Origin of the sequence: Krasilnikovia sp. M28-CT-15, from assembly GCF_047159595.1 — a bacterium.
Taxonomy (GTDB): Bacteria; Actinomycetota; Actinomycetes; order Mycobacteriales; family Micromonosporaceae; genus Actinoplanes.
In genome coordinates, this window is record NZ_BAAGAK010000001.1 from 2,897,806 (window position 1) to 3,013,148 (window position 115,343).

Here is a 115,343-nt window from a genome sequence, read left to right on the forward strand (position 1 = left end):
GCGCCGAGCAGTCGCCACTGGTCGGGATGTGCGGCGAACGTCGTCAGGGTCAGGCCGAGTTGGTTGCGCGTGGTGTCGTGTCCGGCGAACACGAGGGTCACGGCGAGGTTGCGTAGATCCTCCGTGCTCAGGCGCTCCCCGCTCTCCTCGGCGGCGATAAGCGCCGACAGCAGATCCTCCCGCGGATCGACACGGCGTTGCTCGATCAGCGAGTCCACATACGCGTGCAGCCCGACGACGGCCTGCTCCACCCGGGCACGCACCTGTGGCAGGTTGAAGCTGAACACCAGCCCGACATCGGTCGACCAGCGCCGGAACGAGTCGTAATCTGCTGCGGGGACTCCGAGCAGCGCGGACATCACTCGCACCGGCATCGGGTCGGCGAAATCCGCCATGAACTCGCACTCGTCGCGGTCCGCGAGCGTTGCGGTCAGCTCGGTGGCGACGTCACGCATGAAGGGTCGCAGGCCTTCGATCATGCGCGGTGCGAATGCCTTGCTGACCAGCCGCCGCAGCCGCAGGTGGTCCGCTCCGCGTCGGTGCAGGATCATCGGCACGAACCAGTCGAACAGCGGTCCGTCCGAGATGCCCATCAGCTCGAGGTAGCGTTCGCCGTTCTGCGCCAGCCGGGGGTCGCGCAGCAGTTGATGCATCTCGGCGTGCCGCAGCACGATGAGGCCCATGGGTGTCAGCGCGCACCAGTTCGCTTCGCGTGCGGCGGCGACCACCGGAGAGTCGAACCGGAAATCCGGGGCGGTGATGTCGAGGAACGGCAGATCCACGGTCGGGGTCGTCGTCATCCGCACTCCTCATGAACTGATCGACAGATATGGATTGCCGCTCTCGTCACCGTATCCGCAGAGGTGTCTCGGCGATACTCGCAGTGACCTATTTCGCCCTCACCGCGTCACCGGCGAACCCGGCTCGGGTGACCGACCCCGCGCGTCCGGCCGGCCACCGGGACGGACCTCGACGCCGTGGTCAAAGCACTGACGCGGACGAAATTCCGCACCCGCAAGGCTCGCGTTCAATTGCGCCCAGGCCACAGTGGACTGGTCTGACCACTTGACCTCTGTTTCATGCCTCGGCCGGCCGCCGTTGGCTCACCGTGCCCGTGGGCGCTCAGCCGGTCCGGCACTGGGTGCTGTCACCTCGGCACTGTTCGCGAGTAGTTCGGTTTCGGCCGGCACGTTCGCCGGGATCTGGGTGTACTCGGGCAGCCGGATGTCGCCCCGGCGCAGCCGGACCACCACGGCCGGCAGCAACGCCAGCGCCAACCCGGCCTGCACGATCAGGTACACCCATCCGACGGCGATGATGCCCCGGCCCGCGGCCAGCCATTCCACGCCGCTCAGCAGCGCGGTGGCCCCGATGGCGTTGACCACCACCAGCCGCCAGATGCGCCGCTCCAGTGAGGCGATGAGCTGGTACATGATCACCACGGCGGTGCACGGGAAGCTCAACGCCAGCAGGCGCAGCAGGCCGGTGCCCTCCGCGGCGAAGTCCGTGCCCTGCAGGCCGAGGAGCAGGGGTGCCCCGGCCAGCAGCGCCACGGTCCAGCCCAGCGCGACCAGTCCACCAAGTCGCAGCGTGGAGCGGATGTGCACCCTCAGGCGCTCGGGGCTGCGGGTCACCTCGGCCACGAACGACATGCCGATGTTCCACAGCAGTGTCTGGGTGCTCACCACGATGAGCCATGGGACGTTGACGTAGGCCGCCGCTTCGGGTCCCAGTAGGTGCAGCACGAGCAGCGGCGGCACGTAGGTGATCACGTTCGACATCGAGTTGCTCAGGTACTGCCCGGCGATGTAGGAGAGTAGCTCGCGGCGGGGCGGCAGCGAGGAGGCGTGCGGCGTGCGCCGTACGTGCGCGGGGGCCAGCCGACGGAACACCGCGGTGTTGACCACGGCGACGGCGAGCAGCGTCGGGATGGCCCAGGCGGCGATGATCCCGGGACGGGACTGGTTCTCCCCTGAGGTCAGGACGGGGATGAGCAGCCCGAGTAGTGCCAGGCGCATCACCGCGACCGAGAGGTTCTCCACCGGCACCCACGGGGCCTTGGCGAATGCGGTGAGCACGCCGTCCTGGACGACGAACACCGCGAATACCGGGATGGCCAGGAGGAAGACGGCGTACTCCCAGGCCGGGGCGCCCGCGAGGAACCCGCTGCTGAAGCCAAGGGCCAGGTACCCGCCGCCGAACAGCAGCGCCACGACCACGATCGCGCCGTAGCCGGTGGCCAGGAACCGCACCGCGCGGTTGCCGGAGCCGGCGAGGAACCGGAGGAAGGTGGCCAGCAGGTTGAGCTGGGCGAACGCCGCCAACATCGTGAAGGCGTTGATCTCGGCCGAGCTGAGGCCGACCGAGGCCGTGGAGTAGCTCCGGGCGGCGACCACCCAGAAGAGCAGGCTGGAGGCGGCGGTCGCGGCGGTGGAGAACATCAGCGCGATGCCGTCGAGCTGCACCCGCGACCCGCGGCCGGCGCTCTTCGCGCGGCGGGGCACCGGTCCCTCGGCCCCGGACGGCCGCGTCGGGACGTCGCCGTCCGGCACGCTCACTGTGTCATGAGCAGGCGACAACGGTGGCGGGGTCACGATGCGCGTACCTCCAAGCTCGGGGGACCCCGGACTGCGCGGACGCAGTACCTGGCGTCCGACCATCTGCCGCGGCAACTCTGTGCGGCCGGTCGACCGCAAGGCGCGAGGGGGTACCCAGGATACGGTGGCGGATCTCGCTGGTGGGGGCGGTGCATCACCCGTGCGCGTGAGGTCTGCAGGCAGGCTGCGGCGGTGCAGCGTTTTGTCCTCTCCCGTCACCCGTCGCCTGAACTCTCAACCCCGCGGCCAGCGGCGAGGTGGGCTGGGTAGCCCTGGTCCGTCGCGGCGGCTTCATCGACGTTTACCTCCAGCGCATCGGTGACCAGGAAGCCGACGAGGCGGTCGCCAAGGGATGGCTCGCCCAGACCGGAAGCTCCGGATCGTCGCCGTGCCCGCCGCGGACCGTCCGGCAGCGCTCCCGGCTGAGCGGTGCCGACGACCGTGGGCGGGGGGCGGCGAATCTCTCGGAGTTCCGCTATCGTCCTGGCCCTCTGCAGTCCTCTGCAGCCCTCTGACCAGCGGACTCGGCGCCGTGGCGACCGGTTCCGGGGAGTCTCGTCCCGCAGCTCCACCGAGCGCGAAGGTGAGTGATGAGCGAACTGCTCCGGCACGGCGATCCGGTTGTGCGCAGGGTGCCGCAGCTGGCGCGGTTCCGCGCGCGCTGCGCGGCCCTCACCGAACAGGACCTGACCATGCCGCAGGTCCTGCATCGCTGGACCGTGGAGCACTTCCGCGACTTCTGGGGCGAGTTCCTGCGCTGGGCGGACCTGGCCTGGGAGGGCTCGGCGGAGACCGTCTGCGCCGGCGACGACGTGGAGACCGCGCGATTCTTCCCCGACGTGCGGCTGAACTACGCCGAGAACCTGCTCCGCCCGCTGCTCGATGTCGACGACAATGCGGTCGCCCTGACCGCGGTGCACCACGACGGCGGCGCCGAGCACCTCACCCGCGCGGGGCTGCGCCGCCGAGTCACCGCCGCCGCCACCGCGCTGGCCGCGGCCGGGGTCTCCACCGGTGACCGGGTCGTGGTCATCGCGCCCAACACCGCCGCCACCGTCGTCGCCGTGTTGGCCACTACGGCGCTGGGCGCCGCGGTCTCGACCGCTATGCCCGACATGGGCCCCGCCGCGCTGCGGGGCCGGTTGGAGCAGGTCGAGCCGGCTGTGCTGATCGTCGACCGCGCCGGCTCCGGCGACTGGGCCGGCGCCCCCGGCGACACCCTGGCCACCTTGCTGGACGGCCTGCCCACCGTGCGCACCGTGCTGCTGCTCGACGACCAGCCGCTGCCGGCCGCCAGTGGGCTGCCGGTACACCGGTGGGACACCACCGCCGAGGAGACCGACGGAACGCCGGCCGAGTGGCCGCGCCTGCCGTTCGACTCGCCGCTGTTCGTGATGTTTACCTCCGGCGCCACCGGGCCGCCCAAGGCGATGGTGCACGGCATCGGTGGCACGCTCCTGGAACACCTCAAGGAGCACCGGCTGCACCTGGACCTGGCGCCCGGAGACGTCTACCTGCACCACTCCACCACCGCGTGGATGGTGTGGAACCGGCAGCTGTCCGCGCTCGGTGCGGGCTGCCGGATCGTGCTCTCGGACCGGGCGCTGAGCGGCCCGGAGACCCTCTGGGAGCTCGCCGCCGAACAGGGCGTGACCGTGCTGGGCACCAGCCCCGCCTACCTGCAACTGTGCCAGGACGCCGGGTACCGGCCCCGGGACGCGGTCGACCTGACCGCGCTGCGTGCCGTGCTCTCCTCCGGCGCGGTGCTGCACGACTGGCAGTTCGACTGGGTCGCCGACGCCGTGGGCGACCTGCCGCTGCAGTCGATCAGCGGCGGCACCGACATCATCGGAGCCTTCGTGCTGGGCCACCCCGAGCTGCCGGTACGGCGGGGCCGCATCCAGGCCCGCGGCCTGGGCATGGACGTCGCCGCAGTCGACGCGCAGGGGCGCGAGCTGGTCGGCGAGGCCGGCGAGCTGGTCTGCCGTAACCCGTTCCCCTCCCGCCCGGTCGCGTTCCTGCGCGACCTGAACGGCGCCCGGCGCCACGCGGCCTACTTCGCGGCCAACCCCGGCATGTGGACCCACGGCGACGTGATCGAGTTCGACCCGGATGGATCCTCCCGGCTGCACGGCCGCTCCGACGGCGTGCTCAACGTCGACGGCGTGCGGATCGGCCCCACCGAGATCTACGCCGTGCTACGGCAGATCACCGGCGTCCGCGACGCGATGGCCGTGGAACAGCGGCACCCCACCGTGCCCGGCGCCACCCGGCTGACGCTGCTGGTGGTGCTCGAGGACGGCGTGCAGCCGTCAGCCGACCTGGCCCGGTCCATCCGCACGAGCCTGCGCCGGCAGGCCTCGGCCGCGCACGTACCCTCGCTGATCCTGCCGGTGCCCGCCCTACCGCTCACCCACAATGGCAAGAAGTCCGAGCGAGCCGCCCGCTACGTGCTCGACGGCGAGCCGGTGGCCAACCTGACCGCGCTGCGGAACCCGGACTCGGTTGACGGGATCGCCCGGGCGCTGTCCGCCGCCGAGCGGGACGCGTACCACGCGGCGGCTGACGACGCCGCGACCGACGGCCTCGCGGCCACGGCCGGCCGGCTGTGGCGGGAGACGCTGGGCCCGACCGCCGACGACGAGCACACCTTCACCGACCTGGGCGGCACCTCGCGGCAGGCGATGACCCTGGTCCGCCAGGTTCGCCAGGTGCTGGGCCGCGACGTCGGCCTGGAAAAGTTCATGGCCGACCCCACCCTGCCCGGGCTGATCGCCGCGGCCACCGCCGCGCCCCAGGCCGACGACGCCCCGCACGTCGTCCGGCTGGCGGCCGGCGACCCGGCGCTGCCGCCGCTGTTCTTCGTGCACGACGCCTGGGGCGACATCGACGTCTACTGGCCGCTGGCCCAGCTGCTCACCGGCACGGGACCGCTCTTCGGGCTGCGCGCCGACCTGCAGGCGCCCGACGGCACCCGGCGGCTGATCGGCGACCTGGCCGCCGACCACGTGGCCGAGATCGCGCGGGTGACACCGGCCGGCCCGGTGCGGGTGGCCGGGCACTCCTTCGGCGGGCTGGTCGCCTACGAGACCGCCCGGCAGCTCACCGCCGCCGGGCGCACTGTCGACTTTCTTGGCCTGGTCGACGTGCTGCCGCCGGCCGCCATGCTTACGTCCCCGGAACGACTGGTGCACGAGATGGTCGACCGGGTCTCGCTGTTGTTCCCCTCCATGCGCAACGTCACGCTGCGCGAGATGGTCACTGAGCGCCTCCGCCCGTCCTCCGCTGCGGCGGACCGGCAGATATTCGTGCAGACCACCACGGTCGCCAACGAGCACGCGCCGGGCCCGTACGCCGGGCCGGTCGCCTACTTCCGCGCGCGCCGTCGCCTTCCCGGCCACCACGTCTTGACCGCGTGGCGCCGCAACGCCCCCCGGCTGACCGTAATCGACGTTCCCGGCGCCCACCACGACGTACTCGGCCAGCAACACGTCGTCGAGGCCGCCCGGAGGTGGTCCCGTGCCCTCGCCGAGGCCAACCGCGGAACTGCGGAACGGCAGCCGATCGTGCTGCCTGACCCGTCGGGGGCACCACCGGTCGCCACCAGGCCGGTAGACAGTTGGGCTCGGTGACGAATGACTTGCCCCTTCGCCCGTTTCGTGCCGCGCTCGTGGCCGGGCGCCCCAGCCGGGCACGAACCCGCCCGACTCGGTGCCTGTCCCGATGTCGGCGGAATGACCAACGTTCGGGAAGGTCACGCGCCCTGAACACTGGGCTACGGTCGCCGGTTGCATGCCCTGTCAGCACCCGGCCGATACCCGAACTGCACCTCGTCGGCCCGGCACCGTGTGAAGTTTTGTCAGTTTGGGCAGCCCGGTGCCGATAGGGCCGTGAAGACTGGGGGTGGGCTGGTGACATGTGGCGGGGCTGACGCGCAGGAGCTCTCGGCCGCCCTGCTGGAGCTGGAGGATCACCGTATCCTGGATGCCGATGCTGCCAGCGTCACTACCACCAGGGTGGAGCGGCGGGCTGCGGCGCTGGGCGACGAGCATCTGCTCATGCGCGCACGTTACGTTCGCGCGCTCCTGCTCCGGAGGTCCGGCGACATCGCGGGTTCAATGCGGCAATGCGATGAGGTCCTCGACTGGGCTACCGAGCAGGGCGATCGGCGGCTGCAGGTCCGCGCTCACCTGGCCTTGTCAGCCACAATGGATATATCTGGCGACATCGCGGGGTCTCTGGAGCACGCACTCAGCGCGGTCGAGCTGCTCGATGAGACCGCCACCCCGTACATGCACGTCGCGGCCCGCTGCCAGCTGGCCGGTACCCTGAGTCAGAGCGGCGACATGGCCGCGGCGCGGGTGCGTTACCACCAGGCCGTAGAGATGGCTCGCAAGCTGGAGGAGCGAGACTGGGATCAGCTCATTCTGGCGCTCAATAACTGGGCTTGCGACGAGTACGAGGCTGGTGAGCTGTTGCGGGCCGGCGAGGTCGCCGACCGGATGCAGAAGCACGCCAGCATGCACGGCGTCGAACTCAATCCCTCAATGCTCGACACGATCGCCAGCATTCAGATTGCTAACGGCGAGTACGCGGAAGCGGAGCAGACCCTGCTGGTCTGCATCTCCCGGCACGAAACCGGGGAGACGGATACGGACGCTGATTTTCTGGCGAATTACCTACTGACCTTGGCCCGGGCCCAGCGGGGCCTGGGCGCCACCGGCCGCGCCCAGCAGAGCCTCGACGCCGCCCGCGGCCTGTGCACCGACCGCGGGCTGCTCGGTGTCCTGGTCCAGGTGCATCAGGAACAGGTTGAGCTACACGCCGCCTGCGGCGACTACGCCCAGGCGTTCGCCGCGCAGAAGGTTTGCTTGGCCGCCCGCGAGGACCTGCTCGCGCGGCAGGAACAAGAGAAGGCGCTGACCCGCCACGCCAAATTCGAGATCACCGAGGCCCGCAACGAAGCCGACCGCTTCCGTGAGCAAGCCCGTCGGGACCCACTGACCGGGCTACGTAACCGCCGCTACGCCGACGAGGAGCTGCCCGCCCTCATCGCTGCCGACCCCGACCTGTGCTTGGCCATCGCCGACATCGACCACTTCAAACAGATCAACGACCAGCTCTCCCACGACACTGGTGACCAGGTCCTCATCCAGGTCGCCAAGATCCTGGACACCGAACTCGCCGCTGCCAGCCCCGGCGGCTTCGCCGCCCGTCTCGGCGGCGAAGAGTTCCTCCTCGTGCTGCCTAACACTCTGATCACCACCGCGGTCAGGCAACTCGACGAAATCCGGCAAGCCATCGCCGAACATGACTGGCACGAAACCACCAGTGGACTACCCGTCACCATCAGCATTGGGGTCGCAGCCGTCCGTGAAACCGCACCCCACAATCAGACCAGCGCCCTGGCCACCGCTGACCGCAACCTCTACGCCGCCAAACACGCCGGACGCAACCGCGTCGTCACCGGAACACCACCCGAGCACCGCCCCCGCGCCTACCGCGACCGCGACCCCGACGCCGAATTGGTCACTCCAGTGCCACCAAACAGCCTGCCTGAAGGGCCTGCGGAAGATCCTGGCCCGGGTGCATCAAGAGAAAGTCGAGCTGCACACCGCCCGAGGTGAGGCAGCGAGGCGATCGCGGAGAGGGGACGTCATCACCGCGCGCGGGAAAGCCTCTCGACCCCGCGTCGAAAGCCGGTGCGCTCGTTCCTGCACACGATGGTCCGGACCGCCGAGGGCGGAGGGAAAGCCGGGCCACCGGGTGAGTAGCCTTGCCGTCCGCTGAACGACCGGCATGACGGCAGCCGGTACCGTTGGCATTGCCCGCGCCCCCGGAGCACGGAGTCGGGCGTTCAGTTTGGTGCCGACGCCCTCGGTACTGTTCCCATTGGTTGCCATCATTCTCTCAAGTGGAGGCGGCGCCGACCGATACTGGCGGATGTGACCAAGCGAGGAACCGTCGTCGCGCTTACCGCGGTTGCGATTGCCTGTGTCATGGTCGCTGTGTTCGAGCCCGGCGCGCCCGGCGACGTGGCCTATCTCTGTACGTACGTGCCGCTGTGCATCCTCAGCTGGCGCGCCGTGCGTCGCAGATCGGCGGCACACCGGCGGGCGTGGTTGCTGATCGCCTTGGCGTCGACGCTGAACTGTGTCGGTGACGGGTTCACCGATGCGTCCTGGTACCTCTGGAACGGCTCGAGCCACTGGGGCATCGGCCTGGCCTGGGCCGCACACACGTCGTACGTCATGGGTTACGCCGCCCTCACCACCGGTGTGATCAAGATGGTGCGGCGGCAGACCTCGGGTCCACTGCGGCCGCTCTTCCTCGACGTGGCCACGCTCGTCACCGCGCTCACGGTGGTTGCCTGGGACACGCTCATCGCTCCGCAGTTGCGCGGCGGCATGTCCTCGCCGAATGACGTGATGGACTCGTTCTATCCGCTGTTCGACGTGGTGCTGATCGCCTGCATCCTGTTGCTGGCCCTCGGTCCGGGTACCCGCGGCCCATCCACCCGGTTGCTCGTTGCCTCGGCGTCGCTCAGCCTGACCTTCGACCTCGCCAACGACCTCCTCTACCGATGGTTCGACAGCGAGCAGATCACCCGCCTGATGGGTCTGCTGCTGCTCGCCAACGCGCTGCTGATCTTCGCCGTGCTGCATCCCGGCAGTGCACGGCTGCAGATAAGAACCGGCCACGACGGCGGCTCTGCGCTGCACCCGGCACGGATCCTCTTGCTGGGCGCGGCCCTGGTGGCCGCCCCGCTGTCGGGTGTGGTCGAGAGCCGGCCCACCACCTCGGAGCGGATCATGCAGATCGCCGCCACCCTGATCTGCACTGGGTTGGTGCTGGCCCGGATCTCCGGCGCGGTCCGCGCGCAGCAGCAGGCCCAGCGGCAGCTGACCTTCCACGCCGAGCACGACGCGCTCACCGGTCTGCTCAACCGGCGCAGCTTCCATGATCGGTTGGAACGGCTGTTGGACGGCGTCGACGGCTGCGGGGTCGCCGTGCTCTATCTCGACCTGGACGGCTTCAAGGCGGTGAACGACAGCGCCGGACACGAGGCCGGCGATGCCGTCCTGGTCGCGGTCGCGCGGCGGCTCACCGCGGCGGTACGGTCCAGCGACCTGATCGCCCGGCTCGGCGGTGATGAGTTCGTCGTGGCGTGCACGGGCGTGCCGGCAGGGGACGGCGGTCGTGAGCTCGCCGATCGACTGGTCCATCACGTGAGCCAACCGGTGCCGTACGGCGACGCCGTGTACCGCGTCGGCGCCAGCATCGGCATCGCCTGGTCGGATGCGCCGGCGTCCAGCGCTGGAGCCCAGCAGTTGCTGCGCGTCGCCGACAAGGCAATGTACGAGGCGAAGCGGCTCGGGCGGGGGCAGTGGAGCTTCGTCGACGTGCAGGCGACCGCGTGTGTCCGGGTCGGTCAGGAGGCGTAGGCGTGCCAGCGTTTCCTGACAGTGGCAATCGGCGCTCGACTCCGCACCGTAGGCCGCCCATCTCACATCCAAGGACTCGGTAATCCGGCGGATTCCTGCTGTCCGACGACGAACTTCCAGTGTTTGACGAGTTCCACGCAAGCCGGGCCAGCCATCTAGTCGGTCATCGGCTAATGGGTCGACCCGGCCTGTTCTGGCCGAACAGGCCGGGCCTACACCGCCATTGGGGCGAGCATCGTTGTAACCGCGTCGTCGAGGTCTAACGCCTACCCTCAGCCACTGAGTAGCGCCACCGCCCGCGTTTCGAGGTTGTGCGCGGCGCTGACCAGGGCGGCCATCTCGTCGAACAGTGCGGCTCGGCCGTGGACGCCCAGGTCAGTAGCAGGCGGCAGAGTGGCGATACGTTCGTCGATCTCGCGTACGTCGGCGCCGGTCATGGCGCGCACCATCCGGCGTTCGCACAGTTCGCCGTACTCGCCGGCGTGTTCTTCGGCCCGCACGGCCAGTGCCGACCAGTGGGCGCCGGACTCCCGGAACAGCTTCGCCGCGTCGGCCAGTTCCGGCCGTCCGAGCATGCCGGCGGCCTCGTCCAGGAAGTCCGCGTAGAGCGGGCGGGTGCCGCCGGGCGCGGTGTAGGACAGTTCCAGACACTCGTAGAGCCGGCGCATCGCCGCGCCGAACGACTCCGCCGAGGAGAATCGGCGTTCCCATCCCGACTTCGTGCGATCGTCGCGCATTTGATCGGCCAGCCGACGCATGCCGGAGAAGCCGAAGTTCGCGTCGAAGCTGTGGCCGAGCACCGGCCCGGTGAAGTGCGCGACGGTGGTGGCGAGGGCGTCGTCGAGGTCCGGCCGGCCGGCCTGGACGGACTCCACCACGATCCGATGGTGCCGACCCTTCTTATGTCCCGCCCACGCCGCCGCGAAGTCGTCGATCGACACTCGGTGCGGCGTCGCAGCGCGGTCGTCGATGAGCAAAGCATCGCCGTCGATTCCGGCGACCACCACGCCGTACGGTTCGGTCGCCAGCGCCGCCGCACCACTGTGCCAGGGCAGCCGCGCGCGGTCGACACTGACATAGACCGGCTTGCCCCGATCGACGGCCGCCCGCAATGCGGCCAGGGCCCTCGGCGTCGACGTGCTGTGCTCTTCGACGAACGAGACCGGCAGGCGGCGCAAGGCCGACTCGACCCAGGGATCGGGGTGATGCTGCGCCACGATCGTCAGGACCGGTGGCATGCCGCGGTACTCGAAGATCGTGTACATGAAGCCGACACCACCGGCAAGCCCGCACACCAGCGCCTCGGAACACTCGAGGCCGGCTTGACGCAGCAGGCGTACGGCGAGCGAACTACGCCGGTGCTGCCCCGGCCCGAACGTGTCGTACCCAGGCACGAGACCGCTCGGCAGCGCGGGCGCCTCCGGTCGGACCACATGGCGACGGGCGGTGGAGTAGGACTCGCCGGTGCGCGCCATGCGCTCGCGGATCAGCTTCTTGAGTCGATGTTGCTCGGTCACGTCATGTCCTGTTCGGGACGGCGGCAGCGGCACTGCGCCCACGCCGACTCGCTGCGCCCCCGTCCGGCTGCTGTGCGGCGCCTGTGCGCCTGGACATCGACGGTCGGACTGCGGCAATCCCCGCGACGGCATGGTGACCACCTTCGCCCCCGCATCGCCGGCGTGCGTGGGCCACCGGTCAGGGGGTACGGCGCGCGGGTCGCGCCGCCCGTGATCATATCTACTCACCGGCGGGTCAGGCGAATACGCGCGACCCGCAGACGCGGCCCGCGATCACCAATGCCCTTGAATGGCCATAAACCAGGAGCAATGTGACCGGGCGGAACGTTCCAGCCGGCCACGGTACGCGGGTAGCCGGACAGCCGGGGTCAGTCGTCCACCGGGCTGGCCAGCAGCTCGACCATCCCGGTCACGCGCAGCACGTACCCCACGATCCCGTGCGCCGACCACCCGGTACCGGCACCCCCAGCCGAGCCTGCACTGCTCCACCGCGGCGACGATCACCGCAGCCAGCGCCTCGTGGACGCTGACGTCAACGTCCCCACGGACCGCCACCCGGATCACCGCGCCGTCCTGGGGACGGACAGTGGTCCGTCATCACGCACCCGCCTTCGACCAGCCCCGTGCCGCGTTCGGGTTCCCATCAACCGCTCGGGGCCAAACCGGCCGCCGCCGAGGAGCCGAACTAGAGGCCACCCGTCGCAGTGGTGCCGACTGACTCCAGGGCGTCTGCTGTGCACAAGATCGTCAGTCCCCCATACCGGCCACGGCCTTGTGTCCGTCGTCACAAGGGTGCCGGGAGGTCGTTGGGGCGACCGATCGAATCCCTTGGTCGTCGAGGGGTTGAGGGAGAAGCATGCAGGGGATCCGCGTCAAGGTGTGGGGCATTCGTACCCGGCTGGTGGCAAGCGTTCTGGCAACCATGTTGGTTGCCATGGCGGTGCTACTGGGCATCGCGACGACCAAGACCCGCAACCTGGGACTGCGCCAGGCCGGTGACTACGCCGAGCAGCTCGCGCTGCGCGACGCGGGACGGGTGAGCGAGGTCATCGACGGTGCGGTGCACGTCACCCAGGAGCTGGCCGGCGCCATGGCGCAGCTGAAGAAGGCCGGTGTCACCGACCGCAAGCTCGTCGGTGGGCTGGTCGGGGCGACCCTGCAACGGCACCCTGAGTTTTTCGGCATGTCCACCGGGTGGGAGCCCAACGCGTTCGACGGCCGGGACCGCGACTTCCGCAACGTCTCGCCCAGCGACGCCACCGGCCGGTTCATCCCGTACTGGTACCGCGACGGTAACAAGCTGCGCAACGACCCGCTGGTGGACTACGACAAGCCCGGTGCGGGCGACTGGTTCCTGAAGCCGCGCGCGACCGGCAAGGCCATGGTCGTGGACCCGTACGTCTACCCGGTCAACGGGCAGGACGTGCTGATGACCACCGCCACGTCCCCGATCATGGTGGACGGCAGATTCATGGGCGTGGTCACCGTCGACCTTGCGCTGGCCAACCTGCGCGCCTCGCTGACGGCCGAGAAGCCGTACGGCACCGGCTACCAGGCGCTGCTCACCGCCAGCGGCGCGGTCGTGGCCCACCCGCAAGCCGAGCTGCTGGGCAAGCCCCTACCCGGTGCGGTCGCCGGCGCCCTGCAGACCGCGGTCCGCGACGGCCGTGTCGTGCGGTGGACCGGACACGACGATTTCCTGCGCGGCGCGGCCACCGAGGTGGCCACCGTGGTCAAGCTCGCCACCGGGGACTCGTGGGCGCTGCTGGTCGCGGTGCCGGACAGTACGATCACCGCGTCCGCGAACGGGATGGCCCGCAGCCTGCTGATCGCCGCGGTGCTCGCGTTCCTGGTCGCGGGAACGCTGGTGTGGCTGCTGGGCACCGGGCTGACCCGGCCGATCCACCGCCTGCGCAACCGGCTGGTCGAGATCGCCGAAGGCGACAGCGACCTGACCCAACGCGTCGACGAGAGCCGCCGCGACGAGATCGGCCAACTCGGCGCCTCCTTCAACCGGTTCACCACCAAGATCGCCGACGTGGTCCGGCACATCGACGACAAGGCCGAACGGGTGGCGGTGTCCGCCGGCTCCCTGACCGCGGTCAGCCAGCAGATGCGCAGCACCGCGGAACACGGCTTCGCACGAGCCCAGGCGGTATCCGACACCGCGGACAAGGTCTCCGGAAACGTCCAGACCATCGCGGCCGGCGCCGAACAGATGGACTCCTCGATCCGGGAGATCGCCGCGAGCACCAGCGAGGCGGCCCGGGTGGGCCAGCGCGCCGCGGAGGTTGCCCAGGCCACCACGCACAGCGTGGCTAAGCTCGGCGACTCCTCCACCGAGATCGGCGAGGTGGTCAAGGTGATCACGTCGATCGCCGAGCAGACCAACCTGCTCGCGCTCAACGCCACCATCGAGGCCGCCCGCGCCGGCGAGATGGGTAAGGGGTTCGCGGTCGTCGCCGGCGAGGTCAAGGAGTTGGCCCAGGACACCGCCCGCGCCACCGACGACATCGCCCGCCGGGTCCAGCTGATCCAAACCGACACCTCGGCGGCGGTCGCCGCGATCAGTGAGATCGTCGCGGTCGTCGATCGGATCAACGAACTGCAGACCACGATCGCCAGCGCCGTCGAGGAACAGACCGCCACCACCCAGGAAATGACCCGCAACGTCGCCGAGGCGGCCACCGGCTCCACCGACATCGCACACACCATCGGCGACGTCGCCGACTCCGCGCGGGAAACCAACACCGGCACCGGCGTCACCGACCAGGCCGCACACGAACTCGCCGGACTGGCCGCTGAACTGCGTTCCCTGGTGGGCCAGTTCAGGTTCTGACAGTCTCGGTGCTGATGGCGTCCCGCTGCCGTCTCGCCTTCTGGGCGGCATGGAGTGGCTGGCCGCGGGCCGGGGCGAACTCCTCGCGGGCAGCGCCGAGGTGATCGCGCCCGGCACCGGGCCGGATGAGCGCCCACCGCAACGGTGAGCCAACGGCGGCGGGCCGGCCCAGTCTCGACGCCACCCCCGGTGATCCAGAGCCCCGGTCGCGATGGAAGGCCGCCCTGCTGGACCGGGCAGGGCGGCCTCGGCCGATCAGGGACAGACCGCAGGCGGTGCGGGCCGCACGGCGAAGGAGATCCTCACGTACGTACCGGCTGCCACGCTGGAGCCCGCCGTCGGGCTCTGCCTGACGATTGTGTACTGCGTGTAGTCACAAACGTAGTCCTTGTACTGCACGAAGGTGGTGTTGAGGCCTGCGGCCTGAAGGGAGTAGAACGCGACGTCGACGTAGTCGCCCACGACGTCGGGCACCGTCACGGTCGCCTGCGCCTGGGCGGCCTGCACCGCTCGGGTCGAAGAGGCGGCATAGGCACCCGCCGGGGCCGCCAGCCCCAGCGCGAGCACCGCCGAGAAGGCCGCACCTACAGCAAGCGTGCGTTTGCGTAGGAAAGTCTGCATTTCGTGCCCCCCATGAGACATGTGAATCGCCAGGCAGGTCGACGGCGACGGCCCTCGCGCAATCGGCAGCAGGTCCGGGAACCATGGCTCCGTCGCCCAGCGTGGTTTCACGCTCCCAGCGAGGCGGCACATGGCCAAGCCCTTGTCCGAAAGCGGAACGACGCCTTGACATCACGCTCAATGCGGAATTCCGACGCGCCAAGTGCGGCCGATCACGCCCGGGCACCGCCCGCCACCCGTCGATCATCTGCGCCCGTTGCCGGGCCTCAGGGTCGGCTAAACCTACTACTTGATTAAACAAGGTAGCTGCCATAGCCTGTCAGCGTGGACATGACACACGATCCCCAACTGCTCAAAGGGGTGCTGTCGCCGCTGTTGCTGTGGCTGCTCGCCGAGCGCGAGTCCTACGGCTACGAGCTGGTGCAACGGCTGCGCACGGTCGGGCTGTCGAGCATCTCCGAGGGCACGGTGTATCCGGCGCTGTCGCGGCTGGAGCGCGAAGGGCGCGTCAGCTCCCGGCTGGTGGCCTCGCGCGCGGGCCCGGCCCGCAAGTACTACCGCCCCACCGACAGCGGCTACGCCGCCCTGGCCGACGCGACCGCGGACTGGCACCTGCTGGCCGCCACGGTCAACGGCGTGTTGTCGCGCCCGGTCCCGGCCACTCCCGCCCCACCAGCCAAGGAGCAATGACATGACCCGCTCGCTGACGACCATCGACCGGCTGCGCATCGAGTACGCGGTATGGCGCCTCGACGGCCTGCTCTACGACCTGCGCTGGCGTTCCCGCGTGGCCAAGCGCCGCGAGATGCGCGCCAACCTGCACGCCGCCGCGGCCGACGTCGGGGCGACCGAGGCACTGCGCCGTCTCGGCGGGGTGCGGCGGCTGGCCGCCGAGTACCTGGCCGCCGAGCACGGCGGCTGGGGCCGGCACCCCACCTGGATGACCGGGCTGGTGTGCATGATCGCCGTCCAGGCCGGCAGCTACGCGCTGATCGAGGCTGGACGGTCGGCGTTCACCGACGGTGTCCTCGCCGCCGACCCGCACCCGCACGGCACCTACCACTGGGCCGGGATCCCGTACCTGAGCGCCGACGCCACGGTCACGTTTACCGGCGCCACGCACACCTCGGTCGGCGGCGCCTACACACCCCTGGTCTATCTCGGCATGCTCGCCGCCTTCATCGCCGGCGCGCGACTCTGGCGCCTGCTGCCTGCGGCACGCCGCCGCCACCCCATCACCTCAACCACCGAGTCCGCGGAGCGTTCCCGATGAAGCGTCTGCTGCCAACCCTCGTGCTGTCCGTGGCGGTTCTCGCCCCGGGCACGACCCCGCCCGCCCTGGCCCGGTCAGCGCCGCCGCCACCCACGGTCGAGCTGCACGACGCGCTGCGGCCGGTCGTCGCCGCTGGCGCCCCGGGCGCCATCGCCCTCGTCGCCGCCGGCCGCCGCACCCGCACCGCAGCCGTCGGAACCGCCGACCTCGGCACCGGACGGCGCATGAACGCCCACGACCACGTCCGCGTCGGCAGCATCACCAAGACTTTCGTGGCGGTCGTCGCGCTCCAACTCGCCACCGAGCATCGGCTGCACCTCGACGACCCGGTCGGTCGCTGGCTGCCCGGGGTGCTGCCCTACGCCGACCGCATCACCATCCGCCAGTTGCTCAACCACACCAGCGGCGTGCCCGAGTACTTCGACAAGCTCCTGCAGCACAACGCGACCCAGCCCGGCGCCCCACAGCTACGCCACTGGGAGCCCCGCGAACTGGTTGGCTTCGTCGCCGGCGAACCACCACTGTTCCCCGCTGGCACCGGATGGCAGTACTCCAATACCAACTACATCCTGGTCGGCATGATCATCGAAAAGGTCACCCACCGACGGCTCGCCGACGAGGTCGACCGACGCGTCATCGACCGGCTACGACTACGGGACACCACGTTCCCCACCGACGAGACGACCCTGCCCAAACCCGCCGCCCGCGGCTATTGGGACCTGGGCCCCGGCACGGCACCACTCGACGTCACCGAGTACAACCCGACGGCACTCGGGGCCGCCGCCGCCCTGGTGTCCACAACAGACGACGTCGCCCGGTTCTATCGGAACCTGCTCACCGGCCACCTGCTCCCCACACCCCAGCTGACACAGATGCTGACCTTCGTCGATCACGACGGCGGCCTGGGCTATGGCCTGGGCATCGCCCGCATCCCGACTCCCTGCGGCCCCGCAATCGGACACGACGGGGCCGTGCCCGGCTTCGCCACCAACGCGTACGCCAGCCCCGACGGACGCCGACAGGTAGTGATCGCCGCGAACCTCTTCCCCGGCCGACAGGCCCAGACCCAGGAAGAGTCGGTATCGACGCTCTTCTGCGGTTCGTCATGACACGCCCACCCTCCGGTGACCGTTCCATCGGCGCCCTGGTGGCCGGTGTCTCCTTCTGGGTGACCCAGGCCATCCTGCCTGTACGGCATGCCGGAATCTCCATCAGTGAGCGGGTGCCCTGCGGCTGGTCGTCGGGTCGGCGCTGCTGCTGTTGATCTTGCCCACGGCGATGAACGACAACCGGTACTGGGGTGCCCTGCTCGCGCACACCCTGCCCCGGATGGGGTGGGGTCGGCTTATCGAGATCCAGCCAGGCTCGGGACCGGCCACCCTCGCCCTACCCGTGGACGACCGGGGGAGCGTGGACCGTCTGCGCCGCATGGGCGATGGCATCGATCCTCGTTACTGTCATCAGCGAGCGAGGCCGTGACCAGTGATGCGACCCGGCCGGAAGGAGCTGCGCGCAGCAGCGACCAGTTCCAAACCGGACTCTGCTGGTGCAGTGCATCCGCTGCTGTCGACAAATGACCCTTGCCGACCGGTTCCAGGACGGTCCATTGGACTCGCTGCCAGCCCAGGTCGACGAATTCACCTGCCCATGCGACTCTTTCCCAACGACGTGGCATCGCTAGACAAGTGGGGCGAATACACGGAGGCGAAGGAGACGATGTTCTTCTACACCGACACCGACACCGACACCGACACCGACACCGCCGACGCACCGTGGACCGTCGTCAAGAGCAACGACAGGAAGCGCGCCCGCCTGGATGTCGTGATGCATAATCCACGCTCGGCCCGACGCCACGATCACGAACGTTCGACCTCGACAGGGGAATGACGATGATCACGGACTGCGGATGGACCTGCCCGCCGCCGTGGCCGGCCTGACCGCGCACCAGAGCAACGACCCGATCGAGGGCGCCAACACCGACATCGGTTTTAACCGGCACATCTCCGGACGAGTCGTCTTCGCGCGCTGCCGACGGCGGTCCGCTCCGCCCGCGTGGAGGATAGATCGAACCCTCTAGGGTGGCCTCGTGTTGACACCCGCGGGGCCTGACGACGAACAAGATGCAACGAGTTCCGTGCTGATCGGTGCCCGTTATCGTTTGTTACGCCGGATCGGGAGCGGCGGCATGGGGGTTGTCTGGCTCGCCCGTGACGAGATCCTGCGCCGCCAGGTCGCGATCAAGGAGCTGCATCACAACCAGGCAACCTCGGATCGGACGCTCGCCGATGGGCGGGAGCGCAGCCTTCGCGAGGCCCGCGCGGCGGCGGCGCTGCACCACCCGAACATCGTCGCGGTGTACGACGTCGTCGAGCAGGACGACCGCCCGTGGATCGTCATGGAGTACGTGTCCGGCAGGTCCCTCAAGGAGATCGTGGCCGAGGACGGCCCGCTGCCGGTCGACCGCGCGGTCCGCATCGGACTCCAGTTGCTGGACGCGTTGGGCGCGGCGCACGCCGCCGGCATCACACACCGGGACGTCAAACCGGCGAATGTTCTGCTGTGCGAGGGGGACGTGGTCCGGCTGACCGATTTCGGCCTGGCGCTGTTGCCGGACGCCGAGGCGCTCACCGAGACCGGCGTGGTCATGGGCACTCCCGGATACCTGGCACCGGAGCAGGCCAACGGACACACCCCGGGTCCACCCGCCGACATCTTCGGGGTCGGAGCCACCCTCTACTTCGCCGTGGAAGGGGTCGGCCCGTTCGCCCGCGACAGCTACCTGTCGATGCTGGGTGCGTACGCTCGGCACGACATCCGGCCACCGCAGCGAGCCGGCGACCTGGCGGCTGTCCTGATGCGGCTGCTTTCCGCAGATCCGGCGAAGCGCCCCAGCGTCACCGCGGCCCACGACCTGTTGACGGCGGGCGGGGCAGGCCAGGCCCGGCCGTCGCGTCGCGCCCTGCTGATCGGTGCCACCGCCGTCTTGGCCGCCGGTGTGACCGCGGCCACCACACTGTGGACGGCTCCGGATCGCGGGCGTGCCCGGGGCGACCGGCGCACCGGGTCACCGTCGAACGCCGGACCGGCGCGGACCGTCGGCCTGGGCCCGGCCGCGTGGCACGACGATGAACTCAAGGGCACGGTGGTGGTCGGGTCGCTGGCCCTGGGTATCCGTTCCGATGAACATGTGGTGGCCGTCGACGTGCGGACCGGCGCCCAGCGCTGGCGTGGGCCCGGCGGCATCGAGAGCCTCGAACAGATCGGCAAGGGACTGGTCGTCGCGATGAAGACCTCCGCCGGCGGCATGATCCTCGATGGCGCGACCGGCGCCCGGAGGTCCCAGGCCCCGGGCAGCGCTTTCCAGGGTGGCGGTGATGGTGTTGCCATCTTCCGCTTCGGCTCGTGGGACTTGACCGCATACGACGGCGTCACGAGCAAGAACCGGTGGCGGGTGCCATTCGACGGACAGATCTACGATCCGCGCGTGTTCAGCTCCGCGGGGCTGGTCTGTGGCAGCGTGAGTCTGGACGTGCGGCCGGGCGGGAACCCGAAGTGGGCGTTGCGCGGCCTGAGTGCCGAGACGGGAGCGACGATCTGGCAGACGCGGCCACCTGCGGAGGCGATCTTCAAATGCTGGGCCGACGACAACCGCCTCTACGCTGGCCTGACCCAGGCCGGAGGTGACAGCCTGATGTGCGTCGACCCCCGCGCGGGGCGCCAGGTGTGGACCGCCACCCCGGTAATGGGACCCATGTCGGAAAGAACCGACGTTGTCGGCTTCGCCCGCGCGGGAGACGTCGTCGTGATGGTGACCGCCGACAGCAGACAGCAGTCGCTGAGCGCCGAGGGGCTGGTGGCGGTAGCGGCGGACTCGGGGGCGGTGCGGTGGCGCCGTTCTCTGGCCCGTCCGGTCCTCGCCGTGACCGGCGACGGCCGCCTGTTCGCCGGCTCTGACGACGCGACCGTGCACGAGCTCGATCCCCGTACCGGCGAAACGGTCTGGTCAGTTGCCACGTCACTGCCGGTGGACCATCTGTATGCTGCCCCCGGCATGATCCTGGCCTCCATCCGGTCCGGCACGACGGCCTACCCGCTGCTTAGCGCCCGGTCTAGGTGACCCGGTCAGCTTCGCTCGGCCGGGCTTTCGTGGCGAGCATGACCGGCAACGTGGTATTCCTCGGCCTCGCTGCAGGCCCTGCGCGTCGGGCTGGAACTGGCCGTCACGGATCACGTCACGGCGGCTGACCGGCAGGACCTGGCCGAGCGGATCACGATCGTGGCCGCCGAGCTGGCCGGCAACGCGTTGCGTCACGGCCAGCCGCCCACAATCGTGATCGTGCAACGAGCGGACGGCAAGCTGGTCGTGGAGGTCCTCGACGGCGACCCGAACTCCATCCCGGCAGTCGACCCGCAGCGCCCGATCGGGGACGGCGGCCTGGGGCTCGTGCTGAGCGAACGCCTTGCCCACGACGTCGGCTGGTACTCGACCGGCGCCGGCGGCAAAGGGGTCTGGGCCGCCTTCGCATTCGCCCGCTGACCCCGGCCCCACGTGCGCCGGTCAGGCCGAGATCAGGATCTCGCCCGGTCCGGTCACCGTCAGCACGCGCTGGGCCGCCGGACTCGGGTCAATCACGCTGAAATCACCACGCTTGCCGCCGCAGCCCTGATGCCTGGGGATTGAGGCATACTGTCCTGGTTGTTGGACGGGTGGGAGAGCAATGGGTGTCATGACGCTGACCGGGCGCGCGGCAGCCGGCTCGCAACCGGGGCGACGATGACTGGTGTGGATCGCAGAACTCCACCGAGGCGGCGGCAGCACCGCGTGGTACCGCCGCCTGCAGACGGGACCGACCAGCTCTCCGCCGGCTACACCCTGCTGCTCGTCGAGGACGACCCGGGCGACGCCCTGCTGGTGCGCGAATACCTGACCGACAGTGACGTCGCAGCCCACCTCGATGTGGCCGGGACGCTGCACCAGGCGCTCGAACTCCCACATGTTCCCGACGGTGTGCTGCTCGACCTGCACCTGCCCGACAGCGACGGCTTGGACGCGTTGCAGCAGATCCTCACCCGGTGGCCGGGGACCGCGGTGCTGGTGCTGACCGGCCTCGACGACGCCACCACCGCAGCTGCGGCTGTGGCCGCCGGTGCGCAGGACTACCTGATCAAAGGCCAGATCGACGAGGCCCTACTCGGCCGCACCATCCGGTATGCGATTCACCGCAAACGGGCGCAGAACGCCGAACGCAGCCTGCGCGACAGCCGGCTGCTGGCCAATGAGAACGTCCGCTTGCAGCGAGGCCTGCTCCCCAAACCCATCCTCGCCGACCCGGCCGTGCAACTGGTCAGCCGATATGTGCCCGGCCGGCAACGAGCTCTGCTCGGCGGCGACTTCTACGACGTCGTGCAGACAACCGATGGAGCGGTGCACGCGGTGGTCGGCGATGTGTGTGGTAGCGGCCCCGACGAGGCCGCCATGGGCGTTGCGTTGCGCGTTGGCTGGCGCACTCTCACTCTGGCCGGCGTCCCGAAGACTCAGCGGATGCGGCTACTCGAAGACGTTCTGGTCGCCGAACGCCCCCACGACGGCATGTTCGCCAGCGTCTGCGGCGCCCGTATCGAAGCCGATCGCAGCCACGTCGTCCTCACCAGCGCTGGGCATCCGCCGCCGCTGATCATCACGGCTGGCGGAGCCCGGCAAGCCGACGTCCGGCACGGCCTGAGCCTGGGCATGTTCCCCGGCCGCGGGAGATGGCAGGAGACAACCGTCGCCCTCCCGCCCGGCGCGGGACTGCTGCTCTACACCGACGGCGCCTTCGAAGGCTTCTCCGCCGACGGCACCCGCCTGGGTGAGGACCGCTTCATCGACCTCGCCGGGCGCCTGGCAGCGCTCAGCGACCCCGTCGAGTACATCGACGCCCTACTCGCGGCCGTCCAGCAGGACGATGGCCGGCACAACGACGACACGGCGCTGCTCTACATCACCCACGCTGGCAACCGCCCGGCATCGAGGACCTGAACGACCAGCCCTCCGCGATCCCTTCGTGAACCGCTCACGGCTCTCGAAGAGTTGCCCGAGGCCGGGCATGCGCGAACCCGCCGCTGTCCGGGCAGACCGGCCAGCAGTGGCCAGCGCGGGGGAGCGGCCGATCCACCGACCGCCCTGCGGGGGCTGTGTCGGCCCCGCTCGGCGGCGAAGGGCTCCGCCCCGGATCTGAGGTCGCCGTTGTCAACCGATCGACGCTGTGTGCGCGCCGCCGGATGGACGCCGTTTCTCAGCGTGCTGATCGCGAATGGACAGCACCCCCGCCCGTCGGTCCGGCTGGCCGTCGTAGGAGCCGGAACCTTCAACGGAGGGCGTGGAGGGCCTGGCGCGCCGCCCTTCGTCCAGTGTCGTAGGCGCCGTGAACCGTGGTGGGGTCCGTGGTGCTGGTGGCCTCACCGGCGAAGAACACCACGGTGCTCACCGGCTGCGTCAGGGTCGCGGCGGGGTTCGCCATGCCCGGTGTGACAAAGGAGTAGGCGCCCCGAGCGAAGGGATCGGAGGTCCAGTTGTGGACGGCCGTCCTGACGGGACTGAGTCCGCCGTCGCCGACCGCCGAGCGCAGCGTATCCAGCCCCGCCTGCACGGCGCCGTCGTCGCCGAGGCGTAGCAGCGCCCGGGCTTCGTCACCGGCGGCCCAGCCGACTACGACCTCCCCGGCAAAGCTGGACAGCCCCCGCGAACTGGTCCAGAAGTAGGGCGGATTGGTGGTGCGGTTGACGATCGCCGCAAACCGTGCCGGCAGCACGGGTTGGTCGAAGCAGTAGATCAGCTTGGCGACGTCGGCAGCCGCCACGGTGCCGATCGCTTGCAGGTGCTGCAGCGGAAGGGCCGGAGAGAATGCGACGTCGCCATGGCGCAACACACCGATGGGGAGGCTGACCACACACACCCGCCCCCGGACAGTGTGCTTCCCGGTCTTGGTCACGCAGTGGACCGCGACCCCGGAGTCCGAATAGTCAATCTGGGTGACGACGCACTCCAGCGCGACGTCGACGGCGTCCACCAGTGGGCGCAGCAGTTGCTCGTAGCCGCCCAGGACGCGAAAGTCCCGGCCATCGTCACTGCCACCACCGTCACCACCGATGTAGCCGAGCCGAACGAGTTCCGCGGCACTCCACCGGCGCATCGGCTCGTTGTCCAACTCCAACTCCTGCACCGGCTCGGGCCACCGGTCCGGGTCGAGGCCGACTCTGCGTAGGTAGTCCGCCGCGTTCTCCTGCGCAGCGGGCGGCGGCACTCGGGCCAGGTCGATGGTGGCCGGGTTACCCTGCGCGGAGTCCGGGGTGTCGTCCCGCTCGGCGCCCATCCGAACCGTCCCGACGCCGACCTCACGGACGAGTTCCCAGGTGGAGACGTTGCTGCCATGGATCAGCTCGGCACCCCGCTCGACGGGTACCCGCGCCAGGCTCCGGTCGGTGTACACCCGGCCACCAACCCGGTCGCGCGCCTCGACGACGATGACCGTCCGTCCTGCGGCCACCAGGTCACGGGCGGCGGCGAGGCCGGCCACCCCGGCCCCGACCACGACCGCGTCGACCGGGCGCTCCGGCAGCGGCACCAGGCGCGGTGGCGTGTCGGGCGCCGCGCTGGCCGAGCCGCGATGCAACCGGCAACCGCCGATCGTCGGTCCCAGCGCGAGCGCCGCCATCCCAGACAACAAGCTTCGCCGTCTCATCGCACGTGACCCCACCGCCGTTGCCCACGGTGCGGAGCCCTGGCCGCGGCCAGCTGCAACCGGCGGCCACCCGCGCGCTTCGCCCGGCAATCGGGGCCGCGCGAACGGCGACCGGAACCGAACGGCCGTGCCCGCAGTTTTGTAACCGTCATCACGCCTCCCCTCCAGACCTTAGAGCTCCTCCCAGAAGGTTGGGCTCTGGCCTGGACTGCGATTGCGGTGCTCGGTTCGTCGGCCGGTGTCGATCCGGCCGCCGCGACTGTGAGCAGATCAGGATCCATGCACGCGTCCCCGCGGCCACCAACCAGACGTCATCGGGACGCTGCTCGCGCTGGCCTGAGCTTCCCGCGGACACCTTGCCAGTGCTGGACTCGCCTAGGTTCAGCGTGTTCGGGCTGCCGCGACCCGCTTGGTCCTGCTCGTCGGTGTGCCGGTGGGCCGGAATGTGGTGCAACGCGTACCACGTGCACGAACGCATCCGTGGCAGCAAATATTGACCGGACCGGTCATACTCGCCCCGGCGTCCGGACCGGCCGGACCGGAGGGGCATGGGTTTCGATGACACAGGTGCCGGACAGCTCGGGTCGCAACGTCGGCGGACTGGCGGTCGGCTCTGCCCAGGTCCCGGCCGGCGCGCCTCAGCCCGCTCCGCAACCCGGCGCCGCGCCCGCCCCAGCGGCCGGTGGCGTCTACGGCAGCCCGCGTCCCGCCACCCGGTCCCGGCGCCGGTTGCTCGCCCTGCTGATCGCGACGCTCGTCCTGACCGGCGCCCTCGGCTCCGGCGCGGCGTTTCAGCTCAACCGGGAACTACCCGCACCGGTCGTGACCACCGACATCGGCGCCACTCTGCGGGTACCCGGCAAGCCCGCGGCCCTGCCATGGCCGGCGGAGGGCTCCGCCGAGCTGACGGTCGAAGGGCTCGATCGGCTGGGCGGCTCCGGCGGCGGGCCGGCCAAGCCGATCGGCAGCGTCGCGAAGGTGATGACTGCGTTCCTCATCCTGCGGGAGCATCCGCTGAGCGGCGACCAGGAGGGCCCGTCGCTCACGGTGACCGCGAAGGATGTCGCCGACTACGAGAGCCGCAAGGCGACCCACCAGTCACTGGTGCACGTCATCGAGGGCATGAAGCTGACCCAGCGTGACGCCCTGGAGGCGCTGATGCTGCCGTCGGCCAACAACATCGCCCACCAGCTCGCCGTCTGGGACGCCGGGAGCGAGGCAGCGTTCGTCGACAAGATGAACGCCGCCGCGGACGAGCTGGGCATGGCCGACACTGAGTACACCGACCCGAGCGGCTTCCAGCCCACGACCGTCAGTACGGCGGCGGACCAGGTCGTCCTCGGCCGAGCGGCGCTGAAGTTGCCGGCGTTCGCCGAGATCGTCGAGCTGCCCGAAGCGACCATCCCGGTGGCCGGCCAGATCTCCAACTACAACGATCTGCTCGGCGAGAACGGCGTCTTCGGCATCAAGACCGGCTCGACCGACGAGGCCGGCGGGTGCCTGCTGTTCGCGTCCCGGCTCAAGGTCGGCTCCCGCACGCTGGTGCTGGTGGGCGCGGTCTTCAACCAGCCCGGCGCGAACACCCCGGAGCAGCTCGCGGCCACCAACAAGGTGGTGCGCAAGCTGCTCACCGCGGTGGGCCGGACGGTCAAGGAATATCAGCTGATCCCCGCGACGCCGGTCGGCACGGTGGTGACTGATTGGGGCGCCTCTGCTACGGTCAGCCTGGCCACCCCGCTTACGGTGATCGGGTGGCAGGGCCAGTCGGTCCCGGTCACGGTCCGCACGACGGTGCCCGCCCCGGAGGCCGCCGCCGGCCAGGAGGTGGGCATTGTGGAGGCGTCCGGCGTACAGGTGAAGCTGCGCACGGACGTTGAGGTCGAGGAGCCCTCCCTGTGGTGGCGGCTGACCCGCCTGGACTGACCGACTCCGGGCTGAGGCCCGCGTAGTTACCGTGCCCAGCTGGCTCGGGCGGGTCGAGCTGGCGATCTGGCCCGAAAGGATATTTGCCCAAGTCTGTTTCCGGCGACGGCGACCGCTGTACATGCGGACGCCAACCATCAGTTACGGCGGTGCAGAGTTTGCGGCGTAGCCTCGCCGCCGTGAACGCCCGGTGTGGCAGCCGAGGCACTGGTCGGTGGTGAATGAAACAGGCTGTCACCCAGTTGTTGCCCCGAACCGTGCCCGGATGCACGAGGCGAAAGTTCGACAGCGTCTGGGATCGTCCGCTCCGCAGCGGTTGGCCCGCACATGCGGCGGTAGGCCCGCCAGGGAAGGATCGTGATGGATCTGCCGGACAGCCCGACCCTGCGGGCCATCGGCGCCACCGCGGCGGACTTCGAGCGGGACCTGGTCAGCAATCTGTACTTCGAGCGGGGCACGACGATGGAGTCGGCCAGCGCCCAGGACGTCTACCAGAGCCTGGCACTGACGGTACGGGACCGGCTGGTCGATCGCCGGGCGCGTACGGCGACCGCGCACCAGGCAGCCAATCCGCGGTGCGTCTACTACCTGTCCGCCGAGTACATGCTGGGCCGTCAGCTGCGCCAGAACCTGCAATACACCGGAACCGAAGAGGTCGCCCGCGACGTCCTCAAGGGACTGGGCTTGTCGCTGGACGAGATTGCCGACTTCGACGTCGAGCCGAGCCTGGGCAACGGTGGCCTGGGCCGGCTGGCCGCGTGCCTGCTCGACGCGCTGGCCACCGCGGACATTCCGGCCGTGGGTTACGGCATCCGGTACGACCTGGGGTTGTTCCGGCAGGCCATCGTCGACGGTGCGCAAGTGGAGCGCCCCGACGACTGGGCGTTCGACGGCAGCCCGTGGGAGTTCCCGCAACAGGACGACCGGCAGTCCGTGGGCTTCTACGGGAGGGTCGAGGACGAGGCGGGCCGGCGGCGCTGGATTCCCGCGGAAACCGTGCTCGGCGAGCCGAGCCACATGCTGGTGCCGGGGTACGGCACCCAGACGGTCAACATCGTGCGGCTGTGGCGGGCACGCGCGGACAGCGACGCGTTCGACCTGGCCGACTTCGCGGCCGGCCGGTCCGCCGAGGCGGTGCAGGAGGTGATCCGCTCGGAGAACATCAGCAAGGTGCTGTACCCGGCGGACAGCACCGAGTTCGGCCGGGAGCTGCGCCTGAAACAGCAGTACTTCCTGGTCTCCTGTTCGCTGTGGGACATCGTGCGCCGGTTCCATCTGCGTAACAGCGACTGGGCGGCGTTCGCGGACAAGACCGTGATCCAGCTGAACGACACCCATCCAGCCCTGGCGGTGCCGGAGCTGATGCGGCTGCTCGTCGACGAGTACGAGCTCGACTGGGACACCGCCTGGTCGATTACCCGGCGCACGTTCGCGTACACCTGCCACACCCTGCTGCCCGAGGCCCTCGAAACCTGGTCGGTGGCGCTGTTCGCCCGGCTGCTGCCCCGCCATCTGGAGATCGTGTACGCGATCAACCAGGCCCATCTCGACGAGGTGGAGTCCCGCTTCCCCGGCGACGGGGAGCTGCGCCGCCGGTTGTCGCTGATCCAGGAGGATCCGGAACGCCGGATCCGGATGGCACATCTGGCCGTGGTGGGCAGCCACGCCGTCAACGGTGTCGCCGAGCTGCACTCGCGGCTGCTGGCCGAGACCACCCTGGCGGACTTCGCCCGGCTGTGGCCGGACCGCTTCCGCAACGTCACCAACGGGGTCTCGCCGCGCCGGTTCCTGCGGCTGGCCAACCCGCGCCTGGCCACGCTGATCAGCGACCGGCTGGGTGGCGACGGCTGGCTCACCGACCTGGATCGGCTGCGCGGGCTGGCGCCGCTGGCCGACGACCCGGAGTTCCAGCAGCGCTGGTGGGCGGTTAAGCGGGCCAACAAGCTCGACCTGGCCGGGTACGCGCGGGCCGCGACCGGCGTGACCATCGACCCCGACGCGCTGTGCGACGTGCACATCAAGCGGTTCCACGAATACAAGCGGCAGCTGCTCAAGCTGCTGCACGTGGTCACGCTGCACAACCGGCTGCGCGCCGACCCGGGCACCGACGTGCCCCGTACCGTGGTCTTTGCGGGCAAGGCGGCGCCGAGCTACCACGCGGTCAAGCGGATCATCCAGTTGATCAATGCGGTGGCCGCGGTGGTCAACGCCGACCCGGCCGTCGCCGGGCGGCTCACCGTCGTCTTCCTGCCTGACTACAACGTCTCGCGCGCCGAGCTGATCGTGCCCGCGGCGGACCTGTCGGAGCAGATCTCGCTGGCCGGCAAGGAAGCCTCCGGTACCGGCAACATGAAGCTCGGGCTCAACGGTGCGGTCACCATCGGCACCCTCGACGGCGCGAACATCGAGCTGCGCGACCGGGTTGGCGCCGACAACTTCTTCCTGTTCGGCCTGGACGCGGCGCAGGCGGCCGAGATGCGTCGCGGCGACTACCGACCGGGAGAAGTCGCCGGGTCCGATCCGGAACTGGCCGCGGCGCTCGAGGCCATCGCGGACGGCCGGTACGGCGCCGGCTTCGGCGACGTGCTGGACACCCTGCGGGGCCGCGACGAGTACCTTACCCTCGCCGACTACCGCTCCTACCTGGACGCGCAGGACGCGGCGGCGGCCGCCTGGCGCGACCCGGCCCGTTGGACCGCGATGTCGATCCGCAACACCGCGCACTGCGGCTTCTTCTCCGCCGACCGCACCGTCGGCGACTACCGGGACCGGATCTGGCAGGCCGACCCGGTCCCCGTACCGCCCCGCTGACCGATCGGCTCAGCGCATACGTCAGTCGGACTCTGACGGCGGGATGTATGCGCCCGGTACGTTCGCCGGCGCGAAGATCCTGTCCTCGCCGGGGTACGGTTTCCGCCAGTCGTGCGCCTGGTACCAGGTGAAGTGGTTCATCTGCGCGGGGTTCGCGAAGTCGGGCCTGGCGTCGGGCCCGGTCAGCCGCTGCTGTGACTTCCAGATGTCCCACTGTGCTGCGACCGTCTGCTTGTCCGCCGGCACCGAGCCCGACGGCGGGGCCGCGGCATGGGGGTTCTGCGGTGCCGGAGTGTCGACGCCGCAGGGCGGCGGGGTCGACAGGCCCAAGGTCAGCGACGTTCGATTAGGCAGCGCCGTGAACGGCGTGAGGTCCGCGTGCTGGGTAAACGCGGCGCTCATGGGGCTGGCGGCGCTGTCCTTCTGGTTCATGGGGTGGATGCCGAGGATCTGCTCGATGGTCCGGATCATCGTGATCTGGGTGTAGTAGTGGCTGTCGGCGACGCCGTGCGCGGCCCAGGGGCTGATGATCTGGATCGGGGCGCGGTGGCCGTCGACGTGGTCGAGGCCGGCCTGCGAGTCGTCCTCGACCAGGAAGATCGCCGAGTCTTTCCAGTACCGGCTGTGCGAGATGGTGTCGACGACCCGGCCGACCGCGAGGTCGTTGTCCGCGACCTGAGCGGCCGCGTTCGGTGGACCGCCGGTGTGGTCGCTGGAGAACCAGAACATGTTCAGGTTCGCCGGCCCGTTCTTCTGGAAGTCCCGCTTCCAGATCTCGTACCGGTAGATGTCCGGGATGCCGGTGTCGAACTTCGGGAAGCCGGCCACCGACACCTGGTTGAGCGACGGGATCGGCGACGAGGAGACCATGGGATACGCGGTGTCCTGCCCGGTCGCCGCCATGTTCCTGGTGTCGCAGTACAGGTTCTGCCAGCTGGCCGCGGCCGGCTTGGTGAGGAACTGGTGGAATTCGCCGAAGTCCCGCACGGTCTTTCCGGCCGCCTGCGCGCCGGTCCACAGGAAGCCGGTCCGTTGGTGGCCGAGGGCGTCGTCCTCGGTGTCGTAGCTGCGGATGTATTCACCGGCCGAGGACTCGGTGTATTCCGGATTGTCGGCCTGAATCAGCCAGTTGTGGCCCTCGGCCGAGTTCGTGCCGATGTCGTACGTGTTGTCGTACAGCCCGAACTGGCGTTCCATCGCGTGTTGGTTTGGCGTCACGTTTTCGCCGAACTCCGTCAGCGCCGGGTCACGCTCGCCCCGCGCATCATCGCCGAACAGTTGGTCGTACGTCCGGTTCTCCTTGACTATCAGGAAGACGTGTGTGATCGACGACGGGTCGCCGAGTCGCAACGGCACCGGTACGGGTCTCACCTTGCGTGTGCCCTTGGCCAGGGTGATCGATCCGGGCGTCCAGCCGTTCTGGTCGAAGACCCTGACCGTGCCGGCTCTGATGGCACTGTCGTCGGGCAGGGTGAACCGCTGCAGGCTCGACGTCGTGTCATGGGTGTTGTGCCCGGCGCTGGTGGTGGGGCGGCGGGCGTCGATGCCTCGGGTGTTGGAGACCACGATGTCGTGGCCGGCGGTGGCGATCTCCGCGGGGAAGTAGTCGGTGGGCAGCAGGCCGACGTAACTGACCGGCTCCAGTGGGGTCGTGTATCGGTACACCGCGATGGCGTTGGCGCGCCCGAGCGTCACCAGCAGGTGATTGTCGTCGGTGAGCGTTACGGCGTCGGGTTCGTAGCCCACCGACGCCTCCGGCCACGGCTGGGTGGCGACGGTCTGCACGACGGTGTCGCTGGCCGTGTCGATGATCGACACGTCGTTGCTGGCCGTGTTGGTGACGAACACCGTGCCGTTCCTGGCGTACATGGCGGTCGGGTGCAGGCCGACGCCGATGCTGCGTACCGCGGCGGCCGGGTTGGCCAGGTCGATGACACTGACGGTGCCGGTGGTGGTGGCGGCGGTGACCGGGTCGGCGGGAATCGGGGTGTTGTAGGAGTTGATCGTGGTGTCGCCGGACCGTGCCGGGCGCCCGCCCTCGTTGCTGACATAGAGCTTGATACCGACCGCGACCATGCCCCGCGGAGCGTTGCCCACGGCCCAGCTCCGTTGGATGGCCCCGGTCGCCGCGTTGATGGCGACCACCCGGTTCTGGCCGTTGACCGCGGAGTACACCGTGGAGCCGTCGGAGGAGAACACCGCCTGCGCCACGAGTGCGCGCTTGGGACCGTCCTTCGGGATCGCGACGAAGGTGGGGTTGGCGAGGGTGCCGTCGGAGTTCACGATGAACCTGCGGTAGCCGTCGGCCTGGCCCAGCCACAGCTGAGAGCCGTCGGGGGAGTAGGCGGGGCCTTCCTGGCCCACGTCGTTGCCGCCGATCCGTAGGTCCGCCGCGGTGTTGTTGCCGATGAGCTGCTGCGGCTTCCACGTCGTCAGGTCCACGATGGCGAGCGCCATCCCGCCGTCGGCGAGGCTGGCCGCGAGGTGGGTGCCGTCCGGGCTGACCGTGGACGACATGATCTTGCCATTGTTGATGATGAGGCGCTGGCCGATCGGATCGATGTACTGGTCGGCGGAGACGACCCGACCCCGGATGGTGTCCTGGCCGACCCGGTCGGTGCCGAACTGGTCCGTCCGGGCGAACGCGATGCCGACGCCCGCGGTGACGACGACAGCCGTGGTGCCGGCGGTGACGGCGAATGCCCGGCGGCCGACGCGTAGCCGGGTCCAACGCTTCTTCTCAGCAGGCCGACGGCGGCGTGTTACCTGCATGAGCTATCCCTTCGGCGTGGTCGGGAGCAGTGCGACGGTGCCGTCGAACTGCCAGAGCGGGTTCGGGGTGTCCCCGGTCGCGGTGCGGACCAGGAAGTAGCCGTTCACCTCTTTCGGTCCGTCGCCATCGGCCGTGTACCGCCCGTCCGGCGCGAGGTCGAGTTGGTAGGTGGCCGACCCCGTGGCTTCGATGCCGGGCAGATGCCAGGAGACGACGCACCGCCAGTCGTTGCCCGGTCCGTGGGGGGCGAGCCGACCGCCTCCCTTGGTGCACGCCGCGGTTGTCTGTAGCTGTGCCTCGGTGACGTCGGGCCGATGCAGCTGTGCGGTTTGCAGCCGGTAGAGGTGACCGAAGGCGGTGGCGACCGAACGCTGCACCTTGCCCTGATCGATCCCGGAGCCCGTGGCACCGGTCCCTGCGGTAACGATCGCAACCGTCACGGTCATCAATCCGACAAGCGGCAGGAGCCCGCCGGTGACCGCACGGCGTCGCGATCCGTCCATCGACAGGTTGGTGAAGTCCCGCCGTACGAAGAGCCGATATGCCAACGCGGTCGCGGTCACGGCCCACGCCACACTGATCGCGATGGCGATCAGCAGTGGGCCGAGCTGTGCCGGGCTGGTGAACAGCCGATTCCAGGCGATGAAGGCGTAGCCGGGCAAGGCCAGTCGTACGGCTACGGGCAACGGCAGCATCTGGGCGAGCTGCAGCGCGATCGCGACGAAGGCGGGCAGTAGCAGTCCCATCGGGGACCGCCCCAGCGCGACGGACCCAAGGAGCCCGATCGCGCCGAGGGCCAGGGTCGGGGCAAGGACGCACATCCAGGCGAGCAGCACCTTCCCCGCGGCGTCAGCCGGCGCCAGCTGGTGGCCGTCGAGGCCGACCAACGGCTGATTGCCGACCGCGAGAATCCCGCCGGCAACGCTGGAGACTGCCAGCCCGGCGGTCAACAGCAGGACTACGGTCGCACCGGCCAGGGACTTCGCTACGAAGATCCGCCGGGGTGACCGGACCACGACCAGCAGGTGGCGCCAGGTGCCGAGCCGGTCCTCGATGGCGAACACATCGCCGGCCACCACAGAGGTCATCAGGGGGAGCGCCCAGGTGCCTGCGAAACCGAGCATCACCAGGGGACTGGCCCATCCCGTGGCATGCATCCACCGGCCGAAGACGGTGTCGACGGGGAGGGTGCTCTGCCGGCTCACCACCGCGACGAACAGTGCCGGCGCGAGCCAGCAGGTGACGGCGAGCAGGCGGATCCGCCATTGTGAGACCAGCTTGACCAGCTCGAACCGATAACCACGGGCCACCGGGACGCGCTGCGCCACCGCAGCGTGGTCCCGTGGGATGGTCGCGGTCACCGCCCGGCCTCCGTCTCCTGCTGCCCGTTGAGGTCGGGTTCCTGCTGCGCGGTGAGCGCGAGGAAGGCAGCCTCGAGCGGCGACACGACGGGTGCCAGCTCGCGAACGGCTATGCCTGTATGTACCAGCCGAACCACCAGCTCGTCGAGGGCCGGCACTAGGGCGCGGACGACGATCACCTCGCCGTGGTCGCGGCCGCTGGCGTCGTCGACCACGCCGACGCCACGGGTGTCGGCGGCCACCCGACGGGCGGCCGGCGGATCGGAGGTGACCACCCGGTAGTCGAGTTCACCGCTCTCGGCGGCCAGCTTGCTCGGCGGACCGGAGAAGACTGTCCGTCCGGTGACGAGAATGGTGACCTCGCCGCACAGCGACTCGACGTCATCCATGCGGTGGCTCGCGAGCACGACGCTGGCGCCGCCAGCCGCCAGCCGCGTCAAGACCCTGTTGATGAGCCGCTTGCCGATCGGGTCGAGACCGTTGGACGGTTCGTCGAGCACGAGCAGCCGAGGCTTGGTGATCAGGGCGGCGGCGAGCCCGAGCCGCTGGCGCATGCCGAGAGAGAATCCGTGCGCTCGGTCATCGGCGACCTCGGTGAGTCCGACCTGGTCGAGCACCTCATCGATCTCCGCCGCCGTGTCGAGACCGCGGAGCGAGGCCAGCGCGGCGAGGTTCTGCCGCGCCGTGAGCCAGGGGTAGAGGCCGGGACCGTCCACGAAGCCGGCGACGTCGTCCGGAGCGTCGAGCACCCGCCGGATCGGCGTGCCGAGGACCTCGAGACGACCGTTGTCGGCAGTGGCGAGACCCAGTATGAGGCCGAGCAACGTCGTCTTTCCGGCACCGTTCGGCCCGACCAGGCCATGGATCTGCCCCGGTACCACATCCAAGTCGACACCGCCGAGCGCGACCACCTCGCCGAAACACTTGACGAGCCCGCGAGCCCGGACGGCCGTGTCCACTGGGTCCTCCTTTCCGTACCTTCGATGAAGGTAAGGAAGGGGTGCGACGCGGACAGGGGTCGTTGGTTTCAAGCTTATGAACGGGAGACGACAGGCATCTACCATGCTCGATGCACTCCGCCATCATCGACGTGTCGACCGACACCTCCCCGATGGCCGATGACGGACGGGCGGCCCACGGCGGGCCAGCACGCACGTCCGTGTTGAGTGCGGCGCGAACGCGCGACCTCCATCGCACCGGGAGGTCCGAATCGGTGGCCGAGTCATCCCAATTGGCGCGAAAAGACCCACATCGCATTGGGCCGAAAGTCTCTGTTGGACCTCGGACGGGCGCTGGGACGCTTGCGCTGAATGCACCGGGATGGATGCGCCCGGAACGGGTCCGGCGACGGCGTTCCATGGCTGGCCGACGCGCGGGGTCGGGCCGGGGGCCCTGCGATTCCCTTCCCGACTTCAGGGCGACGCGAATCAGTCCTCAGGCGAACAGCTCAGGCCGGCAAGTCGGCGCAATCGAAGGAGGAATGATGGATTTCTCGGAACGGCTCGACGCGCTCCAGCAGCGAGTTGCGGCGACCACCGCGTCGGTTCAGGCGGCCGCCGCCGAGTCCCGTGAGCAGCTCGGCAAGCGCGTGGATCAGGCCCGTGCAGACCTCGACCAGGCCGGCAGGAAGGCGCAAGAGCAGGCCGACCAGGCCACAGCCGACGTGCGCAACAAGTGGGCACAGATCAAGGCCGAGGCAGCGGCGAAGATGGCAGAAACCAGAGCAAAGATCGACGAGCGGGGTCGGCAGCTGGACGTCAAGGCCGCCACCACCGATGCGGAGTGGCTGGAGGCTGACGCGGCCGACGCCCTGGACTTCGCTGCATGGGCGGTCGACAACGCGGAGCTGGCGATTCTGAACGCGATCGACGCCCGCGCGTACGCCGACGAGCTGGCGGCAGCGCGCTAGTCGGCGCCGATGGGCGACATGCCAACGCCGCATCAAGAGCGGCGCGACGGCCGGCTCGTGGCCGCCCGGGACCTGCCGCACGCGACGGCAGTTGTTAGGGGAGGTATCCGATGACGAGTGAGGTGCGGGACACCGACCTGGCGCGGAACTCAGGCCAGACCCAGGTACGGGAGGCTCCAGGCGTCTGGTGGTGGTTCCTGATCCTCGGGGTGCTGTGGACGTGGTTCGGCATGTTCGTGCTGTCCTACCGGGTGGGCAGCGTGGCCGCGGTGGCCGCGTTCGTGGGCGCGGCCTTCGTGTTCGGTGGCGTCACTCAGCTGATCGTGGCCACCCGCGTCCAGGGCTGGCGCTGGCTGTTCATCGTGGCCGGCGTTCTGGGCGTGGCCGCAGGGATCCTCACCTTCGCGTGGCCAGGCGAAACCCTGTACGTGGTGGCGGTCCTGGTCGCGTGGTACCTGATCATGTTCGGCGTGATCCACCTTGTCGGCGCGCTGGCCGGCCCGAAGAGGCCATGGTGGTGGACCGGGCTGCTGCTCGGCATCGCCGAACTCACGCTCGGGGTATGGGCGGTGCGTTCGTGGCAGCGGTCGCTGGTGACGCTGGTGACCCTGGTCGGGGTGTGGGCCATCTTCCACGGAGTGAGCGAGATCTTCGCCGCTTTCACCGTGCGCCAAGCCGGCAAGCGAGCGGCACGGCTCGTGGGCTGACCGCCACCGCGTGGGCGTCGCAGCCGCGCGGTGCCCACGTCCGGCGGAATCGGTGCGAAAGGCCGAGCGTGCCGTCCAGGGCAGGCACGAACCGGGTTCTGACAGAGAGGCAGTGTGCGACATGACCACTCTCGATCAGCAGGCTGGGAGCGTCATCAGACCGTTCACCGTGCAGATCCCCAAGGATGCGCTCGATGATCTGCGTCGCCGCCTGGCGGCGACGCGCTGGCCGAGCAGGGAGCTAGTCGGCGACCGGTCGCAGGGTGTGCAGCTGGCCACGATGCGGGCGCTGCGCGAGTACTGGGCGACTGAGTACGACGGTCAACGGGTCGAGTCCCGGTTGAACGCGCTGCCGCAGTTCACCACTGAGATCGACGGTGTGGACATCCACTTCGTTCATGTCAAGTCCGAGCATCCGGACGCGCTGCCGCTGATCATGACGCACGGCTGGCCAGGCTCGGTCATCGAGATGCTCGACTCCGTCGGCCCGCTCACCGACCCCACCGCGCATGGCGGCACCGCTGCGGACGCGTTCCACCTCGTGCTGCCGTCATTGCCCGGGTACGGCTTCTCGGGAGAGCCGGCCGAGGTCGGGTGGGATCTCGCCCGGACCGCGCGGGCATGGTCGGAGCTCATGGGCCGGCTCGGTTACGACCGCTTCGTGGCCCAGGGTGGTGACGTCGGCGCCGGCGTTACCGACGCGATGGGACGGCTGGGCCCTGACGGGCTGGCCGGTATCCACACCAACCTGCTCGTGCCGGCGCTCAACGACCCGGCGTCGCTGCCGCACGACACGGACACCGAACGCGCGGCTCTCGCCGCGATCAAGACCTTCCAGACCAGCGGGAACGGTTACTTCGTAGAAATGGCCACCCGACCGCAGACCATCGGGTACGCGCTGCTGGACTCACCGGCCGCTCTCGCTGCCTGGATGATCGACCACGACACCGACGCGTACTACAAGATCGCCCGCGCGTTCGTCGACGGTGAGCCCTCGGGCAACCTCACCCGTGACCACATCCTCGACAACGTCACGACCTACTGGCTGACCGGCACCGGCGCGTCCGCTGCCCGGTCCTACTGGGAGGCCTATGGACCGGACGCGCCGTCCGCGGGCACCCAACCGCTCCCGCCGCCCCGGATTCCGGTCGGTTTCAGCACGTTCCCCGGCGAGATCTGGCGGACGCCGCGCAGCTGGGCCGAGAAGTCCTACCCCACGCTCACCTACTTCGGCGAGGCCGAACGGGGCGGTCACTTCGCCGCGTGGGAGGAGCCGGAGTTGTTCGCGGCGGAACTCCGGGCCGCGTTCCGTCCACTGCGGTGACCGAGCGCCCGGGACGTGGTCGATCTGGTCTGGCCCGGCTGCTGCGGCCTTCCCGTTCGGGCGTCTATGCCGCGATCACGGCCACCGCAGGTGAGCAGCACGTGCTGGGACCGCGGGCCGACACGGCTCCGAAAGTCGCCGCGACCTCGTTTCGCGCCCAGCGCATGCGCGCCGCCGCGGCGTCGGGGTGGTCGCCGAACTCCTGAGCCATCAGCGCGGCGCATCCCCGGCCACGGAACCGGCGGACGGCCGCCGCGATGGCCTCGCGGACCTGGTCAGGGCTGGCGTTGTCGGATGGCTGCAGGGCCGACACGAACAGTGCCTGGGACCGGACCGTGTTGATCGGGTTGTGATTCATGATGAGCCTCCTCCCGCACCGGATGACTCCAGGACATCACGAGGGTGTGACACTTTCGGGTTCCGTGCGTGGCCCCGGGACAGCGCGACGTTGACCGAGTTGCCCGTCGTGATCCCGGCCCGGGAGACCGGTGCCAGTCATTTCTTGCGTCTACGCAACGTCCAGATCCACAGGCTGGTCTGACGTTTGGTCGGGGGTGGCCATGCGATGACCCGCGTCCCGATGTCGAGCTCGACGTAGCGAGTCGGAAGGGTCCGGATCTGGATCTGGATCGACCGGCGATGTCATGGCCGCGGCGGGGTTCATCGTGGTCTGAATCAGGTCGGCGACGGCATGGGGTCACCTCCGTGACCATCCAGGTTGGACCGCGTCGGGCGTCTGACGGTGACGTGCTACCCGCCGACCACCGTCCGGCCGCGCCAGTCGCGGTAGCGGGTCTCGGTGAGGATCGCGTCCCTGCCCGGCACCAGAGTCCCCTCACTGAGCTCGGCTCCGAAGTAGCGGGCGCGGGGATCCGTGACGACCGCACGCCGATCGTGGCGAGCGGCCAGGGCCTCCCGGAGGAATTCGTCCATCCGGAACCGCTCGGGCCCGGCGATCGCAACGTGGCCGTTCGACGGCGACCCGATCGCGACTCGGGCTACCGCCTGGGCGACGTCGTCGCCCGCGATCGGTTGGAACAACACCGGGGCCACCCGGACCGCGCCGCCATCGGTGGCGGCGTCGGCGATGCTGTCCACGAACTCGAAGAACTGGGTCGCGTGCACGATCGAATAGGGGATCGAGGCCTTCTCGATCAGCTGCTCCTGTGCGATCTTCGCCCGGAAGTATCCGCTCTCGGGTAACCGGTCAGTCCCCACTACCGACAGCGCGACGTGGTGGGCGACGCCGGCCACCGTTCGGCGGCGAGCAGATTGCGCGTGGAGGTCTCGAAGAACCTCATCACCGCGATGTCCTCGAAGGACGGCGAGTTGGCCACATCGATCACCACGGACGCGCCGATCAGCGCGTCGGCGAGTCCGTCGCCGGTGAGTGTGTTGACCCCGGTGTCGGGGGATGCTGCCACCATCTCATGGCCCTGCTTCCCGAGTCTCGTCACGAGCTTCGAACCGATCAGGCCGGTGCCGCCGATAACGACGATCTTCATGGAAAACCTTCCCGTTTCGCCGGGCCTCGGTCACACCCCGGTCACTGGTTGAGAGGGGACATGCCTCGGGGCTGTCACGTGGCCGCTTGCCTCGAACAGCGTCGCCCGGTTCCCACAGCTAGGCAGCAACCAACGTGGTGTCGAGTTAGACGGTTCCAAGCCCGACGCGCAGGAAAGCGGTGGCCTGGTCGATGGCAGCTCGCGTGGCGCGGGTCTCGCTCAGCGCATTGAGCAGCATGAAGTCGTGGATCGTGCCGTTGTAGCGGACGGCTGTCACGGGGACCCCTGCCGATCGGAGCTTGGCGGCGTAGGCCTCTCCCTCGTCGCGCAGCACGTCAGCCTCATCGACGCAGATATAGGTGGGCGGCAGTCCGGTGACCTGCGCCATGCTGGCCTGATTCGGCGACGCGGTGATCTCGGCGCGCTGTGCGGGGTCGCTGGTGTAGGCGTCCCAGAACCATTGCATTGCCTTGCGGGTGAGGTAGTAGCCGGTGGCGAACTGCTCGTATGAGCCGGTGTTCATCGCCGCGTCGGTGACCGGGTAGTAGAGCGACTGCTGCACGAAGCTGACATCGCCGCGTTCTTTGGCCATCAGCGCCAGCGCGGTTGCCATGTTGCCGCCCACCGACTCACCGGCCACCGCGATGCGGCTGGCGTCCAGGTCCTTCGATGCCCCGTGGCGGGTGATCCACTGGGCGGTGGCGTAGCCCTGCTCGATCGCGGTCGGATAGCGGGCCTCCGGCGAATTCGGGTACTCCACGAACGCCAGCGCTGCCCGGGCCCCAACGGCGATTTCCCGCACGAGCCGGTCGTGGGTTCGAGCGTTGCCGAGGATCCAGCCTCCACCGTGCATGTACACGATGACCGGCAGCCTGCCCGTCAGGCCCTGCGGTCGTATGACGCGCACCCGGACATCTCCCACCCGGGCGGGAACCGTGATCCATTCTTCGTCGACCGGGAGTGTGCTGACCCGGCCGGACTGCGCGTCTTCCAGAACCTTCCGGGCATCGGCCAGCGTCATGTCGTACAGGAACGGCGGTTTGGAGAACGCATCAGCAACCTGCTGCGCGGCTGGCTCAAGGACGATCGGGCTGGCAGTCGTCATGACGGTGCTCCCCACGCGAAGCTGGATACGGCTTGGGCCGTGAACGCGCGGCGCGCCGACGATGCCCGCCACCGTCACGCACTGGACTTGTCTCCTGTCAACGAGGCGGCTCTGGGCCGGTGGCTGTCCACCGCGCCACGCATCAGCGTTCGTGGCCCTCCTGCATGCCCGACCCTACTCACCCTTCGCGCAGGAGCAACCCCGAGGAGCGACAGTCCGAAGGCGGCTGCATTTCGCCGGGAAGTGGCCCGGGTGAATGGGAGCACCGCCGTCACAAGGCACTGGTCACAATGCACTGGGCGGGACGGCGGGCGACGACGTCGTCGAGGCAGGCGACCGCGTCGAGGCGCGCTGCCGTCCAGCCGATCGACGCGAGGAGCTGAGGTGCCGCCGCCCGATCGCAGCCGGTGGAGAGTACGGCCCTTGCGCCGCACCCTGCCAGGCGCAGTCACCTGCGGTGTGGCGATCCCGTCAGCGAGCGCCAGTCGACGTACTTGAAGTCGGTGCCGGTCCTGCCGAGATCGGGGGTGTCCGCGCCGTCGTGGACGACGAGCAGGCCATGCGGGTATCCGGGCAGCGGCGTGCTCACCACTGCCGCGCCGTCGGAGTGCTGGGCGCCGTCGGCGCCCGGCCCGTCCGTGACGTGGAAGGTCCCGAGCGGCCTGGTGTCGACCCGGTCGAAGACGTGGAACGTGCTGTCCCCCTGGCCGGAGGCGAGCAGGTAGCCGCTGCGGCGGCCGGTCGGGTAGATGGTCAGGCCTTCCACATCGGCGGCGATGCGACCGCCGAAGCCGGGATCCTGGTCGGGATGCGGCGTGCACTCCTCGGTGTCCGGGTCGTAGGTCGCTGGAACGCCGTACTCACGAACGCGCTGCACCAGGCTCGGGGCGCCGTCGAACTCGTCAACGTCGAGCGGGACGCGCCACAGGCCGACGTCCTCCTGGGCGGCGTAAAGGACGCCGGCGGCGGCGTCGATCACCATGCCCTCAACCTGCGGTTGCTCGCCCGGTTCGGCGCAAGGGGTCCAGTTGGCGCCGTTGGGCAGCCGGAACGTCGACGGCAGCCGCAACGAGTCTTCGCGCTCGTAGCTGACCCGGCCGTCCCGGGCAACCAGCTCGAGCAGGCTCACGGTGGTGCGATGGCGGCGGCTGACCACCGCATAGGCGTCGTCGCCGTCGGCAAACGTGGCCAGGCCGTAGGCGGTGTTCTGCTGGTCGACCTCGGCCTCGTCGGCGGAAAAGATTCGCGGCGCGTCGGTGGCGGTCACATCGACCAGCGGCGCCGCGCCGCGCGCGGCGGCGTCCGGGTCGATCCGGTACACGCGTAGCCGATCCCGGCCACGGTCAGTCACCACCGCCAGGTCGACGCGGCGGCCACCGAGCTTGAAGCCGGTGACGAGGTCGACATTGTTGTACCGGCCCGGCTCGGTGTCCGGCCCGGGTGCCGCTGGCGCGGCGATTGCCTGCAGTTGTCGGCCGTGCAGGTCGTAGACGCGCAGGCCGGCGTTCTTGGCGGTGCCGATGACGAGACTGGCCTCGCGGCGGGTCGGATGTACCCAGATCGCCGGGTCGTCAGCGTTGGCGTCGCCGCCGGCGGCGTCGTCGAACAAGGTCGGGGTTTCGAGGACCGGCGGCGCGTCGTGGAAGGACGGTGTGGCGGGCCGCGGGGCGGCGTGCGCGGCGGCCGGGAGAAGCGCGGCGGCCAGTGCCGGAACGAGGAGCGTCGATCGAAGAAGGGACACGGCCGCAACCTACGTGTCGTGGCATCAACGAGCGGCGGCATCGGATCAAATGGTGAGTGAACGCCAGGCCACGGACCGGCACGTTTGGCGATATGCGTGCATTGTGGCCGGGGAGAGTTCCAGCCCGCGGCACCAGGGCCTCGCGTTGATCGGTCGCCCGCCCCCGTCCGGACCTCTCCCAGTCATCCCGAAGGCTACGGTCCACCGGGCCGCCCAAGATCCGTACGGAGGACTCCATGACCATGCCGCGTGGGCCGACGGGTCGCGTGGTCGACCCGCGCTGGCCCCGCCGCACCCGGCCGGGCAGGGCGACCCGTGGCTGGACACCTGGTTGTACACCAGCCCCGATCTTCATCGATGTCCCCTCGCGACCCGCACCGGCGCCACCGGGTCCGGCGCTCGCACTGAGCCGGGCGCCCGGTACGCCGCGCCCGGCCTCGGAGGATCACACGTCCGTGCGGCGGCGGAACTCAGCGTGGCGGGGACAGTGTCGTCGACCAGAGCGACACGCCGTCGCGGTCGCGCAGATCCACCGTCAACGCGCCGGAGCGGCCGTCGATGTTCACCTCGCCGAAGTGCTGGTATCCCTCGGCGGGTGATGTGTTCGCCCGGGGCGGCGCGTGCACGAACACCGCCTGCGGGCCGAACGTGGCGTCCAGTGTGTTCAGCCCGAACGCGCCCGCGTGTGCCGGGCCGGACACGAATTCCCAGAACGGCGTGAAGTCCTGCACGGCGGCGCGCGCCGGGTCGTAGTGGTGCGCGGCCGTGTAGTGCACGTCCGCGGTGAGCAACACGAGGCCCGTCACGCCGTGCTGGTGCGCGGTACGCAGCACGGTGGCGAATTCCGATTCCCTCCCGAGCGGTCCGCCGCCGTCTCCTTGGGCCACCCCCTCCTGGGCGCGCGGACCGTCCGGCACGATCAGGCCCAGCGGCAGGTCGTTGGCGATCACCTTCCACACGGCCCCGGAGGTGAGCAACCCGTCGATCAACCACTGCCGCTGCGCCGATCCGAGCAGCCCACGGTTCGGGTCGGCGTAGACGTTGGCGTCGTTCGGGTCCTTGAACGTGCGCATGTCCAGCACGAAGACGTCCAGCAGCGGCCCGTACGACAGCCTGCGGTTGACCGGTCCGGCCGCCGCCGTGAGCGGCAGCCACTCGTGGTACGCCTGGCGTGCGCGGGCGGCCAGGACGTCGACCCGGCGTTCGGTGTACCGGGCGTCGTCGATGACCTCGCCGGGATACCAGTTGTTCAGGACCTCGTGATCGTCCCACTGGTTCACCTGTGCCACGTCGGCCGCGAACCCGTGGTAGGCGTCGTCCAGCAGGTTGTAGGCGTACTGGCCGCGGAACTCGGCCAGGGTCTCGGCCACCTTCGACTTCTCCGGCGTGACCAGGTTGTGCCAGACCCGCCCGTCGGGCAGCGTCACGGAGGCGGGCAGCGGGCTGTCGGCGTACACGGTGTCGCCGCTGTGCAGCAGGAAGTCCGGACGGCGGGCGCGCATCGACGCGAAGATCTTCATCCCTCCGTACGCGGGATCAATGCCCCAACCTTGACCGGCCACGTCGCCGGTCCACACGAACCGGATGTCCCGCCGGGTCGTCGCGGCGGTGCGGAACCGGCCGGTCAGCGGCTCGCTGCACAGGCCCGGCCGGTCCAGGCTCTCCACCCGGACCCGGTAGTGCACAGGGGCCCCGCTCGGCAGATGAGTCAGGCGCACCTTTCCGGTCAGGTCGGTGTCGGGGGTCAGTACGGGCCCGCGCACGACCCGCGCGCCGCGGAAGTCCGGGCGGTGGCTCACCTGCACCCACATCCGGCCCGGCCGGTCGGCACGGGTCCAGACGACGCCGGAGTCTGCGGTCGCGTCGCCGCTCTGGACTCCGTGGGTGAGCACCGGGCGCCCGCTCGGTTTGACCGCGAACGCCGGCGCCACGAACAGGGCGCCGCCGGCCTTCAGCAGGGTTCGTCGATCGATACTCGTCATGGCATCGGGCCTACCGTCCTAACATGACGGGCAGGCGTTCCCGAGTTGGCCGACGACTGAAGCATCCCGGCCCAATCCGCGGTGCAGGGCGCTTTCCGGCCCAGGGCGAATCGTCCCAGAAGGATGGTGCGCCAACCTGCGCGCTCACAGCATTAGGCTCGGTCCGAGCCGAACGTACGGCGAGGCGGTGTGGTCACATCCACAGCACGCTTTCGTCCTCGTGCTCCCGGACACGGTACGCGATCATGCGGCGCAGAAGGTCTGTCGGCACCTGCCTCAGCCGTACGGAGGCCCGGTCCAGATCCTCCACACCAGGCTCCGGCTTCTCGGCCACGTGCTTGGGCCTCGTCGCCGCTGCCTCGCCGGCTACGTGGTTGTGCATCGCCGGACGGCTCTGATCCACCTGTTCATCGGTCGTGGTCGACTTGATGTTGGTGGAGCGCCGCCCGCCTCGCTGTGCCTTGCCCGACGTCCCCTCGGTGGTCATCTGCCCCACCGCCTCCTCCGAGCCGGTTCTGCTTGCGCTGGGGTGTACCCCGCCGCGCTGGCCTCATGTTCACCGTGTCGTGGTTGGACGGATGCGTACTGTCACCGCCAGCATATGGGGGCAATGTGACATTAATGTGTGTCATTGTCGCTCGTTCGTGCAGACACGCCTTTACCGGCCAGGTCGGCAAGCCGACCGCCGGGGTGACCGCCTCCCACGGAAGGAGCCGGTCACCCCGGATCTGCGCTCAGACCGGCTCCGGAACCCGTGTCCGGCGGGCGCCGGCCTCCTGCTCGGCCGCCTCGTTCGCGGTGGCCAAGCGGGCCAGTTGGTCGCGTTCCTCCGCGACGTTGCGGGCGGGTGGCACCACGGCCGCGGGCAGTTCGATCCGGGCCCTGTCGGGGGAGTCCCGGTTGTGTTTGCGGGCCAAGAGGACGCAGCACACCGCGGGCAGCGCGATCAGCACCACCGGGAGGACGCTGCCGGTCAGGGCGTACGAGATCGCGGCCAGGACGATGCCGAACGTGATCTCGCCGCGGGTCGCCCGGAACGCCTCGCGGACGCTCACCCGGCTGGAGCTTTTCGGTGTCACGAGGAAGACCGACTTGCCGAACGCCGACGTGGTCGAGGTTCGCAGGCTGACGAAGAACATGGAGCCGTACAGCACGACCGAGTTGGCCAGGTAGGACAGCAGTGCCAGCTTCGGCATTCGCCGGAAATGGAAGATGGTGTCGTTCAGCAGCGGGGCGAGCAGGAACGCGATCGTGGGCAGCAACATCCACAGTGGATAGGTGACCGTGTAGCCCAGGGCGGGTAGCGCGATCACGTGGATGACCACATAGAGCGAGAAGAGCGCGGTCAGTGGCAGGCTGTAGGTGAAGAGGAAGATGTCGAGCTTCTCGAACCAGGTCATCCGTGAACCCAGAATGGTGGCGGTGTACCGCTTGATGAACTCCATGTTTCCCTGAGTCCATTTCGAATGCCGCTTTCTGAACGCGTGGTAGCTGACCGGGAATTCTTCTTCGCAGCGGATGTCGGGGGCGAACACCGTGTAATAGCCGGCGTCCCGGGCGGCGATCGAAAAGCAGAGGTCCTCCGCGACCACGCTGGGGAATCCGCCGGCTGCGTGGTAGCAGTCGCGGCTGACCATGGCGCCGTGGCCGAGCAGCGAAAGGAATCCGTACCGGTGCTTGACCGACTGGTAGGCGATCCAATGCGAATCCACCCCGATGGCGAATGTTCGCATGAAGTTGTTGCGGTTGCGGGTGGCGGAGTGGTTCGCTTGGACGATGCCCGCGTTGCCGTAGTGGGCGAAGTAGTCGAGGCTCCGGTCGACGTACTCGCTCGGGATGATCTCGTCGCTGTCCAGGATGACGAAGTAGTCGTACTCGGCGGTGCGCAGGTAGTTGTTGAGGTTGCCGGCCTTGAAGCCGGCCCGGTCCGGCCGCCGGATCACCGTCACGCCATAGCGGGCGGCGAACTCGTCGACCTCGGCGCGCGACTCCGGCTGGTTGGAGTCGTCGAGGATCACGACCTCGTAGTTGTCGTAGTGCTGGGCCATGCTGCGCAGCAGGCTCTCGCCGGAGAAGTCGTTGCAGGTGCAGTAGAGCAGGACGACCTTCGGGGCGGCGCCGCTGCGGTCCCGTTCCGGCACGCCGCCGGGTCGCGGTCGCTGGACCAGGTGGTAGTAGAGGGTGTAGACGACGTCCTTGGTGCCGTTCAGCCAGAAGTAGGTGACGAACAGCGCGCTGGCGATGGTCAGCGCGCCCAGGTACCAGTGCGCCTGGGCGGCGGCCGACACGACGTGTGTCATGGCCGGCGCCGCCGGAATCAGGATGGCCAGCCAGAAGGTGAGAATCAACAGGTAGATGCGAGGCGATTTAGCCACGACTGCCCTCTCCGGAGAATCGATTCTCAGCGGTGAGAATCGGTGTGCTCGTGCAGTGGGGGTGCGGCTCGGCTACATCAGGTCTCCATCCGAAAATTGCGCTTGAAGGGCCTGGGGCAATCGCCATTGACATACCGCCGAGGCGCCGGTCCGCGGCGACATGTGTCGATGCGTGACCGGCCCCCAAGGTATCGAGATCGGAGGCACGGGGCAAACGGAGGGGCGTATGGTCGAAATCACGCAATGTCAGTTGATGTTGCCCGGCCGTTACGGCGTTGTGAAGTGCGAGGTGAGCGCGCTGGAAATAGTGATCCACTTCGCACGAAATGAAATGGAGGCGGTGCCGGTAGCCGCCGTCACGGTTTCAATCCTCCCTGCCGGGTAACGAACCTATTGCGAACGGAAGGGATGGCGGTGAATTCGGCGGCAACGCGGACATTGATCGTTCTGGTGATCCTGCTGGCCGGGGCCGGGCTCGGCGGCGACCGGGCCCGACCGCCTGCGTGCGGGGGGCCGTCGGAGGAGGAACGGTCGGCCGACGGGGACGCGCTGACGCCGTACCCGACGGCGCCGGACCGGGGTTTCCTGCGCGGGGCGACGCTGGATCTGGACGACCCCGGTGGGGGGCCGGCGGCTCTGGGCGACCGGCTGCGGATCATGCGCGACCGGTTCCACATCGACACCGTCGGCGTGTACCGGCTTGCGGCTCCCGACGAACTGCTCGGGGCGCTGGACCGGCTCGGTATGAAGGTTGTGGTCCGGCTCGAGAGCTACGACCCGGACAGCTTCGCCTTCACCACCGCCGACGCGGACCGCTTGGTCGAGCAGTACGCGCCGTTGTTGACCCGGGTCGCCGTGCCTGACCGCCGGGAACGGGTGGCCTACCTCGCCGTCAACATGCCGCTGGATGATCCGCGGGTGCAGGCGCGCCTCGGCGGTGTGAACTCCCCCCTGTCGGTCGCCCGGCAGGCGGAGTATGCCGCGGCGGTGGTGGCCCGGCTGCGGCGGGCTGCCCCCGGCCTGCCGATCTTTCTCGGCGTCTTCTACGGCTGGGATGGCGCGTACCGGCCGCCGTCCTACCGGGCGGCCGGCGCCGACGGCTACTTCCTGACGAGTTACAGCTATCCCGGCGTGACGGTGCCCGACGTGACGGCCGACGACGACACGTTGATCGATGCCGCGGGTCGCCGTGCGGTGATGCGGCGGTTCCGCGAGCAGTACGGCGACGCGCCGGTGGTGGTCGAGTACGGCGTACAGACCGCCGAGCGGCACGGCGACCGGTCCGGACAGACTGCCGGGCTGGTCGCGGACCGGGGCGCGAAGGGCAAAGCGCTGGCGGCGACCACCCGGTTCTACTGCACCGGGTATCCCAGCGTGCGCGGCACGATGTACTTCGGCTTCAACATCTACAAGTCCGAGGGCGAGCCTCCGGCCACCGTGGACTTCGGCCTCAGCTGACTACGTAACAGTCTTGTCACCTTCATGTTAAGCACTTAGAGTGTGAAGACGGTCTATCTAAGCGCTTAGATTCAGCCGGCTCAGCTTCGATCAAGGAGTCGGTCCATGAAGAGGGTGACGTCAGTATTCCTCGTGACAGTCCTGGCCCTCACCGGCTGCGCGGCGGCCATGGCCGCGCCCCCGGCGCCGGACGCCCCCACACTGTCCAGCCCGTACGACCCGGCCCAGTTCACCGACCTCTACACCGACCCCGATGGACCGATCGCCGGGGCGACCTACATCTTCAACCCGACCGTCGACTGGCGCCAGCGGATGGCATACGACCTGGCCCAGCTTCGTCAGATCGGGGTCAACACCGTCGGCCTGTACAACGTCGTGCAGATGACCGACGCCGATCGCGACGCGCTCTTCGCCGAGCTGGAGCGCAACCGGCAGAAGGCCGTGCTCCGGATCGAGTGGTACGACCGCCAGACCTTCGCGTTCCGTGCGGCCGACGCCGACCGGGTGCTCAGCTACTACAACAGCGACGACGCCACCCACGGCTACACGGCCCTGCTGGCATACCTGGTCCGGAAGAACCGGCTGCGCGACGTCGCCTACTTCGCCGTGAACATGCCGGTCGACGACCAGATGGTGAGCAACCACTTCGTCACGAGCCAGTACCCGGACGGGCGCAGCAACCCGCAATGGGCGACCAACCAGCCACCGTACGCGGACCGGCTCCTCGCCGGCCTGCGCGGGGTGGTGGGCGCCGCCGACCTCTACCTGAGCGTCTTCTACGGCTGGGACCAGACCTACCCCACCCCGTCGTACGCGGCAATCGCGCACCCGGCCGACGGGTACTTCCTGAACAACTACTCGTACCCGGTCGGCGCGCCGCCCGACGAGCACGCCACCACCACCGAGCTGCTCAACGTGCCCCGTCTGGGCGGCGCCATGGATAAGATCATCAAGCAGTACGGCGACGCGATCAAGGTGATCGAGTACGGCTTCCACACCCTCGAGTTCAACAACGGCGTCCTCCCCAACCAGACCGCCGGGCTGGTGCAGACCGTAGCGGCCAAACGACGCGCGCTCCTGGAGACCACCGCCTACTATCGCGACCCGGCTTTCCAGGTCCGCGGCACGCTCTACTTCGCCGCGAATCTGTACAAGCCGGAAGGCAACCCGCCGGCCACGATGGACTGGGCGCTCGGCGCTCCGGTCGCCGAGGCCCAGGCCGAGGACACCGGCGTGACCCAGTACTACCGGAACGGAACCGCCGTCCCGGTGGAGCCGGTCCGCGACCCGAGCGCGTGGGGCGGCGCGGCGGTCACGCTGGCGTCGACCGGCGACGCCCTGGCCTTCCACGACTTCGCCGCGGCGTCCGTGGCGCAGCTGCGATACCGGACCGCGCAGGTCACCAAGCTGCTGATGTCGGTCGACGGTGCCGCGCCCCGCATCCTCGCGTTGCCCGCCGCCACCGACTGGAGCACCCTCACCGTCCCCGCCGTGATTCCGTTGCACGGCAGGGTGACGCTCCAGCGCATGGACTCCGGTGGCCCGGTCACCGTCGACTGGCTGGGCGGCAAGCCGGACAACGAGGCGGAACTGACCGCGCACACCGGCGCGACGCCGGTCACCGCGGCGGGCGCGTCCCGCGGCGAGGCCCTGCGGATGCCGCCCGGGCAGCCCGGCACGCTGACGATCGATCCGGCGCGCGGCGGCACCCGGGTCCAGATCCGGTACGCCGCCACGATCGCGACGACCGTCGTGCTCGATACCGGCGCCGTCACGACCACGGTCCCCCTGCCCGCGACGGCCGGACAGTTCGCCACCCGTACGGTCGAGACCGTGGTCCCCGGCGGATCGCCGCTCGTGCTGAGCCGGTCCGTCGCGGACGGCGAACTCATCCTGGACTACCTGCGGATCGACGGGCGGTACGAGGCCGAGTCGTCGGGCGGGCTCTACAACGGCGCCCACGCGGTCGTCTCGGCGGCGGCGTCCGAGGGGGCGCTCGCCACGTCGTTCGACGTCGTGGGCGCCTCGGTGGTCTTCTCCGGCGTCCGGGCCGGCAGCAGGCTGACGTTGCGCTACACCGCCGACCGCGCCGCCAGCATGACGGTGATCCTCAACGACGTGAACCGCCGCCTGAACTTCCCGGCGAGCCCGGGCGGAACCGCCACGCTGGCGATGTCGATCCCGGCGAACGCCACGATCATCGTGCAGCGCAACGCCGACAACGCCGCGCTCGGCCTGTCCATCGACTGGATGTCGATTTCCTGACTCAGGTCGATCTGCTGATCCGGTACGACACGGAGTGCCCGGCCGCGAAGAGCGGGGACTCCGTGTCGTTGGGCACGTCCTCGCGCGACGCCTCGACCGCGGCCATCGACGAGGGCAGCTCCATCGGCAGCCGCCCGCCCGGTGCCGCCGCACCGAACAGCACGTCCAGCAGCGCCTCGTCGGTCACGCCGAACTCGCCGAGCACGGCCGCGCTCGCGCCGACCACCTCCGGCAGCACGGCGGCCCGGTCCAGCCCGACCACCAGCACGGTGGGCGTCTCGATGAACTCCCGGACCAGCTCCGCGACCCGCTCCGGCGGCAGGTCGAGCCGGCCGGCGTGGAAACCCGCCTCGTAGTCGATCCCGGTCTCCCGTCGCTCGTACGGCGTGGCCAGCCGGACCAGCGCCACCTCGGCCTCCGCCGGCTCCGCGACCACCCGGCCGTAGCGGGCGGCGACCGCGCGGTCGACGCCGTCGAGGCGCATCCGGATCCCGCGGCGCAGCGGTAGCGGACCGTTCTTCAGCAGGGTGACGGCCTGCTGCTGGGCGCGCACCCCGGCGGCGGCGAACGCGGTGTTCCCCACGACCCGCTCGGCCATGTCCGGATCGACGTACGGATCGTCGAACAGCCCCAGCGCGAACTTGACCCGCAGGACCCGGCGCGCCGACCGGTCGATGCGATCAACCGGGATCTGTCCGGACTCGACGAGCTCGACCACGAGCTCCGGGCAGGACTCGCCACCCAGCTGGTCGACGCCCGCGTCGAGGATCTTCCGGACCCGCTCGATCCGGGACAACCGCTCGGCGCCCCAGCAGCGGGCCGGCCAACGCACGCCCTCGACCCGCACGTCGGTGACCAGACCCCAGTCGGAGCAGACCACCCCGTCGTACCCGAAACGCTCGCGCAGCCAGCCCGTGACCACCTCGCGGTGGAAGCCGAAGCCGACCTCCTCGACGCCCAGGCCGACCGGTACGGCGTAGTAGGGCATGACGGCGGCCGTGCCCGCGGCGAAGGCGGCCTCGAACGGGCGCAGGTGATACTCCAGATTGCGGCCCGGATAGACCTGCTCCTTGCCGTACGGGAAGTGCGCGTCCTCGCCGCGCAGTTGCGGCCCCGCCCCCGGGAAGTGCTTGGTCATGCAGGCGACGCTGTCCGGCCCGAGCCGCTCGCCCTGCAGGCCGCGCACGTACGCCCGGACCAGGCGTCCGGCCAGCTCCGCATCGGCGCCGAACGTGCCCGACAGCCGCGACCAGCGCGGTTCGGTGGCGAGGTCGGCCTGCGGGCCCAGGCTCATCCGGATGCCGACGGCCCGGTACTCGCGGCGGACCACCTCGGCGTACTCGGCCAGCAGCTGCCCGTCGGCGGCCGCGGCCAGCCCGAGCGGTTCCGGCCACCGGGAGAACGTCGTGCTCGCCGTGGCGGTCGCCGGGTTGTCCACGAAGCCGTGCACCGGATCGCTGGACAGCGTCACCGGGATGCCCCACCGGGTCCCGGCGGCCAGCGCCTGCACCCGGTTCTGCCACTCGGCGTACCGGCGCGGCGGGATCCGGGGCGCCGCGTTGAAGTGGGTGATGTGCGCGTCCCGGATCAGCCGGCGGGTGGACAGCACGTCGTGCGGGATGTCGTCGCCGTCCGGGGCGGGTTCGTACAGGCCGTCCTCGTCGGCGCGAAGCATGGTGTGGAACAGCAGCCCGGCCTTCTCCGGCAGGGTCATCCGGGCCAGCAGGTCCGCCACCCGGGCCTCGACCGGGAGCCGTGGATCCTCGTACGGCTCCATGCGGCCCGTGCCGCACAGATCTCGGTAGCGCACGCCGTCCGCGTACCGGACCAGGGGGTCCTCGATCACGGCAGCGCGTTCTTGCGGGCCAGCGCGCCGAACCACCGCGCGCTGGGTTTCACCGTGCGCCGAAATGTCGTCCGGTCTACCGCGATCAGCCCGAAGGTCGGCGTCCAGCTGCCCCACTCGTAGTTGTCCAGGGCGCTCCAGTGGTAGTAGCCGGGCACCTCGACGCCGTCGGTGATGGCCTGGTGCAACCCGGCGAGCGCGTCCCGGACGTAGTCGACGCGGCGGCTGTCGTCGGCGGTGGCGATGCCGTTCTCGGTGACCAGCACCGGCACCCCGCCGGTGACCTTCCACGCCTGGCGTACGCCGATGGCCAGCGCGTCCGGGAAATACTCCCAGCCGGTCAGGGTCGTCTCGGCGCCGGCCGGCGGCGGTACGGCACCCGCCCGGCCCACGAAGGTCCGGGTGTACGCCTGCACGCCCACGAAGTCGTCGTCGCGGGCCGCCTCGAGGAAGTACTCCTCCAGCGGATAGCTGTACGCGTACGCCTCGTCGGCGCAGCCCGGCAGGGCGTGGATCGCCTGCGTCGCCACCGTCCACCCGGAACGGACCCCGGGCAGCGCGGCGAGCACTTCCCGGGACATCCGGTGGGCGCGGACCAGTTCGGCGGACACCTGCCCGTTGGGCCGGGCCATGCCGTACGCGACCGGCTCGGCATCCGGGTCCTTGGCGCCCTCCGCGCAGGCGACGACGTTGGGCTCGTTGATCGTACAGACCCACTCGACCCCGTCCCGGACGATCGGCAACGCGATCTCGGTGAACCGGGCGAACAGCTCGGCCGCCCTCGGGTTGCGCCAGCCGCCGAGTGCGGACATCCAGCGGGGGACGGTGAAGTGGTGGAGCGTGACCATCGGCCGCAGGCCGTGCTGGAGGCAGCAGTCGACCATGCGCCGGTAGTGGTCCAGCATCGCCACCGACACCTGCCCGCGCTCAGGCTCGATCCGGCACCACTCCACCGAGAAGCGGTAGCTGTTCAGGCCCAGCTCGGCCAGCAGCGCGATGTCCTGCGGGTAGCGGTGGAAGCTGTCGCAGGCATCACCGCTGGCCTCCGGGACCGTGCTGTCCGGGGCGTACTCCCGTTGCCAGTAGTCGCTGTTGATGTTGTTGCCCTCGGTCTGGTGCCCCGAGGTGGCCGCTCCCCAGAGGAATCCGGGCGGGAACGTTCGCACTCGCGTCTCCCTTCGTTCACTTGAGGCCGGCCGTCGCCACGCCCTGCACGAACCAGCGCTGAAGCGCGATGAACGCGGCGAGGATCGGCGTGATGACCATGACGGACCCGGCGAGCAGCAGACCGTAGTTCGTGGCCTGCTCGCCGGTGGAGTAGAGCGACAGTGCGACCGGCAGTGTGTACCGGTCCTGGTTCTGCGCGACGACCAGCGGCCAGAGGAAGTTGTTCCAGGACGCCAGGAAGGTCAGGATCCCCAGCGTGGCCAGCGGCGGCCCGCTGAGCGGAAGCACGATCCGGGCGAAGATGCGGAATTCGCCGGCGCCGTCGATGCGGGCCGCCTCGATGAGCTCGTCCGGAATCCCGCGCATGAACTGTCGCATCAGGAAGACCCCCAGCGGCGAGGTCAGGAACGGCAGGATCAGGCCGGCGTACGTGTTGATCAGGTGTAGCTTGGCGACCACCACGAACAGCGGTACGAAGGTCACCACGCCGGGCACCATCAGCGTGACCATCACCAGGGCGAACAGGATCCGCTTGCCCCGGAACTCCAGCTTCGCCAGCGCGTACCCGACCATCGAGCAGAACAGCAGGTTACCCAGGACCGTGACGACCGCGACGATCACGCTGTTGCGGAAGAACGTGCCGATCCGCAGCGTCGTGAACCACTCCCGGTAGTTGTCCAGGGTGGGGGAGTGCGGCAGCCAGCCACCCGGGTCGGCCAGGATCTCGCCCTCCGGCTTGACCGAGCCCAGCAGCATCCAGACGAACGGCATGACCGTGGCCACCCCGGCCACGACCAGGGACACGTACACGTAGCCGTGTCGCCGTTTCGTTGTCTTTTTCGCGGCCTGCGGCACGGCCGGCGCCCGTTCGCGGGTCAGCGTCGCCGTCACTGCTAGTCCTTCGCCCGCAGCAGCCGGAACTGGAGCAGGCTCACCGCCGCGATGACCACGAACACCACGTAGCTGGCGGCGGCCGCGAAGCCGTACCGGCCGAAGCCGAACTGGTGGTACGTGAAGTAGGTCGCCGAGAGGGTCGAGTTCAGCGGTCCACCCTGGGTCATCACGAACGGCTCCTCGAAGAACTGCAGGTAGCCGACCGAGATGAGCACCGCGCCGAGCAGCAGCGTCGGACGCAGCAGCGGCAACGTGATGCGCCGGAACCGCTGCCAGGCGGTGGCGCCGTCCATGGTCGCCGCCTCACCGAGCTCGGGCGGCACGGCCTGCAACCCGGCCAGGAAGATGACCATCAAGGTGCCCATGTTCCGCCACGCGGCCATGGCGATCAGCGACGGCATCGCCCACGTCGTGCTGTGCAGCCAGTCCGGGCCCACGATCCCCAGGCCGCCCAGCACCCGGTTGAGCAGCCCGTCGGGTTGCAGGATGAAGCGCCACACCACCGCCACCGCGACGACGCTGGTCACCACGGGCGTGTAGAAGCCGACCCGGAACGCCGTGCGGAACCGGGTGATGCCGGTGTTGAGCGCCACCGCGAGCAGCAGCGCCACCCCCATCGTGAGCGGAATCCCCAGCAGCACGAAGTAGCCGGTGTTCACCAGGGCCCGCCGGAACACCGGGTCGGCGAACAGCCGGGCGTACTGCCGGAGGCCGACGAAGTCCACCGCCCACGGTGTAGCGACGTCGCTGCTGCGGAAGTCGGTGAACGACATCAGCACCGAGCTGACCAGCGGCACCACCATGAACAGGCCGAACCCGGCGACGAACGGCAGCGCGAACAGCCAGGCGACGAGCGACCGCCGCCGCACGCTCATGCGCCGGTCCCGACGGAAGCCACGCCGGCCTGCAGCGCCCGCATGGCCTGAGCCGCATCCGCGCCCGCCACGGTGACCCGCTCCAGCTGCGCGTCACCGGCGGCCTGCACCTCGGTCCACTCCGGTGTCGCCGGCGGCGCGTTGACATCCTGGAGCTGCCGGCCGAAGACGGCGAGCTTCGGATCCGCGCTCAGCGCCGGATCGTTCCACGCGGCCTGCACGGACGGCAGATCCCCGGTCATCCGGTACCAGGCGACCTGGGTCTTCGGCGCGGACAGGAACTGGATCAGCTTCCAGGCCGCGCCGGCGTTCGCCGACCTCTTGAACACGACCAGGTTGGAACCGCCCACAAAGGAGGTGGCGGTCCTGGCCTTGGGTACGACCGCCGTGGCGTACCTGTCGGCGAAACCGGGGCCGCCGGCCTTGTTGAGCTGGCCCACCTCGAACGGGCCGCCGAGGAACATCGGCACCGAGCCGTTCACGAATGCCGCCTCGTATGCCCCGGCGTCGGTGCTAGGGGTCGGGTCGGCGATGCCCTCGGTGAAGAAGCTCTGGTAGAACCGGACGGCTTCCACCATTGCCGGCTCGTCGAGCGTCCACTTCGAGCCGTCGGCTGAGGTCAGGCTCGCTCCGTTCGACCAGGCGAACGGCAGGAAGCCCTGGAAGTCCTTGGGCCCGAGCGCGACGCCGTACTTCGCGCCCGCCTTGGCCTGTAGCGCTTTGGCCATGTCCTTGAACTCGGCCCAGGTGGCCGGCGGCTGCTGGTAGCCGGCCTTGGCGGCCAGATCGGTGCGGTAGTAGAGCACCGGCGTGTCGACGTACCACGGCACGCCCAGCGTGGCGCCGCGGACCTGGGCGGACTTCGTCGAACCGGGGTAGAACTCGCCCGTGTTCAGGTCGCTCGGGACCGGCGCCAGCGCGTTCGCGGCGCCGAACTCGCCCATCCAGGTGGTGCCGAGCTGGCCGATGTCCGGCGTGGTCCCGCCCGCGATGGCGGTCTGGTACTTGTTGTGGGCCGCGGACCAGGGTATCGGTGTGACGTTGACCTTGACGTCGGGATTGGCCGCCTGGAACGCCTTGAGCAGCGCCGGCAGCCGCTCGGCCTCCGCGCCCTGCGCCCACATGGTGATGGTTCCGGTGGCCGGCCCGGCGCCGACGGCGTCGGTGGCGGCCGTGTCGTCCGCCTGGGTGGACCGGCCGCAGGCCGCGACGCAGAGAGCGCTGCTGAGCAGGACAATCAAGCCTGTTCGTGCGTATCGCATCGTTCCCCCTAGCCGTGGGATCTAAGCGCTTAGATAGACGCTAGGCGCTGGAATCGCGACTGGCAAGGAGCCTCGTTCAGGTACGCGGCGGGCAGCCGCAGCTCTCCCGCAGCACCACCTGCACCGGCAGCTGGCGGAAATCCGGCGGCCGGGCCGGGTCGGCGATGCGCTCCCGGAGGACATCGACCACGAGCCGACCCATCTCCACCATCGGCTGGCGGACCGTGGTCAGGGCCGGGCGTACGACCCGCCCGGCCACGATGCCGTCGAAGCCGGTGACCGCGACCTGGTCCGGCACCCGTACGCCCCGGGCGGCGAGGATGTCGAGGACATCCAGCGCCACGTCGTCCGTAGCGCAGACGAACGCCTCCGGCAGCGGCAGCTGCTCGGGCAGCGCGACGGCCGCCCGCCCGGCCGGCGTACCGTGCGTCGCCGGCACCATCGGCTTGCGCGGCACCCGGAGCCGGGCCGCGCGCAGGGCGTCCCGGAAACCGGCGAACCGGGCACGGCCCTCGGCCGGGTTGAGCCCGCCGACGAACAACAGGTCGCGCCGGCCATGATCGCGGATGAGGTGCTCCGTGACGGCCCGCATCCCCCCGCGGTTGTCGATGGTGACGTGGCTGAGCCGGTCGTCCTCGGGCGGCTCCGAGATGGCCACCACCGGGATCCGGCCCGCGATACGCTCCAGGGCGTCGGTCGGCAGCGTCTGCGGGAACACCGCGAGCCCGTCGACGCGGCCGGCGATGTCGGTGACCATGGTGGTGCCGGCGGTACGGCTCGGACCGCCGATCATCAGCGCGTATCCGAGCTGCCGGCACGCCAGCTCCATACCGCGCTGGATCTCGTCCACGTAGAGCGGGAACTCCCGGCACCACTCGTTCGGGTCCTCCCGCACGAAGCTGACCGAGCCGGTCAGGCCGGCTTCGGGCTGCTCCACCGCTCCCGGCAGCGGATGGTCGAACTCGCCGGACAGCAGGTAGTCGAACGAGAAGAGCCCCAGCACACCCGTCCGCCCGTCGGCGAGGCCACGAGCGCTCGCCGAGGGCACGTAGTGCAGCGCGCGGGCCGCCGCCAGCACCAGGTCGCGGGTGGACTGCTTCACCCGATCCGGGCGGCGGAACGTCATCGAGACCGTGGCGATCGAGACACCGGCGTGCTTGGCCACGTCGTATACGGTTGCTGCCTTCGCCACGAAGTCCCTCGGATTCGACGAGCCCTTGCACTCACCGTACACGCGCGGTATGACACTCCGGTCCTCCGGCGATCCGGTCGGGCGATCCAGGCGCGGCCCGGATCGGGCATTCTCGGACCAGAAACGGGGGTGCGTACGACATGGAACGTCTGGCCTGGCCGCTGGGGATCGCCGGCGTCGGTGGTGGATCGCTGGCATTCGCCGTCGTCGCGCCCCGGACGGCGTGCTGGGTGCTGGGCCTGATCGTGCCCGTGCTCGTGGCCGGCCCGCACCTGGTGCAGTGGTGGCTGAGCCGGGCACGCCGGACGGAGCGGCTGGCGGCACGCTGGTGGAGGTCGCACCCGGACCCGCTCGAGGTGGCGTTCCTCTGCGGCGGCCCCGACCGGGTCGTGGACCTAGCCATCGCGGACCTGGTGGCCGAAGGCCGGCTGACCGTGGCCGATGACGGCAGGCTCGGCGCCGCCCACCCCGCTGGCCCGCACGAGGCAGCCTTCCGTCAGGAGATCCACAGTCGGCTGTTGCACGGAAACACCGACATCGCGACGCTGCGCTGCGCCGCGCGCTCGGCGTCGGCGTCGGCGACAGCGCCGTTGTGGCGCGCGGCCGTGCACCAGCGACTGATGTTGCCGGCCTGGCGGCGGGAGCACACCCCCTGGTTCGTGGCCGGCATGATCGTCGCGGTGGGTTACTCCGTCGCGGTGGCGCTTGGCCAACTCCAACGGACGGGTTGGACGCTGGGGATCGGCGCCGGCGCCGTTGCCCTGGGCATCCTCTCCCTGTGGCGCACCAGGTTCCTGGTCGGCTACGGTTTCGACCCTCGCACGGCGGCGGGGTTACGCGCCGCCGCCCTGGCGCGCGACACCACCCAGCCCGATACTCTCAGCCACTTTTTCGCGACACAAGGCATCCGATCGGCAAGCGATCTACGCCCCGGAGCCCCAGACCCGCACAGCGTTCCCCGCAGCCAGTGGGACGTCCCGTGGTACGGCCCCCGCGTACCCGAGCCTGAGCTCCCCTGGTGGCGCGAGGTGGCCCAAACGACAACAGCCGACGGGTAGACCATGGTCGCAGGAATCCGCGCCTGGCCTCGCCAGCACGCGGATTTGTGGTTCCGGGGGGCAAGCCCGGCTGGCGGTACACCTCGCCCGCCGACTTTCCCCACTCCAGGCTGGTCTATCACTACTTCCAGACCTGGACCCCCTCAGTTGCGGTGCCGTGACGCAGGAAGGGCATCGGCTATGGTCACCACCAGCACGCGAGCCGACGCGCCGCAGTTGCTTGCAGTGTTCCCGGTACGACACCAGCGTGCGTTTCCGGATGACGGCCACGTGGGGCGATGCCAGGGCGACATCCATGTTCGCGATCGGCGGGTATGGGTAATGGTTCGTGTTGCCCCTCGGACACCAAATCAAAGACACGAGAGTTCGCCGGGGTGATCACCTCGGCGATCATTGTTTCCGGGCCCGGCTGGTATGTCAGCCGCAGGCCGATCCGGCTGCACAGCTCGGCTTTGTCGCGCGGGTCGGCGCGTTCGCGGCCGAGAAGCCGGCGCGGCGGCGTCCGGCCGGCGGCCACTATGAAAGCTTCATGAACGTACGTAACTAGAAGTGATGATCACCAAGCCGTGCGCACGCCGCCGCGCCGCACTGCCGTGCCCCGTGCGGAGCCCGCCGTCACCAGCCCGCCGCGTCGCCCGGATGGGCGCCTCCCGTGTTCGCCCCATGGAGTGTTGAAGATTTGCCAATAACATCGTCCTGTCATTTCAAATCGATGGTCACCGAACTGGTAATTGACCTGCCGGAAACAGCGGCATAGCGTGTAGTCGATTGTGGTGGAGCGACTGGTGAGTGCCACCACCGCCGTGGGATTGCCGTCACCACAGTAGTCACGGAGCCACGGACTAAAACCAGCGTCATGGCCAAGGCGAGCCGGGGAGTAAGGCGGGGCCATGAACGACAGGGCCTACGGGTAGCCAGCCGTTGAAAACGGGTCACGGACGACATGGTGAGCCGGTTCCCATTTGGCTCTTGGCAAGGTGATCGCCACAGCGGTGGCTGCGCGCAATCAGGAACTGATCCGTCTCGCCGCGTCTCTCACAAGGAGGAACTCATGACCACCTTCCGGCGCATCGGCATTGCGTTGACATGTCTGTCCGTGACGGCGGCCGGGCTGGCCGTCGCGGCACCGGCCCAGGCCCGTCCTGCCACAAGCCACTCGGCGACCGCCTTCGTCCTCGCGGTGGTTCCGGAATACGGTGGGGCCACCCGTTTGGCGACACTCCGCTGCGAGCCCGCCGGTGGCACGCATCCGGACCCGATCGCGGCCTGTTACCAACTCCGGACCGCCGGCGGTGACTTCGATGCCGTCGAGGGCATCCGGGGCGCGTGCACTATGGAATACCGTCCCGTGACCGCCATGTCGCTCGGATACTGGCGGGGCACACCGACGAGTTATCGCGAGACCTTCTCCAATCAGTGCGTCATGGAGCACGCGACGAGCGGCATCTTCGATTTCTAGATCACCGGCGGCAACAGGCTAGGGACAACCAGCTTCGGCTCCAGGCCGGCGAAGGGGCGGCCGTGGTGCTCGTGCTCCATCATGTTCTCGCGGACGGGATCGGCGGGTTGGCCATCCTGGCGGACCTGGTCGACGGCGCGCTGAGGTCAGGACCGCCACCGCCCAGGACGTCCCGCAACGCGGCCAGGAAATCAGCACCACGGCGCTGGTGCCCTGGCCGTCGCCGCGGTCGTCAGGGGCGCACCGGCAGCGCCCCGGGAGCCGCTCGGCGCCCGGCCGGGGCTGTCCGGTGTGGACCTGCTAACTCCCCGGGCCGCTGTCGCAGACGGGCTGGCCGCGGGCGGTGGCTGGCAGCCGTACGCACGCGTGGCGGAGATCCTCACCGCTTACAGCATCCCGCTACCCCCGCGGCGGGCTCGGCGGGGGTGCACACCGACCTGCTCGACGACCGCGTGTTCCGGCTGGTCCCGATGACCGATCCGGACGCCGGCCGGCTGGCCCTACCGAGGGGTGAGGACGACGGTGGCCAGGTGGTATTCGTGGACGGCCTCCTCGAGCTGCGACACGGTCGGAATCCGGCCGGGCTCGGTCGTCAGACCGGTCTGGCGGCGCGTGCCCTTCCATCCGATCTTCTCGGTCATTCGCTGCAGGGTGGCGGCCACGGATGCGGGTGCGTCGTCGAGGTCGGCGTGCATCGTGCGCCGGTGACCGGCATGGGTTACCTCGATGTCGGTGCCGCCGCGGAGATTGGCCCGCCAGTTGTGTTGGGTGACGACGATGTGGCGGCCATCGAGCTCGACGTACCCGACGGGGATGTCGTAGCGATGGCCTGTTTTGCGCCCGGTGATGTGGAGGATGAGCAGTGCGTCGTCCATGGCGCCGTGCAGCGGGGACCTCAGCGCGGCGCGGACCACGGGGTTCAGCAGGTTGATGAGGCGTTGCGGAGGAAGTCTGCGACCGATGGTGGTGGCCATCGTGATCACCGTCCTGCCGGTCACGGGGCGGGCCCGTTCCCGCCTCTTACTTTCGAGCCTCTCCCGCCGGGCGATCGGGCGGTGGAGTCCGCGGTCCTGACGTCGGCGGGCCGGACGCCACGTTCTGTATGTCGTTCGCCTCTGCCCCGCGAGGGGCACGCCGTGGCGCGATGGAATGGAGTGCTGGCCGCGTGGTGGCGGGCGAACAACCACCTGACCATCGCGGCTCTTCGTATTGTCTTCGACCTACACGGGAGTATAGTCAACTGCGGTATCGAGTAGCAGACCATACATCTGTGTAGGGGGAGAGCGCGATGGTGCGCCCGGCGGGAGATCCGGCGTTCGAGGACCTGACGGCCCGGGCGCGGATCCGGGACGCGGCGATCCGCCTGATCGCCGAGCGCGGCACCGACGCCACCACGGTCCGTGACATCGCCCGGGACGCGGGCGTGTCGTCCGGCCTGGTCCGGCACCACTTCGGGTCGAAGGAGGCACTGCGCGAGGCGTGTGACGCCTACGCCCTGGACCGGGTGGTGAAGATCAAGGAGGAGTTGCTGGTCGAAGGCCAGGTGGCCAACCCCAGCTTCCTGCCGTCGGTGCATCCGACGATCGTGCTGCTGTACAAGTACGTCACACGCGCCCTGCTCGACGGCTCGCCTGCCGCCGCGGCCATGTTCGACGACATGGTGACGCTGACCGAGAAGTGGGTCGAGCGACTGGCCCCGGACCTCACCGAGGATCTGCGGGCCTACGCCGCCGTGCTGGTCGGCATGCAGTCCGGGATCCTCGCGATGCACGAGCACGTGTCCCGGGCGCTGGGCGTCGACATGTTCACCACCGAGGGGCACGTGCGCCTGGCCAATGCGCTGGCCGACTTCTACTCCCGTCCGCTGCTCGATGCCGAGTTCGCCGCCAGGGCCCGCGCGGCGATGGAGCCGCTGCGCGCACCCCACCCGCCGAGCGCCAAGGGAGCCGAACCCGCGGCTGAAGGAGCATGAACGATGTCCGAGGCGATCCGCACAGACGCATTGGTCAAGACGTTCGGGCGCACCCGCGCGCTCGACGGGCTCGACCTGAGCGTGCAGACCGGGGAGGTCCACGCCTTCCTCGGGCCCAACGGCGCGGGCAAGTCCACCACCATCCGGATCCTGCTCGGGCTGCTGCGGGCCGACGGCGGCTCCGCCCGGCTGCTCGGCGGCGACCCGTGGCGCGACACGGCCACACTGCACCGCCGGCTGGCGTACGTGCCCGGCGACGTGACCCTGTGGCCGAATCTGTCCGGCGGTGAGGTCATCGACCTGCTCGGCCGGCTGCGCGGCGGGCTCAACCAGCAGCGCCGCGCCGAGCTGCTCGAGCGTTTCGACCTCGACCCGCGCAAGAAGGGCCGGGCGTACTCCAAGGGCAACCGGCAGAAGGTGGCGTTGATCGCCGCCCTCGCCTCCGACGTGGAGCTGCTGATCCTCGACGAACCGACCTCGGGCCTCGACCCGCTCATGGAGGAGGTCTTCCGCGAGGTGATCCGCGAGGATCAGCAGCGCGACGGCCGTACCGTGCTGCTGTCCAGCCACATCCTCGCCGAGGTGGAGGCGCTGTGTGACCGGGTCACCATCATCCGCGAGGGGCGGGCCGTGGAGACCGGCACGCTCGCCCAGCTGCGGCATTTGACTCGCACCTCGATCCAGGCCAGCCTCGCCGGTCCGGCGGCCGGCCTGGCGGCGCTGCCCGGCGTGCACGACCTGCAGACCCACAACGGTACGGTGCGCTTCGACGTCGACACCGCCGCACTCGACACGGTGCTGCGCGAACTCACCTCGGTCGGCGTGCGCAGCCTCACCAGCCAGCCACCGACGCTGGAAGAGCTGTTCCTGCGCCACTACGACCGCGCCGCCGACACCGTGCAGACGGAGGTGGCCCGGTGAAAAGCGTGACCGGCACCCGCGCCCTCGTCCGCCTGGCGCTGCGGCTCGACCGGGTACGACTGACCGTGTGGATCGTCGGGCTCGCCGTCATGCCGATGGGGACCGCGGCGAACTACGTCAAGCTCTACCCCACCCAGGCGGACCTCGACGCGGTTTCCGGTGTCCTCGCCAACCCGTCGCTGGTCGCCTTGAGCGGCCCCCTGTTCGCCAAGTCGATCGGCGCCCTCACCACCTGGAAGATCGGCGCCACCGAGTTCATCCTCGTGGCCCTGATGAGCCTGCTCACCGTCGTGCGGCACACCCGTACCGAAGAGGAGACCGGACGCCTGGAACTGATCGGCGCCACCGTTGTCGGACGCCGCGCCCCGCTGACTGCCGCGCTGATCGTCGCCGGGATCGCGAACCTCGCCATCGCGGCGCTGGCCGCGCTCGGCCTGATGGCGACCGGACTACCGGTGGCCGGCTCGGTGGCGTTCGGCCTCGCGACCGCACTGGTCGGGATCCTGTTCGCCGCGGTCGCGGCCACCACCGCACAACTCACCCGCAGCGGCCGCGCGGCCAGCGGGATCGCCAGCGCCGTGCTGGCCGGTGCCTATCTGCTGCGGGCCGTCGGCGACACCGGCCCGACCTGGCTGACCTGGCTGTCCCCGCTGGGCTGGGCGCTGCACCTGCGGCCCTACGCGGACGAACGGTGGTCGGTGGCCGGCCTGTTCGTCGGCTTCATGGTGCTCTTCGCGGCTGCGGGCTACGCGCTGGTGGCCCGCCGCGACATGGGCGCTGGGCTGCTGCCGGAGCGGCTGGGCCCGGCCGAAGCGGCCCCGTCGCTGCGCAGCCCGCTCGCGCTGGCCTGGCGGCTGCACCGGGGTCTGCTCCTGGGCTGGCTCGTCGCGCTCCTGCTGACCGGGGCGGTCATGGGCGGCGCCGCGGCCGGCGTCGCCGATCTCAAGTCGCCGAACCAGCAGCTCACCGACATCCTGACCCGCATGGGTGGCAGCGCCGGTCTGACCGATGCGTTCCTCGCCGCGATCTTCGGCATCATCGGTATGACCGCCGCCGCCTACACGATCCAGGCGACATTGCGGCTGCGCCAGGAGGAAACCGGCGGGCACGCCGAGGTGCTGCTGGCCACGCCGGTCGGGCGGCTGGGCTGGGCGGCCAGCCACCTGGTGTTCGCGCTGCTCGGCACGGCGCTGCTGCTGGCCGCCGCGGGTGTCACCGGTGGACTCGCGTACGGCGCGCAGGTCCACGACATCGGCGGCCAGTTCGGCCGGGTGCTCGGGGCCGCGCTGGTGCAGCTGCCCGCCACCTGGGTCCTCGCCGGACTCGGCGTGGCCCTGATCGGCCTGGCCCCGAGGCTCGGCACCGTGGCCTGGGCTGGGCTCATCGTCTCGGCCCTGCTCTTCGAGCTCGGCGCACTGTTCGGGCTCAGTCAATGGGTTGTGGACCTCAGCCCGTTCGCGCACGTGCCGAAGCTGCCCGGCAGCGCGTTCGCCGCGACGCCGGTGGTGTGGTTGATCGTGGTCGCGGTCGCCCTCGGCGCGGCGGGTCTGGTGGGACTGCGCCGCCGCGACATCCCGACGGCCTGACCCATCCCAGCCTGCACTGGGGCCGGCTCCTGCCGGTGAAGCCTGGCGACATCCATCGCCTCGTGGTCACCAAGCCCGAGCGGCGACCGGCGCCTCCTGGCAGGTGATCTATTGGTCGCTCACCGGGGGTGCCCAGCCGGGTCGTGGGATGAGGCAGAACGGGTGGCCGGCGGGGTCGGCGAAGACGTATTCGCCGGGCAGGCTGGTGGCGCCGAGCGTGAGGACGGCCTCGGCGGCGGCACGGAGGTCGTCGACCATCACGTCGAGGTGCATCTGCTGTGGGACGGCCGGGTCGGGCCATGTGGGTGGGCGGTGCTGGGGGGCGCGTTGGAAGGCGATCCCGGAGGTGCGGGTGTCGGCCGAGACGACGACGAAGTCGTGTTCGTTGTGGGTGATGGGCTGACCGAGGATCGTGCTCCAGAATCGAGCGGACGCCACAGGGTCGGGGCAGTCGAAGATCAGGTGGTGCAAGCGGCCTACGGTCACGACGGTCACCTCACTGATGTGTGTGGTCGGTAGCTCGGCAGAGCTGCGCCCACCAGGACGATAACGACGCCGGCGAGGTCGGCGTGCGGCCACGGCTGGTCGAGTGTGGGGGTTCAAGTCCCACTTCGACACAGCCGTCGAGCACACGGGTCAGTGACCGGGGAGGTCTCGGTGGGCGGTGTTCGGTGCAGTCCGGCGTCGTCCAAGCGATCGAGGACCAGCTGATGTCATCGCTGGTGGTCACTGCGTGGCCAGGTTCGCCATGCACAGCCGGTTGCGGCCCTGTTCCTTGGCGCGGTAGAGCGCCGCGTCCGCGGCCTCGACGAGGTCGTGCGCGGACCCGCCGCCAGCCGGTACGTGCGTAGCGACGCCGATGCTGAGCGTGACGATGCGGGCTTCGGTGCGCTCGTGCGGTAGCGCGAGGGCTTCCACGGCGGCGCGCGCCCGTTCGGCGACCGCGGCGGCCCGGTCGTGGTCCGCGCCGGTGAAGACGATGGCGAACTCTTCGCCGCCGTACCGGCAGACGATGTCGGTGCCCTGACGGACGGTGCCGGCGAGCTCGGCGGCGACCCGGCGCAGACACTCGTCGCCCCCCTGGTGGCCGTAGCAGTCGTTGTACCGCTTGAAGTGATCGATGTCGATCATGGCGAGCGTAACGGCCGTACCGGTATCGCGGGCTTGCGTCCAGGTGTCGTCGAGGGCGTCGTCGAAGCGGCGGCGGTTGGCCAGCCCGGTCAGCGGGTCGGTCAGGCTGAGCGCGGCGAGCTGCTCGTTGGCGGCCTGCAGGGCGCTGGTGCGCTCGGCGACCTTGGTCTCCAGGCGCCGGTACAGCTGGGCGTTGTCGAGGGACACGGCAAGCTGTCCGGCGAGCAGCGTGACGGCGCCGAGCCGGTCGGTGGTGAAGGCGTCGACGCTGAGCCGGTTCTCCAGCACCAGCCCCGCCCGCAGCGCACCTTGCTGCAGCACCGGGACAACGAGCAGTGAACCGCGCGGTGCATTCGCCAGGTACGGGTCGCTGGCGAACCGGTCGTCGCCGGCGGTATCGGTGACCAGGAGCGGCTCGCGGGTGCGTTCGACGTAGTGCAGTGCCCGTACCGGCACGAGCCGTTCGGTTCCCGGCGCGGAGACGGGCACCGGGGTGTCGCCTGGCCGGTCCGGGTTGGGCAGCATCCAGCCGCCCGCGTCGGTGTCGAACAGGGCGAGCCGGACGGCGGTGGCCCCGGCGAGGGCGCCCACCTGATCCACGACGCTGGCCTGCAGCCGGTCGAGGTCGGTTTCCGAGCTGAGCGCCTGCGACGCCCGCAGGACGGCCAGCAGGTCGATGTCGTCGACACGGACGCTGGTGCTGAACGCCTGCCGCGCCGGCGCGGCGGCCGTGGTGGGCAGGTCGGGGTGGGCGTGGTCGAGCTGGCGGACCTTGCCCGCCGCGCCCCAGTCGAGGTAGTGCTCGCGAGCCTCGGCGAGCAGGCCGCGGCCGGTGCGTGACAACCCGTGTCTCAGGTGGAACAAGCCGGCCCGCTCGGCGATCAGCGCCTTGTGCCACGGCCGCTGACGCGTCTCGACGTCGCCCAGGGCGGCGTCGAACGCGGTGGCGGCGGCGCGGAAGTCGTCGACCGCCCAGGCCCGTTCGGCCTCGACCAGGCGCAGCAGGTGACGGAAGTTCTCGGGCGCATCGTCGGCGCGTTCGGCCAGGAAGTCCCGGCAGTCGTCGAGGGCCGCCAGGAGCGCGGGCCGCGCGTCGGGCTCGGCGTCGCGTACCCGCCGCGCCAGCGCCAGCGCCTGCAGCAGTTGCGTCAGGGCGTACGTATAGCAGGCCCGCAGCATCGGGGCCAGACGGGCAGCCTGGTCGGTGTAACGGGCTACGTCGGTGTCGTCGAAGATGACCGCGGACAGCGCCCGGTACATGAAGTAGTGCAGCGCGACCCGCTTGTTTACCTCCAGGTGCCGCTGCTCGTCGAAGGTGTCGTCACTGAACCCGCCCGGTGTGCTGGTCCTGCCGCGCATGGCGTGCGCGAACTGCCGGTAGATGATCTGGATGGCGGCGGCGTTGTCGTTGCCGGTGCGGGCCGCGAAGGCCAGGGCTGCGTCCACCTCGGCGTCGAGGTCGTCGAGGGTCGGTCCGGTGTCGACCAGCGCGAACAGCGACGGCCAGTAGGCCATGCAGACCGAATGCAGGTCACCGCCGCGCAGCAGGCCCTCGCGCGCCAGGCGGGCCTGGTGCACCTCGTCCTCGAGCGGCTGGAACCAGTGCAGGGTGCCGACGGCGTTCACGTACCGGGCCTGTGCGGTCTCGGTCTCGTAGCCACGCGCGACGCCCACGGCGAGGGCGTGCCGGACGAGGCGTTCGCCGACACTGTGCTCCCCGCCGACCTGGATGGTGGCGAAGCCGGCACTGGCGATGGTGGGAACGAGCGCGGCGCAGGCGCCGTGCTCCGTCCACAAGCGGTGCGCCTCGGTGACCACCCACGGTAGGCCCATCGGGTCGGCCGAGAACAACGCCACCGGAGCGAGCCGCTGCAGCACGCGTGCCGCTGCGAGGGCCCGCGGGTCGGTCGGCTCCGGACGGGCCAGGTCCTCGGTCACCGAGGCGGTCTCGATCCACCGGTACATCGCTTTCAAGCGGCGCCGCAACTCGGCCCCGGCACCCTCGCCCGGAGGGGCGTAGCCGAGCCGGTTCAGTAGGGCGAAGCCGAGGCTGACCGCGTCGGCATGGCGGTACCGGTTACTCAGGCTCGAGATCTGGTTACAGGCCGCGTCCACCAACGCCAGCGGGTCGGGCGCGCGGCGCTCCAGCGATCCGTACGCCTCATCTGCCTCGTCCAGCCGGCCGAGGCTGTAGAGGGCGCCGTGCCGCTGCGTCTCCCACGCGATCGGCAGGGGGCCGTCGTCGGCCGCGTCGAGGGTCGCCCAGAGCCCGAGCGCCGAGGTGAGGTACTGCTCGGTGGTCGTGTGGTTGCTGATCAACCGCGCCGCCGCGGCGGCCGTGCCGAACAGCTCCGCCACCGTGCGCCGCTCCGCTGGTGCGACCTCGCGCAGCAGCGGCCCGGCCGCAAGGTACTGCTCGGCGGCCTCAGCGCGGAAGGCACCATCCCCGGCCAGGCGGCGGGCGATCGCCAGGTGGGTGGCGGGCCGGGCCGTCGGGTCCAGGTCGTGGCGGGCCGCCTCCTGCACCCGGTCGTGCCGGAAACGCAGGGTGGGCGTGCCGCCGCCGGCGTCGTCGTCCATGACCAGCAGCGCGTCCTCCAGCGCGGCAGCCAGGCGCTCGCGAGTGGTCTCCGGACGGTGCCCGCCGGCGCGGGCGAGCAGGTCGAGCCGCACCGTGCCGCCGAGACAGGCCATCACCCGCAGCAGTTCGCGGTCGGATTCGGCCAGCCGGCCGATGCGCTCGGTGAGCAGGTCGACGACGTTGCCCGATCCGATGTAGCGGCGGATCGCCGAGCAGTCCCAGCGCCAGCCCGATTCACCCAGTTCCAGCGTGCCGTCGCCGCGCAGCGCGTTGATCAGCTCGACGGTGTCGAACGGGTTACCGCCGGTGCGCTCGCGCAGCACGCCGGCGAGCTCGGCCGCGGGTTCGGCGGACAGGCGCAGCATCTGCCCGACCAAGGCGCCCAGATCGCCCTGGCCGAGGTTGTCCAGGTGCAGTCTTACGGGCGCCACTCCCAGTCGCTGCCACCGGTCGAACAACGCGGTGAGCGGGTGCGCCGCGTCGACCTCCCGGTCCCGGTACGCGCAGACCAACAGCAGCCCGCGAAGGTGACTGTCGGTCTGGATGGCGTCGACGATGCCGAGCGCGGACGGGCTGGCCCACTGCAGGTCGTCCAGGACGAGGACGAGCGGCCGCTGCGGCGACGCGATCGCGCGCAGCAGGTCGAGTGCGGCCTGCCGCAGTCGCGCCTGCAGCTCCATCGGGTCGTCCACCCCGATCTCGTGGTTGCCGAGCAGTGTGGCGAGCTCCGGCGAGGCCGCGGCGATCAGGCCGGCGTTGGGGCCGAGCGCCGTGAGAATCCGGGTCCGGTGCTGCGCCAGCTCGTCCTCCGGCTCGGCCAGCAGCAGCCGGCCGATGCCGTGCAGCGCCTGAACGGCCACCCCGGAGGCGGCGTCGTGGCGGTACTGGTCGGCCTTGCCGGTGACGAACCAGCCCCCGGCGGCGGTGACCATGGGGCGCAGCTGGGAGATCAGGGCGGACTTGCCCGCCCCGGGCGCGCCGGTGACGAGTAGCCCCGTCGGGCGGCCGTGAACCGCCTTGTCGAACGCGGACCGCAGCGCGGCGCTCTCGGTGTCGCGCCCGACCACCGTCGAGGGCGGTGACAAGCGGCTCGGGAAGTCCCGTTCGCCAAGCCGCAGGGGCGCGTGCGGCGCGGCGACCAGGCGGGTCAGGTCGTGGACCAGCCCCTCGGCGCTCTGGTAGCGCCGGGCCGGTTCCTTCTCCAGCAGCCGGGCCACGATGTCGGACAGGCCCCGAGATACGCCCGGTACGAGTTCTTCCAGCGGCCGCGGGGTTCGGGTGAGGATGTCGCGCACCAGCTGAAGCGGGTCGCCGTCACCGTCGCCGAACGGGGCGTGCCCGGTGGCCAGCTCGTACAGGGTCGCGCCGAGTCCGTACAGGTCGGCGCGGGAGTCGACAGGCAGCCCCGTACGCCCGGTCTGTTCCGGCGCCAGGTACGGCAGCCGGCCCAGGATCTCGGTGTGGTGGGTGAACGCGGGGCGGACCTCGGCGAACGTGGTGGCCAAGTCGAAGTCGATCAGGACCGGTTGGCCGTCGTGGCGCAGCAGGATGTTGGCCGGGTTGATGTCGCGGTGCACGACCGCGGCCCGATGCACCGGGCCGATGATGCGCGCGAGCGCCAGCGCGAACGCAGGCAGGCCGGCGATGTCCGGACGCTCGGACGGCGGCAGCTCCGCCAGCGCCCGGCCGGCGACGTCGACGAGGGTCAGCCCGTGCCGGTCGGCGCGCGCGTGGTCGCCCGCGAGCTGGCTTACCGCGTCGACTCCGGCCAGCCGGACCAGGATCGCCTGCTCGTGGCTTGCCCGTGCCGCCGCGTTCTCCCCGAGCATCTCCTTGCGGACGACCGTGCCGCCATCCGCCGTCCGCACCCTGGTGACCCGGGTCAGATCGCCGTCGTACAGCCAGCCCGCCAGGGGCCGGTCTGCCCGAAACGACCCAGTCGGCGTTGCCACTGACATGACGCTTCGCTCCCATCACCGGCTCTCGCCGACACGACTTGCCTGGCCGGTGCCACGCTCGGAGAACGCGGTACAGGGGTTCCGGTCGGTCGGGGCCGGGCAAACCTGAGAGATCCATACCGGGTGTGCGGGCGAATGTCTGACGTATGCCCCCCAGCTCATCCCATCGAAGCACTTCACTGCAGGCCTGGCGATCCGGATACCTCAGACCAAACGCCAGGCTGCCGACGGAGGCCTAGACGGTGGCCGTCGGAGTCGCGGCCGTGCCAGGAATCCGGGTTTGACAATCAATCGACGAACGTCGAAGCTCTCCTCATTGACAACGTTGTCATTCCCGCCTCGCCAAGGAGTGCCTCGATGACCTCCCGCCCGGGCAGACTGCTCCTTTCTGCGCTGTTGACCGCCGCGGCAACCGTCTGCGCCGTCGCCACCTCGCCCGCCCCGTCCGCCGCCGATTACACCGGTGCCAACCTGCCGGACTGGGCGATCGGCCCCTTCACCCGGTACGACGCGAATCCGATCCTCACCGCTCAGGGCGACGGCTTCGAAGCCGACGAGACCTACAATCCCGGCGTCCTGGTACGCGGCGGCGTCTACCGGATGCTTTACCGGGGACAGCACGGCAACACCTCGCAGATCGGCTACGCCACCAGCACCGACGGGCACACCTACCACCGGTACGCCGGCAACCCGGTCATCACCAACAGCCTGCCGAACGAGACCTCCGCGATCGAGGACCCCCGGCTCTACGAGCTGAATGGCACGTACTACACGTTCTTCACCGCGGTCCGCGACGGCGGGTTCGACCTGAACGAGGCGACCTCAACCGATCTGGTGCACTGGACCCAACTCGGCCCGGTCGTCCGGAACAACAAGAACGCGGCGGTGATCACCGACCCGTCGGACCACCCGCTGCTCGTCAACGGCCGCTACGTCATGTACTACGGCGGCCGTGCCTCCAGCGGCTGCGGCGGAGCCGGATGCGGTACCGGCGTCGCCTACTCGACGGACATGGTGCACTGGACCGGCTTCACCCCCATCGACCTGCACCTGCCCGGCAACTACGCGCCGGTCGAGATCTGCGTCGCGGTCACCGACTACCAGAGCATCCAGGGCGGGCCGGTCAACCACAACATCGTCCTCTTCCTCGGGGGCGGCCTGATGTCGCACGGTCGCTGGTACTACGCGGTCAGCGAGATCGCCATGTCCCGCACCGACCCGACCCAGTCGACAGGGCAGCTGACCGACGCCGTCCTCAGCCCCGCCGCGCCATACGAGCAGGACGGCCTGACACCCCGCACCATCTTCATGAACACCATCATGTTCCACAATGGACAATGGTGGATGAACTACGGTGGCGGGGACACCGTCGTGGCGCTCGCCACCGCCCGTCTGCGCGAATTCCCGGTGGCGCCGTTCACCGCGACCGGCCTGGAAACCGGCCAGCGGCTGCCCGACTGGGCGGACGCGGTCGACACCGACGGCGGGGCCTCGTCCGGCGGCATCGCCAACGTCAACCCGCTTCCCGGGTACGGGCTCACCGGACCGGAGGCGAGCATGCGCGCCGAGAGCGTCCATGGCGGTACGACCGCGCTGATGTACTCCGGAAACGCCACCGGAGCCGCGACCGCCTACGCGTACCTGAAGCTGTTCGACCTGAGCACCCCGCTGACCATCGGACCCGACACCGTGCTCTCCTACTGGATCTATCCACAAGGGCCAGCCCAGGCGCCGCCGGTCTCGGGAGACAACAGCACCTGCGTGGCCGTCGACGCCGTCCTCACCGACGGCACCGCGTTGCGCAACAGTGCGGTCATCGACCAGGGCGGCGGGCGCCTGCATCCGCAGTACCAGTGCGGACGGCTGACGTCCGGCCGGTGGAACCACGTGACCGCCAGGCTCGGCGCACTGGAGGGAAGGCGGATCAGCCGCATCGACATCGGGTTCGACCGCCCGGGTGGCAGCGGCGGGTACCGCGGCTACGTCGACGACATCAGCATCACCGGCTGACACGGCCCTGCCCCCACCCCGCGCCGCGCGGAGTTCACGCAGTTCAGGGACGTGGTTGCAGGTAGGTTTCCAGCTCGGGACATGTCATGACAAGCGGCTTTTCGGGCGGCGTACCGCGGGACGCGGCCTACTCGTCATCGGCGGGACCAGACGAAGACGTCGGCTGCGTGGTCGGTGTCGCCCGGCGCGAGGTTTGACGCGTACGACGTCATCGCCACGGTACGGCCTCCCGCGCTGACCGTGGCACCGTCGCTCGCGCTGTTGGCCTCGGCGCCCGAGGTCAGGACGCTGACGCGCTCGGTGGTGCCGGTCCTGCGGTCGTGCAGGAAGATGTCGCCATAGCCGTTGCGGTCGCCGGGCACGAGATTCGTGGCCCACGACAGGAACGTCACGTAGCGGCCGTCGGGGCTGATCGCCGCGCCGGCACTGGGTTCGTCGCCCTGTACGCCGGCGCTGGACACGCTGATCAGTTTGGTGCGGCTGGTCCGCAGGTCGCGGACGACGACGTCCTGCAGGCCGTTGTGGTCCCCTGGCGCTACGTCGTCGGTGAAGCTGGAGAACGTGACGTACCGGCCGTCGCCGCTCATGGCGGGTGGTCCGGCGTCGGTGACCGGGGCACCGGCGTCGGTGCGGCTCACCCGTACGGTGGTGGATCGCCGCAGGTCCCGCAGGAACACGCCGCCGGCCGTGCTGCCGTCCGCCACCACGTTCGGCGCCTGCGACATGAAGGCGACGTAGCGGCCGTTCGCGCTGATCACCGGGTAGGTGCTGGCTCCGGCGGGGGCGGTGCCGGTGCTGGAGACGCTGACTCGCTGGGTCAGGTGCCTCCGTCGGTCGTGCACGAACACGTCCACCTCGCCGTTGTCGTCGCCGGCCACCAGGTTCTCTGCGTTGGAGGAGAAGGCGATGTACCGGCCGTCGGCGCTGATCGCCGGATTGTCGCTGGCGTTCGCGGCCTGGCCGCCGGTGGCGGTGAGGCTCACCCGGACGGTTGTGCCGGCCCGCCGGTCGCGGACGAAGATGTCGCCGCGCTCGTTGGTGTCCCCGGGCACGAGGCCCGTCGCCCACGAGGAGAAGGCGACGTACCGGCCGTCGGCGCTGATTGACGGCGCCGAGGCGGTCTGGTCGGCCTGCCGCCCGCCGGTACCCACGCTGACCCGCTGGGTGGTGTGCTTGCGCAGGTCGCGGACGAAGACATCGGAGACGCCGTTGGTGTCACCGCGGACCAGGTTCGACGCCGACGAGGTGAAAGCGATGTACCGGCCGTCGGTACTGATCATCCCGCCGTAACTCTCCCGATTGGGCTCGCTGCCGTCTCTCGACACGCTCACCAGGCTGGTACGGCCGCCACCGTGCGGCGTCGCGACCGCCGGGGACGCTGTCATTCCGGCTATCACCGGCAGCACCGCGGCGATTCCCAGAGTTCTTCGTCGTCGCGCCGTCATGGTGTCCTCCGTTGCTCCTCCGGCCCCGACAGGGGTGGGAGTTCAGCATGTTCCTGCCGGAGTGCCAGGGGGAAGGGCGGGTCACCGCATTCATCCGACAGCCGACCCGGCGACGGTTCCCTCCGGAAAGGACATCCGCCGCATTTCCCGGCCGGCGGTGGCGGCGCATATCACCACGGGCGGGCGGTGTGTCAGTCGGAGCCTGTCCACGAACAGACGGGACCGTGGCAGCAGTCGCGGAGTGGGGTGTCGGTAAGACGGCGCGATCGCGATGAACACCGCTAGGCGTTCGGTGTGCAGAACGGTGCGGGGCCAGCTCGGCGATCCTTCGGGCGCCCGGTCCACTTCGAGATCAGCCGCGATGCGTTCCAGCACGGCTTCCCACCCAGGCGGAGGTGACCACGCTGTTGGCGGTTGTCACCGGTTCCAGGATCCGCCGCTGCCGACGACCTGCCTCGATCCGCCCACCGATCGTCGTCACCGGACGAGCATGCCCAAGATGTCCAGCGAACTGAACGTGGGAGCGGTGTCATCGCGCCGGTGGTCAGCCGTCCCCGTCGGGTCCGCGGTGATCGGGGTAGCGCAGTGGACGCCAGGCGCCGTCGAGGTTGGGGCAGCCGGAACGCGATGCTGGTCCCGGCGACGATTCGGCTGCCGTACTGCTGGCACTGGTGGGTCCCGGGTTTCCTGGGCCGCTTCACGTCGCGCTACGGGATCCGCGAGACGCCTGAGCCCCCGTCCGCACGCGTCCAGGGCGTGCCCTCGCGCGCTGGTAGGCGCTGGCGCATTGGGTCGCGGCGAAGCCGGCCAGCAGGATCACGTGGAACAGGTAGAGCCACAAGCCCACCGCCACCACGCCGCCGATCTCGGTGAAGCCGCCGAACGGAACCCCCAGGTCCAGCGGGAGGGAGCAGAAGAGCACGAACCCGTGCAGGAAACCGGAGAGGTTCGCGGCGGTGAATGAACCGATCAGCACCGTGGCGAGCCACTCCGGGCGGCCGGGCGCCACCCCGCGGTACACCCAGATCACCACGGGGGTGAGGACCAGCCAGGCCGCCAGAAAGGACAGGATCACGCCGGCCACCGCGTACCAGCCGCCGCGGACCCAGAGGCCGCTGGTCACCGGCAGGGCCATGAACAGCGCCAGCAGCAGCGCGGGTGACGCGGCCAGCAGGGGCAGCCAGAGCAGGCGGCCGCGCCAGCCCACCAGCGACTCGCCGGGCTCCCGCAGGCTCACGAATGCGCGGCGCAAGCCCTCCCCGTACAGGGTGGCGGGCAACAGGCTCGCCACAGCGAGAACCGGGGTGAGCTGCAGGCCGGCGTCGATCAGCCGGGACAGGGCGTGCGGGGCACCGATCGCGTCCGGCAGCTCGCCGATGGCCTGGTCGGTCAGGCGGCGTACGCGATCCGGACCGGTCGCAAGCCCGGTGATCCAGACGGCCAGCAGCGCGACGGGCACCACGGCTATCCCGGCGTAGAAGGTCACCGCGGCGGCGTGCAGGGCCAGGTCCCGTCCCCGCAGCGTCCGAAACGGCGCGGCCAGCCGCCGACCCAGGTTTCGCATGCCCTTCCACATACCCATGCGCACGGATTGTCCACGGCCGGCGGCACGGCAGGGGTCACATCGAGTCGGTGAACGATGCGGCGTCGCTGTCCACGACCCTGCCGTGGCACCGTCCTGCGGACGAGACGCAGCGAGCCATCACCGCCGCACGCGACCGAGGAGCGGTGGACATACCAACGCTCCCTAGAGAAGCGTCAGGGGGCAACATCTGACGTATCCAGGATCAATCCGTCCGTCGGGGGAGGAGAGTCCCACGACAGCGCTGGCGATGAGGCGGCCGAGGCAGGGAGGTGAGCGGGTGGTTGTCCGGGGCGGAACCATGATGGTCACACTCGACGGTCACGGCAATTGACCGGGCACATCCAACGGCCGGTGACGCGCATCAGGATGCGACGGGTGTCCGAACGGCGTCGGCAGCGCGGCCGGGGTTGATTTCGAGCTCGGCCCAGACGACCTTACCGGCGTGGCCCGCCCACACTGCGGCACGGGACCCCCACCGCTGTGCCATCGCCGCGACGATCCGCATTCCTCGCCCTCCGGATCGGTGGGCGTCGAGATCGAGCGGACGCGGGACGGCAGGGTTGGCGTCGGCGACCTCGATGCGAATCACATCAGGCTGTAGGGCGAGGAAGAGTTCGCCACCGTTCAAGGTGTGCTGTGTGACGTTCTGGACCAGCTCGGTAGTGATCACCATCGCGTCGTCGGCAAGGTCCTCGACCTTCCACAGGCGCAGGGCATCGCGAACGATCCTGCGCGCCACTGCGGCCGGCGCACCATGATCGAACCGCAAGCGGACCAATTCCATGCCTAATCTCTACCCCCGGCGTCGCGGCACCACGCGCCGCAGCCGAAAAAATAGGGATCGGAGAGCCGAGCCGAACGGCATCAGCTGAGATTTCGGGAGGTAGCACTCGGGCGCCCGCGGGCCATGACTGGGCTCCAGCCCTCCAGTGAGAGATGGAGGAGAGCATGGCGCGACTGCCGTGCCCTACGACGGCGCCCACAAGGTCATCGACGTCCGTGCGGGTGCGGGCCGCGACGTGGCGGCGCCACGCGAGGCCGCCTGACTGAGCTTCTTCAGACGAACCCGAGTAGCGACCGCTCGCCCCGGTCCCAGCCCGAGAGGACCGCGTGGGCTACAGGGCGTCAAGAGCGAGCGCACACCGCGCGCCGACCAGCTCTGGCTCGGCGAGACAGAACGAGCTGTCGTACGCCGCGATCTGCTCTGCCCGGCGTCCGCCCTGACATGCTCGTCCCTGAAACGGGTCGCGTCGGCGTCGCCACCAAGGCGACAGACGGTAGCCTCACGGACCCGCCCGCTGAGCGAATCTCAGGCGGGTAGGACCGACTCGATCGCGGTGACCAGCGACTCGTCCTCGGGCTCGATGCGCGGGCCGAAGCGCACAACCGTGCCGTCCGGGCCGACCAGGAACTTCTCGAAGTTCCAGCGGATGTCGCCGGCGTAGCCCTCGGCGTCGGCAACGTCTACCAGCCGGGCGTAGAGCGGGTGCCGGTTCTCGCCGTTGACCTCGATCTTCTCGGTGAGCGGGAAGCTGACCCCGTAGGTGGTCGAGCAGAACTCGGCGATCTCCTCAGCCGTGCCCGGCTCCTGCCCGCCGAACTGGTTGCACGGTACGCCGAGCACCGTGAACCCCCGGCCGGCGTAGCGCTCCTGCAGGCGTTCAAGGCCGTTGTACTGCGGGGTGAGGCCGCATCTGGACGCCACGTTGACGACCAGGGTGGTGATACCGGGCTGCGGCCCGAGCTTCGCGGACGGGTCGCTCCCACCAGGGATTGTCAGGTCGAAAATCGTCATGACGATCATGATAATCCGGCTGGGCGGCGACCTCGGCCGCGAGGAACTCGATGAAGTACGCCTGGGGCATCAGCGCGACGTGGTTGAACGGCGAGGCCAGCTGCTCGAAGCGGCGGTGGTGATCGTCCCGGCCGGGGTGTGGAAGCGGAACCTGCGGGCCTTCTCGGGTGGCCTGGTGAGCAGTTTGCCGGCCAGGCCGGGAGAATCCAGAAGTTCCATGGTGTACGGGTGAAGGGAGTCGCCGCGGAAGCCGCATTTCCCCTCTGCCCCTTGAGCGTCACGTCACCTCGCGGTCGCGGTAGGCGCGGCTGCGGCGATCCCGGGGCGTCCCGGTGACCACCCGGTTGCGGCCCTGGTGCTTGGCGGCGTACAGGTTGCGGTCGGCGTCGGCCAGGGCCGTCGGCTGGGCGGGCGGCGAGGTCTCGTCGGCTGCTGCAACGCCGATGCTGACGGTGACTGACCAGCCGTCGGGGAGCCCCTCGCGGGCCTGGTCGGCGATGGCCTGCCGGATGGTGTCGAGCCTGGCGGCCGCCTCGGCGACGGGAGTCCCCGGCAGCACGGCAAGGAACTCCTCGCCGCCGAGGCGGGCGACGAAACCGTCGGGGGTGACGGCGGCCAGGCCGGTTTCCAGCAGCTTCGCGACCTGTACGAGCACCAGGTCGCCGGTGTCGTGCGACAGCGTGTCGTTGATCCGCTTGAAGTGGTCGATGTCGACCAGCGCCACGCTGAGAGCGGGATCCGCCGCGATGAGGGCGGGGAGGTGCTCGTCGGCGTAACGACGGTTGTGCAGGCCGGTCAGGGGGTCGCGTAGGGCCTGCTCGCGGAAGCGCCTGGCCTCCTCGCGGGCCTCGGTGGTTTCGAAGATCGCGTGCCGGATCTGCGCCTGGTCCTCCCGTTCCTTCGAGTGCAGCCGTTCCTGGGCGGCGACGAACTCCTTCTGCGCGGTGAACGCCGCCGCGTAGTCGCCCCGCGCCGCGTGCAGCTCGGCCTGCTCCTCGTACACCTGAACCAGCGGCCCGTGTAGCCCGCTCTCGTCGCATTGCGCGCGACAGGCGTCCAGGCTGCGCTGGGCCGCAGTCGTGTCGCCCAATCCACGCTGGGCGCGGGCCAGGGTGAGCAGGAAGTAGGCCAGATCGTCGGCCTGGTCGACATGTCCGGCCTCGTGTTGGGCGATGCACGTACGCATCGTCGTCGCGGCCTGCTGGTACTCGCCGTTCGCGACCTGGATGTCCGCGAGCGTGTGCAGGGCCGACTGGTCGAGTTCGACGGCGTGGGCCTCGGCGTACTCGACCATTCGGGCTGCGACGTGCTGGGCGCGGGAGAAGTCACCAGTCTCATGCTCGAGGAAGGCCCAGTTGTTGAGCAGGATGATGAGCCGCTGCCACTGCTGCGCGGCCTGCGCCAGTTCCTCGGCCTGGTGGTAGCGCAGGCGTGCCGCGTCCATCGCGCCGATGAGTGCCAGCGCGTCGGCCAGCTTGGTCCGGTGTTTGATCTGGGTGAAGGTGGTGGCGGTGTCGTCGAGCAGCTCCACCGCGCTCAGCGCGTGCTCGAGGGACTTGGCCGCGTCACCGGCCATGCGCTCGATCATCGAGCTGATGAGGTGGGTACGGGCCTGCAGCAGCCGGTCGTCGTGCCGTTGCGCCCACGCCTGAATGTCCTGAAGTTGCCAGGCGATTCCGGCGAGCCTGCCGGTCACCAGGGCGAGGGTGGTCCGGCACAACCGGGCGCGCATGAGCAGGCCCTCGTCGCCCAGCGCCGCGGCCTGCCGTTCGAGGCGGCCCGCGGTGGAGTAGCCGGCCTCGGAGTCCGTGACGACCTGTTCCTCCAGTTCGAGCAGGGCCGCCGACAGCTCCTCCACACCCATCGCATGATCGTCCATCGCCACACCCGGCCTCCACCGTCGCCGATCGGTCGCGGCCATCCTCGATCCTAGTCGTCGCTAGCCTATTGTCCGGGAATCGACCCAATCGCGTGAATCAACGACACGCTGTCCACCCGGACCTTCAGCAACGGCGACGCCGTGTACAACCTCGTCTACCACGTCACTGACTCACGGAGGTCGTCACGCGTGGTTCTGCTCGGGACATCCGGTCCGCTGGTGCGTGTGATCGAGCAGGCGCATGACCGGGGTGGCGGTGATCCCGTGCAGCACCACCGAAACCACGACGACGAATGCCACGGTCGCCCACAACAGGTCCATGTGCGGCAGATGGCCGTGAGTGCTCGCCCACGCGAGGTAGTAGAAGGAGCCGATCCCGCGGATCCCGAATGCGCCGATCACCCAGTGCTCGGCCGCGGTGCCCGGCGCCCCACGCAGCGACAGGAAGCCGGTCAGCGGCCGGATCACCAGGATCAGCGCCAGGCCAGTCAGCGCCGCGGGCCAGGTCAGCGGCGCCAACAGGCCCGACCCGACCGCCCCGCCCAACAGCAGCAACAACAGTACGGTCAACAGCCGCTCGGTCTGCTCCGCAAAGTCGTGCAGCACCTGGTCGTACTCGTGAGTGCGCTCGGCCGCGCGGATCGCCCGGGCGGCGAGGAACACCGCCAGGAAGCCGTACCCGCCGACGACCTCCACCAGGCCGTACGCGAGGAACGTGGCCGCCAGTGCCAGGAAGCCCTCAGAGTGTCGGGCCAGCGGCAGCCGGGTCCGGAAGAACAGCCGCCCCAGTAGCCTGCCCACGAGGAGCCCGCCCAGCACGCCGACCGCCCCTTTGTAGAGCACGTCGCGCAGCACCCACTCGCCGAGCCACGGCTGGTGCGTGACCGCGGCGGCGGCCATGGCCAGCGCCGCCGACACGAACGGGAACGCCAGCCCGTCGTTGAGCCCGGCCTCCGAGGTCAGCGCGAAGCGGACCTCGTCCTCGGAGTCCTCCCTGTCGGTGGGCTCGCCCACCTGCACATCCGAGGCCAGTACCGGATCCGTGGGTGCCAGCGACGCGCCCAGCAGCAGCGCCGCGGCCGGTACGAGCCCCGCCCACCACCAGCCGATCAGCGTCACCGCCGCGATGGTCAGCGGCATCGCCACCGCCAGCAGCCGCCAGGTCGACGTCCACCGGTGCCGCCGGAGCGGCCGGTCGATTTTCAGCCCCGCGCCCATCAACGCGACGATCACGCAGATTTCGGTGAAGTGTTCGGTGAGCTGGGGATACCGCAGCGGATTCGGATCGGGCAGGCCCAGCGGCAGGGCGAAGACGATCAGCCCCAACGCCAGGAACGCGATCGGCAACGACAGCGGCCGGCGTTCCAGGACACGGGGCAGCATGCCGGCGAGCAGCGCGGACACCCCTACAAGGGCCAGGATGAGATCGGTCTGCTGCACGCCCGTCTGGTGCCCCGCGATGGGCGCAACCATGCAGGCACGGCCGGCGAAGTGCCCGGTGCCACCTCGGGCCAACATGCCGCGCTCAGCGGTGCAGTAGGTGAGTGAGCCGTCGGCTGCGAGCCGATCGCGCCTTTGCCGCTCGGCGGCCGAGCAGCACCGCGGCCACGGCACCGGCCAGGGTGAGGGAGCCTACTGCTGCCGGCACGGCCCGGTTACGGACAGCTCGCGGCGCCCGATGCGGCACCTGTGCGCGGAGGTAGGAGACACCGGAGGCGGTCCTTCTCTTCATGGCGGACAGGGCACCGCCGATCCGTGTACGGCGATCCACCTTCCCGGTGAGCGCGGTGAGTGTGTCGCCGAGGTCGACGCGGGCTTGTTCGATGTCGGCGTGGACGTGGTCGGGAACACCTGGAGAGGTGCGTGAAGTGGTCACACTGCCGCTGTAGCTGGTCGTCACATCTTGGCTGCTCACCGTCGGCCTGCGTAGTGCGACGTGGCCGCGTACTTGCCCCCTGGCGAAGGCCGCTACCGTGACCTCGATGTTCATTCACACCCTCGGGTCGGCCTGGGGCGCTGCGAGCCGGTCGCGCAGGTTCGGTGTGGTACGCGGCGTCGACGATCGGCCCCGGCCCTGCGCTTGGGGCCGTTTCAGCCGTCACCGACGAATCATGCGCCCGGGCGATCACCGGCTCTGTCACGACGCCGCGGTTACCCCTCGTCGTGGCGGTGGTACACCCGCAGCTGGTAGCCGTCGGGACACACAGACCAGGCCACGTCGCCGACCGCGACCACGTCCGGTCGACCGGCGAGCCACGTCGTGGCCCGGTCGAAGACCTCGGCCGGGGTGCCACCCGTGAAGGCGATGAGCCGTGCCGAATCCTCACGCGCGTCATGAGCCGGTAAGGGGCGCAGATCCGGTTCCTGATCATGTGGGGTGGCCGGCTCGGGGCCGGTGACCACCGCCATGGAACCAACGGCGACGCCGTTGAGCAGCCCCTGCACGAACCAGTCGTTGATGGTTTCGTCGTACTCGACGCTCCAGTCGCTGACCGGCCCGATGTCGGCGGCGATCGCGTTCCTGGCGCTGTCCAGCGCTGCGTCCAACGTGGCGATCTCGAGGGCCGTCCCCTTGTACTCCACCAGGTATGTCATCTGCTTCCTCCCGCCGGCCCAGGCGGCCGCCGCCGGCTATTACCCTCGGACGGGCTCCGTACGCCGACCGAGGGGCTGGCGGCCTTTACCACCACCGAGATGCTGCACGCGCGTCGGCGACCGCCATGGTGCAGCAGTGGCCTTTTGTCGATCGTCGCCTGCAAACCAATACGCCGTGACGGTGCCGCCCACAATGATTTCGCGGTCGGTCCCAACATCACGTCGGCGGCCTCCCGCGTGGCGCGCCCGCTGCCCTGAATCGTGATGATTGCTCAGGTCAGTGCGGGCGGCGATTCCAGAATGCCAAATAGACTCGAGGAATTGGCCCGACAGAGGCGTTATGAAATAGAACATTCCCGTCTGTTTCCTGCCGCCATGCTGATCCCGAGTTCAGTGGTTTCGACTGTGTCGCAGCGGGTCACATCGGTGGCGAGGAGTACGGCGGTTGCGCTGCTCCATCCGGCCGGGGGTGACGTCGCCGGTGCGGTTGGTGAGCATCGCGGTGAAGTCGCGCGCGAACTCGTGTGCGGTGAACAGCTCTCGGGACAACCGTCGAGATGAGACGTCGCTGGGGGTGACGTCAGACCCGGCTGGTGAGCAGGTACGGGACACCGCAAATCGTGGCGCTGCCGTACGATGCAGCCTGCGCTGAAGGCTAGCTGAATAGAGGACCGATAGTTGGGCGACTACGATGAGTATCGCATTCGTGACGCGAAAAGGTTCATCGTCATCGAGGCGCTCACCGAGACGACCGGCGACGTCGCAGAGGCGGCCACTCCGGCCGACGTGCTCAGCGGTCAGGAAGCACTCAACGACGCGTCGAATGACGCTCGGCAACGTCGTCGCGGCGATCGTGCAGCTCCTCGGCGTGATGGCCAAGCATCTTGCCGAAGTGGTCGCCCAGGTCAACCAGCAGAAGACCGAGACCAACGACTGGAGCAACTTCCCCTCGAGCGATCCGAAATCGGTCACCGGTCACTGGCCGCAGGCGGTGAACTCATGAGGAGTCGTCTTCTCGGCGGCCTGGGCGTCGCGGTCGTGCTCGCGACGGCCATGGCTGGCTGCACCAAGGATCAGCCGGGCGGTGTCGCTCCACCACCGCAGCCCACCACCTCCTTCGCGTTCCCGGTGCCGCCGGTCACGCACAGGTGGCAGCCGGACGGCCTCGTCTGCCCTACGCTGTCCGGCTCGGCGGCGCAGGGCGGTGGACTCACCGGCCCCGGCAAGCGCGTGCGGGGCACCGACAGTAGGAACGGCAGCCTCCTCTACTGCCAGTGGGGCCCGGATGATGAGACGGCCGGGTCGGCAGAGCTCCAGGTGTCCACCTCGAAGCGGCAGGAGTCCGCTGACGCCGCTTGGAAGGTCGTGGCGGCGCCTGGCTTGTTCGACAATCCACTGCCGGGTGTGGGGGAGCAGGCGTTCGTCGGGCCGGACACCGGCAACCAGTTCCACGTGATCGTGCGTTCGGGCAACGCGATTCTCGACATCACGCTGAAGGCCGTGACGAGCGACGCCGCTGCGCTGAAGGCGCTGCACGACGCGGCGCCGGGCATCGCCACGGAGATGCTCGGCGTGCTGGTCCCGGCCTGACGATGGTCGCCGGGGGAGGCGTCGAACTCGTCGGCTCCCCCGGCGCCTACCCGACCGGCCGAGTTTCGTCGCGTCCCGCTACCGCAGCGCGGGAAGCAGAGGAAAGCGACCAGGCGAGAGCCGCCCCGCGGGCGAAGGCCTTGCCGTGTAACCTGCCTGAGTTCCAGCCCTCGCCGTTCCACAGCGATGGCGGGTCCAACGCAAGATCATGGTGAGCACGCGAGCTCCCTGGCTGCGACCACCGTGTGCGTATCCCTTATGTTGAGCCTCGGACACATTTTGAGGCTCTGGCCCGCTTTTGGTGGCCTCATCACGCATGGTGATGATCCACCGGAAGCGGAGCGCGCGCGTTGTCCGTGGCAGATCCGGATGCCTGATCAAGCGCATCAGCTCTCAGCTGGGCGTTGTTCTCACAGCAACTGCTGGGACTGTCTCGACGACGTACTCCATCGTCAGGTCCGCTTGCACGTCGACCGTTTGATCGTCTCCGACGTAGCGGACGACGTAGCTGACCTCGTCCCACCAGGAGACGCCGCTTCGCGCCTCCTCTGGCAGGAGCTCTTGGACAACCTGCACTTCGTCGCCCGCACGGATGACGGCGTCTGGGTCGGCTGCGGAGCGTTGCACGTCCGACAGGAGCTTGATGAGCCTTGCTATCGGTTCTGAGCCCTCGTAGTGAACGTGGTGGCCCGCTGCACCGAAGATCAAACGAGTCTCGGCTCTGCTTAAGTCGGCCAACGCCGCAGCGGCTTCCGGCGCGAGGGTGCGGCTTTCGGCGATTTCGATCTGCGCCGCCAGCGCTTCGATCAATCGGTCCAGGACTCGTTCCCGCACGTCGTCGTCGATCATGCTGCGAGCGTATGGCGGCCATTGCCACTGGCTCAGCGGGGCCTGACTGGGAGCGAAATGCGCCGACAGCACCGATGGCCAGATATCGCCTCCTCCGCACGAGCGGGCGTCCCCCGACGCAAGACGAGGATCCGCTGGTCAAACGTGAGACTAAGTGCGTGGTCACGGCGCAGACCTGCCACGAGGGTGTGCAGGGCGGGCAGGTCGTCGGCTTCAACGGCGCGCATCTAGCCGTCGAGGCGCTCCCCGCCGAGTTCGCGCATCATCGTCGCAACGCGGCGACGTGCCGGCGCGCGGCCCGCAGTGCCGGGCAGCGGCGAGGATGCCGGTGAGCGCCGCGCTGTGTTTGGTGTCCGTGTGCTCAGGCTTGGTCATGACCCGGCAGGGTTTCGGCGCTGGCGACGGCCGGGGTGTGGCGGCCGCCAGTCGCAGGTAGCGCTGCACGGTGCGCAGGCTGCCGTGCCGGCACGGACCGGTGGTCGCCCGGCGAGGACGACCGCCGGGTAAGGAACGGCATCGTCTGGAAGATCCGATCCAGGGCGCCCTGGCGTGACCTGCGAGGTCCGACCCTGCGGGACGAACGTCAGAGATGAGGGTGACGGAGCTGAACCCACGACGTCTCCCGGGCGGCGTCCGTACGTAAATCGAAATCCACGTGCGTACACGGATGCCAGGGCCGGGGGCGAGCATGCACGATTCTGACTCGGTCGCCGCGTCAGGCGAACCGGCGCCGGGGCGGGTCAATGGTGGCGGTGATCTCGCGAAACGCACCCGCGGGGGCTCTGACCGCGCATGGAGCACCGCCGCGGTCGAGGTGCAGGGGGTCATGCGAAGCGGATCAGCCGGGTACCATCAGCGACCTTGATCGGACTGCGGTCGCGACGAAGGGTAGGACAGTGGGACAGCATGAACCGCGTCACTTGGCGGACCGGGTTCGCGTGGGGCTCGTCGGACTTCTCGTGGCCGGGCTTGCGGCGGGGGCTTCGTCTGGTTGCGGGGTGCTTCCGTCGCGGGACCAGAACAATGGCGCGGCGGGCGGGCAGAGCCAGGAACCGGCGGCGAGCCGGCCCGCGGACGCGCAGGCCGACACAGCGATGGGAGCGAACTCCGACACCTCGGCAGACCAGCCGAAGGCCAGCGACGGTCCCGGGGCCGGAACCGCCTCGAACGAGCTGGCTCCGTCCGCCGCGGATCTACCGTCCGACGGGCTGGGCGCGGGACATGTCGGACGCCAGGGCGTGCTCGAGGTCGAGGCCGAGGACGCCGCAGCGCCTGGCCAGGAGCTGCCGGACAATTACAAGTCCGCCGTTAACGCGGTCGGCGGGTATGCGATCGGCTTGTCTACCCCTCGTAAGGCCTACGCGGTTGGCCCCACCACGTTCGTCGAGTCGGACGACACCATGATCGAGGCGAACTTCGAAGTGCACAGCTACGAAAGCGTGGACCCGTGGGCTCGGCTGACCCAGGACGAGAAGCTGTTCGCCAAGGAGCACGCCGAAGATCAGTACAAAAAGGTGAAGATGAGCCAGCGCTGGACTTATCGCGGCAAGCCTGCCGTCATGTGGGAGTTCACCTGGACACGCAACGGTGAACGCGCCCACGGCAGGCAGATAGCTTTCCGGGACGGCCCGAGGACTTACACCGTGCTCTACCGCAGTGCCGACACCTGGTGGCTGAACGGCGGCTCGCAATCCTATCCAGTCGATTTCGAACAGGCTTTCACTCCCTTGTCCCGGTAGAAGCGGTTCTCGCAGGGAGGATGGCCCTGAGGGGGTCCACCGGATCGCGCCCGAGGCCGGCGGCTGAATGCTCGTGTCGGCGCCGGTGGACCGCCCCTGCCGGATCACGCCGATGGTGGGACGGCACGCGGGTCCGTACGCCGAGGTGTTGCTGAAGGGGGAGAGGCGCTGCCCGATGCCGACTCGTACTGTGAGTACGGCGGCGGCTGCATCCGCTTCCGAGGCGGTCCAGTGAGGCCGTCGAGGCGGCGATCCGTGCGAGCGGCCACCTTCCGGGTGAGTGTGGAGCCACTGACGACGGTGCGATGAGACCCGTGTTGCCGGCCGGGAACGGGCACCGTCCGCCGGGAGAGGCCGGAGCGCCGGTACGAGGGAGCCGGTGCCACAGCAGTCGGGCGTTCGCTATGCCCCGGGGCGGTCGGTGCTCGTTGTGGTGCTGTTCGTACTCGCGCAGAGTGTGCAGCAGGTGGGCCAGATTGAAGATCGGGGTCCGGTCGAGGAGTTCGTGGCGGCGGCCTCGGCTCCATCGCTCCATGATCGAGTTCATGCGGGGCATCCGACCCCGCTGAGCACAACCGTGATCCCGGCATCGCCGGGATCAGCGTCGAACCGGGCCGGATACACCCCCGCGCGGTGGAGCTGCTGCGGTTTCACCGATCCGCAGGGCTACCCCGAGTTTCTCTCGGCAATCTGACCGCCGAATCCGGCCGGTGAACACCTTGGGATTGGCTCGGGGTGATTCGTTGTGAGGTCAATTGCATCCGTTTCGGCCGACTGTCGACACGCCGCCGACCGACCCCAGTGTTCGGCGCACTGTCCTGCTTGGTGATCGTGGGATCTGAGCGGCCGGTTTGTGAGCTTTCCGTAGTTCGTCATCGCTCGATTTCGTGAGCTTTGAGCTACTCCGATGTCTGACCGGCGGCAGGGCGGGTTGGGCAGGACATGGGCGAGCGAAAGGGGTATCCCAGTGACCTCACCGATCAGGAGTGGGCAGTGGTGGGACCGTTCCTGGACGCGTGGAAGGCTCGGCATCCGTCGATGTCGAGTGCACCAGGGCCGCTATGAGCTCCGGGAGATTGTGAACGCGATCTTTTTTCAGAATCGGACCGGCTGTCAGTGGGCGTATTTGCCGCATGCCCTGCCACGGAAGTCCGCGCCGTACTACTACTTCGCGTTGTGGCGCGACGACCGCACCGACCAAGCCGCGCATTATCCGTTGCGCTGCCAGGCGTGGGAGAAGGCGGGCCGGGCCGAGGATCCGTCCACCCTGAGCACGGTCCCGCAACGAGCCGACAGGCCATCCGAGCGCCGCATCGACCACCCGCTGCGGCGAGCACTGCGTGCTGTCGCAACGCGACATGCCGGGCGCGAGGTCTGCCGGGAGACCCTGCAGAAGCAGCCATGACGGCGTGGCTGCTGCTCAGCGCGGCGATCGTGTCCGAGGTGATCGCAACAGCGACACTCACCGCCTCCAACGGTCTGAGCAGCCGAATCCTGACCCTCGCGACGGCCGCCCTCTACGTCGTCAGCTACGTCTGCTTCGCCCGCGCCCTCAAGGCCGGCATCGAGGTCGGCGTCGCCTACGCCATCTGGTCGGGAGTCGGTACGGCAGCGCTGGCCATCATCGGCGCAGCCCTGTTCGGCGAGGCGATGAACGCCCGCAAGATCGCCGCGATCCTCCTCATCATCGGCGGTGTCACGCTGCTGCACCTCACCGGCCGGCCGCAGGCGCCGGCCCGCGCGGCCGGCACTCACGGCAGTGATCTATCGCTGACCACCGCGTCCGAGATCGACAGAAGGGCATCACCATGACCGCGGCCCAGCATCAACCCAGTTCTCAAGGCATCCACGCCAGAGCTGCTCAGTCGCATGGCACGACTTGGTTCCTCCTGGCTGCGCTGCGCAGGCCCCGCGAGATCGGCGCCATCGCCCCGACCGGCCGGGCCCTGGCGGCACAGGCCGCCGACCTGATCAACACCGCCCGCGCACCACGCACCGTCGTCGAACTCGGCCCCGGCAGCGGCACCATCACCCGCGCCATACAGTCCCGGTTGCCTCCCGACAGCACGTTCTGCACGGTCGAACGCAACACCGCGATGGCGGCCTACCTGACCCAGGCATGGCCCGCGCTGAACGTCATCCACGGTGACGCCGCCGACCTGCCCCGCTTGCTCCACAACGCCGCCATCGGACCCGTCGACCTGATCATCAGCGCTCTGCCCTGGTCACTGATACCACCGCCAGCCCAGGAGCAGATCCTCAGCGGGATCGCCCACGTCCTGCACCCGCACGGCACCTTCGCCACGATCATCACCGTCCCGGTCCGGCCGCTGCCGGCCGCACGGCAGCTCCGCCGCCGTCTTACCGCGACGTTCGGCGACGTGACGCGCAGCCCGACCGTCTGGAGCAACGTGCCACCCGCACATCTCTGGATCTGCCGCGAGCCACTCAGCTCCGACCCGGCCAACACCGAGACGCCAAGCCCAGCAGCACGGCCGACACCGTGAACCGAGCGTTGCTCGCGGTGGACCGGTGGATCGGGGTACGTGGCACCTCGAGGACATGCCCGAGGTCCGCGACTGGTCCCTGGGAGACCGGACCCACCGGTGATGATCTGGGCCCGGGTTTGTGGAGTGTGCGTCATCGGGGCTTGCTGGGGTCGGTGCCGCCGTCTTCATCTGGCCGCGGTGTATCGGTGCCGCGCAGGCCGTGTTCCAGGTCGCCGGTGAGGCGGTGGCTCCACGAGAACGACGACCACGGTCAGGAGCCGACGGTCGTGAGGTGTGGTGGCGGCAGCCTTCGCTGGTGTGAACGTCGGCATCATCCAACTCGAGAAGCAGAATTGCGCCCCGGGTACCCAGCCCTGCAGGCTCCGTCACCTGATCACCGAGCTGTCACCACCAGAGCGAACTGTCCGATCGTGCCAGAATCGAGTCCGAAGAAGTCGATCAAGACTCTGACCATAGCCAGTCAGGTAGGACGCACGTCATTCATCAAATTGAACAGGGTGTCGATACTGGAGGGTCCTGCGGCATCGTGCAGGAGCAGGACCGCGTTGCCCTGCCCCGCCTCGCGTGTCGCAACGCCGAGGCGGGGAAGTGGCGTAACCAAGCGATCGGGCATTTGTCACTGGGCTTCCGCGTGGGCGGCGAACTGGTCGAGCAGGCTGTGCGGGGCGCGTTCGTCGAAGCAGAGTTCCAGTCCGCGGGCGGCCTGCTCGGCGGCTTCGGCGCTGCGCGGGAACAAGTCCATCTCGTAGGCGGCGAGGGCGGCCTCGATGTTGCCGGGGTGGGCGGCGATGGTCTTGCCGAGTTCGGCGCCGTCGAGCATGGCGAGGTTGGCGCCTTCGCCGGCGAACGGGGACATCACGTGGGCGGCGTCGCCGAGCAGGGTGACACCGGGGACCCGGTTCCAGCGGTGCTGGATGGGCAGGGCGTTGATGGTGCGCGGGACAAGGGCGCCGTCGGCCTCGGTGATCAGGGCGTGGAACTCCGGCGCCCAGTCGGCGAACTCTGCGAGCAGGACGGCCTTGCCCTTGTCGTTGTCGGTCCAGTCGACGCTGTCGATCCAGTCCGCGGGCTTGGTCAGGGCGATGTAGATGTGCAGGCTGCCGTCGGTCTCGGCGTGGGCGAGGAAGCCCTGCCCGGCGCCGAGCGCGAACAGCATGCCGGCGCCGACCGTTTTCGCCGGGCCGGGGTGCCGCTTCGCCGCGTCGTGGTGTTCGAGCTCGATGAACGACACGCCGGTGTAGGCGGGCTTGGCGTCCGACAGCAGTGGCCGTACCCGTGACCAGGCGCCGTCGGCGCCGACGAGCAGAGCGGTGGTGGTGGTCGAGCCGTCGGCGAAGGTCAGTTCGTGGCCGCTGCCCCGGCTCGTCACCGCGGTGACCTTGGTGCCCCAGTGGATGGTGCCCTCGGGTAGCGAGTCGAGCAGCATCTTGCGCAGATCACCGCGGTCGACCTCGGGACGGCCGCCGACATCGTCCCCGTCGTCGCCGGGCTCGTCGGTGTGCACTGTGCCGTGCTTGTCGAGGATCCGAGTCGCCTCACCGCCGGGGTGGATGATCTTCTTGAATTGTTCGAACAGGCCGGCGGCCTTGACCGCGACCTGGCCGTTGTAGTCGTGGATGTCGAGCATCCCGCCCTGCGTCCGTGCATGCGGTGAAGCGTCCAGCTCATAGATGGTCGACGGAATCCCGTGAACGTGCAGCACGCGGGCGAGCGTCAGACCGCCCAGGCCGGCTCCAATGATCGTGACAGGTGTGGTCATGTCTTCCTCCAAAGGCTTCTTTTCCAGGCGGCTCGCCGGTCGAGTCCGCGACTAAACGCTGAAGAACGTGTTCTTGACGAACATGTTTGCCATGGCAATGGCAACCCTCCCACCGGCCAGGGCGGGAGGGGTTCTACGTCAGCTCGCCGCAGGCTCCCGGGCGGGCACCGCGACGGTGGAGATACCGGTGATCAGGGCGTCGAACATCCAAGCCAGCCGCTGTGCCCCGGTCCCGGAGAACAGCTCGTCGCGAGCGCGGGCGATGTTCAGGCAGTCGCCGTCCGCGGCATCGTTCAACGCCTCGACGAGAGCGTCCTGCTCGGCTTCCGCCTCGATCGCCTCGCCGCGGACGCCCTGTTCGGCGGCGGTGGCCGTGCCGTGCTGCAGGAGCAGATCCACGCCCCACGCCGCTTGCGCCACAGGTACGCCGCCCTCGTGCAGCAGCCCGAGCAGCGTGTCGACCAGGCGCACATAGTGCGGGCCGGACGGGCGCAGCGCCAGCACCGACCGCGCCAGGCTCGGCTGGCCGAGAAGCAGGCGCGTGTATCCGGTGAGCAGCCCGATGAGCTCACCACGCCACCGCGCGCCCACACCGGCCGGATCAACCACGTGAAGGCCGGTGAGCAACTCGTCAAGGATCGCGCCGTGCAACTCCGCCATGTTCTGCACATAGACGTAGAGCGAGGCCGGGCCGGTGTCGAGCTCCGAAGCCAGCCGGCGCATCGTCACCCGCTCAAGGCCCTCCTCCTGCATGATCTGCAACGCCGCCGCGACGGCACCCGCCCGGCTCAGCGGCGGCTTGGCCGGTCGATCGCGGCGGCTGACGGGCACTCGACGAGGACTCACAACGCGATCGTAACGAACATGTTCGTCACTGCCAAGCTGAGACGGTCCTTGGTGATGCGGGCCGGGTCCGCGAGGGCGCCGGCGGCGAGGTTCAGCCGGCCCGCGGCGTAGGTTGGCGGGGCACGAGCCGGCATCATCGCGCAGTCACCACCGACGACGAGCAAGGTGGACAAGGCGGGGCGAGCCAAGATCGGCCTGCTGAACCTCGGACGGCTTTCGACCAGCACGGACGGACCTTTCGGCAAGTACCGGGCTGGGCTCTGGCGTGACGAGCCCAGCCCGGTAGGCGGCGACCACCGCTTGGGCACGGTTGCGCAGGCCGAGCTTGGTGAATATCCGGCCCAGGTGGGTCTTCACCGTCGCTTCACCGATGAAGAGGTCGCCGGCGATCTCCGGATTGGACAAGCCGTGCGCCACGAGGAGAAGGACATCGTGCTCTCGGGGGGTGAGCTGGGTCAGCTCGGCCCTGGTCGGTCGCTGCGGCTGCGGCCGGGTCGCGAACTCCGCGAGTAGGCCCTTGGTCACCGCGGGGTCCAGCCAGCCGTCTCCGGCCGCGACGGCGCGTACCGCTCGGATCAATTCGCTGCGGGCGGCGTCCTTGAGCAGGAAGCCGGATGCGCCGGCCCGCAGCGCCGCGTAGACCGAGTCATCGTGGTTGTAGGTGCTGAGGACCAGTACGGTGACGAACCCGCCGGCCGGCGCGAAGGTGTCGGCGGTGATCTGGCGGGTCGCCTCCACCCCGTCCATGCCGGGCATCCGGACGTCCATGAGAACGACATCGGGTCGGAGTTGCCGGGCCAGCAGGACCGCCTGCGCGCCGTCGGCTGCCTCCCCGATGACTTCGATGCCCGGTTCGGCGCTGACCAGCATGTCGATCCCGGAACGAACCAGCGGTTCGTCGTCTGCCACCAGGAGCCGCAGCGGGGTACTCACCCGTTGCCCCCAGCCCTGTCGGGTGCTGCCGCAGGGACCGGCAGCGCCGCGCTGACTTCGAACCCGCCGCCGCGCTTGGGGCCGGCGGTAAGTGTCCCGCCCACGACGTCGACCCGCTCTTGCAGCCCGAGCAGCCCGTGCCCGGCCGACAGTGCCGATGCCCGGCGCGGCGGCGAACCCCCGTCGTCGGTGACCCGGATCAACAACGCGTCCGCCCAGTTCAGCTCGACGCGGGTCCGGGTGCCCGGTCCGGCGTGTTTCATGACGTTGGTCAGCGCTTCCTGAACCACCCGGTACGCCGCGAGGTCGGTGCTGCGGTCCATCCGCCGCACCGCGCCGCACACTGCCAGCCGCACCGGCAACGACGCCTTCCGAAACGTCCCGACGAGTCGGGTGACGTCGTCGAGCCCTGGCTGGTGATCGTCAATGCCCTGCTGGGCCTCGTCACCGCCGGGGGGCCGCAGCACCAGGAGCAGCCGGCGCAGCTCACCCATCGCCTCCCGGCCGAGGTCCTCGATATGCCGCAGTGTCCGCAGCGCACGAGTGGCGTCGGTGCGCAGTATCTGCTGGGCTCCACCGGCCTGGAGCACCATCACCGTCACCGCGTGCGCGACGATGTCGTGTAGTTCGCGCGCGATGCGGCTGCGCTCGACCTCAACCGCCGCACTCGCCGCGGCCAGCCGGCGGCGCTCCAACTCCCGCGCGTGCTCCCGGCTGGCGCGTGCCCAGCGGCCGAGACCCCACACCAGGAGACCGACCACCGTGAAGAAGACCGCGTTGGCCGTGAGAATGGGCATCCGTTCGTTCGTGGCCGCCCCCCTTACCTCGTCGGCGACCATAAGGCCCACGGGTACGAACCCGGCGATCATCGCCAACGCGCCGACGGCTTCGCCGCAGGAAGCGGTGACGGTGTAAACAGCCACCAGTACCCCCGCCGTCGGATGTAGGCCGAGCGGCAGCAGGTTGGCAATGCAGCTGTGCAGCCACACGGCGGCGAACACCCACACCGGGTGACTTCGACGCAGGTACAGCACGGCGGCGCCTATCGCAACGTAGCCGACGACGACCGGCGCCGGCAGCATCCCCGATGGCCTGTCGGAACGGTTCAGCAGCGCTGAGAAGACCGCGACATCGATGATCCAGACGGCGGTCAACAGCAGCGTGTCGCGCCCGGATGCGAGCCGCCTCATCACGTCGTCCTAGCGTTGCGACCGCGGCGGGCGGGGCGCGCAGCACGGAACATAGTCGCAGATGTCGAACGATTCGTCGCCCGGACGTCGGTACGTGTGCACCTGCGTACGGTGCTGGCGCTGCCGGGCCTCGACAGCGGCGACGGCGCGCAGCAGGTCCGCCGGTACGGCGCCCGCACCGGCCTGCACAGCGCCGAGGTTCACCAGTGCGGTGAGCAGGTCGCCGTGTGCGACCAGCTCCTCGCGCAACCGGCGACCGTCGAAGGCGCCGACGGTCGGTTCGTGCCCCGAAGAGTGGGCCAGCCGCAGGACCAGGCTGGTGAGCCGTTCCGACTCGGCGGGTTGCATGGCGTCGACGCCGGCGACCCGGATGCGCTCGATCGGCGAGTCGGCCGCCAGCTCCACCGGAATGACCAGCACCTCGAATCCACGGGTCGGATCGAGCAGCGCCCGATCGGGGTCGATGACCAGGACCGTGTCGGGGCCGGTTAGCAGACCGGCGCCCAAGTGGCCCCGCGCCGGATCCTGCTCTGCTCCGGTGGCCTGCACCGACACCACCACGTCGGGAAAGGTCCTATCTACCGGCATTTGGTTGTCTCCTCACGGTCACGCGACCGGGAGGCCCCAGCTCGGACACCCATCACACACCCGTCGGGGTCCGAGCTGGGCTTTGTTACGGATACCCGACTGTGCGCAGGCGCCGCGATAACACGACTCGGTCCGGCGCGCGTCCGACTCCCGGTGTACCACCCCGGTCGGGCCCACGGCGGACGACGGCGCACCCCGCACACCGGCAACCTCAACATGTCGCGGACGGCGCGACGCGGACCGCCACGGTCCGCACCGAGAAGGAGACGACCATGAGTCGAACGACATCAGTACGCCGGCGGGTAGCCGGCTTCATCACGGCATCCGCCGTGTTCTGCGTCGCCCTGAGCGGCGGCGGACCAACTGCCGCCGCGGCGGACGAGGTCAAGGATTCCGGCTCGGCCACCAGCAGCGGCCTCACCTACGCGCTGCCCGACGGGTACCGGACCCAGCGCGAGTTCCAGCAAGAGCTGGATGGTCTGCGGCACGTGGCCGGCCAGCTTCGGACCGGCACGGACGACGGGCGACGGCCCGGCTACGCCGGCATCGAGATCAATTCCCACCGCCGGTCGGTCACCCTGTACTGGCACGGCACGCTTCCCCGCGACGTCAAACGGCTCGTCGCCAGCCAGCGTGAGCGGGCACCGGTCGAGCTTCGATCCGCGCCGCACTCACGCCGGCAGTTGCTCGACGCCGCCGACCGGGTCGTCCGCGATGCGCAGGCCCGCGGCGACCGATCCGTGCTGCGGGTCGGCGTGCCGGTGGACGGCAGCGCCCTGCAGGTCGGCGTTGCCGAGCAGGGGCAGGACGCACGGCTCGCCGTGATCGCCGATGACGTGCGACTTGCGGTCACCACGGAACGCCCGGCCCGCGCCCTGTTCTCACGCGTCGCCGACACTGCACCCTTCTGGGGCGGCGCCCGGATTCTCAACACCCACACCGGCGGTGGTTGCTCCACCGGCTTCGGCGTCAACAGCGGGGGCTCGTCCGCGATGCTGACCGCGGCGCACTGCGGCGCCAACATGGTCCCGTTCGTCAACGGTGACTTCACCAGCTTCGTCGGATTGGCCGAGCAGAGGTCCGCCCAGGCCGACACGATGCTCATCCGCACCCAGACCCAGGGCCGCGTCTACGGTGGCAACTCGACCGCGTCGACCTCCCAGCCGGTCGCCGGCACGTCGGCGAACATCGTCGGCGACTACATGTGCACGCTCGGCGCCTACTCCGGCGGCATCTGCGACGTCGCGGTCGCAGCGGTGGACGAGTTCATCTTCACCACCGTCGGCCTGATGGGTCCGCTCGTACGCGCCGAGCAGGTCCAGCACACCAGCGCCGCGGGCGAGGGCGACAGCGGTGGCCCGGTCATCTCGCTGACGGGTCCGAACTGGAGCGTGCTCAACGCCAACGGCACGATCTCCGCTGGCGACGACGCCACCAGGGCTCCGTGCGTCGGAGAGCAGGGACGGATCTGCGCATGGCGGATCTGGTACGCCGACGTCAATCAGGCGCTGGCAAGGCATGGGGCGACGCTGCGGTGACCACCGACGCGACGGCGTGACCGATACACATCGCCGAGCCCCGGCCGGATCCGGCCGGGGCTCGGCTTGTCGAACTCGCGCTTGGCGGTGTCCTCGCCGGTGTGCTGGATCCACATCTTGGTGGTGATGAACAGCTCCTCGCGGGGGATGCCGCTCTTGGCGATGGCGCGGCCGACGGCTTCCTCGTTGCCGTAGGAGGCGGCGGTGTCGATGGCCCGGTAGCCGGCGGCGAGGGCGTCGGAGACGACCTGCTCGGTCTGCTCGTCGGGGACCTGGAAGACACCGAAGCCGAGGATCGGCATCTGCACGCCGTTGTTCAGGGTGATCTGCGGGATATTGGCGGCCACGAGATGGTCCCTTTCGGATGGTAGGCCGGGCGAGGTCAGCGGTCGATGAGCTGCTGAAGGTGGGCGGGGTAGCGGTCGCCCTGGACCCGGATCTTCACCGCGATGTCGTCGATCTCGGCGAGATCGTCAGCGGTGAGTTCCAGGTCGGCGGCGGCGACGTTCTCCGCCAGGCGGGAGAGGCTGCGGGTGCCGGGGATCGGCACGATCCACGGCTTCTGTGCCAACAGCCAGGCCAGAGCGACCTGAGCGGACGTGGCGTTCCTCCGGGCCGCGATCCGGCCGAGCAGGTCCACGAGGGCCTGGTTCGCCTGCCGGGCTTCGGGGCTGAATCGGGGGATGCTGCTGCGGATGTCGCCGTCGGTGAAGGACGTGTTCTGGTCGATCTTGCCGGTGAGGAATCCCTTGCCGAGGGGGCTGAACGGTACGAAGCCGATGCCGAGTTCCCCGCACGTGGGCAGGATTTCGGCTTCGGGTTCGCGCGGGTGTAGTAGTCGACGCTCACCCCCGCCAGCATGGCGACCTCCTCGCGGCGCAGTCCGGCCACCCGGCGATTGCCCCCGTACGCCGGCAGGCCCGCCCGCTCGGGTGTGATCTTCGCGCGGCGGGTGGTGAGGAAGTCGCGGATCTCGGTTCGGCTGTCCACGATCTCGACGCTACGTCCGGTTCGCCGGACCTGGGAGGGTCTGCCGTTACCTGGAACAGCAGGAACTCCCTGACTCGTGCACAGGTTGGCACGGTCTCCACCTTGCTGCCCGGTCGGTGCCGGAGAATTGTCTTACCTGTCCTCGTGGCCCAGGACCCCGGTCGCCTCACGCAGTGACGGGAGTCGCCATGAGTGCCTCAAGGTGGAGAACGACGATCGCGGCCATGCTGGTCGCCATGACAGGCATCGGAGCTGGACCACCAACAGCAGCCTCGGCGGGGTCACGCGACACGTTCACGGCCAAAGGCCGCGCAACCGCGACCTCAAACCACACCGGCCCGGCGCGGGACAGGTGCGTGCCCGTCCGGCCCACCAACGAGTTCTACGAAGCCGGCAGGGTGGCCAGCTTCCCGCTGACCGTGCCCCGGTCACGCTGCACGACGATCAGCGTTTCGCACATCAGAGATCAGGCGAACCCCTCGGACCGCTGCCAGACGTTCCTGGTGGGATTCCTTCCGGCGGACGGCTCCGAGGCCACCTACACCGAGCCGGTACGCGCGTGTTCCGTGCGACCGGGCACCCGAACGGTGCTGGCATCCGCCGTCCCGGACGACACGGTGTACCGGGTTCTCTACGACATCGACTACCTCGAGCCGAGCGTCCAGGTCGTCCGGTACCGGATCTGGCACTGACGCAGGCGACTGTAGCGGCAGGCCATCTGGCACATGCCGACCGGCAGAAGCCTCGCGGTGTGGGTTTGTGCCGCCGTTCCGGCGGGTACCAGTTGCTATCACGCCTGACGCCGTTGTCGCTGCTTCCAGCCGATTGCGGCGGCCGTCCAGCCCCCGCGGCCTCCTGCCTCGCCCGGCGCCTCGGTCCGTCACCCGAGGCGGCGGACCGCTTCTCTCCGGTCGGCCGGATCCTGGTCGGCTGGATCGACGCCGGGTTTCGCCGCCCAGACGGCCAAAGCGGTCGGGTGCCGCCGGGCAACTGGTCGGCATCGCCCATGCTCAGATCACTCGGGCCCTTTCGGCAGCCTCGAGCCCTCGCGCCCGGCAACCGTCCGGGCACACCTTGAGGAGGCCTCCATGTCCATCTGGGCCAGCACCGCCCGGCAGCGGGCGCGGCGGCGGTTCGCAGCCGCGCAGCGTGCCTGGGCGCCGCCACCGTTCACCGCCGGACCCGAACTCGGCTCGGCGTCGACACCCGTCATGCTGGTAGAACAAACGCCCTCCGTCGATGACGGGTTGCCCCGCGGAGTGCGCTTCGCCGGCGCGTGGGCCTGGCGTGTGATCCTGTTGTTCGCGGCGGCCTATCTGGTGATCCGGGTGATCGGCCAGCTGCGCATGGTGGTCATCCCGGTCGTGGTGGCCATGCTGCTGGCCGCGATGTTCGAGCCGGTCGCCGCGGCCCTGCGCAACCGCGGTATGAACCGTTCTCTCTCCGCGGGCCTGGTGCTGGTCACCGGCCTGATCATGGTCTTCGGCGGGCTCACGCTCATCGTGCGGACCTTCATCGCGCAGCTGGACGATCTGAGCACACAGGTCGGCGACGGGATCGGCGAGGTGCAGAGCTGGCTCGCGCAGGGCCCGTTGCGCCTGTCGCAGACCCAGCTCGACGATGCTGTCACTCGCCTCCAGGCGGCGATCACCGAGAACCAGGGCGCTCTCACCTCCGGCGCGCTCACCACCGCCGCCACCCTGGGCGAACTCGTGACCGGCTTCCTGCTGGTGCTGTTCACGCTCTTCTTCTTCCTGCGCGACGGCGGTCAGATCTGGACCTTCCTGTGCCGGCTGCTGCCCCGCAACGCCCGGCTGCCCGTAGCGCGGGCCGGGCACTACTCGTGGCACACCCTGGTCTCGTACGTGCGTGCCACGGTGCTGGTTGCCTTCGTCGACGCCGTCGGCATCGGTATCGGGTTGGCGATCCTGCGCGTCCCACTCGCATTGCCACTGGCCGCCCTGGTGTTCCTCGGCGCCTTCATCCCCGTCATCGGCGCCGCCCTCACCGGCACGGTCGCCGTCCTGGTCGCCCTGGTCACCGTCGGACCGGTCAAGGCGCTGATCCTGCTGGGCGTGGTCATCGCCGTACAGCAACTGGAGGGCCATGTCCTGCAGCCAATGATCATGGGTCGGGCCGTCGCCCTGCATCCACTGGCCGTGATCCTGAGCATCGCCACCGGCGTCATCACCGCCGGCATCGTCGGCGGGCTGGTCGCCGTTCCGCTGCTCGCGGTGCTCAACACCGCCGTCCGATACCTGTTCAGCCACCCCGACGGCGAACCCACCCGGGACCGCCAGCCACCCGGCACTCAGCCGGCCGACGACACGGACACCCAGCACACCGTTCACCGGCAGCGGGACGACGCCGACCTGACACCACCGGTCGAATCCTCGACCGCGCCGGAACCCGTCCCCACGACGGCCGGCAGACCGGGATGACCCGCTCGAGGAGTCCGCGTGGCGTCCGGGAGAAGGCACTACCCGGGGATCTACCCGCGTGACCGGCGTACCCGCCCATCAGCCTCGATCGGGAGAGCAAACTCACCGGCGCCGCCGTCTGTGGGGCCGGTATCGGGCAGGAGAGTCGACTTCGCGGCGTCGTCGCGCGGATCGACGGCGGAGACGGGCGAGCCGCCTCGCTCGGACAGGTCGGTGACGTCACCGACGTTGCTCGTCGCGGTCAGCGCCGCGGCGAACAGTATGACCTGATTGATCACGTTGAGCGAGAACAACAGGCCGACAGTGCCGGCGACGACCTGATATGTCGGGTTGGCCGCGACATGGTGCACGAAGATGCGGCCGACGGTCTTGAGTAGTTCGAGGCAGGCGGCCACGATCAGCGCTGGCACGACGACGCGCCGCAACGGCACGCGCAACCGCGGTAGTCCGATGAGGATGGCGGTCGCCAGCAGCGTGTTCACCCCGACGCTGACCGCGAGGCCGACCGCGGCGAGCAGCCAACGGCTCCAGACGGCACTCGTGCCGGCCGGCTCGACCAGACGGTCGGCCACGGCAACGGTGAAGAACGCGATGGCAAGCGAGACAGCCAACAGCAGCCCGAGTCCGATCAGAGCCACCAGGTCGATCAGCAGCCGGGGCACGAGGGCTCCAGGATATTCGGGCAGTCGCCACACCTTGCGGACAGAGGAACGCACGGCGTCAATCCAGAACCATCCCGTGACCGGCAACCCCAGGAAGGCGAGGAGGCCGACGGTGCTCCTGGCTACTCGCAGTTGCTGCACGTCCAGGCTGGGCAGGTTCTCCGCGAGGTAACGCTGCAACTGCTGCTGCACCCCTGGTTTGTCGAGGACGAATCCGAAGGCCGCGAACCCGAGCAGGGCACATGCGAATGTCGCGAAGAACGCGTAGTAGGTGATCGCGGCGGCGAGGCGGCCACCGTCGGCTTCGTCATAGCGCGCGACGGCGCGGGCCAGGTGATCGAGCCAGCCGTGGCGGCGCCGGGCGCGTCGCCACGCCGCGGCGGTCCGCCACATCATGCCGTTCGCCATCACGCTACCCACAGTGGCCGAAGAACACCGGACCCGTGCGGTGGCCGTGAACCCGACCAGAACTCGTTGGATGCCAGGCCGTTCCTGAAGCGCGATTGAGCAGGGCCCGCATCAGGCCGGCCGACCGCCACACTACGCGATCCGGCAGATCTTGAGACGCTGCCGGTTTCTGTCATCAACCAGTTCACCATCGACGGTGGTGATGGCGGTGGACGCCGTGCGTTCGGCTCGGCCAGGTCCAGCCCGCCCTGTTGCGGCGGGCCCGACCAGCGCCGAGGTAAGACCAGTAGGTAGCGTGCGCCAACGCCGTTCCCGGCACCCGGTGGGGGCTTTGGTGTTCGGGATGGGCATGGTGGCGGTGGTGCCGCTCAACCAGCCACGCGTCGCGGATGGCGGTCATGGAGCAAAGGTCGACGACGCGCGTGAAGGTCGCGGGGGCGGTGCGGATCGTGCCTCTACCAGGGCCAAGCAGCGAAATCAGCTCCCGGAGCGTGTGGTGGTCGAAGGCGCATTGAAGCGGCTGGCCTCCGTTGGTGGTAGGTGGCCGATCTTCGATGTGACGGGCAGCGATCGACCTGATCCAGGCGGCGGTTCCACGCCCTTCGTGGTCGCGATGGTGGCCGGCAAGGTGCCACATCTCGACGAACGTCGACCGCGTCACGGCTCGGGCATCGGCCGACGGAAGCAGCCGCAGGGCATCGCGCCAGACCCGCATGACCAGGAACGCGTAGACCGTGCGGAACGCCGCGCGGTCGCCGGCCGCGATTCGGGTGACGAGAGTGTGCAGTCGGTCGTTGGGGTAGCCCCTGGTGCCTGTGTTTGCAGCCGTTACTAGCCTGGCCATCTGCCCCTCCGGTGCGTCTCGACACTTGCGGACGCGCCGCCGGGGTCTGGAGCGGCGAACGATCGCAGCGTAGCTGTCCGGCATGGGAGTGGCACTACCAGCGCCACTATTCACCCATGCGGGGATTCTCTTGGTTGGCCGTCTTCGCGGCGCGCTCTCCTCAGGCTGCCTGCCCACATTTCCGATCTTCCGCAGCCGTCGCGGTAGTGCGGTTAGGCGGCCACGTACTCCCACCGGTCCTCTTGGGACTACGGTACGGGTAGCTGCGCCGCCGGGACTGCGTCGGGATCAGCGCCCTGGTAGCCCAACGTACTCACCGCCCGGTCGTTGGGGAGGGTATGGTTTGACGCCGTCCCGGACAACGACCGGCAGCGACTCCGCCTGAGTCCCGGTCCCGTGGCGCTGACGGCGGACGGCTGCCTCGGTACCGCAAATCGAAGTCCACGGCGGCATCGCTGGGTACCGTTGGGGCAGCGGCCGGCGGCAGGCCGACACGCGCACGGCGGGAGCGAGGGCGCAGCGCCCAGGTTTGCGGAGGGAGCCGACCATGGCCGAAACGGTCGAGCTGATCATGCGTTTCCACCCGGTGGGTGGTGAAGATGTCCTGGTGCTGACTACCGATTTCGTTGGGCCCGATGAGGCACTGGAAACGATTTCCAGGGCTCTGGACGAGCGGCGCAGCCTCGTCCTGACCCGCGCGAGGTATGACCGCGAGACCAGCGAGAATGCCCTGATCGTAAACCTCGCCAACGTGGTGTCCGTGCGGGTGGCGAGAAACGACAGCGAGGCATCGGGACAGTATCTCTGAGGCTGGGTGGGGCGGGGTCCGGCGCGCGTGTCCGGGCATCCAGCCGCGAGCTCGAACTGGCCGCGGGACGACGCCTTACCCTCGGGTGTGGACGGTTGTCCACGAGGCGGCCGCCCTCGTTGCCCCACGCCGAACCAGCGTCGGCGTCTCGTCCCGCCTCGGCAGGCTGTCCCCTCGGCGACCACCAGGATGAATGAACAGCAGGTCAACGGCCGGCGGTCCCGCGGGACGGGGCGTGGTTGTGGTGCTCGCCACCGGGTCTCTGCCCACGGCGGCTGAAACTCTCAGCGCGCAGACCGAGCAGATGGAGAGGATGATGTGTGGATGTCGAGATGATGTTGCTCTTCGTGTTGGCGGCGGTCACCGTGGTGGTGGTGGTCCGCTGGGTCGCCGAACGTACGGGACTGCCGGCCGCTGCCTTGCTGACCCTGGCCGGCATCGGATATGCGCTGCTGCCTGGACCGAATGTCACCCTCGATCCCGGGTTCGTGCTGACGTTCGTGTTGCCGCCGCTGCTCTACAGCGCGGCGCTCGACTCCTCGTTGCTCGCCATTCGCCGCAATCTGCGTACGGTGATCAGCCTTTCCGTCGCTCTGGTGCTTCTGACGGCCCTGGCGGTCGGCGTCGGCTTTGTTTGGTTCGTCGGCGGGGCCACCCTCGCCGCCGGCATCGCGGTGGGAGCGGCGGTCGCTCCGCCCGACCCGGTGGCGGCCATGGGCGTGGCCCGCAGGGTGGGGCTGCCGGCCCGGCTGGTCACGATCATCCAAGGCGAAGGGCTGCTCAATGACGCGACAGCCCTGACGATGCTGAGCGTGGCAGTCGCCGCCGTCACGGGCGGCGGTTTCTCTCCGCCTGCCGCGGTCGGCCAGTTCATCCTCGCGGCGGCCGGCGGCATTGTGACCGGCGGCTTCGTGGCGTACGGCGTCCGCACGCTCCGGCACTGGGCGACGGACCCGTTGATCGCCAACGCGGTCTCGCTCGCCACACCTTTCGTCGCCTACCTGCTCGCCGACCGGATGCACGTCTCGGGTGTCCTGGCCGTCGTGGTCACCGGGCTGATCATCGGCCATGATGCGCCGCGGTGGGCCTCGGGTGCGAGTCGGCTGCAGACTGGCGCGGTCTGGCGTCTCGTGGATTTCCTCCTGGAGGGCTTCGTCTTCCTGCTGATCGGCCAGCAGTTGCCGCGCATTGTGGAAGGACTCAAGCAGTACGACGCTGCCACGGTGGTGATCGCGGTAGCGATCACCGTGGGGGTGGTGCTGCTGTTGCGCCCGCTCTGGCTGATCCTCACGCAGTCGCTTCCCCGATCGCTGCACACCTGGCTGGGCTGGACCGAGTCCGCGGACACCATTCGCCCGTCCTACCGGCAACGCCGGCACGACGACCGGCTCACCGGCCGCGAGGTCACCGCCCTGAGCTGGTCCGGCACCCGGGGGGTCATCAGCCTCGCGGCGATCTTCACGATCCCGCTCGTCACCGACTCGGGCGATCCGTTTCCGCTCCGCGACCTGCTGCTCTTCTGCACCTTCGCGGTCGTGCTCGTCACCCTTGTCGGCCAAGGGCTCACCTTCGCGCTGCTGTCCCGGGCGCTGGGGCTGCGCGCCGACGACACCGACCGGTCGCGGCTGCGTAACGAGGCCCGCTCGGCGTCGGTCAAGGCGGCCCTCGCCCGGCTCGACGAGATCGCGGACGAGGCAGGGACCGACGTGCGCATCGTCAACACCGTACGAGGCCAGCTGCGCACCAGGTTGACCCGCTACCAGGGCCGCCTCGATCTGATCCAGGCAGCCGCGTCCTCGGAAATGCCGGTGTCGCCGCAGTACGAGGCGGCGCTGCACGCACGCCGCGCTGCGATCAGCGCCCAGCGCGAGGAACTGCTGCGCTGGCGCGACGCCGGGTGGCTGCCCGACGACGGCCTACGAGTGCTCGAACACGAACTCGACCTGGAGGAACGGCTGCTCCCCGACAGGCCGGCGCGGTGATCCCACGGCGCTGGACCCTCCATGCCTGGGAACGGGCGGGCGACCATTCGGTTCGCCGTGGGCTGCGGGTGCCCTTCAGCCATTCGCGTTGCCGAACGCAGCATATGCCGTTCCGTGAATCCATCGCCCGTGGATAGTCGATCAAGGATGGACTTCAGAGTCACTCAGGCACGCTGCGACCGGCGTGGTATTGCACCGGAGCGGCAACCGGGACGCCGTGCGTGACAGCGTGAATCGTGCTATGGTGCTTATATCGTAGTCTTGATTTCCGTAGACGTTTCCAGCGCCTGATGGGTATCTAAGCCCTGACAGGCGCTTTTTGCGTTTCCGTCAAAGCGTCCGAGGAGAAACATGGCATCCGGCACCGTGAAATGGTTCAACGCCGACAAGGGGTTCGGCTTCATCACCCAGGACGGGGGCGGCATGGACGTGTTCGCCCACTTCTCCGCCATCGAGACGAGCGGGTTCCGGAGCCTGGAGGAGAACCAGCGCGTCGAGTTCGAGGTCACCCAGGGTCCGAAGGGACCCCAGGCCGCGAACATCCGCCCACTCTGAGGCGTCCCGGCGATCTCATCCGGGCGGCCCGCTGGTTCAGCGGGCCACCCGGGCGGCTGACGTGATTTTCCGTCAGCCGCCCGGGTTCCAGGCGACCGCCGGTTCCGGCGGCCTCCCGTCACACGCAAACCAAACCACTGAGGATATTGATTGAAACCGAGTCACGAGCACGCAATCCTATTCCTGGCACCGTCCGCGACGCCTGCCGGCGAAACCGCCGACAAGCCGGGCCCGGCCGTCGACGACGGATTCGAGGCGATGCGCAAGCTGCGCCACCCGTTCACGGCCCTGCCGGTCCCCGTTACCGCGTCCACCGCACCCGCGCGCGCCGCATAACCGGACCTCCACCGCGACGTCACCCGTGAACGGGGCAGCCTGTTCCCGTCAGACAGCAGGGCCGACGGTGGCCGAGTCAGGCGTACGCTCGACTGCGTGGATCAAGAAGAGCGCATTGCCCTGTTCCTGGACTACGAGAATCTGGCGCTGGGTGCGCGCGACCACCTCGGCGGCATGACATTTGAGCTGCGGCCCATCGCCGATGCGCTCGCCGAACGCGGGCGGGTGGTCGTCCGCCGGGCATACGCCGACTGGTCGTACTTCGACGAGGACCGCCGGATGCTCACGCGATCGCACGTCGAGCTCATCGACATCCCGCAGCGCATGGGCGCCTCGCGCAAGAACGCCGCCGACATCAAGATGGCGGTGGACGCGTTGGAGTTGGCCTTCGAGCGGGACTACATCTCCACCTTCGTGTTCGGCACCGGCGACAGCGACTTCACCCCGCTGGTCCACAAGCTTCGCGAGCTCAACAAGCGCGTCATCGGCGTCGGGGTCGAGCGGACGACGTCGGCGTTGCTGCCGCCCGCCTGCGACGAGTTCCTCTTCTACGACCGGCTGGAGGGCGTGGAGATCCCGCCCACGCGTGCCCGCCGCGGACGCCCGGCCAAGGCGGCGGAGGCAGAGCCGCAGCCGCGCGAGCGGGAACCCGAACCGCAGCCGGCCGCGGACGTGTCCGCCCGCGACGTGGACGCCCTCGCCGTCCTCGTCGCGCAGACCGTCGCCGGTCTGCAGCGCAGCGCCAGCGGCGCGGTTGCGGCCTCGACGATCAAGCGCACCCTGCTCCGGAAGGACCCGACCTTCAACGAGGCCGACTACGGATTCCGCGCCTTCGGGGAACTCCTGCGCCATCTCGCCGAGCAGAACGTGGTCGAGCTTACCGAGGGCCACGCCAAGGGCGACCCGGACGTGACGCTGCCCGAGCACGGCGACCGGGAGGCCGCGTTCGGCCTGCTGCGCTCGGTGGTTCTCGACCTGGCCGGCGGCGGCAGCCCGGTGGCCCTCTCGGGCCTGAAGAATCAGCTGCGCAAGGTACGGCCTGACTTCAGCGAGAAGAAGCTCGGCTACCGGAGCTTCCTCCAGTTCTGCCGGGCCGCGGCGACCAGCGGAGCCGTCGACCTGGAGTGGAGTTCCGACACCGAGGACTACCTGCTGACTGCCAGGACACAAACCTGATGATCGTGAACGGGCCTCGACGAGCCGTGAACCGGGGCGGCCACGCCCTCGCGTGGCCGCCCCGGTCCGAACGGGTTACTGGGCGCAGATCAGGGACACCGATGCGGTCCACGACCTGCTGGAGCCGTTGCTGTCGTGGCGGGTGTCGATGTCGCCGCCGGTAAGTCCGGACTGGTGGTGCGGCACGAGCCGGTCGAGGTAGGCCTGCCCGCCGGCGCCGTCCAGCCCACCCGCCGCGCTGATCGCCCGAGTACCGGCAGGGCATTCCCTGGTGACAGCCTTGTCGGCGGTGCTGCTCGCACTGATCGTGCGCGGCACGAGTTGCAGGCCGGCCGGCGCGTAGCCGCAGATCGCGGAGGCCACGGTGCCCGCGTCGTTGTTGTTGGCCTGCTCCTCCTGGTAGGAGTCGACGGTGACCGAGCGCAGGTCGCTGGAGGGGGCCAGGCTGTCGAGGATCATGCCCGGCGCCTGGTGCTGGAAGTACCAGAACGGGCCGGCCGCCGCGCCGCCCACGCTGATCACCTTCTTACCGGCGGGGCACGTGACCGTGGTCCGCACACCCCGCGCTCCGGTGTTGGTGGAGTTGACGGCGGAGGTGTAGGCCAGGCCGAGTTCGGGCCGGTTCGGTCCGCAGACGGCCCAGGCGTAGGCGGTCCAGGAGCCGGTGTAGCCGCCCACCGCCTCGTGGGCGCTGGCGTAGAAGTGCGTGCGGTCGCCGCGGCTGTCGAGCTCGTAGAGGATCACCTCGTGGCCGCCGTTGACGATGTCGCCACCGCCGCCGTAGACGACCGTGCCGGCCGGACAGGTCGCGACGGCCGTCTTGGAGAAGCCGGAGTCCGTGGTGCTCTGCCCGGGCACGAGGCGCAGGTCGGAGCCGACGGATGCGGATGCCGGACTGGACAGGGCCAGCTGGCCGGCGGTCAGAGCGGCGGCGCCGGCCAGGGCCAGGCCGATCAGGCGGGGGCGCCGGGAGGTCTGGGGTGCTTTGGTGTCGTTCACGGTGTTCGTCTCCTCGTGTCGCCGGGATGCGCGGGCCGCGCATGCCTCTCGCAGAGACAGGCGTGAGGAAACGGCTCACAGCCGGTGAGGTCACAACTCCCAGCGAAGCGGGGTGTCCGGGCGGTAGGCGCAGGCCCGGCCGGTGATCACGGACGCGCGCAGGTGGGCACCGAGGTCGGGATGGGCGCGGTCGATGCGGCGCAGCGCGTCGCGAATGCGGGCGGTGACCGTACTGCGGGCCCGCTCGCCGGTGTCGCCGAGGCGGCGCACCCGACCGCCGAGCCCGTACGCCCGGGCCAGCTCGTCGATCAGCGCGGCCCGCTCGGCGCCGTAACGCTCGAGGCGCCCGGCGTCGTTGTCGTCCTCGGCCTCGGCGATCTGTTCGTCGAGCTCGGCGAGCCGCTTCTTGTACGCCGCCCGGGCCCGCTGGTCGATCACCTCGTCTCCGCCGAGCTGCTGCGCCGGTGCCTCGACCCCGGCCAGCAGGCGTGCCGCCGGGATCTCCTGCCCGGGTACGGCCAGCAGCGTGGCGAGATCCCGCAGGCCCTTGGCGTCCCGGAGCTGGACACTGCGCTCGGCGTAGCGCAGTGTCCACACTTCACCCTCGCGGCGGAAGACCGCCGACGCCGGATCGGCCACCGGCTCATCGGCCAGGGCCCGCACCGTCTCGTCGTGTAATGCCCGCAGGCCCAGTTCGGCGGCGGCCTCGGCCGCGTCGGCCAGCAGCGTCCGCGCCCGGTCGTGGTCGCCGGGGCCGCCGCGGCCGCGCAGGGCGAAGCCGAGGTGGGCGCGTACCCGCGCGGCGATCGGGCGCGACGCCAGCCGCTCGGTGAGGCTCAATGCATCTTCCAGGTGGCCGACCGCGAGGTCCCAGCGCTGCTGGGCGGCTGCGGCCACTCCGAGGTAGAGCGCGACCGGCCCGAGCACACTGACCACGCCGCCCAGGACCACCATCTGCTGGGCATAGGGCAGCAGGCGTTCGTAGTAGTCGGCGCAGCGTCCGGACAGTCCGGTGGCGGCGGCCAGGTCGATGTCGAAGGCGGCGCCGGCCAGGGTCTGCGACCGGTTCGCGGACTCGTCGGTCTGCAGCGGCAACGCCCGCAGGATCTCCCCGGCGGCCCTCCGGTCGCCGCGGCCGAGCGCGACCATCGCGTGGAACAACGGCGTGAGTTCGGGGCGGACCGCTCGGTCGCCCAGTTCCGCGCGGAGCTCGGCGGCCCCGGACCACCCGGCCCGGTCCAGCGCGGCCACCAGCCGCTGGCTGGCGTGCACCCCGAAGCCCGCCGACTCGCCGATCAGGTCGGCGAACCGGGCCGCCTGCTCGCCGAGGCTGCGGGCGTCGGCGTCGCGACCGTCGAGGTGGGCGAGGGCGGCCTGCCGGGACAGTACGAGGTAGCGCGGGGTGGGCAGGTTCAGCTCGGCCGCGAGCTGCTCCAGCTCCCGGATGGCGGCCAGCGCCCGCGGGTCGGCCAGTTCCACCATGGCCACGAACCGGCAGAAGCGGGCCCGGAACATCAGGTCGGGCACGTTGCCCGCATCGGCGGCCGTGGCCATCTCGTCCGCGATCGCCAGCCGCTGCGGTGCGCTGCCCGGTGCCCAGATCACGTCGTGGCGGGCGTGCAGGCACCACGCCATCGCGGCCTTGTCGCCACTGGCGTGGGCGCTCGCACACGCCTGGTAGGCGAGCGCCGTGGCGCGCTGCGGATCGGCGCCCGGCCCGTCGTGGTGCTCCCGGGCCAGCGCCGCCAGCACCCGGGCGTACAGGGCGACCGCGGCGTCGTCGGGCACCGCCTCCAGCGCGGCGGCGGCCTGATCCAGCAGGCCGATCACGTCCCGGCGGGCGCTGTCGGAACCGGCGCCGAGCCGGTGCAGGCCGAGCGCGGCGGCACCGAGCGCCGACGGGTCCGCGGTGCTCGCCGCCAGCCGGGCCGCGTCGGTGAACCCGGCCCACGCCGCGGCGTGGTCGCCCGCGCACAGCAGGGCCTCGGCGGCACTCAGCCGTACCGGCAGGGGTACGGTCCCGCCCTGTTCGAGCAGGCGCAGCGCCTGCCGCCAGTGCCGTACCGCCTCCTCGTAGGCCAGCCGCCCCCCGGCGTGCTCGGCGGCGGCGACGGCGAACTCCGCGGCCACGGCCGGTTCGACCGCGGGTACGGCAAGCGTGTAGTGGTGGGCCAGCTCCCCGGGTGTCACGTCACCGCCGCAGGCGGCGCGCGCCCGCAGCGCGGTGGCGATCGCCAGGTGGGTCCGGGACCGGGCGTCGCCGGACAGGGCGCCGTACAGCGACTCGCGGAACAGGTCGTGGGCGAACCGGTGCCGTCCCTCACCGGCCGGGACGAGTACGCCGGCCCGCACCGCGGTCTCCGTCCGGGCGAGCGTGTCGGCGTACCCGATGCCCGCGGTCGCCGACAGCAGCGCCGCGTCGAACTCGGCCCCGATGGCCGAGGCCGTGGACAGCGTCGCGACGGTCGGCTCGGGCAGGCGGGCCATCCGGCGCAGGATGGCGTCGCCGACCACTGCGGGCAGTCCGCTGTTCGGTACCGGCGTGCAAGCCGGGCCGCCGGTCAGCCGCGACAGCTGGGTGATGAAGAACGGGTTCCCCCCGGTACGCCGGTGGACCGCCGCCACCAGCTCCGCGGCGGGCTGCCCGCCCGCCGTTCGTCGCAGCAGCTCGGCCGTCGCCTCCTGATCCAGCCCGACCAGCGACACCAGTTCCGCCTCGGGCGGCAGTGCCGCCATCAGGTCGCCGACCGGATGATCCGTACCGATTTCGGCGTCGCGGCAGGTGCCGATGAGCAGCACCCGGTCCCGCAGCACCTGCCGGGCGACGAAGCCCAGCAGCCGCACCGCCCCGGCGTCCGCCCAGTGCAGGTCGTCGAGCACCACGATCAGTGGTGCCCGCGCGGCGGCCCGCCGCAGTTCGTCGGCCACCGCGGTGAACAGCTGGAACCGCATCCCGTCCGCACCGGCGGCGGCGGTGGGCCGGTCCGCGAAGAGCGGCTCCAGATCGGACCCGCCGGTGTCCCGGGCGTCACCGGCGGCGGCGCGGACGATCTGCTGCCAGGGCCAGAAGCCGGCTACCCCGTCGCCCTCCCAGCACGCCCCCCAGGCCACCGTGGCGCCCAGACCGGCCGCATAGCCGCAGGCGTACTCGGCCAGTGCGCTCTTGCCGACGCCGGGCTCGCCGTAGATCAGGACCAGCCGCCCCCGCCCGTCGGCCATGTCGTCGACGATCCGGCGCAGCAGAGCCGTGGACGACTCTCGGCCCACGAGATCGGCGGCGGCGACGGGAACCGACACGCCGCCATTGTCGCCCACGTTCTTCGTCGACCGCGACATACACACAGTGAGGTAAATTGCGCCCAATCGTCCCATAACGCTGCATTCGCGGGCGGAGACTGCATCCGGACGGCCCGATGATCGCCACTCGCGAAGGGAGTCGACATGTCATCAGCCCGCGGTTTCCGTGTCTGCGTCACGCTGGGGGTGCTGGCTATCGTGCTCGGACCCGCCACCTCGACCCAGGCGGCGGCCCATTGCACGTCGGTCTCCGGAAGCTATGTCGAGCGGCCGGTCACCGGGCCCAGCTGCACGTCCCCGGTCGGGTTGTGCATCGAGGCGACCTACCGCGGCGACATCAGCGGTACCGCCGAGGGGCGTGCGACCGCCATCGTGCCCACCGCGGACACCCCCACGACCACGGTGCAGCTGTTCACCTCCGACTCCACCCTCACCGGCAGGACCCGGGGCCGGACCGGCACCCTGCTCATCAAGAACGCCGGCGCGTTCGCCTCCGGCGGCGACGGCTCGATCGTGGACCTGCAGACGATCACCGGAGGTACCGGATATCTCGCCGGAGTCACCGGCGCGATCCGGGCGCAGGGCACGTTCTCGTTCCCCGGAGGCGGGCGTTCCCGCTACACCGGCACCGTGTGTTTCCACTAGCGTGACCACCCGGCGCTACGAGGTCCTGCTACCGGCCGAGTTCAACGACGGCCGGCTCGTCATGGACTCCTGCCCCAGATGCGTACCGGATTCGCTGAAGGAGGTCGGTGACACCTTCGGCGCGTTCACGTTCCGGCCCGACGCCGCCCTGGGCAACTGGACCGCGGACGGCCGCCGCTACCAGGACCGGCTGTTCGCGCTGGTGGTCGACGTCGACGACACCGCGGAGCACCGGGCCTGGATCGCCCATTTCAAGACCCACCTGCTGCAACGATTCGAGCAGCTGGAGATCTACGTGACCAGCTACCTGATCGAGGTGCACTGACCGGGAGCCGGGGGTGTACCCGACTCCCGGCCGACCGCTCAGCGGCACACCCTCCCGGTGTTGATGCACGCGGCGATGCGCTGCATCGTCCGGGTGGAGTTGACGTTGACGAAGTCGTTGTGGTCGGAGAACGGGTTGTGGTTCTCCTCGGGGAACGAGTCGAGCGCGTACTGCCCCTTCACCTGCACGTCGCGGGGAATGTCGTACGAGATGGTGATCCGAAGCTGCGGGATGGCGACGAACCCGGCGGGGCAGGCGCCGGTGGCCTTGTCGGCGAACGCGACGTGCCGACGGTGGTTGTCGCTGTCGACGTTCCTGCCGTCCCAGCAGCCGGGGAAGTCCTGCACCCGCTGTACCTGGCTGCCCGCCGGGCAGATCGGGTACTTGTCGGAGAGCCGGTCGGTGAAGCCGGAGCAGGTCCAGGTGGCGCGGGCGTTGGCCGGGCCGCGGCTGGTGGGCTTGGCATCGCCGGTCAGCTCGCGCAGGAACTTCGGCATGGGCACGACCCTGCCGGTGGCGTTGCCCCGGTACTCGATGAGGACCTTCGCCGGGCGGACGATGCCGCCGGTGTTGCCGGGCAGCTCCAGGTCGGGTCCCTGCGGGTCGGGCAGCGGCGCGGGGCTGGCCGTGGGCGTACCGCTCGGCGGGGCGGGCGTGCCGGTGGCCGGGCCGGTAGCGGGTGTCCGGCTCAGGATGCAGGACGCGAGGGCGTCGAGGCCATGCGGTCGAGCCGCCTGCCGGCCGATGGCGTTGGCGATGCGGTCGAGCACGGCGCTCCGCTTGGCGCGCAGGGGCCCGAGGATCGCGTTGTCGATGAAGTCCGGGCCGCCCTGGCCGCGGGCGGTGACGAGGCGTTCGTTCGCCTCGGAGATCTGCCGGTCGAGTTGGTCGAGGTTGCGGTTCACCTCGGCGAGGACCGGTGCGGGCACGCCGGGCAGCTTGTCGCGGGCGCCCGGGCACCGTACCTGCGGGGTCGCCGCCCGGGCGGCCTGGACGCTGGCGGCGTGCGAGCCGCCCGGCATCGCGGCGTGCATCCCGTCGTAGCTGACGTCACAGTCGACCAGGGAGACCAGGCCGGTGGGCCGGGTGCCGCCGGCCGTACCGATGCTGGCGCTGATGCTCTGGATCAGGGCTGCCCGGCGCGAGCGCAGCCCGTCGAGGATCCGGTTGTTGAGGGCCGCGTCGATGCGGCCCCGGCTGGTGGCCATCCGCTGGTTCGCGGTGGCTTCCAGGCGGCCCAGCTCGGCGAGGCGGCGAACGACGACGGCCCGGACCTCGGCGGGCACGGCGGGGAGCCGGTCACCGACCCGGGGGCAGGCGATCACCGGCTGAGTCCGGGCGAGTGCCTGCCGGACCTGGCTGCCGCTGCGGACGGACCGGTCGATGCGGACCACCGGCCAGAAGTACGACGACCGGTCGCCGTTGCGGCATGTGGTGCCGGAGGCGGCGAGGTCGGCGTCGGACGAGTTCGCGGTGATGGCCAGGTTGCCGACGAAGTCGTGCAGGTGTTCGGCGCCGTTGCGGATGCCGGGCTGGGCCACGGGGTTGTCCGGGCTGAACTTGCCGTTGCCGTTGGTGCCGCAGTCGACGGTGAAGCGGCCGGTCGACGCGCCGCGCGACGGCTTCGGGCCGCGCACGTTCGGCGGGACCTTCTGGATCGGGACGTACTGGTCGAGCGTGGTGGCGGCGTCCGCGGTGCCCTTGCCTCCGCTGGACACGAACGTGACGGTGAGCGCCGCGGTGGCTGCCAGCACCGCCGCCACCAGGGCCAGCCTGGTCGGCCGGGACTCCAGCCAGGGCTGCTTCTCCCTGCGGTTCATGGGTTCTCCTCATGCTCGTGAGAGGCCGGCTTCGATCGCGTGCCGGCGCCATCGGGTACGGCCCGCGATGCGCCGGACGGTCGAGGAAGGACGGGTACGTCATCGTTCGGTAAGAAGTCCCAGGGATGGGCCGGACGTGTCTTACCAGGTCGTCAACAGCAGGTGATTGACCGTCAGGGCCACGGCCGCCTGCGCGGCCAGCCACGTCCGCCGGTCGGCCACAGGGATCAGGACGGCGCCGGCCATGAGCCATCCGGTGAACGGCAGCCAGATGCGTTCCACCTCGGCCTTGCTGTAGCCGGACAGGTCGGCGGCGACGATGGCCGTGGCGGCCGCGAGCGGGAGCAGCCAGCGACCGTGCCCGCTGCCCGGGACCGACCGGATCGTGTTCCTGCGGGGGCTGTCCCGCCGCTGTCCCGTCATCGCCCGCCCTGCGGCCCGGGCCCCCATCCGGTGACCGCGCCTGCCGGTCCACCACGCACCTGTGGGGTCCACTGTGGAGCGCCACCCTGCGGATGTCGCACGGCGCATGATGACCGCGGCAGCCGGGCCCGCGGCCACGCTCAGGACCGCGAGGTCGGCCCATACCCAGTAGCCGTAGGGACGGCGGCTGGCCAAGCCCTGGTAGTAGCGCTCGATGACGAGGTGATAACCGGTCGGCCAGCCGAACCCGGCGGCGGTGAACCCGGCCGCGACCAGGGCCGCACCGGCAAGGGCCCACCAGGCGGTGCGCCGACCGCGCCCGGCCAGGATTCCGACCGCCGCGACGATCGGGGCCATGAGGACCAGGCCGTAGGACAGGTAACAACCGAAGGCCAACAGCATGCCACCGGCCAGCGCGCCGCCCGCGGACCTGCGGGTGACACCGTGTGCCAGCAGGGCGATGCCCGCGGCGGTCACTCCGGCGAACAGGCCGTCCGCCGACACTCCAGACCAGACGGCCCCGGGAAACAACACCGCGAACGGCACCGCAGCACGGGCCGCTGCGCCGGTGCCGAGCAGCCGTACCGTGTGCGGCACGGCAACCGCGACGAGCGCGGCCGCCAGAACGCAGAGCCCACCGGCCCAGCCACCGCCGCCCAGACCGGCCCGGTCGAGCCAGACGAAGACCAGCAGGGCCCCGGGTGGGTGTCCGGCCACATGCGTGGTCCACGAGTCCGGCTGGAAGTCGAGGATCCGCCCGGCGAAGCCGCGCACCATCGCGGGAATACTGGTGACGCCAGGCACCTCGTGCAGGTACTCGTAGCGGGTGGTCAGCCTGCCCGCGATGCCGCGCTGCCAGCCGTCGATCAGGGCCAGCGACAGTGTCCAGGCCACGGCGGTGGCATACGACAGAGCGAGCAGCTTCCGCCAGCGCAGACGGGCCGCCAGGGCAGGGCCGTGCCAGCAGACCAGTACGGCCACCGTCACCGCCAGCGGCGTGCCGGGTCCGATGTGGGGCAGCCAATGAGCGAACAGCGGTGCCGCGCCGGCATGCACGGGACGCCCCACCAGGTGCAGCGTCGCGCCGACGACCGCGGACGTGGCGAACAGACCCAGGGCGACCGCTGCGGCGATCAGGTCGGCCCGCGGGGGCCGGTTCCAGCCACCGCCGCCAGCCCCACGGGCGCCTTCCGCCCAGCGCCAGTTCGCCCCGCTGCGGCGACGATCAGTCGATCCGGCGCTTCGGCGGCGCCGCCGGGCGGGGACCGGTGCCCTCATCCGCGCAGTGGTGCGTGGGCGAACTCCGCGATGCCGTCGGCGAGGCGGATCCGGGCCCGGAAGCCGAGTTCGGATTCGGCGCGGGCCGGTGAGGCGACGACATGGCGTACGTCGCCGAGCCGGAACTCGCCCGTGACCACCGGGGCCGGGCCGTCGGCTGCCCGCGCCAGCCCGGCGGCCAGCTCGCCGATGGTGGCCGGGTGCCCGGAGGCGATGTTGTACGCCCGCCAGCCGGTGCGCGTCCCGGTCGCCGTCACGGCGGCGACGTTCGCCGCCGCCACGTCGCGGACGTGCACGAAGTCCCGGCGCTGGCCGCCGTCCTCGAACACGCGCGGTGCGCGCCCGGCCTCCAGCGCGGACCGGAAGATCGCGGCCACCCCGCTGTACGGGGTGTCGCGCGGCATCCCCGGCCCGTACACGTTGTGGTATCGCAGCGCGACCACGGTGCCGCCGGTCTGCCGGGCCCACGCCGAAGTGAGGTGTTCCTGGGCGGCCTTGGTGGCGGCGTACCCGCTGCGCGGGTCCAGCGGGGCGGCCTCGCCGACCGGCCCCGGTTCCAGGGCGGATCCGCAGTCGGCGCAGAGGGGCTCGAACTGGCCGGTGGCCAGGTCGGCGACGGCGCGGGGTGCGGGCCGTGCCGGACCGTGTCGCGGGCACGCGTAGGCGCCCTCGCCGTAGACGACCATGGAACTGGCCAGCACGAGCCGGTGGATGCCCGCGCGGGCCATCTCGGCCAGCAGGACGGCGGTGCCGAGGTCGTTGCAGCCGACGTACTCGGGCAGGTCGTCGAGGTCGACGCCGAGCCCGACCATGGCCGCCTGATGGACCACCACGTCGACGCCGGTCAGCGCCTCGGCGACGGCGGCCCGGTCGCGCAGGTCGCCCCGGTGCAGCGCGGCGCCGCCCACCGGGTCCGGCAGCGGGGCGCGGTGGGCGCCGGGATGACCACAGTCCATGATGGACACGTGATGGCCGGTGTCGTGCAGGGCCGCGACGACATGGGTTCCGATGAAACCGGCTCCGCCGGTCACGAGTATGCGGGTCACCCACCGACGGTAGGGCCGGATGGGGCCCGGGGACCCCGGCCGGGATCAGCCGTCAGCGGTTCGTAAGAACCACCGGCCACGTCACCGTTCCGTAAGGGTTCGTCATCGCCGCGTAAGCCCTTCCCCGCCGGATCGTGGCTAGCGTCCAGCGTCATGACCGATGTGGTACTGCCCTGCCGGGACGAGGCTGCCGCCCTGCCGGCGTTGCTGGCCCGGATGCCGGCCGGGTACCGGCCGATCGTGGTGGACAACGGTTCGACCGACGGCTCGGCCGCGGTGGCCCGGGCCCACGGCGCCGAGGTGATCAGCGTGGCCGAACCCGGGTACGGCGCCGCCGTGCACGCCGGCGTCCTGGCGGCCGACCCGGACGACGGGGTGATCTGCGTGATGGACGCCGACGGCTCCTTCGACCCCGCGCGGCTGCCCGCCCTGGCCGTCCCCGTCCGGACCGGCGCGGTGCAGCTGTGCACCGGCCGCCGCCGCCCGGCCACGCGCGCGGCGTGGCCGCCACACGCCCGGGCCGCCAACGCCGCCCTCGCCTGGCGGCTACGCCGCACGACCGGCCTGCCCGTGCACGACATCGGGCCGGTCCGGGCCGTACGCCGCGACGACCTGCTGGCGCTGGGACTGCGCGACCGCCGATTCGGCTACCCGCTGGAACTGCTGATCGCGGCCGGGCGGGCGGGCTGGCGCGTGGTGGAGGTCGACGTCGACTACCACCCTCGCGCCGCCGGCACCCGCTCCAAGGTCACCGGCACGGTGCTCGGCACGCTGCGCGCGGTGCGGGACATGAGCGTGGTGCTGGCCCGATGACGCGTACCGGGTGCCGCGCCGTGACCTCGACACTCACCGGCGGCTCATCCCCGCAACCCCAGATCCTGCTGCTGGCGAAGGCGCCGGTGCCCGGACGGGTCAAGACGCGGCTCTGCCCGCCGTGTACCCCCGCCCAGGCGGCCCGGATCGCCGCCGCGTCCCTGGCCGACACGCTCGGGACCGTCTCCGCCACCACGGCGGGCGCCCGCGTCCTCGTGGTCGACGGCCGGTATCCGGCCCCGCCGGGCTGGACGACGCTGGCCCAGCGCGGTGGCCCGCTCAGCGACCGCCTGGCCAGCGCGTTCGCGGACACCCGGACGCCGCGGAGGCCAGCCCTGCTGATCGGCATGGACACGCCCCAGCTCACCCCCGGGCTGCTCGGCGCGGCCCTGAACCTGCTCGGCGTCGCCGACGGCCCGGACGCGGTGCTCGGCCCGGCCGCCGACGGCGGCTGGTGGGCGCTGGGCCTGCGCGACCCGGCTCACGCCGA

The 115,343-nt window shown here is 70.0% G+C and carries 94 protein-coding genes and 1 pseudogene (2 of these 95 only partly in view); 46 read left to right on the forward strand and 49 right to left on the reverse strand.

The window, feature by feature from the left end:
• Nucleotides 1–800: the 5' portion of a cytochrome P450 gene (locus tag ACMCNO_RS13640; RefSeq protein ID WP_412749785.1), read on the reverse strand. The gene continues 406 nt to the left of window position 1, outside the view; 800 of the gene's 1,206 nt are visible here — the first part of the coding sequence; the start codon lies at nt 798–800; the stop codon falls past the left edge of the window.
• Nucleotides 801–1,103: 303 nt separating this feature from the next.
• Nucleotides 1,104–2,558 (reverse strand): lipopolysaccharide biosynthesis protein, encoded by a 1,455-nt coding sequence (locus tag ACMCNO_RS13645; protein ID WP_412749786.1) that lies wholly within the window; start codon nt 2,556–2,558, stop codon nt 1,104–1,106.
• Nucleotides 2,559–3,187: 629 nt separating this feature from the next.
• On the opposite strand from ACMCNO_RS13645, the gene ACMCNO_RS13650 reads away from it, so the two are divergent.
• From ACMCNO_RS13650 to ACMCNO_RS13660, 3 genes are all read left to right on the forward strand, one after another.
• The gene (locus tag ACMCNO_RS13650) at nt 3,188–6,229 is read left to right on the forward strand and encodes an acetoacetate--CoA ligase (protein WP_412749787.1); all 3,042 of its coding nucleotides are present in this window, start codon (nt 3,188–3,190) and stop codon (nt 6,227–6,229) included.
• 279 nt (nt 6,230–6,508) lie between these two features.
• Nucleotides 6,509–8,224: a diguanylate cyclase gene (locus ACMCNO_RS13655; RefSeq protein ID WP_412749788.1), complete on the forward strand. Its 1,716-nt coding sequence runs from the start codon at nt 6,509–6,511 to the stop codon at nt 8,222–8,224.
• 372 nt (nt 8,225–8,596) lie between these two features.
• Entirely contained in the window at nt 8,597–10,042 is a 1,446-nt protein-coding gene (locus ACMCNO_RS13660) for a diguanylate cyclase domain-containing protein (RefSeq protein ID WP_412749789.1), read from the forward strand.
• A gap of 272 nt (nt 10,043–10,314) precedes the next feature.
• Here ACMCNO_RS13660 and ACMCNO_RS13665 read toward each other — a convergent pair whose 3' ends face one another.
• Nucleotides 10,315–11,559 carry a BtrH N-terminal domain-containing protein gene (locus ACMCNO_RS13665; RefSeq protein ID WP_412749790.1) on the reverse strand — a complete coding sequence of 415 codons (1,245 nt, stop codon included), beginning with the start codon at nt 11,557–11,559 and terminating at the stop codon, nt 10,315–10,317.
• Between the two features lie 934 nt (nt 11,560–12,493).
• On the opposite strand from ACMCNO_RS13665, the gene ACMCNO_RS13670 reads away from it, so the two are divergent.
• Nucleotides 12,494–14,398, forward strand: coding sequence for a methyl-accepting chemotaxis protein (locus ACMCNO_RS13670; protein ID WP_412749791.1), 1,905 nt, complete (start codon nt 12,494–12,496; stop codon nt 14,396–14,398).
• Nucleotides 14,399–14,653: 255 nt separating this feature from the next.
• On the opposite strand, the gene ACMCNO_RS13675 is transcribed toward ACMCNO_RS13670, so the two are convergent.
• On the reverse strand, nt 14,654–15,019 hold the full coding sequence (locus tag ACMCNO_RS13675) for a PASTA domain-containing protein (RefSeq protein WP_412749792.1): 366 nt from the start codon (nt 15,017–15,019) through the stop codon (nt 14,654–14,656).
• Nucleotides 15,020–15,349: 330 nt separating this feature from the next.
• Between ACMCNO_RS13675 and ACMCNO_RS13680 the strand changes: the two genes are divergently transcribed.
• The 8 genes from ACMCNO_RS13680 (at nt 15,350) to ACMCNO_RS13715 (ending at nt 22,311) form a co-directional block, all read left to right on the forward strand.
• The gene (locus ACMCNO_RS13680) at nt 15,350–15,709 is read left to right on the forward strand and encodes a PadR family transcriptional regulator (RefSeq protein ID WP_412753693.1); all 360 of its coding nucleotides are present in this window, start codon (nt 15,350–15,352) and stop codon (nt 15,707–15,709) included.
• A 1-nt stretch (nt 15,710) separates the two neighbouring features.
• Nucleotides 15,711–16,292, forward strand: a complete 582-nt coding sequence (locus ACMCNO_RS13685) for a hypothetical protein (protein WP_412749793.1) — start codon at nt 15,711–15,713, stop codon at nt 16,290–16,292.
• Nucleotides 16,289–17,401: a serine hydrolase domain-containing protein gene (locus ACMCNO_RS13690; RefSeq protein ID WP_412749794.1), complete on the forward strand. Its 1,113-nt coding sequence runs from the start codon at nt 16,289–16,291 to the stop codon at nt 17,399–17,401. Before ACMCNO_RS13685 ends, ACMCNO_RS13690 begins: the two co-directional genes overlap by 4 nt.
• Before the next feature lie 538 nt (nt 17,402–17,939).
• Nucleotides 17,940–18,179, forward strand: coding sequence for a hypothetical protein (locus ACMCNO_RS13695; RefSeq protein ID WP_412749795.1), 240 nt, complete (start codon nt 17,940–17,942; stop codon nt 18,177–18,179).
• Nucleotides 18,180–18,198: 19 nt separating this feature from the next.
• Nucleotides 18,199–18,369, forward strand: coding sequence for a hypothetical protein (locus ACMCNO_RS13700; protein ID WP_412749796.1), 171 nt, complete (start codon nt 18,199–18,201; stop codon nt 18,367–18,369).
• 57 nt (nt 18,370–18,426) lie between these two features.
• Nucleotides 18,427–20,409, forward strand: a complete 1,983-nt coding sequence (locus tag ACMCNO_RS13705) for a protein kinase domain-containing protein (protein WP_412749797.1) — start codon at nt 18,427–18,429, stop codon at nt 20,407–20,409.
• Between the two features lie 138 nt (nt 20,410–20,547).
• Complete coding sequence (locus ACMCNO_RS13710) at nt 20,548–20,829, forward strand: ATP-binding protein (RefSeq protein ID WP_412753694.1); 282 nt, start codon at nt 20,548–20,550, stop codon at nt 20,827–20,829.
• A gap of 285 nt (nt 20,830–21,114) precedes the next feature.
• Nucleotides 21,115–22,311, forward strand: coding sequence for a PP2C family protein-serine/threonine phosphatase (locus ACMCNO_RS13715; RefSeq protein ID WP_412749798.1), 1,197 nt, complete (start codon nt 21,115–21,117; stop codon nt 22,309–22,311).
• 328 nt (nt 22,312–22,639) lie between these two features.
• Here the strand turns inward: ACMCNO_RS13715 and ACMCNO_RS13720 are convergent, their stop codons facing one another.
• Nucleotides 22,640–23,986, reverse strand: a complete 1,347-nt coding sequence (locus ACMCNO_RS13720; RefSeq protein WP_412749799.1) for a flavin monoamine oxidase family protein — start codon at nt 23,984–23,986, stop codon at nt 22,640–22,642.
• 585 nt (nt 23,987–24,571) lie between these two features.
• Between ACMCNO_RS13720 and ACMCNO_RS13725 the strand changes: the two genes are divergently transcribed.
• Nucleotides 24,572–25,936 carry a D-alanyl-D-alanine carboxypeptidase family protein gene (locus tag ACMCNO_RS13725; RefSeq protein ID WP_412749800.1) on the forward strand — a complete coding sequence of 455 codons (1,365 nt, stop codon included), beginning with the start codon at nt 24,572–24,574 and terminating at the stop codon, nt 25,934–25,936.
• Nucleotides 25,937–26,296: 360 nt separating this feature from the next.
• Entirely contained in the window at nt 26,297–28,747 is a 2,451-nt protein-coding gene (locus ACMCNO_RS13730; RefSeq protein WP_412749801.1) for a glycogen/starch/alpha-glucan phosphorylase, read from the forward strand.
• A gap of 21 nt (nt 28,748–28,768) precedes the next feature.
• Here ACMCNO_RS13730 and ACMCNO_RS13735 read toward each other — a convergent pair whose 3' ends face one another.
• The 3 genes from ACMCNO_RS13735 to ACMCNO_RS13745 are packed head-to-tail and all read right to left on the reverse strand — an operon-like array spanning nt 28,769 to nt 33,792.
• Nucleotides 28,769–31,519 (reverse strand): phosphoesterase, encoded by a 2,751-nt coding sequence (locus tag ACMCNO_RS13735; RefSeq protein ID WP_412749802.1) that lies wholly within the window; start codon nt 31,517–31,519, stop codon nt 28,769–28,771.
• Between the two features lie 3 nt (nt 31,520–31,522).
• Nucleotides 31,523–32,881 carry an ABC transporter permease gene (locus tag ACMCNO_RS13740; RefSeq protein ID WP_412749803.1) on the reverse strand — a complete coding sequence of 453 codons (1,359 nt, stop codon included), beginning with the start codon at nt 32,879–32,881 and terminating at the stop codon, nt 31,523–31,525.
• On the reverse strand, nt 32,878–33,792 hold the full coding sequence (locus tag ACMCNO_RS13745) for an ABC transporter ATP-binding protein (protein ID WP_412749804.1): 915 nt from the start codon (nt 33,790–33,792) through the stop codon (nt 32,878–32,880). The genes ACMCNO_RS13740 and ACMCNO_RS13745 overlap by 4 nt, the downstream gene beginning before the upstream one ends.
• Nucleotides 33,793–34,364: 572 nt before the next feature.
• Between ACMCNO_RS13745 and ACMCNO_RS13750 the strand changes: the two genes are divergently transcribed.
• From ACMCNO_RS13750 to ACMCNO_RS13760, 3 genes are all read left to right on the forward strand, one after another.
• Nucleotides 34,365–34,790 (forward strand): hypothetical protein, encoded by a 426-nt coding sequence (locus ACMCNO_RS13750; RefSeq protein ID WP_412749805.1) that lies wholly within the window; start codon nt 34,365–34,367, stop codon nt 34,788–34,790.
• A gap of 110 nt (nt 34,791–34,900) precedes the next feature.
• Nucleotides 34,901–35,497 carry an HdeD family acid-resistance protein gene (locus ACMCNO_RS13755; RefSeq protein WP_412749806.1) on the forward strand — a complete coding sequence of 199 codons (597 nt, stop codon included), beginning with the start codon at nt 34,901–34,903 and terminating at the stop codon, nt 35,495–35,497.
• Between the two features lie 121 nt (nt 35,498–35,618).
• Nucleotides 35,619–36,821, forward strand: coding sequence for an epoxide hydrolase family protein (locus ACMCNO_RS13760; protein ID WP_412749807.1), 1,203 nt, complete (start codon nt 35,619–35,621; stop codon nt 36,819–36,821).
• 64 nt (nt 36,822–36,885) lie between these two features.
• Here the strand turns inward: ACMCNO_RS13760 and ACMCNO_RS13765 are convergent, their stop codons facing one another.
• From ACMCNO_RS13765 to ACMCNO_RS13800, 8 genes are all read right to left on the reverse strand, one after another.
• Nucleotides 36,886–37,179, reverse strand: a complete 294-nt coding sequence (locus tag ACMCNO_RS13765) for a hypothetical protein (protein WP_412749808.1) — start codon at nt 37,177–37,179, stop codon at nt 36,886–36,888.
• Nucleotides 37,180–37,571: 392 nt separating this feature from the next.
• Nucleotides 37,572–38,039: an SDR family oxidoreductase gene (locus tag ACMCNO_RS13770; protein ID WP_412749809.1), complete on the reverse strand. Its 468-nt coding sequence runs from the start codon at nt 38,037–38,039 to the stop codon at nt 37,572–37,574.
• A complete protein-coding gene (locus tag ACMCNO_RS13775) occupies nt 38,039–38,326 on the reverse strand; it encodes an NAD-dependent epimerase/dehydratase family protein (RefSeq protein WP_412749810.1) in 288 nt (95 codons plus the stop codon). Before ACMCNO_RS13775 ends, ACMCNO_RS13770 begins: the two co-directional genes overlap by 1 nt.
• A gap of 145 nt (nt 38,327–38,471) precedes the next feature.
• Entirely contained in the window at nt 38,472–39,431 is a 960-nt protein-coding gene (locus ACMCNO_RS13780; protein ID WP_412749811.1) for an alpha/beta hydrolase, read from the reverse strand.
• A gap of 448 nt (nt 39,432–39,879) precedes the next feature.
• Nucleotides 39,880–41,172: a phytase gene (locus ACMCNO_RS13785; protein WP_412749812.1), complete on the reverse strand. Its 1,293-nt coding sequence runs from the start codon at nt 41,170–41,172 to the stop codon at nt 39,880–39,882.
• A gap of 470 nt (nt 41,173–41,642) precedes the next feature.
• Complete coding sequence (locus tag ACMCNO_RS13790; protein WP_412749813.1) at nt 41,643–43,154, reverse strand: alkaline phosphatase D family protein; 1,512 nt, start codon at nt 43,152–43,154, stop codon at nt 41,643–41,645.
• Between the two features lie 193 nt (nt 43,155–43,347).
• Nucleotides 43,348–43,641 (reverse strand): hypothetical protein, encoded by a 294-nt coding sequence (locus ACMCNO_RS13795; RefSeq protein ID WP_412749814.1) that lies wholly within the window; start codon nt 43,639–43,641, stop codon nt 43,348–43,350.
• 247 nt (nt 43,642–43,888) lie between these two features.
• Nucleotides 43,889–45,529, reverse strand: a complete 1,641-nt coding sequence (locus tag ACMCNO_RS13800; RefSeq protein ID WP_412749815.1) for a glycosyltransferase — start codon at nt 45,527–45,529, stop codon at nt 43,889–43,891.
• 226 nt (nt 45,530–45,755) lie between these two features.
• Here ACMCNO_RS13800 and ACMCNO_RS13805 point away from each other — a divergent pair, with 226 nt between their 5' ends.
• The 3 genes from ACMCNO_RS13805 to ACMCNO_RS13815 all read left to right on the forward strand — a co-directional run bounded on the left by ACMCNO_RS13805 (nt 45,756) and on the right by ACMCNO_RS13815 (nt 49,252).
• Complete coding sequence (locus ACMCNO_RS13805; protein ID WP_412749816.1) at nt 45,756–45,914, forward strand: hypothetical protein; 159 nt, start codon at nt 45,756–45,758, stop codon at nt 45,912–45,914.
• A 29-nt stretch (nt 45,915–45,943) separates the two neighbouring features.
• Nucleotides 45,944–46,987 (forward strand): hypothetical protein, encoded by a 1,044-nt coding sequence (locus ACMCNO_RS13810; RefSeq protein ID WP_412749817.1) that lies wholly within the window; start codon nt 45,944–45,946, stop codon nt 46,985–46,987.
• A 105-nt stretch (nt 46,988–47,092) separates the two neighbouring features.
• Entirely contained in the window at nt 47,093–49,252 is a 2,160-nt protein-coding gene (locus ACMCNO_RS13815) for a hypothetical protein (protein WP_412749818.1), read from the forward strand.
• A 1-nt stretch (nt 49,253) separates the two neighbouring features.
• On the opposite strand, the gene ACMCNO_RS13820 is transcribed toward ACMCNO_RS13815, so the two are convergent.
• The 6 genes from ACMCNO_RS13820 to ACMCNO_RS13845 all read right to left on the reverse strand — a co-directional run bounded on the left by ACMCNO_RS13820 (nt 49,254) and on the right by ACMCNO_RS13845 (nt 56,461).
• Nucleotides 49,254–51,098 (reverse strand): glycoside hydrolase family 3 protein, encoded by a 1,845-nt coding sequence (locus ACMCNO_RS13820; protein ID WP_412749819.1) that lies wholly within the window; start codon nt 51,096–51,098, stop codon nt 49,254–49,256.
• Entirely contained in the window at nt 51,095–52,264 is a 1,170-nt protein-coding gene (locus ACMCNO_RS13825; RefSeq protein ID WP_412749820.1) for a glycoside hydrolase family 1 protein, read from the reverse strand. The genes ACMCNO_RS13820 and ACMCNO_RS13825 overlap by 4 nt, the downstream gene beginning before the upstream one ends.
• A gap of 16 nt (nt 52,265–52,280) precedes the next feature.
• The gene (locus ACMCNO_RS13830) at nt 52,281–53,156 is read right to left on the reverse strand and encodes a carbohydrate ABC transporter permease (protein WP_412749821.1); all 876 of its coding nucleotides are present in this window, start codon (nt 53,154–53,156) and stop codon (nt 52,281–52,283) included.
• 2 nt (nt 53,157–53,158) lie between these two features.
• Nucleotides 53,159–54,034, reverse strand: a complete 876-nt coding sequence (locus ACMCNO_RS13835; RefSeq protein ID WP_412749822.1) for a carbohydrate ABC transporter permease — start codon at nt 54,032–54,034, stop codon at nt 53,159–53,161.
• Nucleotides 54,031–55,275 (reverse strand): sugar ABC transporter substrate-binding protein, encoded by a 1,245-nt coding sequence (locus tag ACMCNO_RS13840; RefSeq protein WP_412749823.1) that lies wholly within the window; start codon nt 55,273–55,275, stop codon nt 54,031–54,033. Before ACMCNO_RS13840 ends, ACMCNO_RS13835 begins: the two co-directional genes overlap by 4 nt.
• A 97-nt stretch (nt 55,276–55,372) precedes the next feature.
• Nucleotides 55,373–56,461, reverse strand: coding sequence for a LacI family DNA-binding transcriptional regulator (locus tag ACMCNO_RS13845; RefSeq protein WP_412749824.1), 1,089 nt, complete (start codon nt 56,459–56,461; stop codon nt 55,373–55,375).
• A gap of 167 nt (nt 56,462–56,628) precedes the next feature.
• Between ACMCNO_RS13845 and ACMCNO_RS13850 the strand changes: the two genes are divergently transcribed.
• On the forward strand, nt 56,629–57,546 hold the full coding sequence (locus ACMCNO_RS13850; protein ID WP_412749825.1) for a TIGR04222 domain-containing membrane protein: 918 nt from the start codon (nt 56,629–56,631) through the stop codon (nt 57,544–57,546).
• Nucleotides 57,547–58,597: 1,051 nt separating this feature from the next.
• Nucleotides 58,598–59,005 (forward strand): SSI family serine proteinase inhibitor, encoded by a 408-nt coding sequence (locus tag ACMCNO_RS13855; protein WP_412749826.1) that lies wholly within the window; start codon nt 58,598–58,600, stop codon nt 59,003–59,005.
• A gap of 500 nt (nt 59,006–59,505) precedes the next feature.
• Here the strand turns inward: ACMCNO_RS13855 and ACMCNO_RS13860 are convergent, their stop codons facing one another.
• Complete coding sequence (locus tag ACMCNO_RS13860; RefSeq protein ID WP_412749827.1) at nt 59,506–59,979, reverse strand: nitroreductase/quinone reductase family protein; 474 nt, start codon at nt 59,977–59,979, stop codon at nt 59,506–59,508.
• Nucleotides 59,980–60,293: 314 nt separating this feature from the next.
• Between ACMCNO_RS13860 and ACMCNO_RS13865 the strand changes: the two genes are divergently transcribed.
• Genes ACMCNO_RS13865 through ACMCNO_RS13875 form a run of 3 tightly spaced genes read left to right on the forward strand, consistent with a single transcriptional unit; the run spans nt 60,294 to nt 63,484 of the window.
• On the forward strand, nt 60,294–60,977 hold the full coding sequence (locus tag ACMCNO_RS13865) for a helix-turn-helix domain-containing protein (protein ID WP_412749828.1): 684 nt from the start codon (nt 60,294–60,296) through the stop codon (nt 60,975–60,977).
• A gap of 3 nt (nt 60,978–60,980) precedes the next feature.
• Complete coding sequence (locus tag ACMCNO_RS13870) at nt 60,981–61,898, forward strand: ATP-binding cassette domain-containing protein (protein ID WP_412749829.1); 918 nt, start codon at nt 60,981–60,983, stop codon at nt 61,896–61,898.
• Nucleotides 61,895–63,484, forward strand: a complete 1,590-nt coding sequence (locus ACMCNO_RS13875) for an ABC transporter permease (protein ID WP_412749830.1) — start codon at nt 61,895–61,897, stop codon at nt 63,482–63,484. The genes ACMCNO_RS13870 and ACMCNO_RS13875 overlap by 4 nt, the downstream gene beginning before the upstream one ends.
• A 108-nt stretch (nt 63,485–63,592) precedes the next feature.
• On the opposite strand, the gene ACMCNO_RS13880 is transcribed toward ACMCNO_RS13875, so the two are convergent.
• Nucleotides 63,593–63,970: a VOC family protein gene (locus tag ACMCNO_RS13880; RefSeq protein ID WP_412749831.1), complete on the reverse strand. Its 378-nt coding sequence runs from the start codon at nt 63,968–63,970 to the stop codon at nt 63,593–63,595.
• 240 nt (nt 63,971–64,210) lie between these two features.
• On the reverse strand, nt 64,211–69,148 hold the full coding sequence (locus tag ACMCNO_RS13885; RefSeq protein WP_412749832.1) for a diguanylate cyclase domain-containing protein: 4,938 nt from the start codon (nt 69,146–69,148) through the stop codon (nt 64,211–64,213).
• 363 nt (nt 69,149–69,511) lie between these two features.
• Between ACMCNO_RS13885 and ACMCNO_RS13890 the strand changes: the two genes are divergently transcribed.
• Nucleotides 69,512–71,164, forward strand: a complete 1,653-nt coding sequence (locus ACMCNO_RS13890; protein ID WP_412749833.1) for a hypothetical protein — start codon at nt 69,512–69,514, stop codon at nt 71,162–71,164.
• Between the two features lie 134 nt (nt 71,165–71,298).
• On the opposite strand, the gene ACMCNO_RS13895 is transcribed toward ACMCNO_RS13890, so the two are convergent.
• From ACMCNO_RS13895 to ACMCNO_RS13910, 4 genes are all read right to left on the reverse strand, one after another.
• Complete coding sequence (locus ACMCNO_RS13895; protein WP_412749834.1) at nt 71,299–72,444, reverse strand: TolB family protein; 1,146 nt, start codon at nt 72,442–72,444, stop codon at nt 71,299–71,301.
• Nucleotides 72,445–73,306: 862 nt separating this feature from the next.
• Nucleotides 73,307–74,185: a YhjD/YihY/BrkB family envelope integrity protein gene (locus ACMCNO_RS13900; RefSeq protein WP_412753695.1), complete on the reverse strand. Its 879-nt coding sequence runs from the start codon at nt 74,183–74,185 to the stop codon at nt 73,307–73,309.
• Nucleotides 74,186–74,555: 370 nt separating this feature from the next.
• Complete coding sequence (locus ACMCNO_RS13905; RefSeq protein ID WP_412749835.1) at nt 74,556–74,978, reverse strand: ATP-binding protein; 423 nt, start codon at nt 74,976–74,978, stop codon at nt 74,556–74,558.
• Between the two features lie 525 nt (nt 74,979–75,503).
• Nucleotides 75,504–75,989 carry a glutathione peroxidase gene (locus ACMCNO_RS13910; protein WP_412749836.1) on the reverse strand — a complete coding sequence of 162 codons (486 nt, stop codon included), beginning with the start codon at nt 75,987–75,989 and terminating at the stop codon, nt 75,504–75,506.
• A gap of 7 nt (nt 75,990–75,996) precedes the next feature.
• On the opposite strand from ACMCNO_RS13910, the gene ACMCNO_RS13915 reads away from it, so the two are divergent.
• Nucleotides 75,997–76,221: a hypothetical protein gene (locus ACMCNO_RS13915; RefSeq protein WP_412749837.1), complete on the forward strand. Its 225-nt coding sequence runs from the start codon at nt 75,997–75,999 to the stop codon at nt 76,219–76,221.
• Between the two features lie 45 nt (nt 76,222–76,266).
• On the opposite strand, the gene ACMCNO_RS13920 is transcribed toward ACMCNO_RS13915, so the two are convergent.
• The 5 genes from ACMCNO_RS13920 to ACMCNO_RS13940 all read right to left on the reverse strand — a co-directional run bounded on the left by ACMCNO_RS13920 (nt 76,267) and on the right by ACMCNO_RS13940 (nt 81,012).
• On the reverse strand, nt 76,267–77,868 hold the full coding sequence (locus ACMCNO_RS13920) for a diguanylate cyclase (RefSeq protein WP_412749838.1): 1,602 nt from the start codon (nt 77,866–77,868) through the stop codon (nt 76,267–76,269).
• 183 nt (nt 77,869–78,051) lie between these two features.
• Nucleotides 78,052–79,341 (reverse strand): cation:proton antiporter, encoded by a 1,290-nt coding sequence (locus ACMCNO_RS13925; protein WP_412749839.1) that lies wholly within the window; start codon nt 79,339–79,341, stop codon nt 78,052–78,054.
• Nucleotides 79,342–79,393: 52 nt separating this feature from the next.
• Complete coding sequence (locus ACMCNO_RS13930; protein WP_412749840.1) at nt 79,394–79,858, reverse strand: hypothetical protein; 465 nt, start codon at nt 79,856–79,858, stop codon at nt 79,394–79,396.
• A 161-nt stretch (nt 79,859–80,019) separates the two neighbouring features.
• Nucleotides 80,020–80,463: a hypothetical protein gene (locus ACMCNO_RS13935; RefSeq protein ID WP_412749841.1), complete on the reverse strand. Its 444-nt coding sequence runs from the start codon at nt 80,461–80,463 to the stop codon at nt 80,020–80,022.
• A gap of 390 nt (nt 80,464–80,853) precedes the next feature.
• Complete coding sequence (locus ACMCNO_RS13940; protein ID WP_412749842.1) at nt 80,854–81,012, reverse strand: hypothetical protein; 159 nt, start codon at nt 81,010–81,012, stop codon at nt 80,854–80,856.
• 274 nt (nt 81,013–81,286) lie between these two features.
• Here ACMCNO_RS13940 and ACMCNO_RS13945 point away from each other — a divergent pair, with 274 nt between their 5' ends.
• On the forward strand, nt 81,287–81,466 hold the full coding sequence (locus ACMCNO_RS13945; protein ID WP_412749843.1) for a hypothetical protein: 180 nt from the start codon (nt 81,287–81,289) through the stop codon (nt 81,464–81,466).
• Complete coding sequence (locus tag ACMCNO_RS13950; RefSeq protein WP_412749844.1) at nt 81,463–82,053, forward strand: hypothetical protein; 591 nt, start codon at nt 81,463–81,465, stop codon at nt 82,051–82,053. Before ACMCNO_RS13945 ends, ACMCNO_RS13950 begins: the two co-directional genes overlap by 4 nt.
• A 393-nt stretch (nt 82,054–82,446) precedes the next feature.
• Here ACMCNO_RS13950 and ACMCNO_RS13955 read toward each other — a convergent pair whose 3' ends face one another.
• Nucleotides 82,447–82,902, reverse strand: a complete 456-nt coding sequence (locus ACMCNO_RS13955) for a hypothetical protein (RefSeq protein ID WP_412749845.1) — start codon at nt 82,900–82,902, stop codon at nt 82,447–82,449.
• A gap of 158 nt (nt 82,903–83,060) precedes the next feature.
• Between ACMCNO_RS13955 and ACMCNO_RS13960 the strand changes: the two genes are divergently transcribed.
• The 6 genes from ACMCNO_RS13960 to ACMCNO_RS13985 all read left to right on the forward strand — a co-directional run bounded on the left by ACMCNO_RS13960 (nt 83,061) and on the right by ACMCNO_RS13985 (nt 87,148).
• Nucleotides 83,061–83,234: a hypothetical protein gene (locus ACMCNO_RS13960; protein ID WP_412749846.1), complete on the forward strand. Its 174-nt coding sequence runs from the start codon at nt 83,061–83,063 to the stop codon at nt 83,232–83,234.
• 606 nt (nt 83,235–83,840) lie between these two features.
• Nucleotides 83,841–84,641: a hypothetical protein gene (locus ACMCNO_RS13965; protein WP_412749847.1), complete on the forward strand. Its 801-nt coding sequence runs from the start codon at nt 83,841–83,843 to the stop codon at nt 84,639–84,641.
• A 430-nt stretch (nt 84,642–85,071) separates the two neighbouring features.
• Nucleotides 85,072–85,335: a hypothetical protein gene (locus ACMCNO_RS13970; RefSeq protein WP_412749848.1), complete on the forward strand. Its 264-nt coding sequence runs from the start codon at nt 85,072–85,074 to the stop codon at nt 85,333–85,335.
• Between the two features lie 213 nt (nt 85,336–85,548).
• Nucleotides 85,549–86,046, forward strand: a complete 498-nt coding sequence (locus tag ACMCNO_RS13975) for a transposase (RefSeq protein WP_412749849.1) — start codon at nt 85,549–85,551, stop codon at nt 86,044–86,046.
• Nucleotides 86,043–86,453 (forward strand): DMT family transporter, encoded by a 411-nt coding sequence (locus ACMCNO_RS13980; RefSeq protein ID WP_412749850.1) that lies wholly within the window; start codon nt 86,043–86,045, stop codon nt 86,451–86,453. The genes ACMCNO_RS13975 and ACMCNO_RS13980 overlap by 4 nt, the downstream gene beginning before the upstream one ends.
• Nucleotides 86,450–87,148: a class I SAM-dependent methyltransferase gene (locus ACMCNO_RS13985; protein ID WP_412749851.1), complete on the forward strand. Its 699-nt coding sequence runs from the start codon at nt 86,450–86,452 to the stop codon at nt 87,146–87,148. Before ACMCNO_RS13980 ends, ACMCNO_RS13985 begins: the two co-directional genes overlap by 4 nt.
• Before the next feature lie 619 nt (nt 87,149–87,767).
• Here the strand turns inward: ACMCNO_RS13985 and ACMCNO_RS13990 are convergent.
• The 5 genes and pseudogenes from ACMCNO_RS13990 to ACMCNO_RS14010 form a co-directional block, all read right to left on the reverse strand.
• A complete protein-coding gene (locus ACMCNO_RS13990) occupies nt 87,768–88,910 on the reverse strand; it encodes an FAD-dependent oxidoreductase (protein WP_412749852.1) in 1,143 nt (380 codons plus the stop codon).
• Nucleotides 88,911–89,048: 138 nt separating this feature from the next.
• The gene (locus ACMCNO_RS13995) at nt 89,049–89,756 is read right to left on the reverse strand and encodes a TetR/AcrR family transcriptional regulator (RefSeq protein ID WP_412749853.1); all 708 of its coding nucleotides are present in this window, start codon (nt 89,754–89,756) and stop codon (nt 89,049–89,051) included.
• 261 nt (nt 89,757–90,017) lie between these two features.
• A pseudogene (locus tag ACMCNO_RS14000) lies at nt 90,018–90,689 on the reverse strand (response regulator); the annotation flags it as partial.
• On the reverse strand, nt 90,686–91,879 hold the full coding sequence (locus tag ACMCNO_RS14005; RefSeq protein WP_412749854.1) for a sensor histidine kinase: 1,194 nt from the start codon (nt 91,877–91,879) through the stop codon (nt 90,686–90,688). The pseudogene ACMCNO_RS14000 and the gene ACMCNO_RS14005, both read right to left, overlap by 4 nt.
• Before the next feature lie 9 nt (nt 91,880–91,888).
• The gene (locus ACMCNO_RS14010; protein ID WP_412749855.1) at nt 91,889–92,467 is read right to left on the reverse strand and encodes a hypothetical protein; all 579 of its coding nucleotides are present in this window, start codon (nt 92,465–92,467) and stop codon (nt 91,889–91,891) included.
• Between the two features lie 272 nt (nt 92,468–92,739).
• Between ACMCNO_RS14010 and ACMCNO_RS14015 the strand changes: the two genes are divergently transcribed.
• On the forward strand, nt 92,740–94,005 hold the full coding sequence (locus ACMCNO_RS14015) for a hypothetical protein (RefSeq protein ID WP_412749856.1): 1,266 nt from the start codon (nt 92,740–92,742) through the stop codon (nt 94,003–94,005).
• Here ACMCNO_RS14015 and ACMCNO_RS14020 read toward each other — a convergent pair.
• Both ACMCNO_RS14020 and ACMCNO_RS14025 read right to left on the reverse strand, forming a co-directional pair.
• Nucleotides 93,969–94,352 (reverse strand): aldo/keto reductase, encoded by a 384-nt coding sequence (locus ACMCNO_RS14020; protein WP_412749857.1) that lies wholly within the window; start codon nt 94,350–94,352, stop codon nt 93,969–93,971. The genes ACMCNO_RS14015 and ACMCNO_RS14020 overlap by 37 nt on opposite strands.
• A 35-nt stretch (nt 94,353–94,387) precedes the next feature.
• Nucleotides 94,388–94,813, reverse strand: a complete 426-nt coding sequence (locus tag ACMCNO_RS14025) for an aldo/keto reductase (protein WP_412753696.1) — start codon at nt 94,811–94,813, stop codon at nt 94,388–94,390.
• A gap of 538 nt (nt 94,814–95,351) precedes the next feature.
• Here ACMCNO_RS14025 and ACMCNO_RS14030 point away from each other — a divergent pair.
• Both ACMCNO_RS14030 and ACMCNO_RS14035 read left to right on the forward strand, forming a co-directional pair.
• Nucleotides 95,352–95,687, forward strand: a complete 336-nt coding sequence (locus tag ACMCNO_RS14030) for a hypothetical protein (protein ID WP_412749858.1) — start codon at nt 95,352–95,354, stop codon at nt 95,685–95,687.
• A gap of 396 nt (nt 95,688–96,083) precedes the next feature.
• Complete coding sequence (locus ACMCNO_RS14035; protein WP_412749859.1) at nt 96,084–97,436, forward strand: AI-2E family transporter; 1,353 nt, start codon at nt 96,084–96,086, stop codon at nt 97,434–97,436.
• 50 nt (nt 97,437–97,486) lie between these two features.
• Here ACMCNO_RS14035 and ACMCNO_RS14040 read toward each other — a convergent pair whose 3' ends face one another.
• On the reverse strand, nt 97,487–98,506 hold the full coding sequence (locus tag ACMCNO_RS14040; protein ID WP_412753697.1) for a YihY/virulence factor BrkB family protein: 1,020 nt from the start codon (nt 98,504–98,506) through the stop codon (nt 97,487–97,489).
• Nucleotides 98,507–98,690: 184 nt separating this feature from the next.
• Nucleotides 98,691–99,350, reverse strand: coding sequence for a hypothetical protein (locus ACMCNO_RS14045; RefSeq protein ID WP_412749860.1), 660 nt, complete (start codon nt 99,348–99,350; stop codon nt 98,691–98,693).
• A gap of 547 nt (nt 99,351–99,897) precedes the next feature.
• Between ACMCNO_RS14045 and ACMCNO_RS14050 the strand changes: the two genes are divergently transcribed.
• From ACMCNO_RS14050 to ACMCNO_RS14065, 4 genes are all read left to right on the forward strand, one after another.
• Complete coding sequence (locus ACMCNO_RS14050) at nt 99,898–100,158, forward strand: hypothetical protein (protein ID WP_412749861.1); 261 nt, start codon at nt 99,898–99,900, stop codon at nt 100,156–100,158.
• A 320-nt stretch (nt 100,159–100,478) separates the two neighbouring features.
• Nucleotides 100,479–102,140, forward strand: coding sequence for a Na+/H+ antiporter (locus tag ACMCNO_RS14055; RefSeq protein ID WP_412749862.1), 1,662 nt, complete (start codon nt 100,479–100,481; stop codon nt 102,138–102,140).
• Between the two features lie 351 nt (nt 102,141–102,491).
• Nucleotides 102,492–102,695, forward strand: coding sequence for a cold-shock protein (locus tag ACMCNO_RS14060; protein ID WP_412749863.1), 204 nt, complete (start codon nt 102,492–102,494; stop codon nt 102,693–102,695).
• A gap of 432 nt (nt 102,696–103,127) precedes the next feature.
• Nucleotides 103,128–104,207 (forward strand): NYN domain-containing protein, encoded by a 1,080-nt coding sequence (locus ACMCNO_RS14065; protein ID WP_412749864.1) that lies wholly within the window; start codon nt 103,128–103,130, stop codon nt 104,205–104,207.
• Between the two features lie 75 nt (nt 104,208–104,282).
• Here ACMCNO_RS14065 and ACMCNO_RS14070 read toward each other — a convergent pair whose 3' ends face one another.
• The gene (locus ACMCNO_RS14070) at nt 104,283–105,206 is read right to left on the reverse strand and encodes a hypothetical protein (RefSeq protein WP_412749865.1); all 924 of its coding nucleotides are present in this window, start codon (nt 105,204–105,206) and stop codon (nt 104,283–104,285) included.
• 90 nt (nt 105,207–105,296) lie between these two features.
• Nucleotides 105,297–108,503, reverse strand: coding sequence for an ATP-binding protein (locus tag ACMCNO_RS14075; RefSeq protein ID WP_412749866.1), 3,207 nt, complete (start codon nt 108,501–108,503; stop codon nt 105,297–105,299).
• A 144-nt stretch (nt 108,504–108,647) separates the two neighbouring features.
• On the opposite strand from ACMCNO_RS14075, the gene ACMCNO_RS14080 reads away from it, so the two are divergent.
• Both ACMCNO_RS14080 and ACMCNO_RS14085 read left to right on the forward strand, forming a co-directional pair.
• Entirely contained in the window at nt 108,648–109,148 is a 501-nt protein-coding gene (locus tag ACMCNO_RS14080; RefSeq protein WP_412749867.1) for a DUF3224 domain-containing protein, read from the forward strand.
• Between the two features lies 1 nt (nt 109,149).
• Entirely contained in the window at nt 109,150–109,473 is a 324-nt protein-coding gene (locus ACMCNO_RS14085; RefSeq protein WP_412749868.1) for a hypothetical protein, read from the forward strand.
• Between the two features lie 38 nt (nt 109,474–109,511).
• On the opposite strand, the gene ACMCNO_RS14090 is transcribed toward ACMCNO_RS14085, so the two are convergent.
• The 3 genes from ACMCNO_RS14090 to ACMCNO_RS14100 all read right to left on the reverse strand — a co-directional run bounded on the left by ACMCNO_RS14090 (nt 109,512) and on the right by ACMCNO_RS14100 (nt 114,040).
• Nucleotides 109,512–111,293, reverse strand: a complete 1,782-nt coding sequence (locus tag ACMCNO_RS14090; protein ID WP_412749869.1) for a DUF1996 domain-containing protein — start codon at nt 111,291–111,293, stop codon at nt 109,512–109,514.
• Between the two features lie 141 nt (nt 111,294–111,434).
• Nucleotides 111,435–112,994 (reverse strand): hypothetical protein, encoded by a 1,560-nt coding sequence (locus ACMCNO_RS14095; protein ID WP_412749870.1) that lies wholly within the window; start codon nt 112,992–112,994, stop codon nt 111,435–111,437.
• Nucleotides 112,991–114,040: an NAD-dependent epimerase/dehydratase family protein gene (locus ACMCNO_RS14100; RefSeq protein ID WP_412749871.1), complete on the reverse strand. Its 1,050-nt coding sequence runs from the start codon at nt 114,038–114,040 to the stop codon at nt 112,991–112,993. Before ACMCNO_RS14100 ends, ACMCNO_RS14095 begins: the two co-directional genes overlap by 4 nt.
• 153 nt (nt 114,041–114,193) lie before the next feature.
• On the opposite strand from ACMCNO_RS14100, the gene ACMCNO_RS14105 reads away from it, so the two are divergent.
• Complete coding sequence (locus ACMCNO_RS14105) at nt 114,194–114,853, forward strand: glycosyltransferase family 2 protein (protein WP_412749872.1); 660 nt, start codon at nt 114,194–114,196, stop codon at nt 114,851–114,853.
• 20 nt (nt 114,854–114,873) lie between these two features.
• Nucleotides 114,874–115,343 carry the 5' portion of a DUF2064 domain-containing protein gene (locus ACMCNO_RS14110; protein ID WP_412749873.1) on the forward strand. Its footprint extends 208 nt past the window's final position, so only the first 470 of its 678 coding nucleotides appear in the window; it begins with the start codon at nt 114,874–114,876; the stop codon falls past the right edge of the window.

What these genes read in the sequence shown, in the direction of transcription:
- ACMCNO_RS13955 (WP_412749845.1), bottom strand. Translation starts at nt 82,902, where the DNA reads ATGATCGACGACGACGTGCGGGAACGAGTCCTGGACCGATTGATCGAA.
- ACMCNO_RS13675 (WP_412749792.1), bottom strand. Translation starts at nt 15,019, where the DNA reads ATGCAGACTTTCCTACGCAAACGCACGCTTGCTGTAGGTGCGGCCTTC.
- ACMCNO_RS13775 (WP_412749810.1), bottom strand. Translation starts at nt 38,326, where the DNA reads ATGAAGATCGTCGTTATCGGCGGCACCGGCCTGATCGGTTCGAAGCTC.
- ACMCNO_RS13660 (WP_412749789.1), top strand. Translation starts at nt 8,597, where the DNA reads ATGGTCGCTGTGTTCGAGCCCGGCGCGCCCGGCGACGTGGCCTATCTC.
- ACMCNO_RS13890 (WP_412749833.1), top strand. Translation starts at nt 69,512, where the DNA reads ATGACCTCCCGCCCGGGCAGACTGCTCCTTTCTGCGCTGTTGACCGCC.
- ACMCNO_RS13750 (WP_412749805.1), top strand. Translation starts at nt 34,365, where the DNA reads ATGGATTTCTCGGAACGGCTCGACGCGCTCCAGCAGCGAGTTGCGGCG.
- ACMCNO_RS13730 (WP_412749801.1), top strand. Translation starts at nt 26,297, where the DNA reads ATGGATCTGCCGGACAGCCCGACCCTGCGGGCCATCGGCGCCACCGCG.
- ACMCNO_RS13680 (WP_412753693.1), top strand. Translation starts at nt 15,350, where the DNA reads ATGACACACGATCCCCAACTGCTCAAAGGGGTGCTGTCGCCGCTGTTG.
- ACMCNO_RS14015 (WP_412749856.1), top strand. Translation starts at nt 92,740, where the DNA reads ATGAGTCGAACGACATCAGTACGCCGGCGGGTAGCCGGCTTCATCACG.
- ACMCNO_RS13910 (WP_412749836.1), bottom strand. Translation starts at nt 75,989, where the DNA reads ATGACGATTTTCGACCTGACAATCCCTGGTGGGAGCGACCCGTCCGCG.
- ACMCNO_RS14050 (WP_412749861.1), top strand. Translation starts at nt 99,898, where the DNA reads ATGGCCGAAACGGTCGAGCTGATCATGCGTTTCCACCCGGTGGGTGGT.
- ACMCNO_RS13935 (WP_412749841.1), bottom strand. Translation starts at nt 80,463, where the DNA reads ATGACATACCTGGTGGAGTACAAGGGGACGGCCCTCGAGATCGCCACG.
- ACMCNO_RS13815 (WP_412749818.1), top strand. Translation starts at nt 47,093, where the DNA reads ATGAAGAGGGTGACGTCAGTATTCCTCGTGACAGTCCTGGCCCTCACC.
- ACMCNO_RS13990 (WP_412749852.1), bottom strand. Translation starts at nt 88,910, where the DNA reads ATGACCACACCTGTCACGATCATTGGAGCCGGCCTGGGCGGTCTGACG.
- ACMCNO_RS13755 (WP_412749806.1), top strand. Translation starts at nt 34,901, where the DNA reads ATGACGAGTGAGGTGCGGGACACCGACCTGGCGCGGAACTCAGGCCAG.
- ACMCNO_RS13720 (WP_412749799.1), bottom strand. Translation starts at nt 23,986, where the DNA reads ATGGCGGCGCTCGCGCTGGGACCGACGATCGGCGGTTGCCGGTTGCAT.
- ACMCNO_RS13805 (WP_412749816.1), top strand. Translation starts at nt 45,756, where the DNA reads ATGGTCGAAATCACGCAATGTCAGTTGATGTTGCCCGGCCGTTACGGC.
- ACMCNO_RS13695 (WP_412749795.1), top strand. Translation starts at nt 17,940, where the DNA reads ATGCGACTCTTTCCCAACGACGTGGCATCGCTAGACAAGTGGGGCGAA.
- ACMCNO_RS13865 (WP_412749828.1), top strand. Translation starts at nt 60,294, where the DNA reads ATGGTGCGCCCGGCGGGAGATCCGGCGTTCGAGGACCTGACGGCCCGG.
- ACMCNO_RS13920 (WP_412749838.1), bottom strand. Translation starts at nt 77,868, where the DNA reads ATGGACGATCATGCGATGGGTGTGGAGGAGCTGTCGGCGGCCCTGCTC.
- ACMCNO_RS13760 (WP_412749807.1), top strand. Translation starts at nt 35,619, where the DNA reads ATGACCACTCTCGATCAGCAGGCTGGGAGCGTCATCAGACCGTTCACC.
- ACMCNO_RS13915 (WP_412749837.1), top strand. Translation starts at nt 75,997, where the DNA reads ATGATAATCCGGCTGGGCGGCGACCTCGGCCGCGAGGAACTCGATGAA.
- ACMCNO_RS13870 (WP_412749829.1), top strand. Translation starts at nt 60,981, where the DNA reads ATGTCCGAGGCGATCCGCACAGACGCATTGGTCAAGACGTTCGGGCGC.
- ACMCNO_RS14045 (WP_412749860.1), bottom strand. Translation starts at nt 99,350, where the DNA reads ATGGCCAGGCTAGTAACGGCTGCAAACACAGGCACCAGGGGCTACCCC.
- ACMCNO_RS14090 (WP_412749869.1), bottom strand. Translation starts at nt 111,293, where the DNA reads ATGAACCGCAGGGAGAAGCAGCCCTGGCTGGAGTCCCGGCCGACCAGG.
- ACMCNO_RS13945 (WP_412749843.1), top strand. Translation starts at nt 81,287, where the DNA reads ATGACGCTCGGCAACGTCGTCGCGGCGATCGTGCAGCTCCTCGGCGTG.
- ACMCNO_RS13690 (WP_412749794.1), top strand. Translation starts at nt 16,289, where the DNA reads ATGAAGCGTCTGCTGCCAACCCTCGTGCTGTCCGTGGCGGTTCTCGCC.
- ACMCNO_RS13985 (WP_412749851.1), top strand. Translation starts at nt 86,450, where the DNA reads ATGACCGCGGCCCAGCATCAACCCAGTTCTCAAGGCATCCACGCCAGA.
- ACMCNO_RS13735 (WP_412749802.1), bottom strand. Translation starts at nt 31,519, where the DNA reads ATGCAGGTAACACGCCGCCGTCGGCCTGCTGAGAAGAAGCGTTGGACC.
- ACMCNO_RS14080 (WP_412749867.1), top strand. Translation starts at nt 108,648, where the DNA reads ATGTCATCAGCCCGCGGTTTCCGTGTCTGCGTCACGCTGGGGGTGCTG.
- ACMCNO_RS14060 (WP_412749863.1), top strand. Translation starts at nt 102,492, where the DNA reads ATGGCATCCGGCACCGTGAAATGGTTCAACGCCGACAAGGGGTTCGGC.
- ACMCNO_RS14005 (WP_412749854.1), bottom strand. Translation starts at nt 91,879, where the DNA reads ATGAGGCGGCTCGCATCCGGGCGCGACACGCTGCTGTTGACCGCCGTC.
- ACMCNO_RS14105 (WP_412749872.1), top strand. Translation starts at nt 114,194, where the DNA reads ATGACCGATGTGGTACTGCCCTGCCGGGACGAGGCTGCCGCCCTGCCG.
- ACMCNO_RS14035 (WP_412749859.1), top strand. Translation starts at nt 96,084, where the DNA reads ATGTCCATCTGGGCCAGCACCGCCCGGCAGCGGGCGCGGCGGCGGTTC.
- ACMCNO_RS13650 (WP_412749787.1), top strand. Translation starts at nt 3,188, where the DNA reads ATGAGCGAACTGCTCCGGCACGGCGATCCGGTTGTGCGCAGGGTGCCG.
- ACMCNO_RS14095 (WP_412749870.1), bottom strand. Translation starts at nt 112,994, where the DNA reads ATGAGGGCACCGGTCCCCGCCCGGCGGCGCCGCCGAAGCGCCGGATCG.
- ACMCNO_RS13685 (WP_412749793.1), top strand. Translation starts at nt 15,711, where the DNA reads ATGACCCGCTCGCTGACGACCATCGACCGGCTGCGCATCGAGTACGCG.
- ACMCNO_RS13855 (WP_412749826.1), top strand. Translation starts at nt 58,598, where the DNA reads ATGACCACCTTCCGGCGCATCGGCATTGCGTTGACATGTCTGTCCGTG.
- ACMCNO_RS13780 (WP_412749811.1), bottom strand. Translation starts at nt 39,431, where the DNA reads ATGACGACTGCCAGCCCGATCGTCCTTGAGCCAGCCGCGCAGCAGGTT.
- ACMCNO_RS13860 (WP_412749827.1), bottom strand. Translation starts at nt 59,979, where the DNA reads ATGGCCACCACCATCGGTCGCAGACTTCCTCCGCAACGCCTCATCAAC.
- ACMCNO_RS13905 (WP_412749835.1), bottom strand. Translation starts at nt 74,978, where the DNA reads ATGGAATTGGTCCGCTTGCGGTTCGATCATGGTGCGCCGGCCGCAGTG.
- ACMCNO_RS13670 (WP_412749791.1), top strand. Translation starts at nt 12,494, where the DNA reads ATGGCGGTGCTACTGGGCATCGCGACGACCAAGACCCGCAACCTGGGA.
- ACMCNO_RS13980 (WP_412749850.1), top strand. Translation starts at nt 86,043, where the DNA reads ATGACGGCGTGGCTGCTGCTCAGCGCGGCGATCGTGTCCGAGGTGATC.
- ACMCNO_RS13975 (WP_412749849.1), top strand. Translation starts at nt 85,549, where the DNA reads ATGTCTGACCGGCGGCAGGGCGGGTTGGGCAGGACATGGGCGAGCGAA.
- ACMCNO_RS13700 (WP_412749796.1), top strand. Translation starts at nt 18,199, where the DNA reads ATGGACCTGCCCGCCGCCGTGGCCGGCCTGACCGCGCACCAGAGCAAC.
- ACMCNO_RS13725 (WP_412749800.1), top strand. Translation starts at nt 24,572, where the DNA reads ATGACACAGGTGCCGGACAGCTCGGGTCGCAACGTCGGCGGACTGGCG.
- ACMCNO_RS13765 (WP_412749808.1), bottom strand. Translation starts at nt 37,179, where the DNA reads ATGAATCACAACCCGATCAACACGGTCCGGTCCCAGGCACTGTTCGTG.
- ACMCNO_RS13900 (WP_412753695.1), bottom strand. Translation starts at nt 74,185, where the DNA reads ATGTGGAAGGGCATGCGAAACCTGGGTCGGCGGCTGGCCGCGCCGTTT.
- ACMCNO_RS14040 (WP_412753697.1), bottom strand. Translation starts at nt 98,506, where the DNA reads ATGGCGAACGGCATGATGTGGCGGACCGCCGCGGCGTGGCGACGCGCC.
- ACMCNO_RS13930 (WP_412749840.1), bottom strand. Translation starts at nt 79,858, where the DNA reads ATGAACATCGAGGTCACGGTAGCGGCCTTCGCCAGGGGGCAAGTACGC.
- ACMCNO_RS13850 (WP_412749825.1), top strand. Translation starts at nt 56,629, where the DNA reads ATGGAACGTCTGGCCTGGCCGCTGGGGATCGCCGGCGTCGGTGGTGGA.
- ACMCNO_RS13790 (WP_412749813.1), bottom strand. Translation starts at nt 43,154, where the DNA reads ATGACGAGTATCGATCGACGAACCCTGCTGAAGGCCGGCGGCGCCCTG.
- ACMCNO_RS13950 (WP_412749844.1), top strand. Translation starts at nt 81,463, where the DNA reads ATGAGGAGTCGTCTTCTCGGCGGCCTGGGCGTCGCGGTCGTGCTCGCG.
- ACMCNO_RS13895 (WP_412749834.1), bottom strand. Translation starts at nt 72,444, where the DNA reads ATGATCAGTACCGACGGCCGGTACATCGCTTTCACCTCGTCGGCGTCG.
- ACMCNO_RS13795 (WP_412749814.1), bottom strand. Translation starts at nt 43,641, where the DNA reads ATGACCACCGAGGGGACGTCGGGCAAGGCACAGCGAGGCGGGCGGCGC.
- ACMCNO_RS14010 (WP_412749855.1), bottom strand. Translation starts at nt 92,467, where the DNA reads ATGCCGGTAGATAGGACCTTTCCCGACGTGGTGGTGTCGGTGCAGGCC.
- ACMCNO_RS13925 (WP_412749839.1), bottom strand. Translation starts at nt 79,341, where the DNA reads ATGGTTGCGCCCATCGCGGGGCACCAGACGGGCGTGCAGCAGACCGAT.
- ACMCNO_RS13835 (WP_412749822.1), bottom strand. Translation starts at nt 54,034, where the DNA reads ATGAGCGTGCGGCGGCGGTCGCTCGTCGCCTGGCTGTTCGCGCTGCCG.